Source organism: Streptomyces sp. NPDC039424, from assembly GCF_055639495.1.
The window spans coordinates 336,107-446,785 of sequence record NZ_JBVKAI010000005.1 but is presented as its reverse complement, the minus strand read 5'-3'; the positions used below and the strand labels follow the sequence as shown (position 1 = coordinate 446,785).

Here is a 110,679-nt window from a genome sequence, read left to right as displayed (position 1 = left end):
CGTGTGGATGCTCCTCCGCCCCGTGCCCGGCCATCGCCCATTCCACCCCCGGTTTGCTGCCACTTCCGCAGCGCAACTATGCGCGGCCCCGACGTGGTCCGCAACACGGCTCTCCGCGCCATGGCCGCCGCAAACCGCCGGTATGGCCCGCTATCGTCCGGCCTCCGCCCGTCGCACTGCAACAAGCTGACGGTGGTGGCCGGAACACCACGGGTGCATCGTTGTGCCCGGGCACCCGGTCCGGCCCCGGCCGGGCTCCCCCCGTTCGGCCGGGGCCGCCGCATCGCGCCACCCCCGTGGGCGCGATGCGGCGGCCCACCCTCGCGGATGAACGCCCGGCACCGCGCCGCCTTGACCGGGACCCACCCGGGGACGCCCCCTCAGGACTCCGGACGGAACACGAAGAAGCCGGACTCCGTGGCGAGGTAGCCGTATCCCGTCGCGGTGTCCACGAAGGGCAGAGCGCTCTCCGGGAGGTCCTTGGCGAGGACCTTGCGGGTACGTGACTGGACCGCGAGGCCGGCGTCGGAGCCGCCGTCGCCGTCCGTGTCGACCAGGCCGTACAGGACCGAGCCGTCGGCGGTGAAGCGGACCGGGTCCAGGGCGTTCTCGCCCTCCTTCTGGGACCACAGGCGCTTGCCGTCGGACGTCTGCCAGACCTCGGTGCCGTCGAAGCGCTCGAACTCCCCCGAGTCCTCGGCGGCCAGGTCGCCGGAAGGCGCGAAAACGACGTTCTCCGTGGCCCGGTAGGAGCCCGTCAGCGCGCCGCTCTTCAGGTCGTACCAGGCGTGGATCCAGGGGCTGGAGGAGCTGATGCCGAGGCCGGCCTTCCAGGCTACGAGAGCCTTGCCGTCGGCGATCCGCAGCACGCGCACCGCCTCGGACTTCGGCGCGCCCTCGTCGTCCTTCTCCACCCCGTCGGGCACCTGGGCGTCGGCGGTGCTCCACACCTGCTTGCCGGTGGCGAGGTCGCTGAGGGTGACCTGCTCGCGGTCGTTCTGGAGGTTGCTCGCGTTCTCGAAGCCCGCGTAGTAGCCGCCGCTGACCACCGGGGCGTGCGTGGCGAAGCCGGAGACCGTGCCGTCCTCCGCGGCGAACTTGCATTCAGCCTGGTTGCCGGTGCAGGTGACCGTGCGGGCGGTGCCCCCGTCGACGGGGGTGAGGCGCAGGGTGTTGCCGGCCTTCTCGACGCGGTAGCCGTCGACGACGCTGCCCGTCTCGTACGGCGAGGACTTGCCCAGCTCGGCGCCCTCGGCGTCGTACAGCGTGGCGGAGGTCGTCGTCTTCGCCTCCGTCAGGCCGTCGGACTCGCTGGTCGAGGAGGTGGCGACCGCGACCGCCGGGGCGCCGTCGTGCCAGGTCGCCGCCTCGACCGAGCCGGCCTTCACCTTCAGGCTCTTGCGCAGCGCACCGGTTTTGGCGTCCCGGAACTCCAGGGTCACCGTCTCGGGCTCCTCGCTCGCGGAGAACAGCACGGTGTTCTCCTCCCGGTCGCCCTCGCCGGAGACCTCGGCGTCGGCGACGTACCGGCCCTGCGCGTCCTTGGCGAACAGCAGGGTCGTACCGAGGTCGAGGACTCCGGGGGCGGAACCCCCGCCGGCGGACAGGCTCCACGCCGCCTTCCGGGCGAAGCCGGGCAGCGCGGGCCCTCGGTAGGCCGGCCCCTTCTCGGCCGCGCCCGCGGTCGACTCCGGGCCTCCCGCCTTCGCGGGCCCACCGGACCCGTCCTCGGAGTCCCCTCCGCCGCAACCGGTCAGCAGCGCCAGCGACAGAGTCAACCCGGTGACCGCGCCGCGCGTACGCAGCCGTATACCGCCGTTCAACGGACCACACCTTCCCCCGTGTTCATGACATGACGGGGAGTGATCCTAGGCCACCGGGCGATCATGGAGCGACCTGTGTCCGGCCCTCCACAGGTCCTCCACGCCGGGCGCCCGGGCGGGAGGCCGCCTACTTCAGGCCGATCGCCGCGCAGTCCGCCTTGTACTTGGCCGTGCAGATGTCGGACACGTCGTAGATGCCGTCCTCGATGACGGTGCTCTTGATGGTCTTCCTGGTCAGCGCGTTCACCGTGACCAGCTGGGACGGGATGTCCTTGTTGGTGGGGCTGTCGACCTTGTCGCGGGTGAGGGCGTCGAACTGGATGTCCCTGCCCTGGATCTTGGCGACGGCCATCTCGGCGGCGGCCTCGGCCTCGTCCGGGTAGGGCTTGTAGACGCTCATGTACTGCTCGCCGGAGACGACCCGCTGCACCGCCGCCAGCTCCGCGTCCTGACCGGTGATGGGCGGCAGATCGGTGATGCCCGCGGCGTTGAACGCCTTGACTATGCCCCCGGCCATGGCGTCGTTGGCGGAGTAGACGGCGGCGATGTTGTCCTTGCCGATCGAGTTGATCGCCTTGGCCATCTCGGACTGGGCGATCACGGGGTCCCACTTGTCGGTGTCGAAGGACTCGGCGACGGTCACCTTGCCGTTGAGCTCGGAGAGCGCGCCCTCCTTGAACTGCTTGGCGTTCGGGTCGGTGGGCGAGCCGTTCACCATGACGACCTTGTCGGAGGTGTCGACGTTCGAGCCCAGCGCCTCCAGCAGGGTGCGGGCCTGCACCTCGCCGACGAGCTCGTTGTCGAAGGAGACGTACGCGTCGATCGGGCCCTCGGCCAGCCGGTCGTAGGCGATGACCGGGATGCCCGCCTCCTTGGCCTTCTTCACGGTGGACGCGATGGCGTGCGCGTCGACGGCGTCGAGGATGATGACGTCGACCTTGTCGTCGATCATCTTCTCCATCTGGGAGACCTGCGTCGTCGACTTCGCGTTCGCGTTCGCGTACTCGGTCTTGCCCTGCTTCTTGGTGAGCTCGGAGATCCGCCGCTGGATGTTGGGGTAGTCGAAGTCCGCGTACCGCGTGTTCGTCTTCTCCGGCATCAGGACGCCCACCGTGATGTCGTTGCCCTTGGTCGGGCTTGCGTCACTCGAGTCCCCCGTCGCGTTCAGCACACCGCAGCCGGCGAGCGAGAGGGTCATCGTGGACGCGGCCACGGTCATGGCAATACGACGCATTCGGGGGCTCACTTCAGGTGCGTTCGGGACGGGGGGGCTCCAATGCCACCCAGATGACTGAAAAGCCAACGCGGCGGCCACCACCGGCGTCAAGACGAATCACTTAACGAGTGCGCAACACCACGCTCCGCTGCCCCTGTGAAGGCCCAGGGGAACCATCTCCAAACGCCCTTTACGGACCCTTCACCCAACAGCAGTTCACGCGCGGGTAAAGATCCGTACAACCAAGTCCTTTCCTCGCGAGTCGTGATCGCCGACGACGCGAACGCCCACCGAGTCGTCGGACCGACCCGAGCAGAGGAACGAATGAAGCCAGCCAGACGCACGACCGCCGCGACCGCGACCGCCGTCGTGCTAGCCACCGCCGGGGGTTTGCTCGCCGCCGTCGCCGCACCCGCCGCCGCCGCGAGCTGCGCGTCACCGGTCTACACCCGGAAGTTCTACGCGAACACCAGCTTTTCGGGCACTCCGAAGAAGACCGACTGCGACAGCGCGATCGACCAGGACTGGGGCACCGGCGCCCCCGCCTCCGGCCTGCCCAAGGACAACTTCGGCGTCCGCTGGAGCGTGACGCGGGACTTCGGCTCCGGCGGCCCCTTCACGCTCTCCGCCGCCGCCCAGGACGGCATCCGCGTCTATCTGGACGGCACCCGCAAGGTCGACCTCTGGAAGAACGTCTCGACGACCCAGAAGAAGACCGCCGACGTCACCGTCCCCTCCGGCAAGCACACCCTGCGCGTCGACTTCGTCAACTTCACGGGCCGGGCGGACGTCTCCTTCACCTACAAGCCGCGCACCTCGGCCGACGTGGACAAGGTCAAGCCGCTGGCCCCGGCGGGGACTTCCGCCTCGTACGACGCGGCGACCGGCAAGGCCAAGCTGACCTGGTCGAAGAACAAGGAGATGGACCTCGCGGGATACAAGGTCTACCGCCGCCCGAAGGGCACGTCCTTCGGCAGCAAGCCCCTCGCCACGACCACCTCGGCCTCGTACACCGACTCCACCGTCCCGGCGACCGGCGAGACCTACTACTACGAGGTCCGCGCCTACGACAAGGCCGGCAACACCTCGTCGGGCTCCGCCGACCAGCCCGTCACCACCGCCGACCGCACCGCTCCCGCACAGGTCACCGATGTGACCGCGGTGGGCACCACCGCGGGCGTCTCCGTCACCTGGCAGGCGTCCTCGTCGAAGGACGTCGACCACTACGAGCTGACGAGTTCGCGCAAGGGGGAGCCGGACCCGGACGGCCCCGAGTACCTGTCGGGCACGTCGTACACCGACCCCTACGCCGAGGTGGGGGCGCCGTACGCGTACACGGTGCACGCGGTCGACGCCGCCGGCAACAGCTCCCCGGTCTCCGCCCCGGCGCAGGCGACCCGCCCCGCCGCGTCCGCCGTGCCCGCCCCGACCGCCCTCCAGGGCACGCCCGCGGACGCCTCCACCACCCTGACGTGGACCGCCGCCGACAGCGCCGACGTCACCGGGTACCGCGTCTACCGCCGTACCCACGAGTTCGAGGCCTGGTCCCTCCTGGGCAGCACCTCGTCGGCCTCCTACGAGGACACCTCCGCCCCGAAGGGCAAGGCGTACTACTACGTCGCCGCCGTCGACGGCGCGGGCGCCGATTCCGTGCCCTCCAAGGAGGCGGTCGTCGACCGGCTCTCCCCGGCCACCGCCACCGGGCCCGCCGCGCCGAAGCTGACGCTGGAGTCCGCGGGCGGCACGCGGTTCCCCATCACGGTCACGGCCGAGCCCGGCGACGGTGACGAGGGACGGGCGCTCCAGGGCTACTCCTGGGAGATCGAGGGCGCCTGCGGCGACAGCGGCGTCCGGCTGTCCACGACGGGCTCCATCGCGTGGACCCCGCCCTACAACGGCCCGTGCGTCGCCACCGTGTACGCCGTGGACGCCTATGGGCGCACGAGTGCGCAGAGTTCCTCGGTGGAGTTCATGGTCGCCCGCTAGCGACCGCACGCGAAAGGGCCCGGAGTCTCCTCCGGGCCCTTTCCACGGCGGGTGCGCGTCAGTCCGCCGACTGCTGCCGCTTCGGCCGCCACACGACCAGCGCGCTGGTCTGCTGCACCTCCTGGTACGGGACCAGGTCCCGCCGGTAGGAGGCGTGCACGGCGGCCTCGCGCTGGCGCATCGCGGCCGCCGCGCCGTCCAGGGCCGCCTCCATCTCCGCGACGCGGGACTGAAGGGCGGCGACCTGGTTCTCCAGTTCGATGATGCGCTTGATGCCGGCCAGGTTGATGCCCTCGTCCTGCGACAACTGCTGCACCTGCCGGAGCAGTTCGATGTCGCGGGCCGAGTAGCGGCGGCCCCGGCCGGCGGTGCGGTCGGGGGAGACCAGGCCCAGGCGGTCGTACTGACGCAGCGTCTGCGGGTGCAGGCCGGAGAGCTGGGCCGCCACCGAGATGACGTAGACCGGAGTCTCCTCGGTCAGTTCGTACGGGTTACGCCGACGGCCGTCCATCACTCTCAAGCTCCCTTCGCAGCCTCGAACAGCACCGCCCGCGGGTCCTCGCCCGCGGTCGCCTCGCGATACGCCTCGAGCGCGTCACGAGCCTTCCCCGACAGGTCCTTCGGGACACTCACCTCGACGGTGACCAGCAGGTCGCCGCGGGTGCCGTCCTTGCGGACCGCGCCCTTGCCCCGCGCCCGCATGGTGCGGCCGTTGGGCGTGCCCGGCGGCAGCTTCAGCGTGACGGCGGGGCCGCCGAGGGTCGGGACCCGGACCTCGCCGCCGAGGGCCGCCTCGGCGAACGTCACCGGGACGGTCACCGTGAGGTTGTCGCCCCTGCGGCCGAACACCGGGTGCTCGCCGACGTGCACGACCACGTACAGGTCGCCCGCCGGGCCGCCCCGTTCGCCGGGCGCGCCCTTGCCGCGCAGCCGGATGCGCTGCCCGTCGGTGACGCCGGCGGGGATGCGGACCTGCATGGTCCTGGACGACTTGGCGCGGCCACTGCCCTTGCACTCCAGGCAGGGGTGCTCGGCGATCAGACCGCGGCCCTTGCAGTCGGGGCAGGGGTCGGTGAGGGAGAAGCCTCCCCCGGAACCCCTGGCCACCTGGCCGGTGCCGACGCAGGTCGGGCACACGCGCGGTGTGCCGTTCTTGTCGCCGGTGCCGGAGCAGGCCTTGCACGGCGACTGGGAGGACATCCTGAGGGGCACCGTGGCGCCCTCGATGGCCTCCGTGAAGCTCAGCGTGACCTCGGACTCGATGTCCTGGCCGCGCCGGGGCTGCGTCCGCGGGCCCGCGGTGCCGCCCCGGTTGAACAGGCCCCCCAGGACGTCACCGAAGCCGCCGCCGAAACCGCCGGCCTGGGCACCGCCGCCTCCGCCTCCGCCGCCGCCTCCGAAGAGGTCACCGAGGTCGAAGTTGAACGAGCCGCCGCCCGCGCCCGGCCCCGGGCGGAAGCCGCCGTTGCCGAAGAGGGTGCGCGCCTCGTCGTACTCCTTGCGCTTCTTGGGGTCTCCGAGGACGTCGTTCGCCTCGGAGATCTCCTTGAAGCGCTCCTCGGCCTTGGCGTTGCCCTTGTTGGCGTCCGGGTGGAACTCGCGGGCGAGCTTCCGGTACGCCTTCTTGATCTCTGCCTCGGTGGCGTCCTTGGGGACGCCGAGGACCTTGTAGTAGTCCTTCTCGATGAAGTCCTTGGTGCTCATCCTCGACGCCCCTCCTTCCCTGTCGGTTCAAGCTCAGCCCTCGTCCGGGCCACCGCTCTCCTTGTCGTCGGCCGGCTCGGCGGAATCGGACGAATCCGTCTTCACCGTCTGCGCGCCGGGCTGCGGTTCGGCCACGGCCACCCGCGCGGGGCGGATGGTGCGCTCGCCGATGCGATACCCGGGCTGGAGGATCGCCACGCACGTGGTCTCGGTGACGTCCGGCGCGTAGCTGTGCATCAGGGCCTCGTGGATCGTCGGGTCGAAGGGCTCGCCCTCCTTGCCGAACTGCTGCAGGCCCATCTTGGCCGCGACGGTCTCCAGCGACTCCGCGACGGACTTGAAGCCGCCGACGAGCTCGCCGTGTTCCCGGGCGCGGCCGATGTCGTCCAGCACGGGCAGGAGCTCGGTCAGGAGGTTCGCGATGGCGATCTCCTTGACCGTGATCCGGTCGCGCTCGACGCGTCGGCGGTAGTTCTGGTACTCGGCCTGGAGGCGCTGGAGGTCCGCGGTGCGCTCACCGAGCGCGGTGCGCACCTGGTCCAGCTGGGCCACCAGACCCGCTGTCTGGCTCGCGTCCCCGGCCGGGGCCGCCTGCTCCTCCGCGGAGGAGGAGGCGGCCTTCGGCTCGGCGTCGTCAGGGGTGGCGCCGGAGGGGACGTCGGGCTTCTCCTCGAAGCCCGGGGTCTCCTCCGTCACGCGGCACCGTCCTTGCGCTCGTCGTCGACGATCTCGGCGTCCACCACGTCGTCGTCGGCCTTGGCCTCACCGGCACCGGCGGACTCGCCGCCGGCGGCCTGGGCGCCCTGGGCGTCGGCGTACATGGCCTGGCCGAGCTTCTGCGAGACGGCCGCGACCTTCTCGGTGGCCGTGCGGATCTCGGCGGTGTCCTCGCCCTTGAGCGTTTCCTTCAGCTCGGCGATCGCGGCCTCGACCTCGGTCTTGATCTCGCCCGGGACCTTGTCCTCGTTGTCCTTGAGGAACTTCTCGGTCTGGTAGACGAGCTGCTCGCCCTGGTTGCGGGTCTCGGCGGCCTCGCGGCGGGCGTGGTCCTCCTCCGCGTACTTCTCGGCCTCCTGGCGCATCCGGTCGACCTCGTCCTTCGGGAGCGAGGAGCCGCCGGTGACGGTCATCTTCTGCTCCTTGCCGGTGCCGAGGTCCTTCGCCGTGACGTGCATGATGCCGTTGGCGTCGATGTCGAAGGAGACCTCGATCTGCGGGACGCCACGCGGCGCCGGCGGCAGACCGGTCAGCTCGAACATGCCGAGCTTCTTGTTGTAGGCCGCGATCTCGCGCTCGCCCTGGTAGACCTGGATCTGCACGGACGGCTGGTTGTCCTCGGCCGTGGTGAAGATCTCGGACCGCTTGGTCGGGATCGTGGTGTTGCGCTCGATGAGCTTGGTCATGATGCCGCCCTTGGTCTCGATACCGAGGGACAGCGGGGTCACGTCGAGGAGCAGGACGTCCTTGACCTCACCCTTGAGGACACCGGCCTGGAGCGAGGCGCCGATGGCGACGACCTCGTCCGGGTTCACACCCTTGTTGGCCTCCTTGCCGCCGGTCAGCTCCCTCACGAGCTCGGCGACGGCGGGCATACGGGTGGAGCCGCCGACCAGGACGACGTGGTCGATCTCGTTGATCGAGATGCCGGCGTCCTTGATGACGTTGTGGAACGGCGTCTTGCAGCGCTCCAGCAGGTCCGCGGTCAGCTGCTGGAACTGGGCCCGGGTGAGCTTCTCGTCCAGGTGCAGCGGGCCCTCGGCGGAGGCGGTGATGTAGGGCAGGTTGATCGAGGTCTCGGTGGACGAGGACAGCTCGATCTTCGCCTTCTCAGCGGCCTCGCGGAGGCGCTGGAGGGCCATCTTGTCCTTGCCGAGGTCCACGCCGTGGCCGCTGGCGAACTGCTTGACCAGGTAGTCGACGACGCGCTGGTCCCAGTCGTCACCACCGAGGTGGTTGTCACCGTTGGTGGCCTTCACCTCGACGACGCCGTCGCCGATCTCCAGCAGGGACACGTCGAAGGTGCCGCCACCGAGGTCGAAGACGAGGATCGTCTGGTCGTCCTTGTCCAGGCCGTACGCCAGGGCGGCCGCGGTGGGCTCGTTGACGATACGCAGGACGTTCAGACCGGCGATCTCGCCGGCCTCCTTCGTCGCCTGGCGCTCGGAGTCGTTGAAGTACGCCGGGACGGTGATGACCGCGTCGGTCACCTTCTCGCCCAGGTAGGACTCGGCGTCCCGCTTCAGCTTCTGCAGGATGAAGGCGGAGATCTGCTGCGGGTTGAAGGGCTTGCCGTCGAGCTCGATCTTCCAGTCGGTGCCCATGTGACGCTTCACCGAACGGATGGTCCGGTCCACGTTGGTGACCGCCTGGCGCTTGGCGACCTCGCCGACCAGCACCTCGCCGTTCTTGGCGAAGGCGACGACGGACGGCGTGGTCCTGGCACCCTCGGCGTTGGTGATGACGGTGGGCTCGCCGCCCTCCAGAACGCTGACGACGGAGTTAGTCGTGCCCAGGTCGATGCCGACCGCACGTGCCATGGTGAATTCCTCCAGCTGACTTGAGTGGAACAGGCTCAAGTGTGCATGAGGCGGCCCGCTGGGTCAACAGACATGAGTGAACCAGACTCAACTCTTATCCGTTCCTTACACGCAACTGCCCTGTGACCTGCGTGGATGTCCTGCGCCGCACCCCGTAGGCGGGCACCCGGAGCAGTCCCAGAACGACCGCGGAGGCCCCGCCGACCACCCCCAGCACGGCTCCTTCCCCCGCCCACCCGCTGTGCACGAGCACCCCGGCGAGCACCGCCGAGAAGGCCCCGGCACCCAGCAGCACGGTGGCCCCCTGCGGGGTGAGCCCGAGCCGCCGCAGCCGGTGGGCGAGGTGGTCCGGCCCGCCGCGCAGCAGCGACCGCCGGGCCGCCAGCCGTGAGACGACCACGAGGACCACGTCCGCGGTGGCGACGGCGGTGAGCGGGAACAGCACCCGCGCGCTGGATCCGAGCGGGTACCCCGCCCGGGTGAAAACAGCGGCGGAGGCGAGCAGGAATCCGGTGAACAGCGATCCGCAGGCGCCGAGCCCGATCCGCGCGGGATGCCAGTTGTGCATGAGGAAGCCCGTGAGGGCGGCGGCGAGCACGCTCAGCAGCACCGCCAGTCCGTCCATCACCTCGGCCGCCGCGCACACGCCCACCCCGAAGGCGGTGACCACCCCGACCGTCCCGGCGAGCCCGTCGGCGTGGTCGAGCGCACGGAAGGCGAGGGTGACGAAGGTGATCCAGACCACCGCGAGCATCCCGGCGAGCACCCCCGTCCCCTGGTACGGCACCACACAGGCCGCCGCCACCGCCGTACCGGCGACCAGGACCCGGGCCCGCAGCCGCCACAGGTCGGCGACCAGTCCGAGCGCGGCGACCCCGGCCCCGGCGACCAGCAGCTCCGCGACCCCGTCGCCCAGCCGCGCGACCCGCGTCCACTGCCCCGTCCCGGCGACGAGAGAGGTGACCAGCACGACGGCCAGCCCCCCGAACAGCGGTGTGGGCCGCTGCCGCCGCCGGTCGAGGATCCCGGCCCGCAGGACGGGGCCCCTGAGCAGCGCCGCGAGCACGGCGGTCAGGAGGAGGGCGGTGGTGGCGGCGAGGATCCCATAGAGCACGGCTATAAATTAGGCCTGAATGTAGCAATTCGGGATGAATAACACGATCGGGTTGCCCACGGGCCGAGCGAGCCGGGGATTCCGTCCCGCATCCGTCCCGCATCCGCCCCGCTCAGCCCCTTGGTCAGGCACGCCTCAGCGACCCATATCACCCCGCGCACGGCTGCATCCCGACGGAAGATGGGGGTAGTCTCAGACGGACTGCATAAGTTACCGCTTAGTAATTTCGAGGCCGCCTCAGGAGCCCCAATGCAACTCGCCGCGATCATCGTGTCGCTGGTCCTGATCGTGGTCGGCGTGGCACTGTTCGGCCGCGCCCTCCTGCAGATCTACAACTTCATGCGACTGGGCCAGCCGGTGCCGGCCGGGGTCCGTACCGACAACCCGTATCAGCGCACCCTGACCGTGGTGCGGGAGTTCCTGGGCCACACCCGAATGAACCGCTGGGGCGTCATCGGCGTGGCGCACTGGTTCGTGGCGATCGGCTTCTTCACCCTGCTGCTGACGATCGTCAACGCGTTCGGGCAGCTGTTCAAGGCCGACTGGCTCATCCCGGTCATCGGCGACTGGGCGCCCTACAACGTGTACGTCGAGTTCATCGGCACGATGACGGTGCTCGGCATCCTCGCCCTGATCGTCATCCGGCAGCTGAGCAAGCCGGGCAAGCCGGGCCGCAAGTCCCGCTTCGCCGGCTCCAACTTCGGCCAGGCGTACTTCGTCGAGACAGTCATCCTCATCGTCGGCGTCTGCATCTTCATGCTGCACGCCCTGGAGGGTGCCCAGCACCATGTGGACGGCTACGAGGCCTCGTTCTTCATCTCGTACCCGGTCGTCAAGTGGCTGGGCGGCATGGACGTCTCCACGCTCCAGAACCTCAGCTACTTCTTCGCCGGGCTGAAGATCGCGACCTCCTTCATCTGGATGATCGTGGTCTCGCTGCGGACCGACATGGGCATCGCCTGGCACCGCTTCCTGGCCTTCCCCAACATCTGGTTCAAGCGCAACGCCACCGGCGAGACCTCCCTGGGCGGCCTGCTGCCGATGACCTCGGGCGGCAAGCCGATCGACTTCACCGACCCCGGTGACGACGACGTCTTCGGCGTCTCCCAGGTCGAGCAGTTCTCCTGGAAGGGCCTGCTGGACTTCTCGACGTGCACGGAGTGCGGTCGCTGCCAGTCGCAGTGCCCCGCCTGGAACACGGGCAAGCCGCTGTCGCCCAAGCTGCTGATCATGTCGCTGCGGGACCACGCCCACGCCAAGGCGCCCTACCTGCTCGCCGGCGGCGGCAAGACCATGGAGGGCGAGGAGAAGGCGTCCGAGGAGCAGCTCGCCTCGGTGCCCGCGGCAGCGCTGGCCGAGGCCGAACGCCCGCTCATCGGCACCGCCGAGGAGAACGGCGTCATCGACCCGGACGTCCTGTGGTCCTGCACCACCTGCGGCGCCTGCGTCGAGCAGTGCCCGGTCGACATCGAGCACGTCGACCACATCGTCGACATGCGCCGCTACCAGGTCATGATCGAGAGTGCCTTCCCCTCCGAGGCCGGCACGATGCTCAAGAACCTGGAGAAGAAGGGCAACCCCTGGGGCCTGGCGAAGAAGCAGCGCCTGGAGTGGACCAAGGAGGTCGACTTCGAGGTCCCGGTCGTCGGCAAGGACATCGAGGACCTGTCCGAGGTCGAGTACCTGTACTGGGTCGGCTGCGCCGGCGCCCTGGAGGACCGCGCCAAGAAGACCACCAAGGCCTTCGCCGAGCTGCTGCACATCGCGGGCGTCAAGTTCGCGATCATGGGCGGCGACGAGAAGTGCACCGGTGACTCCGCCCGCCGCCTCGGCAACGAGCCCCTGTTCCAGGAGCTCGGCATGGAGAACGTGGCCGCGCTGAACATGGCGTTCGGCGAGTCCCTCAACGACGAGGGAGAGGTGGACGAGTCGACCAAGAAGCCGAAGTCGGCGAAGAAGATCGTCGCCACCTGCCCGCACTGCCTCAACACCCTCGGCAACGAGTACCCGCAGCTCGGCGGCGACTACGAGGTCATCCACCACACCCAGCTGCTCCAGCACCTCGTCGACGAGGGCAAGCTGATCCCGGTGACCCCGGTCGAGGGCATCATCACCTACCACGACCCGTGCTACCTGGGCCGCCACAACAAGATCTACACGCCCCCGCGCGAGATCATCGGCAAGGTCCCGGGCCTGCGCAACGAGGAGATGCACCGCCACAAGGAGCGCGGCTTCTGCTGCGGCGCCGGCGGCGCCCGGATGTGGATGGAGGAGCGGATCGGCAAGCGCATCAACAACGAGCGTGTCGACGAGGCCCTCGCCCTCAACCCGGACATCGTCTCCACCGCCTGCCCGTTCTGCCTCGTCATGCTGACCGACTCGGTCAACGGCAAGAAGAACGACGGCAAGGCCAAGGAGTCCATCCAGGTCGTGGACGTCGCCCAGCTGCTCCTCGACTCCGTCAGGACGCCGGTCGACCCGGCGGGCGAGCCGGAGACGGAGAGCGAGCCGGAGCCGGAGCCGGTGAAGTAACGGCCCGTATCGGTACGACGGCGCCCCCTGCCCCTCCCGGGCAGGGGGCGCCGTCGTACGGTCAGTCCGTGAAGGCGCCGATGGACGTGAACGCGTACACCAGCAGTACGAGGACGAAGCCGCCCAGGGCGAAGACCCCTTCCCACAGGGCCATCTCCTGCCCCACCAGCACCGGGCGCCAGCCCAGGAACACCGCCACCGTCAGGGCCGCCCGGATCGTCTGGGCCGCCGGCGACCAGGCCAGCCGCTGCAGCTCGCCCGCGCCGGTCGCCAGGCTGAAGACAGGAGCCATGACCAGACCGCCGACCACCCCGAGGATGACGAAGGCGATCAGCGCGGCCTGGCCCAGCTCATCGTCCGGGAAGGCCTTCCAGCGTCCGGCGGCCAGCGTGGGCAGGTCCTTGGTCTCGTTGACATAGCCGCCGAGCTCCGGCGCGGACCGGGCCCACATGACGTCGACCCGGGTCCCCGCGTGGGGTTTGTCGTAGGTGTACGCGCCTTTCACCGTGAGCCGTTCGGGGCCGTCGGCCACGGCGACCACGACTCTGGACGCGTACCCCTTCACCTCATCCTCGTCGTCCAGCTCCTCGCGCACCGCGAGCGGCCTGCCCACCACGGTCGCCGTGCCGACCTCGGCACCCGCGTCCCGCAGCGTCTCGACCCGCCCGCTCGTGGACAGCGTCAGCAGGCAGGCAAAGAACGCCCCCGAGGCGAAGGCGACCAGCAGCCACACGGCGGCCGTCCGGCCCTTGACCCACAGCGCGGAGTCGTCGAAGGAGAGTTCCGCCGGGACGTCGTCACGCAGGGACGCGCGCCCGCCGGAATCCGGCCGTCCGCCGCCCTTGGCCAGGGACACCCCGTCCCGCGGAGGGCGGCGCCGGGCCCTCGCCCACAGCACCCACAGCGCCACCACCCGCAGCCCGGCGCACCCCGCGGCCACCCCGCCCCACACCAGCGGCACGGTCCACGGGCGGGACACGGGTGCGGCCCCCAGCAGCCACGCACACGCGACCACGCCCGCGACCCACCCCACCAGCCCGGTCAACCGCACCAGCCACACCAGCACGGACCGCATCCGCGCCCCTCCCCCCGACGCCGGACGGCTTACGCGCCCTTCGGGCCCGCCTGCTGCACCACCTCGAAGGACCAGAGCGTGGAACCCGAAGCCGCGGGCTTCGGCCGCTCCCCGCCCTCTCCTCCGCCCTGGTGCGCCGACTTCATCGGCCCCTCCATCCAGGCCTGGAACGAGGCCTCGTCACGCCACCGGGTGTAGACGAGGTAGGTGTCGGTGCCCTCGACCGGACGCAGCAGTTCGAACCACTCGAATCCGTCGGAGCTCTCCACGGCGTGCGCCCGCGACGCGAACCGCTTCTCCAGGGTCTCCCGCTGCTCAGCGGGCACGGTCAGTACGTTGATTTTTACTACGCTAGGCACATGACACCTCTCGTCAAACGGGGCCCCGACTGGACCCCTGATCTGGACCATGTGCGCGCAGTGTCCTACATCCGACAGTCAAGGAAGCGTGAGGACGACTCCGCGTCGTCCCCCGAAGCACAGCGGACCAAGTGCGCCCGCGCGGCGCCTGCCCGCTCCTGGTTGGTTCCCGTCCGCAGATAGTCCAGCAGCGCAGAGCGGACGCGTCGGTATCCGAAGGCATTCAGAGCCGGCTCAACGAACTGGCGGTTGAAGCTCGGGTCCGGGTCATAGACCGCCGCCTTCATGAGGACGCCGAAGGACGCCTCGGACAGCACCAACTCCTGGCGGCATGCCTCGCGCAAGGCACCGCGCACTTGGTGTCGCCACTGCCGCTCATCACCAGCGTCTGACCCGGGGGCGACATCGAGCCTCAGAACCCGAACCATGTCCGCCAGGCACTTCAGGAACAGCTGCCTCCCATCCTCCGTGGCCCTGGCAGTGCCGTGAACCCTTGCGCGGCGCTCCCCGCGCCTCTCGCAGCCGTCTCGTCTCCGTCAACAGCCAACTGTCCCATCCTGCCCGTTCAGCCGTCCCCGTCGGGCCGCCGCACCGCATCGGTTCCCTCACCGCGCTCCCGGGCGCGCTCGTGCCGTCCGCCGCCTGGGGCACCGCGCCGGTGCCGCATCGCCGCGCGTGCGCGGTCGTCACCGTGGCCGGCGGCCGGTGCGCCGGGGCCGGGGCCGGGGAAGTCGAGCAGACGGCCCATGGCGGACAGCGGGTCCGGGTCGGCCGGATGCTCGGCCGGGACGGCGCTGCGGTCGGGCCCTGCGGCCAGATGGCCGGGTGGTGGCTCGGGCCCGTCGGACGGGCTGACCGCCCGCGCGTGCTCCTCCCAGCCCGTGCGGTACCACTGGAGGCTGGTGCGCTGCACCTCCTCGTCGGTGAGGATGCGGACGCCCTCCGGCCCCGCCTCCCTGACCTTCTCGCCCAGCTCGATCAGCAGGCCGCCCAGCAACCGGGTAACCCGCTCCGCCTCGGTGTGCGGCCCCTCGGTGCCGCTGTCCTCCCCGTCACCATCCCGGCGTCCCCCGTCACCCATGTGTGCACTCCTTGCACCGCCGCACTCCCCCGTCCCGCGTCTCTTTCCCTAAGGCCCCTCCGTCAGAAACTGCCGGGCGACCTTCACGAACAGGCCGCGCAGGTCCTCGGGTACGCCCATGCGCAGCGCCGCCTCGTCCGGGCTCAGCCGCCGGCGCGCTCCCGGGTCCGCGCCCGGGCCGGGTTCGAGCGGCAGGTCGTCCTCGGACAGGCGTCCGGAGCGGATGAGCATGTCCCGCAGCGGCACGCCGAGCACCACCGCCAGACGGCGCATGGTCTCGAGGTCCGGCATGCTCTGCCGCTGCAGCAACCGGGTCACCGCGGCCCGGTGGACACCGGCGTCGTCGGCCAGCCGTGACTTGCCGCCGCCCCTCGGGCCGTCGATCACATAGCCGCGGTCCCGCATCAGGTCCTCGACCCAGGCGGCGAACTCCTCCAGGGCGTCGGTGCGTTCCGTGCGTTCTGTTCGTTCCGTGCGTTCGGCGCGTGAACTGGGCCCCATGTTCCCGCTCTCCCCTCATGTCGGGAGCAGCGTACCGATCGCGCGCGCACCTGGAGTGCGCGCGCACGCGCGTAAGGGAACGCACTCTTCTCCACCTCACCTCGGACGGCTTCACGGCTTTCACACCGACTTACTACTCGAACTCATGTTCGCATGCCCGGGCGGCATGGCGCATAAGCATCACAAGTCGCTTGCGCTCGCGCTCGCACGATGCCACTCTGGCCGTCGCCCGCATGTGTCGAACAAATATTCCCATTCACTGGGGAGGCACTATCCGTGACCAGCGAACTCGACTGGCGCAGGGCCGCTGCCTGCGCAAACCTTCCGCAACGATACGTGTTCACCCGTAACCCCTCCGATGCCGAGCATACGTTGCGCGCGTGCAACCAATGCCCGATCCGGCGGCAGTGCGAGACCGTCGTCGACCCCGCGCACACCTGGTTCGACGGTGTCAGCGGCGGACGACTGTGGAGCAACGGCCGCGAGGTGGCCGTATGAACCCGGCCGTCTGGATCGCCTCCCTGCTGCGGCGGTTTCCCGAACTCGTCGCCGAGCTGACGCCCGCCGCCCACGGGGGGCCGCGGGAACGGCGCGGCGGCGGACCCGTCGGCGGCGCCACCGCCCCCGTTCGGCTGCATGTCTCCGACACACTGCGCGACATCACCGACGGGGTCGTCGAACTGGAGGAGGCCGTACGTGAACGGCTCGGCCTGCGCGCGGTACCCCCCGCCCCCGTGCCGGTGCGGCTGCGCCGGATCGCCGGGCTGCTGGAGCGGATCGCCGCCGACCCGGTACTGGCCGCGCACGTCGAGGACGAGGCCCGGCGTATGGCCGCGCGCTGCGCCCGCACGCTCGGCGACCCGGAGCAGATGGTCCGGCTGCCCGGCCGCTGTCCTGCCTGCGACTCGGTCTCGCTGCGGGCGTTCCCGGAGCGGGCCGAGGTGCGGTGCGTGAACCCGCCGTGCGGACATGCGACCCGCGCGGCGGGCGGGGAGGCCCCGTGAACTCCCCCATGGTCACCACCGAGTCGGCCGCCACCGAGGCGGGCGTCACCCCCGCCACCATCCGCAAGTGGGTGCAGCGCGGGCATCTGCGGCCCGCCGGCACCCAGGGCCGCCGGCAGCTGTACCGCCTGGAGGACGTGTTCGCCGCCGAGCGGACCACGTACCGCTCCCGCGGCAACCGCTGATCCACCCGCCTCACCGGAGGGGCCCCGTCGCTCACCGCGACCGGGGCCCCTCCGGCGCGTCCCGCCTCAACTCCCTTTGAAAAAAGGTGAGTTGCGGGATCCGACTGCTGCCGTCACACTCGAAGCAGCGGCAGAGCTGCGCCCGCGTCCCGGGCGACGGACCTGCCGCTTTCTGCTGCCCGGACACGAAGGGAGCGTCCATGTGGCGATCCTGAACTTCCCCGATGTGGAGCGGCTCGTCGTCGACTTCCTGAAGAACCGGACCGAGATGGCCGGGACCACGGTCGACAACAGGCCGCCCGCCGGCTTCGACGGCACCCAGAAGGCCGTCCTCGTCTCCCGCGCCGGCGGCGCCTGGATCGACGACCTCAATCTCGACCGGCCGCTGGTCGACCTCGAGGTGTACGGCCCGGACAAGACCACCGCGCTTGTCACCGCCAACACGGCCCGCGCCTGCCTGCTGGAACTCCAAGGCACCCGGTACGGCACCGCGCTGGTCACCGACGTCGACGAGGCGGACGGACCCCGCTGGCTGCCGGACTACAACCGCCCGGCCGGCAACCGCTACCTGGCCACGCTCCGGCTGTCGATCCGCCCGGCGTAGGCCACTTCACCCCTCTCGACCCTTCTCCACCCTCCCCTCTCACCGAGGAGCGCACATGGCAGGCTTCAAGAACACCGAGATCCGCATCGCCGGCGTCGGCAACGTCTGGTGGGCCCCGGCCGGCACCACCGCCAAGGACACCACCGCGCTGGCCGCCCCGTGGGTCAACCTGGGCTTCACCTCGTCCGACGGGGTCAAGTTCAACAAGAAGGACAAGAACGACCCGGTCGACACCTGGCAGTCGATGGCCCCGGCGCGCTTCATGCTCTCCGACCGGGACCTGACCCTGAAGTTCCAGCTGCTGCAGGTCAACAAGGACACCTTCCCGTTCTACCTGGGGCTCCCGTCGGCGTCGGTGGTCTCCGCCGGCTCCCAGACGGAGACCACCGCGCAGAAGATCGACATCACCGGCGCGCCGGGCGGCCAGGACCAGCGGGCCCTCGCCGTCGACTTCGCCGACAACAACGGCACCAAGGACCTGCGCTACCGCCTGGTCATCCCCTACGGCGCGGTCTCCGAGGTGGAGGAGCTGTCGCTGACCCGCACCGGCGCGGTCAAGCTCGGCGTCACCTTCACCGCCCTGTCGGGCGACGACCCGACCAAGCCGCTGGCCACCTGGCTGGTGAACGATCCGGCCGCGCTGGCCTGACGCACCTTCCCACCCCGGGCCCGGCGTGCGTGCGCGCACGCCGGGCCCGTCCGGCACACCCCGAACGGAGCCCGTGATGACCACCTTCGACGTGAACGCCGCCCGCGCCCAGCGCCTGGAGGCGCTCGGCCGCGACTGGACCTTCGCGCTGGACGGCGACACCTTCGCCCTGCCCACCGAACTCAGCCGCACCACCGCGCACAAGCTGCGCGACCTCGACGACAACGACGTGGACGGACTGCTCCGGCTCCTCCTCGGCGAGCGGCAGTTCACCCGCTTCGAGCAGCACGACGTCACCATGCAGGACATCGCCGCGATCCTGGAGGCCTACGGCAAGGAGACGGGGCTGGGCCTGGGGGAAGACTGAGCCTCGGCGAGCTCGTCGAAGAGCACGCCGAGGCCCTGGAGGCGGACCTGCTCCGCCACTACGGCGTCGACCTGCTGGACTGGCACCGCGGCAGGCTCACCGCGCGCAGGCTGTCGGTACTGGTCAGGCATCTGCCCCAGGACAGCGCACTGCTGCGGGAGCTGGAGGGCGAGGCCGCCCAGTGGACGACGACGGACCATCTGCTGGCCGCGGTCGTCGACCGACTCGCCGAGGCCAACTGGATGTTCGCCATGGTCAACCGGGACGAGGACACGGAACCCCCGGATCCGCCACAACCGTTGCCCCGCCCCGGCGTGACGCCCGGGGAGGGCGACCCGGCGGACACCGCCGGCGCCATGCCGAGCCCGGCGGACATGGCCCGGTTCCTCGCCTGACCCCCACGACGGACTACAGGAAACGGACTACAGGAAGGCGAACCCCAGAGCCGTCCCCACGCCGAGCCCGACGACGATGTGGCCGGCCATCAGCGCCGCGGCGGCCCGCTCGTCCCGTGTCCGCGGGTAGCGGTAGGTGTGGCGCTTTCCGACGTGCTCACTGCTCTGCAGCCAGAAGACACGGCGCACCACCTCCCCCACCCCGTTCTTCACCGTCTGGTGGCCGAACCATCCGAGGAGACCTGCCGCGAGCAGCGCGAGCAGGCCCGTCAGGGCCCGCCAGGACCAGGGGAAGTCCGGGGAGAAGGCCGGCCGGGCGAACACCACGACGGCGCCCGCCACCAGCGCGTAGAGGATGACCATGAAGGCCTGCGGCCCGATGTGACGATTGCGCGGCTGCCTCCATCCGGCGAGGAAGAGCGCGGCGACGACCCCCCACGGCCCCGTCGCATAGCGCCCGCGGCCCCCGCACCGGCCGTCCATCCCGCAGTGCCCGTGGAACAGCGCCACGAGGAGAGCGAGGGACACGACCACGCCCCAGGCGCCGAGCACCATCGCGGCCAGCACCGCCAGCCGCCGCCGCGCCGAGGCGGGCCGCTCGTCCTCCGGTTCGCCCGGCCGGGTCCTGCCTTTCGACCGGGACTGCTCGCTGCCCATCGATCCCCCCTGGCGGTCCCCACACCTCAGTCACCACGTTAGCGCCGCTCTACCTCACCAGGAGTGCCCATGGCTTCACCACGCGGTAATCCGGACGATGTCCGGGGGCAGTTGGCCATGGAATCCGCCAACCGCGTCATGGTGGATACCCTCATTCAGGCCCAGATCGACGCGCTCAAGGAGTCCAGCGCCGGGACGCGGACGTTCGACAACTTCGTGAAGGCCGTGGTCGACCCGGCTGTCGACGCCGCCCAGAAACAGCACTGGTCCCCCGACCTCAACCCGTTCAAGACCCCCGAGGGGGTCGGCCTGGCAGCCGCCGCCACGGTCCTGGCCTTCCAGCTGGGACTGGTGAAGATCGACATCGTGGCCTTCGACTTCACGGAGAAGGTCACCGCCAAGGTGCTGCAGCTCGTCAACAAGACCTTCGGGACGACCTTCAAGACCCAAGGCCAGCGCGCGGACGAACGCATCAAGCGCATGGACTCCCAGATCGAGCGCCTCAACACCCGCGTCAAGAGCCTGGAGAAGTCGAGGAACCGCACGCAGAACAACGTGCCGCGCGGCCGTGAGGCCAACTTCGCGAACCTCGGCAGCTTCTCCGAGGCGGCCCAGCACATCAACCGCCTGGAAAACCGCATCAATCGACTGGTCACCGCGCTCGGCTGATCGCTCCGCCGATCCGACCGGAGGAACCCATGTCACTGATTCCCTCACTCAATCGCGCCACGGGCGCCGTCAACCGCTTCCGCACCACGGCCGGTTCCGCCGGCAGCTCCGTCGCCACCCTCGGCAGCAGGGTCGGACAGGCCGACAACGCCGTAGGGAAGTTCCGCGGCGGGCTGCAGACCACCGACACCTCACTCGGCAGGTCCAAGGGCGCGACGGACAAGCTCAAGACCTCCCTCGGCAACCTCAAGACCTCCTCCTCAGGCGCCAAGAACGCCCTGCGCGACGTCAAGCGCCAGTCCGACGCCGTCGAGAAGTCCGTCGGCAACGCCGGCAAGAAGGCGACGACGAGCGGGACCTCCATGAAGGGGTTCGGTACGGGGCTGAAGGGGGCGACCCTCGCGCAGAAGGGCCTCAACACCGCCATGAAGGCCAACGCCTTCGGGCTGATCATGGCGCTGCTCGCCCCGCTCGTCTCCCAGTTCATCAACATGGACAAGGTCTCCGCCGCCCTCGCCAAGGGCGTGAAGTGGGCCTGGAACGCCATCTACGGCGCGATCAAGAACCACGCCGGGCCCATCAAGTCGGTGCTGAAGGGCATGATCAACGCCTTCACCGCCCTGCCCCGCGCCTACATCAGCGGCCTCAACGGCATGATCGGCGCCCTGAACCGCATCCACGTCAAGATCCCCGACTGGGTGCCCCACTTCGGCGGCCGCGAGTTCGGCATCCACCTGCCGATGCTCCCCAACATCCCCGCTCTCGCCGAGGGCGGTGTCGTACCCGCCCGCCGCGGCGGCACCCTGGCGCTGCTCGCCGAGGCCGGCGAGCCCGAGGCCGTCATCCCGCTGTCGAAGCTGGAGCGGGTGCTCGGCTCGGGCGGCGGGATGCACCGGCTCGCCACCGCCGTCGAGAAGCTCGCCGCGCGGCCCGTGCAGGTCGAGGTGGACTCGCAAGTCATCGCCCGCGCCGTCCTCGTCGGACAGCGCCAGCTCGCCCGGAGGTGAGGGAGAGACCATGGCCAGGAACCTGTGGATCGGACGGCCCGGATTCATGCGGGAGATCGCCCAGGCCGCGAAGAGCTGGGACCGCACCGCCGATCTGAACGTCACCGAGTTCAAGTCCCTCGAAGGGAGCGTCACCACCATCGCCACGGCGCGCACCGTGCGCCGTCTCAAACTCTCCTGGGACGCCCTGCCCCCGGGCGACGCCCAGCACCTCACCCGCCTGGCCCGCCGGGTCAACGAGCCCGGGTTCCAGGGCGGTCCGCAGCCTCCGTACGGACCGCTCGCCCTGCTCGACCCGGCGTCCGTGAACCTGCTCGACCCGTACCAGGCGACCGCCCAGAGCAGCCAGCCCAGCGGGACCGACCACTGGTTCACCGTGCAGGGCACGATCGTCATCAGCCCGTCCGTCGCGGACACCGTCGTCGCCGACTGCCAGGACGCGACGAGCCGCATCGGCTGGCGGCACGGTGTGTGGACCGGGTGGCCGGTGATGCCCGGCATGCAGGTCTCGTGGCTGCTGCCGCCCGACTGGAACCCGGCGACCGCCACCACCCAGCTGGACTGGAAGGCCGTGGACGGGTCGTACCTCGGTACGACGTCCACGAACGGCGCCGGCGTCACCGGGACCGCCCCGGCCGGCGCCGCCTTCGTCACCCCGGTCGGCGGACCGGGCGCCATCGGCCTGTTCGGGCTCGCCGGAGCGTGCCTCACCATCGGCGAGCCGACGATCGCGTTCTCGCTCGGCGACGGCTGCCCGGCCATGAGCGTCACCGCGTACAGCGACGTGCCCACCTCCCCGCTGCCGTACCGGAACGTCAGCCTCGACCTGGTGGAGGTGCGCGGTGCTCAGCTCTGACCCGGCGCTGGCCGACGCACTCGCCGCCCCCGACCGCACCCCGGCGCACGCCACCCGGTGCGGCGGCCGGGAGATCGGCGCCCAGGTGCAGTCCTGGAAGGTCGAACGCGCCTACAGCACCGACCTGCCCGAGGCGCTGCGCGCCTTCTCCGGCAGCGCCTCCGCCCAGCTGGAGGTGCAGCTCGGCGGCGCGAGCGGGATGCCCGCACCCCAGCTGTACTCGGCGTGGGCCGGTCGCGCCACGGGCGACGCCGTACGCCCCGGCCAGTCCGTCGTACACGAGACGGGCCTGCACGGCGCCACCCTGCCCGCCTTCCGCGGCACCGTCCGCTCCCGCACCGCGGCCTCCGGCACCGACACCGTGACCGTCCAGGCGCTGGACGGCGCCGAGCGGCTGCGCGGACCGGCCCTGCTGCCCCGGCCGTACCACGGCCTGATGTACGCCCGGCCGGTGGCGAGCGCCACCTGGTGCGTGGACGAACTGCTGCGCCAGGGCGGCATCCACACCTGCCCGCCGCCCCGCGCCCCTTCCGCCGCCTCGGACGTCACGGCGCCGTTCACCGCGCTGTACGCCTCGCTGCACGGCGGCTTCACCGCCACCCACGGCCAGCCGGAGACACTGCCCGACCCGGCGTCGTACTCCTGGATCCGGGACGGCGCCCCGTACGAGATGGCCCTGATGCCGGCCACCGCCGGGCTGTCGGTGTCCTGGATGCCCCGGTCCCGTTTCGTCGTCGCCGGCAAGGTGTTCCTGGCCGAGCTGCATGTGAACACGGCCCGTGCCGTGGGCGGCACCCTGGAACTGAAGCTGATCTTCGACCGCAGCGCGGGCGCCTACGGCGAGTACGCGCTGTACGTCGACTTCGCCGCCGGCACCGTGAAGGTCGGCTCCGGCACGGTCGACGGCCCCGGCCAGGTCTACACCTACACCCTGCCCAAGCTGGCGTCCCTGAAGGGCGCCTGGCACCTGGGCCTCATGGTGGACACCCGGGCGGGGACCACGTCCGCCGCCACCCCGGCGGCCGTGATCCCTCGGCTGACCGCTCCCGACGGGGAGTACATCGTGCCCACCGACGGGGTCATCACCTTCAGCGCCGCCTCCGCCCTCCAGCCGCCGTCGGAGCTGTTCCGGGTCGACCTGAAGACGGACGTGGCCGTGGAGTGCGTCCAGGTCACCGACCGGGTCTGGCCCGACCTCACCTCCTACACCGCCGACGAGTTCGAGCGGCGGGGCCGCTGGGCCAAGGGCGCCGAGCTGGACGACGTCACGGTCCCGCTGTTCGACGTGCCGAAGGTCTCGGGCTCCCAGTGGGAGGCGATCACCGAGATCTCGCGGGCCACGATGTCCACGGCCGAGTTCGACGAGCAGGGCGTCTTCCGCTGGCGCGGCCCGGGGCGGTTCCAGAAGGTGCCCGCGCAGCCGGACGTGACCGTCACGACACTGCGGGACATCGCCTCGCTCACCGTCTCCGAGGAGATCGACGCCTGCCGCAATTACTGCGAGCAGGTCTACCAGGACTACACCTCCGTCCGCGCCGCCAACGGCGGCACGACCACCGACACCGCCGTACGGGAGATCAGGCCGGGCACGGCGGTGGAGGTGGCGTACGCCATGGCCGACGACGAGCTCGACATCGGCCCGCTGCAGATCGAGGACGACGCGTCGACGACGACCGGGCACAAGGTCCGCTTCGGCAACGCGGCCACCGGCGGCACCTCGGTCAAGGGCAGCGTCACCGTCAGCTCCCGGCGCGACGGCCCGAACTACGTCGTCCGGTTCGTCAACCACGGCACGGCGAGCGTGTGGGCGGTCACCAAGGACGGCAAACCGTCGGTGCAGATCGTGCCGCAGAAGCGGACCGCGGACCCGGCGCAGCGCACCTACGCCTGGTACAACACCACCAGCCAGGCCTACTACGGCAGGCAGGTCTACCAGGCGCCCGCGACCGACTGGGTGCAGCAGCGCCAGGTGGCCTCCGACCTCTCCCACGCCATGCTCGACGCCGGCCGCTACCCGGTCCCCGTGCTCGGCGAGGTGGACGTCCTGCACGACCCGCGCATCCAACTCGGCGACATCGTACGAGTGGTGGACACCACCGGCGCCGCGCTGGACACCCTCGCCTGGGTCGTCGGCATCCGCACCACCTGCCAGGCGGGCTCGGTGCCCCAGCAGACGCTGACCCTGCGCGGCACCGCCTACAACGGCGTCCCCCTGGACTCCGGCCTCACGCCCGACCCGCCGGTGGACCCCCAGTACGGCACCCGGCGCAGCTACGCCCTGGTCGCCGCGCAGTTCCCGACCCTGGACGACCTCACACAGAGCAGGCTCAGCTACCGCGAGCTGCTCCAGCCACCGGGAGGTGCCGCATGAGCGACCTGCCCGCGCCGGGAACCGAGGACGACGCCACGGCCGTACCCCCGCCGGACGACTCCGCCCAGGACGGCGACACCGCCGCACCCGTACCGGTCGACAGCGCCACCGCCCGCGCGGGCGACGACGGCAGCCCCTTCGACACCCTCCCGCCGACACTCGGCACCTGACCCGACACCGGGCCGCGCGCGGACACGCCCCGCCGGGGGGCCGAGTGGTCACACACCCCGGCCCGGCGGGGCCCCCGCGTCACGGCGGCAGCCGCCCGTACAAGGCCCGCGGTGCTGGTCCGCGCCCGGCTCGCCTCGCCCCTGTGCCCGCGTCCGCCCGGCACCCACTTCCGCGCCCGGCCCGTTCCAAGGAGGAAGCATCATGGCCCTGCTCACCCCGCTTGGCAGTCTCCCCTACCCGCAGCCCGCGGACGCCGCGAACGTCCCCCAGCACATCCAGTCGCTCGCCGAGGCGGTCGACGGCCGCACGGTGCTGCGGTTCGCCGATGCCGCCACCCGTGACGCGAAGGTGTCGTCACCGGTGGCCGGCATGCTCGTCTGGCTCGCCACGCCCAAGCAGTTCTGGCACTACACCGGCAGCGCCTGGGCCCAGCTGGCCCCCGGCCCGGTCCACAAGGCGAACACCACGGTCGGGACGACCACGTCCGCCTCGTACGTGGAGACCCTCACCGGCTCCACCGGCGACCCGACCGCCGTCTCCTTCACCGCCCCGGCCTCCGGCTCCGTGCTGGTCACGGTGGGCGCCCGGATCAACAGCAGCGCGGCGACGGCCTGCTACGTCTCCGCCAACGTCCGCCTCGGCACGACCGTCGCACTCGCGGCCGCCGACGCCCGGGCGGCGATCTCCTACGGCACCAACCTGTGCTCGGCCACCACCCAGTTCCAGGTCACCGGCCTGACGGTGAACAGCTCCTACACCGCCACCCTCGCCTACAAGTCGGCCGCCACGACCAGCACCGCCACCTTCACCAACCGTTTCGTGACCGTCACCCCCGTCTGAGGACGCCATGGCCACTCCCCTGACCCCGGACGCCCTCGTGCGCGCGCTGCGCGCCGAGGGCGTCGCCGTCCGCGAGCACGGCGACTGGCGGACGCACAACCGCGACCACAAGGGCCCCTGGGGCCCCGTCCACGGCGTGATGCTGCACCACACCGCCGGCTCGGACAGCCTCCGCCTGTGCCTGGAGGGCACCGCGGCGCTGCCCGGCCCGCTGTGCATCGGCCTGATCACCAAGGACGGCACCGTGCACCTGGTGGGCTACGGCCGCACCAACCACGCCGGTGCCGGCTCGACCGCGGTCCTGGACGCCGTACGCGCCGAACGCACCTCGCTCCCCGCGCCGGGCCCGGACGCCGTCGACGGCAACGCCCGCTTCTACGGCTTCGAGATCGAGAACCTGGGCACCGGCCACGACCCCTACCCCGCGGCCCAACTCGCCGCCGTGGAACACCTGTCGGCGGCCATCTGCCGGGCACACGGCTGGTCGGCCGACAGCGTCATCGGCCACAAGGAGTGGACCCGCCGCAAGATCGACCCGTCGTTCTCCATGCCGGGCATGCGCGCCCGCGTGGCGGCCCGGCTGGGCGTGCGCCCGGGAACGTACGAACCCTTCCCCGGCGCCGCCTACTTCGTGCCCGGCCGCACCAGCCCGCTGATCACCGCGGTCGGGGAGCGCCTGGTGGCCGAGGGCTGCGGCCGTTACACCGTCGGCCCCGGCCCGGTCTGGGGAGCGGCCGACATCCTCTCGTACGCCACCTGGCAGCGCAGGCTCGGCTACACGGGCGGCGCCGCCGACGGCGTCCCCGGCCGGACGAGCTGGGACCGGCTGCGGGTGCCGCGTGCCCGATGACGACCCGCCCTGACCGATCGCACCCGAGGAGGCCCGCCATGAGCGATGCCACGCGCCGCACCCTGCGGACGGCCGTCCAGACCCTCGTCGCACTCGTCCCGCTGCTCGCCGGACAGCCCGCGGCCCGCAGCGCCCCGGCGGTCGCGGGCGTGGTGGCGGTCGCCGCCGCGCTCGCGCGCGTGATGGCCCTGCCGGAGGTGGAGCGCCTCCTTCCGTCCTGGCTCCGCAAGGAGGGGAGGCGATGACGACCCGAGAAGCGGAGGGAGTGGCCCTGGAACTGGAACGCCTGCGCCGCTCGGTCGACGTCGGGTTCGCCACCACCCGGGGCGACCTGGCCCTGCTCCTCCAGCGCGCCGACCAGACCGACAAGACCCTCGGCGACCACGAGGACCGCCTCGACGCCCTGGAACGCGGCCGCTGGCCCCTTCCGTCGCTGGCGGCGGTGACGTCCTGCACGGCCCTGGCGGTGACCCTGTGGGAGGCGACCCGCAGATAGCCGGGTCCGGTTGCCGTCGGGGCTGGGCACACGGCGGTACACCCGCGGTGCGCACCCCCACGGCAGCCTCAGAAATTTACCGAACTCACGTACAACCCTTACGTCCCACCGCAGGTCTCCTGATCGCCGACCGCCCCGGAACCGCGCATGTCCCCAGGGACAACGCGCGGCGAACACAGCGAAACCGGCAACACGGACGGTCCGCACCCCATCGACTGCGGATGCCCTCCAGGCATCCCCCGCATGCAGCAGGAGACCCCGCATGCACACCCACCTGCGACTCGCCCTCGCGACGGCCACCACGGTCGCGCTGACGGGCGGTCTGCTCACCTTCGCGGCCACGACCGCCTCGGCCGCGGACTCCACCACGGTCGCGAAGGCCGACTTCAACGGCGACGGCGTCGGCGACGTGGTCACCTCCGCCGCCACCGCCTACGTCAGCGGCCACAAGAACGCCGGCCAGGTCATCGCGCTGTACGGCAGCGCCACCGGTGTCACCTCCGCCAAGCGCACCACCCTCAGCCAGAACACCGCCGGCGTCCCGGGCACCGCCGAGGCCGGTGACGGGTTCGGCGCGGAGCTGGCGTACGCCGACTTCAACGGCGACGGCTACGACGACCTCGCCGTCGGCTCCCCGTACGAGAAGGTGGGCACCGACACCAACGGCGGCGCCCTCGCCATCCTCTGGGGCTCCGCGAGCGGCCTCACCGGCAAGGGCGTCGACGTCCCCGACCCGGCCGCCGGCTCCCACGACTACTGGGGCAAGGACCTCGCCGCCGGCGACTTCGACGGCGACGGCAAGGCCGACCTGGCCGTCGGCAACTCCTCCAGCACGCTCTACGTGTACAAGGGCGGCTTCAGCGCCTCCGGCACCCCGGGCGGGCGCACCAGCATCAAGCCGCCCATCGTGGCCGGCAGCAACGACTCCCCCTTCGGCCCGATGAGCCTGACGGCCGGTGACGTCAACGGCGACGGCCGTACCGACCTGATCGTCGACGGGTACGAGACGAGGACCAGCAGCCACTGGAACACCAACTACTGGCTGCCCGGCACCGCGAACGGCCTGAGCGTGTCCTCCGCCAAGGCCCTCAAGTCCGGCATCGTCACGGCCGTCGGTGACATCAACGGCGACGGCTTCGGCGACATCGTCAGCGGCGCCTCCTGGGACACCACGACCGAGAACGGCACATCCGTCCCCGACAGCGCCAAGGGCGGCCGGGTGGCCATCACCTACGGCTCCGCCTCCGGTCCCGGCACGACCAAGTCCGTCAACCAGAACACCGGCAACGTGCCCGGCACCTCGGAGACCGGCGACGGCTTCGGCTGGGACCTCGACCTCGGCGACATCAACGGCGACGGCTACCAGGACCTCGTCGCCAGCTCCCCTAACGAGGACATCGGCGGCGTCACCAACACCGGCCAGGTCACCGTCCTGTACGGCTCCGCCTCCGGCATCAACACCGCCTCCGGCGCCCAGTCGTTCGCCCAGAGCACCGCGGGTGTCCCCGGCAGCGACGAGAAGACCGACCTCTTCGGCGCCGACGTCAAGCTCGACGACATCACCGGCGACGGCAAGGCCGACCTGGTGGTGGGCTCGTACGAGAACGGCGGCGACGGCGCGCTGACCTACCTGCCCTCCAGCGGCACGAAGATCACCACGACCGGCTCCCGCGCCATCGCCGCGAGCGCCGTCGGCGTCTCGACGTCGGGCAGCCCGCAGTTCGGCGCCCTCTTCGCCGACTGAGCCGACCGAGCAGACCGAGCAGTCGTACTCCCGTAGTGACGGGCCCGCGGCCACCCGGCCGGGCCCGTCCCCCGCCCCCTCCCCCCGGAGCCCCCGCCTTGCGCAAGCGCACCCTCCTGCTGGCCGCCACCCTCACCACCGGCCTGCTCACCGCCCTCCCCACCACCACGGCCTCCGCCGCCCCCTCCGGTCTGTCCGGCGACTTCAACGGCGACGGCTACCGGGACGTCGCCATCGGCGCCGCCGGCACCCAGGTCGGCTCCGCGCAGCTGGCGGGGGCCGTCGTCGTGCTCTACGGCTCGTCCTCCGGGGTGTCGGCCGCCAAGCGGACCGTGATCACCCAGAACTCCGCCGGGGTGCCGGGCACGGCCGAGGAACTGGACAGCTTCGGCAGCAGCCTGGCCGCCGGCGACCTGGACGGCGACGGCTACTCCGACCTCGTCGTCGGCGCCCCCAGCGAGAGCATCGGCGACCGCGACGGCGTCGGCTCCGCCACCGTCCTGTGGGGCGGCAATTCCGGCCTGTCCGGCGGTGCGGTGCTGCCCCAGCCGTCCACCCTCTCCGAGGGGGGCGGCTTCGCCTCCGGCGTCGCGGTCGGCGACTTCGACGGCGACGGCAAGGCCGACGTCACCCTCACCGGGCAGTCCCGCACCCGCCTGTACAAGGGCCCCTTCACCCGCGCCGGAGCCCCGGTCAGCCACACCTCGATCGGCGAGGTCGGCTCCACCTACGAGGTCACCGCCGGCGACCTCAACGGCGACGGCGCCGCCGAGCGCGTGTACCCGTACACCCTGGACAGCGACGAGGGCGGGGTCATCGGCTACTTCACCTGGACCGGCATGAAGTACGCCCTGAAGGACCTGCCGAACGCCGACGGCTTCGCGGGCTCTGTCGGCGACATCAACGGCGACGGCTACGGCGACCTCGTCCTCGGCGACCACAACGACCCGTGGGAGCACAAGACCTCCGGTCACAAGGGCGGCCAGATCAGCGTCTGGTACGGCGGCCCGAACGGCCCCGACCCCGCGCAGCAGCCGACCGTCATCAACCAGGACACCGCGGGCGTGCCCGGCACCGGCGAGGCCGACGACCTGTTCGGCGCGGCGCTGAGCACCGGCGACGTCAACGGCGACGGCTACGCCGACGTCGCGGTCGGCGCCCTGGGCGAGGACGTCGGCTCCGCGGACAGCGCCGGCTCGGTGACGATCCTGTTCGGCTCCGCGTCCGGCCTGAAGACCTCCGGCTCCAAGTCCTACACGCAGAACTCCGAAGGCGTCCCCGGTACCGCCGAGTACGCGGACGACTTCGGCCAGTCCGTCCGCCTCGTCGACCTCGACAAGAACGGCAAGGCCGACCTCGTCGCGGGCGCGGGCGGTGAGAACGGCCACGGCGCCGTCACCGTCCTGCGCGGCTCCGCCTCCGGTCTGACCGGCACCGGCGCCAAGTCCATCACCGCCACCGATGTCGCCCTGAAGGGCAACGGGTACTTCGGCTGGGCCATCGCCCAGTGACGCACCGCCGACTCCGCTCTCGCCAAGGGAACCCCATGCGCATCCGTGCCACCGCCGTCGCCCTCGCCGCGGCCCTGGCCCCACTCGTGCTGACCGCCCCGGCCGCGCACGCCGCCGGGGCCGCCGCCCCGTACGACTTCAACGGCGACGGCCGGACCGACCTCGCCATCGGCGCACCCGGCGCCACCGTCGCGGGCCAGACGAAGGCGGGCGCCGTCTCGGTCGTCTACGGCGGCTCCACCGGCCTGCAGACCTCCACCCGCACGCTGCTCACCCAGAACACCTCCGGCGTCCCCGGCACCGCCGAGGCGGGCGACGCGTTCGGCGCCGCCGTGGCCTCCGCCGACCTCAACCAGGACGGCTACGCGGACCTCCTGGCCGGCGCCCCCGGCGAGGACGCCGACGGCGACACCAACGACGGCACGGTGGTCGTCGTCTGGGGCTCCAAGTCCGGCCTCTCCGGGGCCCGTACGCTCATCAACTACTGGAACGAGGACGTGGACCGCTACGGGCAGGCGCTGGCCGCGGGCGACCTCGACGACGACGGCGACCTGGACGTCGCGGTCGGCTCCACCGGCCCGACCAACCTGTCCTTCATCAACGGCCCGATCACCAAGTCCGGCTCCTTCAACGGCGGTTCCGGCGCCGGCTTCCCCAGCTCCTACTCGGACTCGTACGGCATCACGTCCCTGTCCGTAGGCTCCGTACCGGCCTCCTGGCACACCAGCCTGGTGGTGCACGGACGCCGGGCGGGCACCGACGACGCGATCACCAACCTGGTGCCCGACCCGTCCATCGGCAACTACACCGACTGGATGCAGACCCTCCCCGCGGGCTACGTCTCCTCGATCGGCGACATCGACCACGACGGGTACGCGGACATCGCGATCGGCAACGAGCGCGAGACCTCCGCCGACCCGGCGGGCGCCAAGGGCGGCGTCGTCACGATCGTCTACGGCGGCCCGGACGGCCGCGACACCTCCCGCAACCCGTTCGTCGTCACCCAGGACACCACCGGCGTGCCCGGCACGGCCGAGACCGGCGACGCCTTCGGCAGCAGCGTCTTCCTGGGCGACCTCAACGGCGACGGCTACGCGGACCTGGCCGTCGGCGCGTCCGGCGAGGACTCCGGCGCCGGCGCCGTCACCGTCCTGTACGGCTCGGCCTCCGGCCTGAGGACCACGGGCGGCAAGTCCTTCACCCAGAACACCGCGGGCGTCCCCGGCACCGGCGAGAAGGGCGACCGCTTCGGCGCCCGGGTCGTGCTCGCCGACCACTCCGGCGACCACCGCGCCGAGCTGACCGTCGGCGGCCCCGGGGAGAACTCCGGCGACGGCACGGTGTGGTCCCTGCGCGGCTCGGCCTCGGGCCCGACCACGACCGCCGCGCTGAGCTTCGGCCCCTCGGCCACCGGCGTCTCCACGGCGGGCGCCCCGGCCTACGGCTCGGTGCTGAACGGCTGACCAGCGCCCACTCCTCCCGAACGGCCCCCTGCGCCCTCGACGGACATCCACGCGCCCTGAACGGATCCCCATGCGCAAGCGCACCCTCCTGGTGGCGGCGACCCTGACCACCGGTCTGCTCACCGCCCTGCCCTTCGGCACGGCGACCGCCGCCCCCGCCGAGTACGCCGACGACTTCAACGGCGACGGCTACCGCGACCTCGTCACCGCCGCGCCCTCCGCCACCGTGGGCGGGGTGACGTACGCGGGCGCGGTGGTCGTGAACTACGGTTCGAAGTCCGGGATCACCGCCGCCCGCCGCACGGTGATCACACAGAACAGCGCCGGTGTCCCCGGCACCGCCGAGAAGAACGACGAGTTCGGCTCGGCGCTCGCCTCCGGCGACCTCAACGCCGACGGGTACGCCGACCTGGTGGTCGGCGCCGCCAAGGAGGACGCCGGCTCCGACACCGACGGCGGCACCGCGGTGATCGTCTGGGGCGGCGAGAACGGCCTCTCCGGCGGCCTGGCCGTCCCCGACCCCGCACCCTCCGCCCACGACCGGTACGGCATGTCCCTGACCGTCGGCGACTTCACCGGCGACCACCGGCCCGACCTGGCCGTCGGCAGCACGGACAGCGACGCCTGGATCTTCCGGGGCGGCTTCACCAAGACCTCCGGCGCTCAGTCCCGCTTCGCACTGCACACCGACCTGGAGACCGGCACCGGCTACGGCGCCCGGTCCCTCGCCGCCGGCGAGCTCAACGACGACGGCTCCGACGACCTGGTGATCAGCGGCACGTACCACTCCGACGGCTCGGCGTCCTACGACGGCACCCTGGTCTACGACGGCTCCGCCAACGCCTCCCCGCTCTCCCTCGAGACCGTCCTGCGCAACGACAGCCGGGACACGGCGGCCGTCGGCGACCTCAACGGCGACGGCTACGACGACGTGGTCACGGCCGCGGCCCCCGGCAAGGTCTCCGCGGGCGACGGCGGCTCGGTCAGCGCGTACTTCGGTGGCGTCAGGGGCCTGGAGGGCGCCCGGCAGACGATCACCCAGAACAGCCCCGGCGTCCCCGGCTCCGACGAGCCGGAGGACTGGTTCGGCCACTCGCTCTCCGTCGGCGACGTCGACGGCGACGGGTACGCGGACGTCGCGGTCGGCGCCCTCTACGAGGCCATCGGCTCCGCCTGGCAGACCGGCACCGTCACCGTGCTGCGCGGCTCCTCCGCCGGACTGACCGGCACCGGCTCCCAGGCCTTCTCGCAGGACACCGCCGGCGTCCCCGGCACCGCCGAGGACAACGACTGGTTCGGCTCGGCGGTCCGGCTGGCCGACCTCGACGGCGACGGCAAGGCCGACCTCTCCGTCGGCGCCTTCGGGGAGAACGGCTCGGACGGGGCGGTGTGGAGCCTGCGCGGCTCGGCCTCGGGCGTCAGAACGGCCGGCGCGGTGAGCTTCGGTCCGTCGGCGACCGGAGTGTCCGCCTCGGGCTATCCGCGCCTGGGCTTCCTGATGGGCCGGTGACCGCCCCCGACGCACCCCTGACGAAACTCTGACGACCCCTTAGGGGATGTCACAGCTCGGCAGCAAAGCCGGGCCCGGATCGCCGGGCCCGGCACGTCACTCCCCGGGACCAGGTACGTTCGACAACGTGGCTGGATTCAGGATCGGACGCGGCGGCCGGGACAACCGGACCCCGCAGGGACAGCAGGCGCCGCAGGGGCCGTCGTACGGGCAGCAGGGACCCCCGCGCGGACAGCAGGGGCCGTCGCGCGGACAGCAAGGTCCGTCGCGCGGACAGCAGGGGCCGTCGTACGGCTACCCGCCGGCGCCGCAGCCGTACCCGCAGCAGCAGCGCCCGCAGTACGGCGCCGGCCCGGGTGCGGGCGGCCAGTGGCCCCAGGCGAACGGCGGCTACCCGGGCGGCGGCCAGGGCGGCGACGGCCCGGAGTACTTCGGCGACGGCTACGACGACGGCGGCTACCCGGGCCAGGGCGGCACCCCCGACCCGTACGCGGCCAACAGCCCGGGCCACACCCAGGCCTTCTCCGTCGACGAGGCCGCCTCCTACTCCCAGGGCGAGACCTACCACGCGGGCGCGGCGGCCCCCTCCGGTCCGATCGGCCCGCCCCTGCACTGGAAGGAACTGCTGCGGGGAATCGTCCTCTCCCCCGACCAGACCTTCCTCCGGATGCGGGACTACACGATGTGGGTCCCCGCCGTCGTCGTGACCTTCCTCTACGGCCTCCTCGCCGTCTTCGGCTTCGACGGCGCCCGTGCGGACGCGATCAACGCCACGCTCTCCAACGCCGTCCCGATCGTCCTGACGACGGCCGTGGCGATGGTCCTGTCGGCCTTCATCCTGGGCGTGGTCACCCACACCCTGGCCCGCCAGCTCGGCGGCGACGGCGCCTGGCAGCCCACGGTCGGCCTCTCCATGCTGATCATGTCCCTCACGGACGCCCCCCGCCTGGTCTTCGCCATGTTCTTCGGCGGCGACACGGGCTTCGTACAGCTCCTCGGCTGGGCCACCTGGGTCGCCGCAGGCGCCCTGCTGACCCTGATGGTCAGCCGCTCCCACGACCTCCCCTGGCCGAAGGCCCTGGGCGCGTCGGCGATCCAGCTGATCGCGCTGCTGTCGATCGTGAAGCTGGGGACGTTCTAGCTTCTGGGCAGTTCACCGGCGTGAGAAGGGCCCCCGGCGTGTCAGCCGGGGGCCCTTTCCATCGGCCCGCGAGATATCTGTGTGACGCCTGTGGCATCCCGAACGCTGGAGGAAGTGCGACATGCGCTGACCCGCGGTGGAACCGCGTTCGACCGCTGACGGTCAGCCGCTCATGACCCGCCGCGCCGCGAATCCGGCGGGTGCGGTTTCCTAGCCTTGGGAGCTTTATGCGCAAGCGCGCAACCTTCGCCGTGCTCGCCGCCGCCACCGCGCTGGGCGGACTCGTCGGCCCCGCCGCGTACGCGGACGAGACCGTCGGCGACATCCAGGTCACCGGTGTCTCCGTCAACGGCGGCAAGAACGTCGTCGTCGGCGTCGCCGACAAGACCGTCACGGTCTCGGTGACCGCCACCGATCCTTCGGGCATCTGGGACGCCGACTTCCACCTGTGGCGCGGAACCGATCCCGACAACCCCGACGGCTACATCACGCCGAACGAGGACACCACCCCCGCGGACTGCGTGGCCGCCGACGCGACCACCTCCACCTGCTCGAAGACGTTCACCTTCGAACCGGACTGGTGGCTCACCAACGCCGACGCCGGGACCTGGAAGGTCTCGGTCGAGGCATCGGCCAACGACGGCAGCTGGACCCGGCGGGACACCTACACGACCGCCCGCCTGCAGCGGTCCTCCAAGCTGACCGTCAACGCGTCCCCGGAACCGATCGCCAAGGGCAAGACCCTCACGGTCATCGGAAAGCTCACCCGGGCGAACTGGGACACCGACACCTACACGGGCTACACCGCGCAGCCCGTCAAGCTCCAGTTCCGCAAGGCGGGCACCAGCACGTACACCACCCTCAAGACGGTGAACACGTCCAGCACGGGTGACCTGAAGACCACGACCACCGCATCGGTGGACGGCTACTGGCGCTGGAGCTTCGCCGGCACCACGACCACCCCGGCCGTCTCGGCGGCCGGTGACTACGTCGACGTGCAATAACGCCATGAAACGGGCCCCGGCGTGGAGCCGGGGCCCATCCCTGTCGAGCCGGTCGGTCAGAGTGCTTCCCTGTTCGGCTTCGGCGGCTCCCCGGACTTGGCTACCGGAGGCAACACACTCCACGGGAAGTTGATCCAGTCATCCGTCCGCCGCCACACGTAGTCGCACTTCACGAGGGACTGAGACTTCTCGTAGATCACCGCGGACCGCACCTCGGCGACGGCCTCGACACAGAAGTCGCGCACGAGCTTGAGCGTCTTCCCCGTGTCCGCCACGTCGTCGGTGATCAGGACCTTCTTGTCGGAGAAGTCGATGGCGTTCGGGACGGGAGCGAGCATGACGGGCATCGGAAGGGTGGTCCCCACGCCCGTATAGAACTCGACATTCACCAGGTGGATGTTCTTGCAGTCCAGGGCGTAGGCGAGCCCGCCCGCGACGAAGACTCCGCCGCGCGCGATGCTGAGGACGATGTCCGGCTCGTACCCGTCGTCGGCGATCGTCTGCGCGAGCTCGCGCACGGCGACCCCGAACCGCTCGTAGGTGAGGTTCTCCCGCACGTCGCCCACGTCACTCACACCTGCGTCCGGTGGAAGTTGAGGTAGGAACGGGAGGCGGTGGGCCCGCGCTGGCCCTGGTACCGGGACCCGTACCGCTCACTGCCGTAGGGGGCCTCGGCGGGCGAGCTCAGCCGGAACATGCACAGCTGGCCGATCTTCATGCCGGGCCAGAGCTTGATGGGCAGGGTGGCGAGATTGGACAGCTCAAGGGTCACATGCCCGGAGAACCCGGGGTCGATGAACCCGGCGGTGGAGTGCGTGACCAGCCCCAGCCGCCCGAGGGAACTCTTCCCTTCGAGCCGGGAGGCAAGATCGTCGGGCAGCGTGATCACCTCGTACGTGGAGGCGAGCACGAACTCCCCGGGATGCAGGATGAACGGCTCGTCGCCCTCCGGCTCCACCAGCCGCGTGAGGTCCGCCTGCTCGACGGAGGGGTCGATGTGCGGGTACCGGTGGTTCTCGAACACCCGGAAGTAGCGGTCCAGCCGCACGTCGATGCTCGACGGCTGCACCATGGATTCGTCGTAGGGATCGATCCGCACCCGCCCGGCGTCGATCTCGGCCCGGATGTCCTTGTCTGAGAGAAGCACGTCCCGAGGATACGCAAGGCGCGCGGAGCCGTAACAACCGTGACGACTCCACGCGCCGAGTTACTGCTGTTGCCGCTGTTACCGCGGCCGCTACTTTCCGCTACTTCCTCTACTCCCGCGACTGCCGCTACCGCCGCTATCGCTTCTGAAGAGCCACCGGCACGACACTGCGCAGCCGGGCACACCGTGGACACCGGACGAGCCGGCCGGGGCCGAGCCGCTCGGCCTGCTGCATCGGGAACGAAGCGGTACTGAACACGTGCCCATCGGCACAGCGGACGAGGGTGCGTTCCATCAAGTCCAAGAGTCCCTTCCCCAAGAGCCGCGTCTGGCTGACTACCCTGACGACAAAAGCCACATTACGGGATCAAGGAGACGACTCTCCAGGCGGCACTCCGACCCCGCCACCGTACGCCCCAACTCCGTTCCCCCACACCCCGATCCCATGCCTGAAACCCACTCAGCCCCCAGGGCTTCAGCACCGGGGGCCTACGATGAGGTACAGTGAGCGAGCATTCGGACACGGGCTCCAGCGGGGGCCCGGCCGTCTTACGCGGGTGTAGTTTAATGGTAGAACATCAGCTTCCCAAGCTGAGAGCGCGAGTTCGATTCTCGTCACCCGCTCCATGATGAAGGCCCAGGTCAGAGACCCGGGCCTTTTTGCTTGGCGGGGTCTTCCTGGTGGCCTTCTCCGAGGACTGCCCGGCGCGTCAGGGGGCGCCGGAGGGGTGGAGAGCGTGTGCCCGGTGTGGCGGAGATCGTAGAGGCGGGAGCCCTCCGGCATGCCGACAGTCTCCGGGTCGAGCGGGGTGCCTGGCTCGTCGTCCTGGCCTGCGTAGTTGCGCGATGCCCCGGGGTGCCCGGATCCCACCGGGGGCGGGGACGGCCGGGTCCCCGCCGTCGCCGGTCCTGCTGTCGGGCGGGCTGTGTGGTCTGTTGCTTCGTCAGTCGCCGGTCATGGGGACCCAGCCGCGGGGGTTGCGGTACCAGTAGTGCGGTAGCCCTTTGATGCTGGTGGTGCGGAACGGGCGGCCGTGGTCGTCGATGCGCATCGTGCCGGATCGGCCCTGTGAGGACCAGTCGAGGTCGAGGTACCAGTCGCAGGTGCAGGACTCGGTGCGCGCGGAGAGCAGCAGGACCTCCGGCTCTCGCAGGGACACCTGGTAGGGGAAGTCGATCGCGGGGGCCGGTCTGTCCGGGTCGTTGCCGGGCATCGAACGGGCCAGGGGTCGGTGTGCGTCGAGGTTCACGGAGAAGTAGCGGGGGACGAGGATGGCGCCGCAGCCTTCATACATGGAGTAGGCGATGCCCCGGCGGGCGTCGGGGGTGGTGCGGTTGACCACGCGCACATGCAGTGCCTCCAGGACGACGGCGGCGGAGCCGCGTCCCTGCACCGAGATCCGCAGATCGGTGGTGCGCCCGTGCACCGCCCCCTGGGACGTGGCCCACACCGCGGCGTCCGCCGGGGTCGGCGGCGGGGGGACCTGCTGCGGTGGCTTGGCGATGACATAGTCATGGTCGCATTCGAGTTGCCAGAGCTGGGAGTTGGCCGTCCAAGTGAGCGGGGCCGGCGGCGGGACCGTGCCGGCGCCCGCCCGGTTCTTCTGCGGGCCGGCGCCGCTGTGCGTGGCTGGTGCTGAGGGTTTCGGTGTGGTGCGGGCGGAGGTCGGCGACTCACCGCCACCGGAGAGGGGTCCGGCAGCGGGTTGCGGGCTGCCGCCGCTGTGCGTGGCTGGTGCTGAGGGTTTCGGTGTGGTGCGGGCGGAGGCCGACGACTCACCGCCACCGGAGAGGGGTCCGGCAGCGGATGTGGTGAGGCCGGCGAGCGCGACGGCCAGCGAGGCCGCCAGTGCTATCAATCGCCCGGGCCGTCTTCGGGGGCGCCCGGCAGGGGGCCGCCGGTCGGCCGGCGAGGTCGGCTCCGGGCGCGGGTCGGCCGGCGAGGTCGGCTCGGGGGCCTCGTCCGCCGGGGTGCCTTGGCTCGCGGATGTGGCCGATGCCGCGATGCTCGTGGTGTCGTGGGGCGTCGGTGCCCGCCGGGCATCGGATGGGCGTGATCGTCGCCGTGCCGCGACTGCCAGGATCCACCGGCGGTGCAACTCCACGCGTTCCTCGGGGGAGGCTCCGCAGAGTGCGGCGAACCGCTCGATCCCGGTGAAGTCCAGGGGAACCGCCTCTCCGGCGCAGTAGCGGTGCAGCGTGGAGGCATTCACGCCCAGGCGGCGGGCCAGCGCCGCGTAGCTGCGGTCTGTGCGCTCCTTCAGACGCGTCATCAGTAACGCGAACTCCGCTACGTCATCGTGGATTGCATCCATGTGGTCCGTACTCGCATCCATCCGTCGGCCTGTGCAGTCATGTCCCGATCCGGGACGGCATCCCGGACACTCACCAAACCTGCACGTCAGTACGGCTGGGATGGTTCCGGGGTTGCGCCAGCCCACGAGACCTCGATGTCCTGCCGGCTGCGGGAGTACCACTGGAGTACTAGAGGTGGCGCCCGAAGCAGCGCTCCGGCCTCGGGGGGTTCCATCCCGGACAGGCATCCCAGGCTTCCTTGTTTCTGCAGGTTGTCGGGGGTGGGATCGGCCCACCGTCGCAGGTTGGGTGGCGGCCGTTGTCCCAGGCCCACGAGGCATCCGATGCTGTGGCTGTCGCACCGGCTGAAGCGGCCGACCGCCTGGCAGCACCACGACATCCCGACCCACCCGTCCACGGGGACACCCATGTCTTCGGGCACCCGGGATGCATGCCCCTGAGTGCCAGGCCGCGGGCGCGTGCGACCTCGTACCGATCAGAAAAGGAACACGCATATGAACGTGAAGTCCCTCGCGGCCCGCCGTGTGGCCGTGGCCGCGGGTCTCGTCCTGGCTCTCGGGTGTGGTGTGTCGGCACAGGCCTCCGCCACCGGGCCGCAGACCGTCGCCGCCTGCTCCCAGGAGGTCCTCGGGGTGTCCGCCGTGAAGGAGCCCGCAGACAGCAAGGACGCCAGGCACCTCCTCCTCACCGTCCAGAACGCCGGCGACAAGAAGTGCAATCTCTACCGCTACCCTCTCGTGCGGCTCGGTGCCGGTCGGACCACGGCCCCCGTGATCAAGGAGAGCGACCCGAACCCGGGAGTGCCCGTCACCCTCGCTCCGGGTGAGGAGGCATACGCCGCTCTGCTCGTCAGCGGCGGCGCCAGGGATGAGTACGAGGCCAAGAACATCACCCTCGGCCTCCAAGGCCGGAAGCTCGGCAGCAGCGCGGGCAAGCCGATCGATGTGCCCATGCCCGTCGCCAAGTTGTACGCGGACGACGGTCAGCGTGTCACCTACTGGACGACTGCCTCCGGTTTCGCCCTGGATTTCATCATGTCGAAGTGATGGACCTCGGTCGGGACCGCTTCCCAGCGGCTGACCAGAACGCTCACATGGCCTACTGAACACCGGCTGAAGTCGTCCGATGGCCCGGCAGACCCCGGATTCGCCGGTAGTAATGACCGTGCCGCAGACCGAGTGGGTGAGACGGAAGTGTGAAGGCCCAGGTCAGCGACCTGGGCCTTTTTGTTGTGCCCGGTAGCAAGGCGACGCAGCCCTTGCCCCGGAGCCCCCACCAGTCCTCCGTTCCGTTCGGCATTCCAGGAAGAGCACGTTTCCCCAGGTCAGAGCCGGTTCGCGCATTCCAGCGTCCCGGAATTCCGGATGTGATGGCGGATGGGACGGCGCAGGGCACAGGCTTGGGCCGTCCAAGCACGGTGCCTCGCCGGACACGGTGATCGGCCCCGCTCAACTCCGCTTTCGTGGTCCGCGTTTCCGGCGTGCCCGCGCACCGGGACAAGAGCGACCGACCGGCACAGTTCACAACTGGAAGATCATCTTCCTGGTGTTCAGAGAAAGCAGTCCATTCATGCGTATCGCCACTCGTTTCACCGCCCGCACGGCCGCCTCCTCCATGGTTGTCGCCGCCCTCGCGCTCGTCGGATTCCAGGCCGCCGGGCAGACCGCCTCCGCCGCCACCACGAAGGCGTCCTCGATCGTCACCTGCACCGCGGCGAACACCGCGCTGACCGTGACCGAGGTGTCCCGCCCGATCAACCACCTGCTGCTCAAGGCCACCAACACCGGCACCAAGCCCTGCTACGCCTACAGCGCCCCCTTCCTGAGGGCCGGCGCCGACGCCCAGGCCCCGCTGCCGTGGGCCGAGGAGACCACGCCGCAGGCCGTGCTGATGCTCGAGCCCGGCCAGTCCGCGTACGCGGGCATCACGACGTACTCCCCCGAGGGCGAAAAGGGCAGCAACACGAAGACCCTGGGCGTGATCTTCGCTGACAAGAAGGGCAACGCGACCAGCACGGAGAAGACCCTGACGCTGCCGAACGGCGGTGCCTTCTTCAACAGCGCTGCGATCGTCACCTACTGGCAGGACAACGCGGCGGACGCCCTCACCTGGTAGCCGTCCTGGCGTCCCACGACACAGCCGCCGTCCGGCCGCACCGGGCGTCCCGCCTTCACCGGGGGCGCGGTGCCGTCGGCGGCGGCACTCGGCGTGTGCGGTGGCTGTCATCATCATCGGGTGGCGGTCAGACAGCTTCCGGCAGGGTGGACCCTGGAGAAGATCCGCGAGGTCTCCGGCGACCGGGAGGCCACACCTCTCGACACCGATCGCGTCGTGACGGGCTGGCCGATGCAGGGCGAGCGGCTCCACCCCGAGATCGTCTTGGGATTCCACGGACTGTGTCTGGTGAAAGCCGTCAACGACGACGACTGGTACATGGGGAGCCTGAACGACGACGGCAGCGTCACCTGCTGGAGCGCCTACGGCGACCTGTACGAGGCACTGCGCGGCCTGTAGCCCGTACTCCTGTGCGGTCGCCGGCGGGGCTCGAGCCGAACGGCGGCCATGGACAGCCGCCGCGAACGGATGCCCGCAGGGGCATACTGGCGTCAATGACAAAGCCAGCTGCACAGAAGCGCCATCTGCCTACCAGCCCCTTCAAGGCCCCGGTCCCGCCACCTCTCAAGCATTTCGCCGTGGGAGACCAGGTCACACATGACATGCACGGCCTCGGCCGGGTGATCGGCGTCGAGGACGGGATCGCCGTGCTTGTGGATTTCGGTTCGACGCAAGAGCGGATCTTGAGTCCGTACGCCAAGATGAGCAAGCTGTAGGACCGCTGTGCCCGGTCACGGCACGCCAGGTGCCTGGACGGCCCTGTACCGATAGGAGACCTCTCATCGACCTGACCTCGCTGTTCTCCGCTCCGCAAGGGGCGCCACACCGCACCACCGAAGCATCGCCGCCCCCGGCGACGAACCCCTTCCAGGCCCCGGACTTCGGGGAGAACGAGAACTTCCTGATCGAGGATGCGCAAGCGTCCGCGTCGGACATGGGTATGACTCGACCCTAGTTGGTTAGTTAGTTAGTTAGATAACTAGCTAGCTAGCGCGATCAATGCCTCAGCAGCCCGCGTTTGTGGTCGGACCGCCCGAACGGTGGCGCATGTGATGCGGCGGTGTCACGATTCGAACATCGTCCAAGTGCGCTTTGTGCCGGGGGTGGAGAGTGCAGGCGTTGGCCGACGACGATCCGCGGCAGGTGGGCGAGTACGAGCTGTTGTTCCGCCTGGGTGAGGGCGGCATGGGCCGTGTGTATCTCGGGCGGTCGCCGAGCGGTCGGCTGATCGCGCTCAAGATGGTGCAAGCGGAGAGGGCCGACGCTCCGGACTTCCGAGTACGGTTCGAGCGCGAGATCCGTGCGTCGCTGGAGGTCTCCGGGCCGGGCATGGTGCCGGTGGTGGACAACGACCCGCTCGCGCCCGTGCCCTGGCTGGCCTCGGACTACGTTCCGGCGCCCTCCCTCGACGAGGCTGTGCGCGTGCATGGTGCGCTGCCCGTGCACACGTTGTGGCGGCTGCTGTCGGGGCTCGCCGAGGCAGTGCGCAGGGTGCACGCGTGCGGGCTGGTGCACCGCGACCTCAAGCCTGCGAACGTGCTGCTGTCCTCCGACGGGCCGCTGCTGATCGACTTCGGGATCGCCCGCGCCGCCGCGGACACCGCCCTCACCAGAACAGGCATTGCGGTCGGTACGCCGGGCTATATGTCACCGGAGCAAGCCCAGACGCAGGAGGTGAGCGGCGCCAGCGACGTCTTCTCGCTCGGCGTGGTCCTGGCATTCGCAGCCACCGGGCGCCCTCCGTTCGGGTCGGCAGGGTTGGACTCGCTGTACCGGATCGTGTACGAGGAGCCGGACCTGCGCGATGCGCCGGATGATCTCATGACGGTGCTGCGCAAGTGCCTGGCCAAGGAGCCCGGTTGCCGTCCCTCCCCCGAGGAACTGTGCGCCTGGGCGGAGGAGCACGGCACCGACGCCGCACACTGGCTGCCCACCTCCATCGCGTCGGAACTGGTTCGAAGGCGCGAGCAACTCCGCGATCTGGGGTTCGATGATCGGGACGCGGGGCCGGGACACGACCGAGGTCAGGGAGACGACCGAGGCCGGGGACACGACCAAGGCCGGGTACCACCCCCCGCTGCGGCCCCTCCCCCCGTCGAGGCCCCTCCCCCAACGACCGCCGCCTCCCCGATCGCCGACCTGCCGACGGCCGCAGCGGTCCCACCGGCACCCCTGGTCCCACCGGCCCCGGTAGCCCCACCGCCACCCGCCCCCGTAGCCCCACCAGCCCACTTCCGCAGTCGGCCCGGCTCCACCGCCCCGGCGCGCTCAAGCCCGCCGCCGTCCTTGCGACCACCGTCCTTGCGTCCGGCGTCCGCCGAAGGCCCGCGGGAGCAGGTCCGGGTCGCGCGCTGGGTGCGCAGGTCGGCGCTGGGCCACCCGCTGCTGAGCCTGCTCGGCTTGTTACCGATGTTCGCCCTGTTGGTAGCGGGGCCCGATCTCAAGGCGCATGCCCGCGAGCACCCGGCGGCAGAACAGGACAGTGCCTGGTGGGAGGGGCTGACCCGCTGGGCGATGGTGGAGGACGGGTGGCGGGTGCCGCTGACGGTGCTCCTCATCGTCGGACTGGTAGGACTGCAGTACTTCCGTGCACGGCTGGAGCGCTATCCCGTGGCAGGCACCCGGACCTGGACCGCGGCCATCGGCGGTTTCTGGCTCTTGTGGTCGGCCATGGTGTCGCTGACCCTCTTCTGGGTCATGGGGGTGGGCGACGGCGCCGAGGAGGATCTGGTCGGCAAATGGTTCAGTAACACCGTGAATGTCACGTGGTCCGTTCTGCTGGCCAACATGCTGGCGGCGCCGTTCATCGCGGTGGCGGCTGTGGTCCGCCTGCTGCGCGGCCTCTTCGGTGACGTGGCGCGAACCACGTCACCTCGGTGAGTTCCGATGGAGATGGATACGTCAGTCGCCCTGTGACGGGGTCCGCTTCATGCCGTCGACGATGGCGCGGTTCGTGACGGCGCTGGTGAAGACGACCGTGCCGGGCTTGATCAGGCCGTTCTCTTCGCTGGTCCTGGCCACCTGAACCGTGCGTTCGCCCAGGTAGACGTGGGTCTTCTTGTCGAAGATCCATTCCTCGCGCTGACCGCTGGTCTTGTCCAGCCGGGCCACGGCCACACCGTGCCGGCCCGTCGCGTCCACCGCGTCGTCGACCACGACGACACCGGGGATCTTCGCGGCGGCCTTGAAGAGTGCCGAGTACAGCTCCGCCGGGGGGTAGCTCTCGACGAGCAGGTCGCCGATGGTGGTGAACGCCTCCTGGTCGGGGGAGTTCCCGTGCCCCGCGGTCTCCTTGTAGATCTTGGCCAGCAGGGCGTCGGGGTCGGTGGTCAGCTTGGCCAGGTAGTCGTACGACGGACTGTTCAGGTCCGCCTTCAGGGCGTTGCCCTGCTCGTCGGGGAGGCTCAGGGTCTCGCCCTCGGGGTCGTCGTTGACGGCCGGGTCGATCAGCCAGCCCTTGGTGCCGTCCGGGGACTTCCACACCTGGCGGGTGTGCAGCTCGTGGCTGGCCAGGGTGCTCTTGTCACCGTTGATCTTCACGAAGCTGTCGGCCGTCTCGGACTCGATGTAGATGTACTGGCCGGGCTTGACGGTCGACTGGTCCGCCTCGGACGCCGCCAGCGAGATCTGGTCGAGCAGCCGCGGTACGTCCTTGGTGGTCGCGGCGCCGACGGTCGTGGTCAGGGCCGGTCCGGTGGCGACGCCGCCGTCCTCGACCCCGCCGCCGTGACCGGAGTTGGCCACCCCGACGACGACCACCCCGGCGAGGGCGGCGGCCAGCGCGGGCAGGGCGATCGCGGGGCGCGGCAGCCGGAAGCGCCGGGTCTTCGCCGGGGCCGTCGGCTTCGCCGCCGTGCGCTCTTCCGCCTGGGTCTCGTGAATCTGGGCCATCATGCGCTCCTTGTGGAACTGGTGACGGCCCGGCGGCAGATCGCGCGTCGTCCGGTCGAAGAGCTGTGCGCCTTCTTCCCACTCGGCAGCGTTCTGCCGGGACGTGTTCGCGTTCATCGGTTTCCTTCCTGTGCGGGCCGGATCGCGTGTGCGTGATCGCCTCTTGTCTGTCGGCCGGGGCGGCCTACTTCCCGTTTCCCGAGACTTTTTTCGAGATTTCCGTCGAGGCTTCCGTCGAGGTATCCGTCGCTTCCTTCGAGGCTTCCTTCGGGATTTCTCTTGAGTGCTGCTGTCGCGGTCGGGTGTTTCAACCGCCGTGCGTGGTGTGGTGGTTGAGGTCTGGCCTGTTCGGCCTCGGCGAGCTTGCGGAGCTTCTTGCGGGCACGGGAGAGCCGGGAGGCGACCGTGCCGACCGGGATGCCGAGCGCCTCCGCCGCGGCCTCGTAGTCCAGGCCCTCCCCCAGGCAGAGCGCGATGACCTCGCGCTCCGGGCGGCGCAGTGCCGCGAGGGCGGTGAGTGCCGTCGCGAGGCGCTGTCGGCCGTCGAGCCGGTCCGCCACTTCCTCGGCGTGGTCGGGCACCGAGAGCTCGGCCGCCGCGGCGGCCTCCGCAGCCGCCCGGTACCGCCGGTTGCTGCGGTACTGGTTGCGTGCGGTGTTGGTGGCGATGCCCAGCAGCCAGGGCCGCAGGGAGCCGCCCTCCGGATCGACCTTGTCGCGAAGCCGCCACGCCTCCATGAAGGTCGCGGCCATCACGTCCTCGGCCGTGGACCAGTCGGCGGTCAGCCGGAAGGCGTGGTTGTAGACCGCGCGGGCGTGGCCGTCGAAGAGCTCGGCGAACGCGCTCGAATCCCCGGCCCGTACCCGGGTTCGCATATGAGTGCTCACCTCAATGAGCTGTCCGGCACCCCGCACCGACTTCCCGTGACCTGCGCCACACTCGGTCTCGGCCGCATGAGGTGCGGGTGGCGATGTAGCCGTCGGGGCGAAAGAGTACGGTGGCGCGGCGGCACGGCGCCCTACGATCACGGAATGTCTGAGCGAGAGCCCGAGGCCGTCTGGGTCCTGGAGGGGTACGGCAAGGTGGACGACACCTTGCGTACGGAGCATCCCATCAGCCGTGAGCAGCTGCTCCGGTTGCGGGAGGTGCTCACCCCGGATGCCGACGACCCCTGGATGCTCCACTGCTACCGCGTGCCCACCGAGCTGTGGCCCGCGGTGGACGCGATCCTCCGGTGCGGGCCGCCTCACCCGGAACTCGACTACCTGACGGGCGCCTACGCGGCCGGGTGAGCCCGCGTGTGACCGGCCGGCGTCAGGCGCCGAGCGCGGTGCGCAGGGTGGCGGACATCAGCTCGATGGCCTCCTTTCCGGCCGGTACGGGGCCGGTGTGGGTGAAGTAGTGGTCGACGCCCGTGAAGACGCGGTGGGTGACGGGGACGCCCGCGGCCTCCAGCGCCTTGGCGTAGGCGTCGCCCTCGTCGCGCAGGCGGTCGTGCTCCGCGGTGATGACGAGGGCGGGCGGCAGACCGGCGAGGTCCTCGGCCAGTCCGGGCGAGACGAGGGGGTGGGCCCGGTCGGCCGGATCCGGGACGTAGGCGGCGGTGAACACCCGTATGAGCTGGGGGTTGAGCAGGGGCTTGGCGATGGGGGAATGCTTGGTGGAGGGGTCGGCGAGTTGGTCGAGCGGTGCGGAGTCGATGATCTGGAGCCGGGGCGTGAAGGTGCCGCGGGCCCGGGCCGTGCGGCAGACCGCGGCGGTGAGGTTGGCCCCGGCACTGTGCCCGCCCACGGCGAGTCGCGAGCCGTCCCAGTCGTGGGCGGGGCCGTTCTCGGCGACCCATGCGGTGACGTCGTACGCCTGGGTGACGGGGGCGGGGAACGGCCGCTGCGGGGCGACGGCGTAGTCCACGTTGATCACGACACAGCCGGCCGTGGCGGCCAGGTAGCGGCAGATGTGGTCGTCCTGCTCGGGGCGCCGACGATGAAGCCGCCACCGTGGAAGTTGACGTACACGGGGGCGGGGTTGGCGGGGGTGACCGGCGGGCGGTAGACGGTGCAGGCCACCGGTCCGGCGCCGGTCTCCACCCGGAGGGCTTCGGTGCGCTTCGGGATGTCGGTGAAGCGCAGGTCCTTGTGTACGCGGGTCATCATGCCGCTGAACAGCAGCTGGATGCCTCTGGCCTGGATTCCGGGACTGAGGGGCATGGTCCGACCCGCCTATCGCTGCAGGTTTCAAGTATCAGGATTCCTGATAATGGACGCTGGGCCTGCGTCGCGCAACGGGGAGTGCGCACCTCGCCGGAAGGCGTGTGCACGCGCGAGGGTCCCCGACTACCGTGTGGAGTCGCGTTTCCGGGCCCGACCGGAACAAGGCGTGAATCGGGGGGATTCAGTGCCGTGAGGGACATACGCGAACTGCGCGGGGTCGTCCGGCCGGGGTGGGCGCGGGCCCGGGCGCTGGGAGCGGCCAATCCCCTCGTGGTCGACATCGGGATCGCCCTCCTGGTCCAGGCGGCGATGACGATGCCGTTCGTGGTGCCGCGGCCGGCCGATTTCCCGCCGGCCTCCTGGCCCGCGTACGGGCTGACCACGCTCACCGTGGTCCCGCTGGTCTGGCGTCGGCGTGCGCCGGTCGCCGTGCTGCTCGCGATCATGGCGACCAGTGCCCTGTACAAGCTCGCCGTGGAGGGGCCTGGGCAGCCACTGCCGTACACCGGGCTGGTCATCGTCTACACGATCGCCGTGCTCTCACCGCCGCCCAAGCGGCTGGCCACCGTGCTTCTGCTGCTGGTCGCCGTGCCCGTGTCGGTGTCGCTCAACACCCGGTCGGCGCGTGAACTGACCTTCTCCTTCTTCGTGTTCGCGGCCGCCTATGTCTTCGGGCGGCTGACCGACACCCGCCAGCGGGCGAACCGGATCGAGGCCGAGCAGGCCGCCGCACGCGAAAGGGCCCGGATCGCACGGGAGATGCACGACATCCTCTCCCACGCGGTGAGCCTGATGATCGTGCAGGCGGAGGCCGGACCGGTGGCGGTGCGCACGGCCCCGGAGCGGGCGGAGGCCGCCTTCGACGCGATCTCGGAGACCGGCCGGGACGCCATGGCCCAACTGCGCCGGATGCTGGGAGTGCTGCGCGAGGGCGACCAGCCGGGCGGCGCCCCGCGCGAGCCACAGCCGGACCTCGCGGAGCTGCCCGATCTCCTCGACCGGGTACGCGCCAGCGGTCTCGATGTCGTGTACGGGACGGCGGGGGACGTGCGACCGCTGCCGAACGCGACCGGGGCGACCGTCTTCCGGATCGTCCAGGAGGCGCTCACGAACACCGTCAAGCACGCGTCCGCCCGTACCGCGGCCGTACAACTCACCTATGCGGAAGACGACTTGCACATTCAGGTGACGGACGACGGACACGGTCCGCAGTCCGGTCCCGGCGGCCACGGACTGGCCGGGCTCCGCGAGCGGGCGGCGGCGCACGGCGGTACGGCGGTCACCGGGCAGGGCCCGGACGGCCGGGGCTTCGAGGTGCGGGTTCGTATCCCCGTACCGTCCGCGGCGGAGGTGGCGCGTTGACGATCCGTGTGGTGGTGGCCGACGACCAGGAGCTGGTGCGCAGCGGCTTCGCGATGATCCTGGACGCCCAGCCGGACATCGAGGTCGTCGCGGAGGCCAGTGACGGGGCCCAGGCGGTCGAGGCGGTGCGGCGGCACGCGCCCGATGTGGCGCTGCTCGACATCCGGATGCCCCGCCTGGACGGCATCGAGGCCTGCCGCGCGATCAGTGCGGAGAGTGCGGGCGGTGCGCGCGACGCCTGCCGGACGGTGATGCTGACGACCTTCGACTCCGACGAGTACGTGTACGAGGCGCTGCACGCGGGTGCGAGCGGGTTCCTGCTGAAGGACGTCCGCCGGGACGATCTGGTGCACGCGGTACGGGTGGTGACGCAGGGCGACTCGCTGCTCGCGCCGTCCGTGGCCCGGCGCCTGGTGGAGCAGTACACCCGGCCCGCCGCCCGGCCACGACGGCCCGACCCCCGCCTGGACGTGCTGACCGGGCGGGAGCGGGAGACCCTGCTGCTGCTCGCGCGCGGCCTGTCGAATGCCGAGATCGCCGCGGAACTCGTCGTCAGCGACCACACGGTCAAGACGCACGTCGGCAATGTGCTCGCCAAGCTGGGGCTGCGGGACCGGATCCAGGCCGTGATCTGCGCGTACGAGACCGGTCTGATCGCGGCCGGGGATCCCCCGCGCGGGGGACCGTCGGGAGCCGGTTCCTCCCCCGCGTCGGCGAGGAGCTGACCGGAACCGGCGCCCGGAGACCGCCTGCGCGGGGGATCCGTCGAAAGCCCCTGGTCAGAAGGATGGAGCCAGCGAGAACACGGGCTTTCATCCACGGAGTTGACCATGAAGAGCATGCACCGCACGCTGCTGGCCGCCGCGCTCGTCCTGGGCGTCGTGGCGGGGCCGGGGGTCCTTCCGGCCGCCGCGTCCGTCCCGGCCGCCCCCTCCCCGAGGGTCTCCGTCCAGTCCGCGGAGCCCGCCCTGGAGGCCGCCATCGCGGACCTGCCTACGGCGGACGCCACGGCCGCGCTGGTGCGGGTCGGGGGTACCGAGGGCGTCTGGCGGGGCAGCTCCGGCGTGCACGACCTGAAGACCGGCCGCCCGGCCGATCCGACCGCCCGCTTCCGCGCCGGTTCCGTGACCAAGGTCTTCACGGCGGCGGTCGCGCTGCAGCTGGCCGCCGAGGGCAGACTGGACCTGGACCGCACCGCCCGCTCGTACCTGCCGGACCTGATCCCGGCGGCGTACGAGGACGTCACCGTCCGGCAGCTGCTCGACCACACGCACGGCATCCCGGCTCCCGACTTCCCCGGGACCACGGTCGAGGAGTGGTACGCGAACCGCTTCCGGACCCATGACCCCGAGGACATGGTCCGCTCGGCGACGTCGAAGCCCCGCGAGTTCGCGCCGGGCGAGCGACAGCACTACCTCAACATCGGCTACACCATCGCCGGTCTGCTGATCGAGCGCGTCACAGGAGATTCGTACGAGCACCAGGTCACCCGCCGGATACTGAACCCGCTCGGCCTGTGCGACACCTACTTCCCGGAGACGAACCCGCGCATCACCGGTCCGCACAACCACGGCTACCAGACGATGCGGCTGGACGACGGGACGACCGGTCTGCGCGACGTGTCCGTGTGGGGGACGACGGACGGCTGGGCGGCCGGTGACATCATCTCGACCACGGCGGACCTGGAGCGGTTCACCAAGGCCCTGTTCCGGGGGCGGGTCGTGCGCGGCCCGCTGCTGGAGGAGATGTTCACGCTGCCGAAGGTGACGGACTTCAAGAGCGGCGACCCGGCCGCGTACTCCGTCGGCCTCTCGATGAAGAAGCTGGGCGGCCGCGAGGTGTGGGGCAAGACGGGCGGCCGCTGGGGCTACAACGCGGCCATCGCCTCCACCCGCGACGGCTCCCGCACGCTGGTCTACAGCGTCAACTCCACGGACGCCAAGGGCCAGGACATGAACAAGGTGGCACTGGACATCATGGTGGCGGCCTTCGGCAGGCCTTAGCCGGTGTACCGCCGGAACGCGGGTCGCCGTCAGGCTCCGGCCCGTCCTTCGTCCCGTGTCGCGGAGGCGATCACGGCGGAGACGGCGGCGGTCACCGCGAGGCTCCCCAGCATGACCATCCCCACGCCGATCACGAAGAGGCCGCTGGAGTCGTCCGACCAGTCGTAGTAGGCGGCGGCGGTCAGGCCGGCCGTGGTGCCGAGCACGGCGCCCGCGCTGTGGCGCCGGAACGCTGCCCAGCACACCGGTATCAGCAGGGTCAGCACCAGCCCGATCACCTGCCACGCCTCGTACGGGCCGGTCGTCGAACCATCGGGGTGCTCGTCACGATGCTGGTCCCAGCCCAGCCAGGCGGCCCACGCCCCTACCGTCACTCCGGCAAGCACGAGGATCGACAACAGAGAGAGACCTGGTTTCAGAAGTCCTTGGCGCATGACCCCAGCGTCTCGGCTCACCCCGTCACCGACCAGGGGGCAGGTACTCAGTTCCACCCGAGTACCTGCCCCCTGACCGCGCCGTTGCGCGTTCACCCGGGCCCAGGGGGGAAATCTGCGATGGCGAGAGCACATATCCGCGCTCCTCGGAGTTAAGGTTGTGGCACCAGGCAGTCGGTGCTGGAGCCTTCGGAGCACGGGTGCCGAGCGCGCCCGGGTCCTTCGCCGCCCCCCGAAACCAAGGTGTTATGCCCGCTGAGAACCTTCCGGCCGTCGGCAACCTCGACGACGACGACTACCCCGCCTACACCATGGGGCGAGCCGCCGACCTCCTCGGCACCACTCCCGCCTTCCTCCGGGCCGTCGGCGAGGCAGAACTGATCACTCCGGTGCGTTCGGAGGGCGGCCACCGCCGCTACACCCGCCGCCAGTTGCGCATCGCCGCCCGCGCCCGCGAACTGGTCGACCAGGGAACCCCGATCGAGGCCGCGTGCCGCATCATCTCCCTCGAGGGACAGCTCGACGACGCCCTCCGGCTCAACGAGGAAACACGCCGGAAGCTGGAGGACCGCGATACGGATATCTAGTGCCGCCGATGCAGAAATGCCCACTCCACAGGGACGAGAATTGCAAAAAACATGAGATTTGCGGTCGACCTGTGCTAGCGTGATAGCAGTTGCAGTTTTGGTTGCCAGAGAATTTTTTTCTTTGCGAAGCTTTCCGGGTCTTTCCGGAGGGGTGATCATCGCGGCGACTCGGGTCCGTAAAGTGCGGATTCCGGCACTGCCCCCAAGGGAGATTCAATATGGCATCTGGCACCGTGAAGTGGTTCAACGCGGAAAAGGGCTTCGGCTTCATCGAGCAGGACGGCGGCGGCGCTGACGTGTTCGCCCACTACTCGAACATCGCCACCTCCGGCTTCCGCGAGCTTCAGGAGGGCCAGAAGGTGACCTTCGACGTCACGCAGGGCCAGAAGGGCCCGCAGGCCGAGAACATCGTTCCCGCCTGACGCTGACGCGATCCATGTGGCTGGGGCCCGCACTCTAGGGGTGCGGGCCCCAGCGCATTGTCTTCCCGCAGTACCCTGACACACGCCCGGGCCCACCGCTGTGACGCGCCCGGCTCTTTCGCATTTTCTTCGGCTCCTTCTTGCGAATCCTCGTGCGGCTGTCCACGCGCCGGGAGGAATTCCTCGATACGTGGCCGCATCGAGGAAGGTTCCGATGAACCGCACGCGCCGCACCGGCAACAAATCCGGCCGCCCCCGCGCGGACAGCGCCTCCGCGGGCTCCGGCCGCGGCAGCCGCTTCCGTTCGCAGGAGACACGCCGCCAGGGCCCCGGCCCCCGCCCCTCCAACGGGAGGAAGAGCGGCCCCGGGGCGCGGCCCAGTGCCCGCCAGGGTGAGTTCGCCCTGCCGGTCACGCTCACCGAACCGCTGCCGGCGGTCGAGTCGTTCGCCGACCTCGACATGCCCGGACGCCTGCTGACCGCGCTCCGCTCCGAGGGCGTGACCGTGCCCTTCCCGATCCAGGCCGCGACGCTGCCGAACGCGCTGGCCGGCCGGGACGTCCTGGGCCGCGGGCGCACGGGTTCGGGCAAGACGCTCGCCTTCGGCCTGCCCCTGCTGGCCCGGCTGGACGGACAGCGGGCCGAACCCCGGCAGCCGCTCGCCCTCGTCCTCGTACCCACCCGGGAACTGGCCCAGCAGGTCACCGACGCCCTCACTCCGTACGCCCGGGCGCTGCGCCTGCGGCTCGCCACCGTGGTGGGCGGCACCTCGATCGGCCGGCAGGCCGCCGCCCTGCGCGGCGGCGCGGAGGTCGTCGTCGCGACGCCCGGCCGCCTCAAGGACCTCATCGAGCGGGGCGACTGCCGTCTGGACCGGGTCACGATCACCGTCCTGGACGAGGCCGACCAGATGGCCGACATGGGCTTCATGCCGCAGGTGACCGGCCTGCTCGACCAGGTGGATCCCGCGGGCCAGCGGTTGCTGTTCTCGGCCACGCTGGACCGCAACGTCGACCTCCTGGTCCGCCGCTACCTGCACGACCCCGTGGTGCACTCGGTCGACCCGTCCGCCGGCGCCGTCACCACCATGGAGCACCACCTGCTGCATGTGCGCGACGCCGACAAGCACACCACCGCCACCGAGATCGCCGCCCGCGACGGACGAGTGATCATGTTCCTGGACACCAAGCACGCGGTGGACCGGCTGGCCAAGCACCTGCTGTCGGTGGGCGTGCGCGCCTCGGCCCTGCACGGAGGCCGGTCCCAGCCGCAGCGCACCCGGACGCTCGCCCAGTTCAAGGAGGGGCACGTCACGGTGCTGGTGGCCACCAACGTCGCCGCCCGAGGGATCCACGTCGACAACCTGGACCTCGTCGTGAACGTCGACCCTCCCGGCGACCACAAGGACTACCTGCACCGCGGCGGCCGTACCGCCCGCGCCGGCGAGTCCGGCACCGTGGTCACCCTGGTCCTGCCGCACCAGCGGCGCGCGGTGGACCGCCTGATGGCGGACGCCGGCATCACCCCGCGCACCGCCCAGGTCCGCCCGGGCGAGGCGGAGCTGACCCGTATCACCGGCGCCCGGACCCCCTCCGGGGTGCCCGTCGCCCTCCCCGCCCCGGCCGTCGAACGCCCCAGGCCCGCCAAGTCCTCCGGGCGAGGCCGTGGCGGACAGGCCGGCCGCCCCCGCCGCTCCTCCTCGAACCACGGCCGGTAGCCCCGGCCCAGCGGCCCGGCCGAGCACGTTCGGACGCCGCCGCCCGTGACGCCTGCCCCCGACGAAGAGGAGAAGCCCTTGACGCTCCATCCGACCCGACCCCAGCGGGCGGCAGACGCCTACGGCACCGGGCTGACCGCCCGTGACGCCATGGGCGCGCCCGGGCTGCAGGTCGGCGACCACATGATGGTCGACGAGGCGCTGTCCGTGGTCATCGGCGCCCGCGTCGCGCATCTGCTCCTCCAGGACGAGGAGGGCCGGTGCTCCGGCCTGGTCACCCGTGCACAGCTCGCCGCCCACCGCGGTGGCTCGTGGTACACCGACCGGACGCGGCTGCGGGACATCCCGCTCGACCGCGGACCGTTCACCTCGTCCGCGGCGGTCCTCGGCGACGCGGAGTCCGCCATGCGGGTCCGGACGCTGGACGTGTCCCCCGTGGTCGACGAGCAGGGCTATGCCCTGGGTGTTCTCGCTCTCACCCCGTGACCGCCCTCGCGCGGTCGGCCCCTTCCGGCGTTCTCCCACCCCCTTGTGAGGCATCATGCGCTGTGTCATCGCACGTTTCCCCTTCGACCTCATCAAGAGCGAGGTCGAGCAGTCGATGGAGGGCATCACGCCCGAACCCGTCACCGGGGTGTCCGTGACCATCGGCCGTCGCACCTACCCCGTCAAGCAGGTCGGGGAAGTGATCACCAGGCAGGATCGCCGCGACTTCACCGCGGCCGAGGTGAGCCGGGCGCTGACCCGGCTCGGCTTCACCTGCCACGAGGCGCCCGCGGTCACCCCGCCGCAGGGGTTCTGACGGCTGGTCCGGCGCGCCCGCTCCGTCTTACGGAGTGGTGACGTGCCGGGCGGGTCACGGGGCACGGCGCGGCCCCGGACCTAGCGTGGCCGTATGCGAGTGCTGGTCACCGGCGGTGCCGGGTTCATCGGGTCCCATGTCGTCGACGCCCTGCGGGCGCACGGGCACGAGCCGCTCGTGTTCGACGTCCGCAAGGACCCGGCCGCCGATGTGCGCGACCCGGTGGCCGTCGCCCGGGCGCTGGCCGGTGTCGACGCCGTCTGCCACCAGGCGGCCATGGTGGGGCTCGGCGACGGGGTCGCCGACGCGGCGGAGTACGTCTCGCGCAACGACCTCGGCACCGCCGTCCTGCTCGCCGCGATGGCCGCGGCGGGTGTACGGCGTCTCGTGCTGGCCGGGTCGATGGTCGTGTACGGGGAGGGGCGGTACGAGTGCCGGCGGCACGGTGTCGTGCGGCCCGGGCCGCGGGCCGTCGGCGATCTGGACTCGGGCCGCTTCGAGCCGCTGTGCCCGGCGTGCGGGCAGGAGCTGTCCCCCGGGCTGGTCGGCGAGGACGCTCCGGCCGACCCGCGGAACGTGTACGCCACGACCAAGCTCACGCAGGAGCACCTGGCCGCCGCCTGGGCCCGCTCGACGGGAGGGTCGGCGCTCTCGCTGCGCTACCACAACGTGTACGGGCCCCGGATGCCCCGCGACACCCCGTACGCCGGTGTGGCCTCCTTCTTCCGCTCCGCGCTGGCCCGGGGCGAGGCGCCGCGGATCTTCGAGGACGGGCGGCAGCGGCGGGACTTCGTGCACGTCCGGGACGTGGCCGCCGCGAATCTGGCCGCGCTGGAGGCCGGTGCGTCGGGCGGAGTGCCGGGCGGTGCGCTGACGGCCTACAACACCGGCAGCGGTGAGCCGCGCACCGTCGGCGAGATGGCCCGGGCGCTGGCCGCCGCGTACGGCGGGCCGGAGCCGGTCGTCACCGGGGAGTACCGGCTGGGCGACGTGCGGCACATCACCGCGGACTCCTCGCGGCTGCGGGCCGAGCTGGGCTGGCAGGCGCGGGTGGGGTTCGCGGAGGGGATGCGGGAGTTCGCTCGCCCCCTGTCGGCCTGAACGGCCTCGTCCTCACACGCCGGACGGGCTGGAGGCGGCCGTGGGCAGTGTCACCTCGAAGCGGCAGCCGCCGGGGATGTTGCGTACGGTGGCCCGGCCCCGGTGGGCCTCCACGATCCCGCGGACGATGGCGAGGCCCAGGCCCGCGCCGGCCGGGGGTGTACGGGCGTGGGTGCCGCGCCAGCCGGTGTCGAAGACGCGGGGCAGGTCCTCCTCCGGGATGCCTCCGCAGCCGTCCGTCACCGAGACCACCACGCCCTCCGGGGAGCGCTCGGCGGCGACCGCCACCGTGCCGTCGGCGGGGGTCCGGCGGATCGCGTTGACCAGGAGGTTTCCGAGGACTCTGCTCATCTCCTTGCCGTCGACCTCCACCGGGATCGCCGCCACGCTCTCGCCGACCAGGCGTACCCCGTGCTCGCGGGCGAGCGGGTCCGCGCCCGCGAGGGCGTCGCCGATCAGGTCGTAGAGGGAGATGCGGGAGGGGGTGAGGGGCAGGGTGCCGGCGTGGATGCGGGAGAGTTCGAAGAGGTCGCCGACCATGTCGTTCAGGCGTTCCACCTCGGTGCGGATCTGCCGGAGGTAGCGGTCGGGGTCGGTGGCCACCCCGTCCTCCAGCGCCTCCGACATGGCGCGCAGACCGGCCAGCGGGGTGCGCAGGTCGTGCGAGATCCAGGCGACCAGCTCGCGCCGGGAGGTCTCCAGCGCGCGTTCGCGGTCCCGGGATTCGGCCAGCCTGGCACTGGTGGCCGCCAACTCACGGCTGAGCGCGTCGAGTTCGGCGGTCGCCGGGCGGCCGGGGGCGGTGAAGTCGCCGCCGTCGCCGAACGAGCGTGCCGCGTCGGCGAGTTCACGGCTGCCGGCGACTACCCGGCGGCCCAGCAGCAGCGCGGTGGCCAGGGAGACGACCGCCGCCATCGCCACGACCGTCGTCACCACGGTCAGGTCGTGCGGCGACAGGAACATCGCCCACGCGACCGCGAGCGTGCCCGCGAGCATGGCCACCACCCCGACGGCGGAGACCACGGCGAGCGACGCGGTGAGCGAGCGGCGCCGCAGGAGGCGCAGCGCACCCGCTCCGGCCAGGCCGGTGGCGGCGGCGCCGGTGAAGGCGTACAGGGCGATGAGAAGGGTGTCGCGCACGGTCAGTCCACCTCCCCGCCGTCGGGCTCGAAGCGGTAGCCGACGCCCCACACGGTCTGGATCAGGCGGGGCCGGGCCGGGTCGTCCTCGACCTTGCCGCGCAGCCGGCGGACGTGGACGGTGACGGTGGACAGGTCGCCGAAGTCCCAGCCCCACACCTCGCGCATCAGGTCCTCGCGGCCGAACGCCCGTCCCGGGTGCCGGAAGAAGAAGGCGAGGAGGTCGAACTCGCGGAGGGTGAGGGCGAGTTCGGTGCCGTTCCGGGTGGCGCGGCGGGCGGCGGGGTCGATGGTCAGGCCGGCGGCGCTCAAGCAGCGGGCGCCGGTGGCGGGCCGGGTGCGGCGCAGGACCGACTCCACCCGCAGCACGAGTTCGCGGGGGCTGAAGGGTTTGGTGACGTAGTCGTCGGCGCCGACCTCCAGGCCGAGGACGCGGTCGTCCTCGTCGCCGCGCGCGGTGAGCATGATGACCGGTACGGGCCCCTGGCCGCGCATCCGGCGGCACACCTCCAGGCCGTCCATGCCGGGCAGCATCAGGTCCAGCACCACCAGGTCGGGCCAGTGCGCGGCGGCCCGGTCCAGGGCCGTCGGGCCGTCGTCGGCCCGGTCGACGGTGAAGCCCGCCCGGTCCAGGTATCCGGCGACGACCTCCGCGACCGTGGGGTCGTCGTCGACGACCAGGACCCGGGCGGATTCCGGCCGCGGGGGCCGGGACTCGTACGACTGCTGCTGCATGCCTCCAGCCTGGCACCGGGGCCGCGCCCGTGCGGCTCCCCGAGGGCTCCCGGCGCCCCGACGTCCGCGTTTCGTAAGGAGCCGAAGCCCGGTATGCCCTATTCGCGTTCGTAGGGTGAAGCCCGTGACCATCGACATGGACGTAGATGTCGTCCTCCCCTGTCTGAACGAGGCGGAGGCCCTGCCCTGGGTGCTGGCCCGGATCCCGTCCGGCTGGCGGGCCCTCGTCGTCGACAACGGCTCCACCGACGGCTCGGCGGAGATCGCTCGCGCACTCGGCGCGACCGTCGTCCACGAGCCGCGCCGGGGTTTCGGCGCGGCCTGCCACGCCGGACTGACCGCGGCCACCGCCGAGGTCGTGTGCTTCTGCGACTGCGACGCCTCCCTCGACCCGTCCCTGCTCGTCCCCTTCGTCTGCGAACTCCGCACCGGCGGGGCCGACCTGGTGCTCGGCCGCAGGCGCCCGCGTCGCCGGGGCGCGTGGCCCGCGCACGCCCGGGCCGGCAACCTCGCCCTCGCCCGGCTGCTGCGCCGCCGCACCGGCCTGCGGCTGCACGACCTCGGCCCGCTGCGCGCCGCCCGCCGTGAGCCGCTGCTCGCCCTCGGGCTCACCGACCGGCGCAGCGGCTACCCCCTGCAGATGGTGGTGCGCGCCGCCGACGCGGGCTGGCGGATCACCGAGCACGACGTCCCCTACCTGCCCCGGGCCGGCGCCTCGAAGGTGACGGGCACCTGGCGCGGCACCTGGCAGGCGGTACGGGACATGAGCCGCGTGCTGAAGGAGACCCCCGTCGGCGAGGGGACGGCTCGGTGACCACGCTCCTCGTCATCGCCAAGGAACCGCTGCCGGGCCGGGTCAAGACCCGGCTCAGCCCGCCGTTCACCCCCTGGGAGGCGGCGGCGCTCGCCGAGGCGGCGCTGACCGACACCCTTCAGGCGGTGGCGGCCACCCCCGCCGCCCGCCGGGTGCTCGTCCTGGAAGGCGCCCCCGGCCCGTGGCTCCCGCCCGGCTTCGACGTCGTACGGCAGTGTGCGGGCGGTCTCGACGAACGGCTCGCGGACGCCTTCGCCGGCTGTGACGGACCGGCCCTGCTGATCGGGATGGACACCCCGCAGGTGACCCCGGAGCTGCTCGGCGTGGACTTCGACGGCTGCGACGCGTACTTCGGTGCCGCCGAGGACGGCGGCTTCTGGGCCCTCGGACTGGCCGAGCCCGATCCCGCGCTGCTGCGGGGCGTGCCCATGTCGACGCCGGTCACCGGGGCCGTGCAGCGGGAGCGGCTCGTCGGCGCGGGGCTGCGGGTGCGGGACCTGCCCCGGCTGCGGGACGTGGACACCGCCGCCGACGCCCGCGCCGTCGCCGCGCTGGCCCCGCACGGCCGCTTCGCCGCACGGCTGGCCCGGTTCACGACGGCGGCGAGCCGATGAGCACCGTCGTCTCACCGCCCTGGGCCGCCTCCGACCCCTACGCGGCCGCCCTGCGCGCCGGCCGCGGCCCGCTGTTCCTGCGTCGCGCCGACGGCTGGCTGCTGCCGCTGGAGGTGGAGCGCTGGTGCGCGCGAGCCGACCCGGTCGACCTGGACGTGCTGGACCGGTGCGAGGGCCCCGTGCTGGACATCGGCTGCGGGCCGGGGCGGCTGGTCGCGGAACTCGCCGCGCGGGGCCGGACCGTCCTCGGCATCGACGTCAGCGAGACCGCCGTCGACCACACCGTGCGGCTCGGGGGTCCGGCGCTGCGCCGCTCGGTCTTCGAGCCGCTGCCCGGCGCGGGCCGCTGGGGCACCGTGCTGCTCATGGACGGCAACGTCGGCATAGGCGGCGACCCGCGCGCCCTGCTGGACCGGGTGGACGCGCTGCTCGCCCCCGGTGGCCTGCTGATCGCCGAGACCGCGCCGGTCGACGTCGACGAACGCGCCCAGGTGCAGGTCGTCGACGTCATCGGCGCCGGCGGGTCCGGCGGCACGTTCCCCTGGGCGCGGCTCGGCACCGCGGCCCTGCTGCGGTACGCGGGCCCGGCGAGGTGGAGTGCCGTCGGTCAGTGGACGGCCGGTGAGCGCCGCTTCCTCGCCCTGCGCAGCCGCAGCGCCAGCAGCAGCGCCGAGCCGCCGAAGAGCACGGCGGTGACCAGCAGCCAGCGGGCGAGGAAGCCGTCGGCCGGCAGTCCGGTGGCGGACGGATAACGCCGCTCCACCATCCCGCTGATCAGCGGGAACCACACGAGCAGCAGCAGGCCGGAGAGGGCGGCCGGTACGCGCACGTACCCCACCCACTCCCGGTGACCGGCCGCGCCGAGACCTCCCGTGACCGCCCGGTCCGCCGCCGCGTACAGGGGCAGCAGGACGAGGTCGTGCAGCAGCGCAGCCCCCACGAACCACAGCGCCACGCCGAACCGGTCGTCGGCCAGGAGGCGGACGCCCGCGTAGGCGGCGAGCGCGAACGAGCAGCCCAGCAGCAGGATCTGCAGGGGACTGCCGAGGACGGGCCGTCGTCGCATCACAGGTCTCCGAACGTCATCCGGGCCACCCACTTGGTGTTCAGCACGCCGGGCGCGGCCGGAACGATGACGCGCGCCGGGTAACCGTGATCCGGCGACAGGTCCTCGCCGTTGACGTACAGGGCGAGCAGGGAGCGCGGATCGGCGACCTGGTTGGCGCGCAGGGCGGCGCGGCGGAAGGCGCCGTGCCGCTGGAGGGACTCGACGAACACGTCCGGCGGATCGCCGTCGTGGCCGACGAGCGCGGCGAGGTCCCGCAGCCGCACCCCGCGCCACCACTGGTCCGACGTCGACCAGCCCTCGACGCAGGCGATGGGCAGCGCCGAGCTGTGCAGGGGGAGCCGGGCCAGCTGGGCGCGGCTGAGGCGGACCGTGCCCGTCCGCCCGGTCACGACGAGGCGCCAGGCGTCCTCGCCGGTCTCCGCCGCGCGGATCCCGGCGTACCCGGCCGTCTTGTTGATCTGGAAGCCGTTCGGGCCGCTGCCGGGGCCGGCTCCGCCGTGCGGTGCGAGCAGGGCCGTACGCCGCAGCGGGCCGTCGAAGCCCTGGCCGGCCGTCGTGGCGAACAGCAGCAGCGAGCCGCCGCCGACGAACCACAGGGCGCCGCGCCGGGACACGGTCGGGGGACCGGGACGCGGGGAGACCAGGTCCCCCGCCTCCCCCGCCTTCCCCGTCTCCCTTTCCTCCCGCAGGCGGCGCAGGTTCCGTACGGCCGCCGGGGTCTTCAGGGCGGCATGGGCGACGAAGGCGGCGAAGAACACCCACGCGCCGTAGAAGTGCAGGGTGTAGAAGGAGCCGGGGAAGACGTAGTCGAGCTGGATGTTGAGGACACCGGTCACGAACTCGAACAGCGCGCCCCCGACCAGCAGCAGCAGTGAGATCCGCTCCAGCGCGTGGGCGAGCGAGCGGGCGGGCGGCAGTGTGAACAGCCTGGGCACCACCGACCACAGCTTGGCCAGCAGGACGGGGATCAGGGTGACGCCCAGGGTGACGTGGACGCCCTGGGTGAGCCGGTAAAGCCAGGGCGGGTCCGTCGGCCAGGCGAAGAGGTAGAAGCCGAGGATCCCCTTGTCCGGGGTCTTGTCGTTCACCGGCGACAGGTCCGGGTTGTAGGCGGCGTACGAGACCAGGCCCGTCAGGAACAGCACCGTGATGCCGACGAGCAGGACGAGGCCGAGCACCGACGTGAACCAGGGGCCACGCAGCGGGCTGCGCCAGAAGCCGGGCGATGAGGGAAGCCGTGGGTCGTCTCGCATGAGCCGACCGTAGGCCGGGACACCCCCGGGAAAGGCCGCTCGACCCATGACGAAACGCTGACGTCCGGCCCGGACGGCGGCCCGCTTCCCGCCGCCCGGCCTAGCGTGCCGGTGTGACCCGCGCCCTCCTCCGCGATCTGTACGCCGTCCTGGCCGCCGCCCTGCTCGTCACGGTGGCCGTGCTGGTCGGCCGCCACATCCAGGACACCCGCCACACCCTGATCGTCCACTGGCCCCCGCTCCTGGGCACCTGGGGTCCGCACGTCGGCCCCGGCACCCCGGCCGCCCTGGTGGTGGCGGCGGCCGTGGTGACGTACGGGCCCGTCCTCGCCACCCGCCTGCCGTGGCGGGCCCTGCTCGCGGCGACCTGGGGGACGGCCACGGCCTGGATCCTCTCCCTGGCCCTGGTCGACGGCTGGCAGCGGGGCGTCGCCGGCCGGCTCACCACGCGCTACGAGTACCTCCGGGGCATCGACCGCTTCCACGACATCCCGGCCACCCTGCGCGACTTCACCCACCACATCGTTCTCGGCCCCGCCGACCACTGGCCCGCCCACATCGCCGGCCATCCCCCGGCGGCCACGCTGACCTTCGTCCTGCTCGACCGGATCGGGCTGCGGGGCGGCGGCTGGGCCGGAATCTGGTGCGTCGTCGTCGGCGCGACGGCGTGTGCGGCCGTGCTCGTCGCGGTACGGGCACTGGCCGGGGATGGCCTGGCGCGGCGGGCGGCGCCCTTCCTGGTGCTGGCCCCGGCGGCGGTGTGGATGGGCACCTCGGCCGACGCCTACTTCGCGGCGGTCGCCGCGTGGGCCGTGGCGCTGCTGGCGCTCGCGGTCACCGGACGGTCGGTGTACTGGGCGGCGGCGTCCGGACTCCTGTTCGGGCTCACCTGCTACCTCTCGTACGGGCTGACGCTCTTCGCGCTCATCGGCGCGGCGGTGCTGGTGCTCGGCCGACGGCGGGTCCGGGAACGGCCCCTGCTGCTCGCGCTCCTGCTCGCCGGGCTGACCGTCGTGCCGACGGCGTTCACGCTCGCCGGGTTCGACTGGTGGGAAGCGTACCGGCTGCTGGTCACGCGCTACCGCCAGGGTGCGGGCGGCGTCCGCCCGTACGGCTACTGGGTGTGGGCCAACCTCGCCTGCACCGTGCTCATCACGGGCCTGGCCACGGCGGCGGGACTGCGGCGGACGGGTGCCGTGCTGCTGCGGCGCCCCGCCGATCCGCCCGGCGGTCTCCGCCTCGCCCTCCTCGTGGCCGCCTCCCTCCTCGCCCTCCTGACCGCCGACCTGTCCGGCATGAGCAAGGCCGAGACCGAACGCATCTGGCTCCCCTTCGCGATGTGGCTCCTCCCGGCCTGCGCGTATCTCCCCCGTCCCCGCGCCTGGCTCACCGCCCAGGCGGTGCTCGCGCTGCTCCTCAACCATCTGCTGCGCACCGGGTGGTGACGGTGGGTCAGCATCGACCGTCCCGTGTGACGCAGCACACACTCGCCTGCCGATGACTTCGTTCGCCCTCCTCGGTCATCAAAGGCGACCGCACCGGAACCGACGGGAGACCACCGACATGACCGCCGCCGTGAAAGGCCCTGCCAGTTACTTCCCCTCCATCGAGAAGAAGTATGGCCGCCCGATAGCGGAATGGAAGGAACTCATCCGCTCCTCGCCCCTGACCAAGCACATGGAGCTCGTGAACTGGCTGAAGGCCGAGCACGGTATGGGCCACGGCCACGCCAACGCCCTCGTCGCCCACACCATCGCGGAGGCCGCAGGCGCCTGAGCCGGGGAGGCGCGGGTCACATCCGCCGATGTCACAGGGGGCCGGGCCACCTCGTCTCAGGGGTGTAGCCAGTGACGACAACGGAGGAGCGGACCATGGACGCGCGACTGAACCTCTTCGCCAGCCAGACCGCCGGCAAGGCGCTCAAGCACATCATCTCGGCGGGAAAGACGCTCCAGGACTCGCCGCTGCCGTCCGCGACGCAGGAGCTGGTGGCGCTGCGCGTGAGCCAGATCAACGGCTGCGCGGTCTGCATCGACATGCACACCAAGGAGGCCGCCGCAGCCGGGGAGACCTCGGTGCGGCTGCACCTGGTGGCGGCGTGGCGGGAGGCCACGGTCTTCACCGAGGCCGAGCGGGCCGCGCTGGAGCTGGCGGAGCAGGGGACCCGGGTCGCGGACGGGGCCGGCGGGGTCACCGACGAGGTGTGGGCGCAAGCCGCCAAGCACTACGACGAGGAGCAGCTCACCGCCCTGGTGCTCCTGGTCTCCTTCCTGAACATGGCGAACCGGCTGAACGTCATCAGCCGGCAGCCGGCCGGCGACTACGAGGCCGGGCAGTTCCACTGACACCACCGGTCCCGGGGGCGTTACCGTGGCCTGTCGATCAAGGGGAGGGGAGCCGGCGTGAGCAAGGTCGAGGATTTCGAGGAGCTGCGGCCGCTGCTGTTCTCGATCGCCTACCGGATTCTGGGCAGCGTGAGCGAGGCCGAGGACGCGGTGCAGGAGACCTGGCTGCGCTTCGACGGCTCGGCGACCCGGCCCACGTCGACCAAGGCCTTTCTGTCGGCCACGGTGACCCGGATCTCCATCGATGTGCTGCGTTCCGCGCGGGTGCGGCGGGAGGCGTACGTCGGGCCGTGGTTTCCCGAGCCGCTGCTGAGCGATCCGTACCAGGATCCGGCGCGGTCGGTGGAACTGGCCGACTCGGTGTCGATGGCGGCGCTGCTGCTGCTGGAGCGGCTCAGCCCGCTGGAGCGGGCGGTCTTCCTGCTGCGGGAGGTGTTCGGCTTCGGGTTCGACGAGGTCGCCGCGGCGGTGGGGCGTTCGGAGGCGGCATGCCGGCAGCTGCTGGTGCGGGCGCGGCGGCACATGGAGGCCGGGCGCCCGCGCTTCGAGGCGGACCGTCAGGAGCGGCAGGAGCTCGCGACACGGTTCTTCGACGCGCTGAAGGACGGCGATGTGGGCGGGCTGCAGAACCTGCTGGCCGCCGACGCGCAGCTGGTCGGGGACGGCGGCGGCAAGGCCCCGCAGCTGGCCAGGACCATCATGGGCGCGGAGAAGGTGGCCCGGCTGCTGGGCACGGTCTTCCCCTGGCTGGTCCGGATCGACGTGACGCTGGAGCCGCGGGAGGTCAACGGCCAGCCCGGCGCGATCTTCCGCGACCGGGACGGCGGGATCCTGCAGATCCTGGTCCTCGAGATGCTCGACGGGCGGATTCAGACCGTGCGCGGGGTGAGCAATCCCGACAAGCTCGGCCACCTCGGGCCGGTCGCCGACGCCTGGGCCGTCGACCGCGAGGTGAAGCTGGCCCGCCGGCGGCCGGACTGACCGCGACCGCGGTGCGGGCGGGGAATGCGGGATGCGTTCATTCGTACCGCGCTGGTTAGATCGAGCCCGTCGACGACCGAGCCGGTCGACGCCGACGGGGACCGCGAGGGCGGCCCCGCCCGACGGATGGAGGCACGATGAGCACGGCCCCGAGGACCAAGGCCCAGGCGCCCGCGCCGCACGTTGCCGACAGCCATGACCTGATCCGCGTGCACGGCGCGCGTGAGAACAACCTCAAGGACGTCAGCGTCGAGATCCCGAAGCGCCGGCTGACGGTGTTCACCGGCGTCTCCGGCTCGGGCAAGAGCTCGCTGGTGTTCGACACGATCGCCGCGGAGTCGCAGCGGCTGATCAACGAGACCTACAGCGCCTTCGTGCAGGGCTTCATGCCGACGCTGGCGCGGCCCGAGGTCGACGTACTCGACGGGCTGACGACCGCGATCATCGTCGACCAGCAGCGGATGGGTGCCGACCCCCGCTCCACGGTCGGCACCGCCACCGACGCCAACGCGATGCTGCGCATCCTCTTCAGCCGGCTCGGGCAGCCGCACATCGGCTCGCCCAAGGCGTTCTCCTTCAACGTCCCCTCGATCAGCGGGGCGGGCGCGGTCACCGTCGAGCGCGGCGGGAAGACCGTGAAGGAGCGGCGCAGCTTCAGCATCACCGGCGGCATGTGTCCGCGCTGCGAGGGCCGCGGCACGGTCTCCGACATCGACCTCACCCAGCTCTACGACGACTCCAAGTCGCTCTCCGAGGGCGCGCTCACCATCCCCGGCTACAAGGCGGGCGGCTGGAACTACCGGCTCTACAGCGAGTCGGGGTTCTTCGACCCGGACAAGCCGATCAGCACGTACACCAAGCAGGAGCTGGAGGACTTCCTGCACCGCGAGCCGACCAGGATGAAGATCGCGGGCATCAACATGACCTACGAGGGGCTGATCCCCCGGGTCCAGAAGTCACTCCTCGCCAAGGACCCGGAGGCGATGCAGCCGCACATCCGGGAGTTCGTGGACCGGGCGGTCACCTTCACCGCCTGTCCCGAGTGCGGCGGCACCCGGCTCAGCGAGGCGGCCCGCTCGTCCCGGATCGGCGGGGTCGGCATCGCCGACGCCTGCGCGATGCAGATCAGCGACCTCGCCGAATGGGTCCGCGGCCTCGACGAGCCCTCGGTGGCGCCGCTGCTCGCCACGCTGCGCCACACCCTGGACTCGTTCACGGAGATCGGGCTGGGGTACCTCTCGCTCGACCGGCCGGCGGGCACGCTGTCGGGCGGTGAGGCGCAGCGCGTCAAGATGATCCGCCACCTCGGCTCCTCGCTCACCGACGTCACCTACGTCTTCGACGAGCCCACCACGGGCCTGCACCCGCATGACATCCAGCGGATGAACGACCTGCTGCTGCGGCTGCGGGACAAGGGCAACACGGTGCTCGTCGTGGAGCACAAGCCGCAGACGATCGCCATCGCCGACCACGTGGTCGACCTGGGCCCCGGCGCCGGTACGGCGGGCGGCACGGTCTGCTTCGAGGGCACCGTCGAGGGGCTGCGGGCCGGGGGCACCGTGACCGGCCGCCATCTCGACGACCGGGCCGCACTCAAGGAGACGGTGCGGGAGCCCGCCGGCCGGCTCGAGGTCCGCGGCGCGACGGCGCACAACCTGCGCGGTGTCGACGTCGACTTCCCGCTCGGGGTGCTGGTCGTGGTCACCGGCGTCGCGGGTTCCGGCAAGAGCTCGCTCGTACACGGGTCGCTGTGTCAACAGCCGGGGGCGGCCGGCGCGGGTGTGGTGTCGGTCGACCAGAGCGGGATCCGCGGCTCGCGCCGGAGCAACCCGGCGACGTACACCGGGCTGCTGGAGCCGATCCGCAAGGCCTTCGCGAAGGCCAACGGCGTCAAGCCGGCGCTGTTCAGCTCCAACTCCGAGGGCGCCTGCCCCAACTGCAACGGCGCCGGCGTAGTCTTCACCGACCTGGCGATGATGGCCGGTGTCGCCACCACCTGCGAGGAGTGCGAGGGAAAGCGGTTCGAGGCGTCGGTGCTGGAGTACCGGCTCGGGGGCCGCGACATCAGCGAGGTGCTCGCGATGTCGGTGACCGAGGCCGAGGAGTTCTTCGGCTCCGGCGAGGCGCGCACACCGGCCGCGCACACCGTCCTCGGCCGGCTCGCCGACGTCGGGCTCGGCTACCTGAGCCTCGGTCAGCCGCTCACCACGCTGTCCGGCGGTGAGCGGCAGCGGCTCAAGCTGGCGACCCACATGGCCGAGAAGGGCGGTGTCTACGTCCTGGACGAGCCGACCGCCGGTCTGCATCTCGCCGACGTCGAGCAACTGCTCGGCCTGCTCGACCGGCTCGTCGACTCCGGCAAGTCGGTCATCGTCGTGGAGCACCACCCGGCGGTCATGGCGCACGCCGACTGGATCATCGACCTCGGTCCCGGCGCCGGTCACGACGGTGGCCGGATCGTCTTCGAGGGCACACCCGCCGATCTCGTGGCCGCCCGCTCCACCCTCACCGGCGAGCATCTGGCGGACTACGTCGGCGCCTGATCGGGGCTCAGTGGCGGACCATGGCGCAGGTGAGCGTCATCATCCCCTTGTTCGTCTTGACGACGTATCTGCTCCCGCTGAGACCGCCGATGTCGAACCGGCCCGAGTTGTCCGTCGTGACGGTGCCCGAGCTTGATCCCGAGTAGGTCACCTTCGTGCCGTGGCCGAATCCCACGCCCCACAGGTGGTATTTGCCGTTCGACTCTTTCTCGACATGGCATGCCGCGCGGGGGGCGGCGCCGTGTGCGGCGGTGGTCGAGGCGTGTGCGGCGACCGCCGGGCTCAGCGCGAGCGCGGGGGCCACCAGGAACGTGAGTGCTGCGAGACGTGTTCGGTCCATCGTTCGTTCTCCCTCGGGTCTGCCGGTGCGGCCGATGGGACGTGACGGCTCCGTCACCCGCGGCAGCGGTCGCACAGGACACCGAGGGGAAGCCTCGCTCCGTCACGCCGGGCACCTCGGAGCGTGTTTCACGAGGTGCGCTGCTGTTTTTCATCGTATCGTCCGATTTGCCGCACGGCATCTCGCGCACTACCGGGCCAGGCGGTGTCCGGTCCGCGCGACACCGGAAGCACAGTCAACTCCCGTTTTAGTGACGCGAGTTGCTACGGGGTGAGGACGACCTTTCCGGCGACCGTGCCGGATTCGGCCAGCCGCAGAGCGTCGGCGGCGCGGGTGAGCGGCAGTTGGGCGGCGACCTGGGCGGTGACCTCGCCGCGCTGGAGGGCCTCGAAGACCTGGGTGAGGTCGGCGCTGAGGCGGGCCCGGAACCGGTTCCTGGACAGGGCTCGGCCGGCCCAGACGTTGAAGAAGCCGGCGCGGCGGCGGTTGGGCAGGGCGTTCCACAGCCACACCCGGCCGAGGAGTTTGAGCACGGGCCACTGCTTGGATCCTTCGGCGTCGCGGGTGGAGGCGGTGCCGTAGGAGACGAGGGTGCCGCCGGGGGCGAGCAGGCGCCAGGAGTCGACGATGCCGCGGCCTCCGACGTGGTCGAAGACGGCGTCCACCCCGTCGGGGGCCAGCTCGCGGATGCGCGCGGCGATGTCGCCGGTGCGGTAGTCGACGGGGGTGACGCCCTGTTTCCGCAGCGCGTCGTGGTGGCGTGGGGAGGCCGTGCCGATCACCTTCGCGCCCGCGGCGTGGGCGAGTTGGACCAGGACCGAGCCGACGCCGCCGTTGGCGCCGTGCACCACGACGGTCTGGCCGGCGCGCACCCGTGCCTTGCGGTGCAGCATCTGCCAGGCGGTGATGCCGTTGAGCACCAGGGTCTCCGCCTCCGCCGCGCCGATGCCGTCGGGCACCGGCACCAGGTCCGCCGCGTCCACGAGGACGTGGCTCGCCCAGCCGCCGACCTTGACCAGCGCGGCGACCCGGGTGCCGGCGAGGCCCGGTGCCACGCCCTCGCCGGTCGCCAGCACCGTGCCGACCAGGTCGTAGCCGGGCACGAAGGGGAACGGCGGCTGGTCGTAGTACCGGCCGCGGCGCATCTGCTGCTCCGCGAAGGAGACGCCCGTCGCCTCCATCCGGATCACTGCCTGTCCCGGGCCCGGGGCGGGGACGGCCCCGTGCCGGATCTGCAGGCCCTCGGGCTCGACCTTGCCCGGCAGGACGACCTCGACGAGTCCTTCGGCGTTCATGACGACCTCCATCACGGCTTTGCGTTACTCGGCTTCGCGTTCGTTAGAAGTTGTAACGCGATGCTGCGGGAAGTGTCAATAGCTTTCGTGATAGGGTCTAACTAGACCGTGAAGGTGTAAGGGCGGAAGGTGGCAGGCCATGACGGACACGGGGGGCGCGAAAACCCCGCGCGAGCGCTACCGCATCCAGGTGCGCGAGGAGATCAAGCAACGCGCGTGGGAGCAGATCGCCACGGCGGGGGCCTCCGCGCTCTCCCTCAACGCGATCGCCAAGCAGATGGGAATGAGCGGGCCCGCTCTCTACCGGTACTTCGCCGGACGCGACGAGCTGATCACCGAGCTGATCAGAGACGCGTACCGAAGCCTCGCCGACACCTTCCGCGCGGCCTCCGCCTCCGGTGCCGACGTCGCGGCGCTGGCGCACGCCCTGCGCGGCTGGGCACTGGACGACCCCCAGCGGTACTTCCTCGTCTACGGCACACCGGTCCCCGGCTACCACGCACCCGAGGACATCACCGCGATCGCGTCCGAGATCATGGCGATCCTGCTCGACGCCTGCGCCGCGCCGCCCGCGGACAGCCCCGCGACGGCGTTCGACACCCACCTCGAAGCCCACCGGCAATGGGCGGACGGCCACCCCGCCCCACCAGCGGCCCTGCACCGCGCCCTGGCCTTCTGGACCCGCCTGCACGGCATCCTGTCCCTGGAACTCGCGGGCCACTTCACCGGGATGGGGTTCGACCCCGGGCTGCTCTTCGCCGCCGAAGTGGACGACATCTAAGCGGGGGCGGGACGACAGGACGTAGCGCTCGCGGGACCGGGCCGCGGGCATGGTCCGGGCCAACTCGTGCCCAGCCAACAGTAAAGAACCTTGACAATTAATTGGTCTAGTCCAACGATGGTCGGCGCCCCCCACTCCGCCCTTCCGCCCTTCCTGTGGGAGCGTCCATGAGACGACCTGGTTCTCTTCGCACGTTGCTGTCCTGTATGACCGTCACCGCCCTGTCGGTGGGGCTGGCCGCCCTCCAGGGAGGGAGCGCGCTCGCCGCGGGGCAGGGGTCCTCGCACCCCGCGAAGCCCCTGCCCTCGCATGTCGCGGCGCCGTACTTCGAGACATGGACCGGTGAGAGCCCGGCCGCGCTCGCCGCCGAGTCGGGCAACAAGTACCTCACGATGGCCTTCCTCCAGACGGACACGGCCGGCTCGTGCACCGCGTACTGGAACGGCGCAACCGACCAGCCCGTCTCCAAGGCGTCCTTCGGCGACGACATTGCCGCGATCCAGGCACGCGGCGGCAACGTGATCCCCTCCTTCGGCGGCTACAGCGCCGACACCACCGGCACCGAACTGGCCGACAGCTGCACCAGCGTCGACTCCATCGCCAAGGTGTACGAGAGTCTCGTCACGACGTACGGCGTCACCCGGATCGACCTCGACGTCGAGGCCGACTCCATCAACAACACCGCCGGGATCGACCGCCGCAACAAGGCCATCGCGAAGGTCCAGCACTGGGCCGAACGCACCGGCCGGCACGTGCAGTTCTCGTACACCCTGCCGACGACCGACACCGGCCTCGCGCCCAGCGGTGCGACGCTGCTGCGGAACGCCGTCGACAACGGCGCGCGCGTGGACGTCGTCAACATCATGACGTTCGACTACTGGGACGGCGCCACGCACGACATGGCGGCCGACACCGAGACGGCCGCGACCGGGCTGCACGCCCAACTGGCGGCCCTCTATCCGAAGAAGAGCCCGGCGAACCTGTGGCACATGATCGGCGTCACCGAGATGCCCGGCATCGACGACTACGGCCCCGAGGAGACCTTCACCCCGCAGGACGCCGTCACGGTGGAGCACTGGGCCGCCGCCAAGGGCATCAACACCCTCTCCTTCTGGGCCCTCCAGCGCGACAACGGCACGTGCGTGGGCACGGCCGGCGCCAACTCCTGCTCCGGCATCGCGCAGGACACCTGGTACTTCAGCCATGTCTTCGAGCCGTTCACACGCGGCACCTTCTGACGGGATCCGCGCAGGAGCATCACACAGGCTGCACACAGTCTTTCGAAACAGTCGTTAGCGTTGCTGGCCATTCGATCCCCCGTACGAAAGCCCACGTACGAACGTGACCAGGTCGCGGCCCGGCAGGGCGACGGCACGGCAACTCAGGAAGACCGCAGATGGACTACTGCTCCTCGTGTCGTCGACATCTCAACGGCGCCCTGGTGTGTCCCGGGTGCGGTGCCTACGCCCCCGACATCGCCCCGGCCACGGCCGACGGCCGGATCGTCCCGGCCCGGCCCGCGGGCGCGACGCCGGACCCGGCGGTGTGGGCGGTCACGGCTTCGGAGCCGTGGCCGGACGAGGCCCCGCACACCGAGCCCTCCGGTGACCCCGAGGCCGTGCCGTCCGCGCCGCAAGGGCGGGCGGCACGGCGCCGTCAGCTGGCCCGCTGGAAGAAGAACCAGCGCCGGGCCGTGGTCGCCACCGCCGTCGCGCTCGTCGGCGGCGGCCTGACCGTGGCCGCGATGGACCGGCAGCCCGGCGACCGCGCACAGGCGGCCACCGCGCCGGAGGACCCGGGCACACGCGCCGCGGAGGAACCGACCTCGCGGCACACCCGCCCGGACGCGCCCCGCACCGACACGCACCGGTCCACGCCCACTCCCCCCGCACAGTCCCCCGCGACCGGCCTCCCGCACCAGCGGTCCGCCCCCGCCCCGCTCCACACCACGGCACCGAGCACTCAGCCGGCCGCCCCCGCCGCCGCTCCGCAGTCGGCGCACACGGCTCACACGGCTCACACGACCGCCCCGCGGCAGCAGACCGGCTCCTCGTCCTCCTCCGGCGAGTCGGCCGCCGACCAGACCGGTACGGCGGCACAGCAGCCCTCCACGCCCGCCGCCGAAGGCAACGACCCGGGAACGCCTCAGGCGAGCCCCTCCCCGGCTTCGACGTCGCCGTCGCAGCTGTGCCTGCTCGTGGTCTGCCTCGGCTGATCCCGCCGGGCCGTACGGGCAGAACGTTCCTCAGACGGTCGTGCTCACGGGGCCTCGGCGTCCGCGGGGGCCCTCGCGGGGCGCAGTTCGCGCAGGATCCGCGTGAGGTCGCCGGGGGCGGCGGCGAGGCGGACCGGGGTACCGGCGTCGTCGAGTTCGGCTATGTGCCAGCTTCTGGGGACGGTGTCCCCGTCGCTGCCGCGGGCGCGGCGCACGTTGCCGACGGTGAGCCGCTCCACCGGGATCCGCTTCGCCGCGAACCGGCCGGGACCGGGGGTCACGGCGGGCGGGCCGTCCCCGAGGGCGATGTGGGTGCCGAAGCCGTGCGGGTTGTAGTCGGTGTGCTCCAGGAAGCGGGCGGCCAGGAACACCTCCTCGTCCGGGTCGGCGGCCTCTTCGGTGACCCTGGCCGCCAGGGGTGTACGGACGCGGGTGGCGCGCCACGCCCCGACGAAGAGGGCCAGGGTGGCCGAGGAGCCCACGGCGGCCCAGGTGATGGCCGCGGAGGAGGTGAGCAGGGTCGTGGGGTGGAGGTAGCACAGCGGCAGCAGCCACAGGGCCGTACCGACGAGCGCGCCCGCGAACGGAAGCGCCGACGGGAGCACCTCGTCGTCGGGCAGCCGGCGCCCGCGCAGACGCAGCAGCACCTGCGCACCGGGCCAGCCGGCGGCGAGGGCGAACCCGGCCGCCACCACGGCCAGTTCCCCGGCGGCGGGCATGTGCTCGCGCCACACCTCGCGCTCGCCGACGATCTCTCTCACCCGGCCGCGCCAGACGGTCAGTTCGACGCTGTCACCGGGCCGGAACCCCAGGGCCGCCTCGCGCGTGACCCCGACCCGCTCCAGCGGCCGGCCGTCGGCGAAGTACAGCCAGCTGCTCACCTTCGGCCTGTTGGCCTCGGTCCGCGTGATCACGGCCCGCAGGGTGGTCAGGCAGTCGGCACGCCCGGCGGCGGGCGTCCCGGCGGCGCACGGGGTGGCCGACTGCCACGCCCGCTGGTCCGCGGCGGCGTCCGGCACGAACCACGTGGCCACGCCCGCACACCCCAGCAGCAGCGCGCACAGCGCCACGGACCCGGCCCAGCCCCGCCCGGCGGTGCGGTGCGAGACGACGGGGACGTGACTCGACCGCGGGACCCCGTGACGGCGGTGCAGCGTGCGCAGCGCGGCCAGCCGCGCGTCGAACTCGGGGTCGTCGGACGACCAGCTCCGCGGCAGGGGCAGCAGACGCTTACGGCCGTCGCGCAGCACCAGGCCGATACGACGGGCGTCCTGGACACGGGAGTTGTTCGTGTACGTCAGGTGTACGCGCAGGTCGGTGACGTCCTGCCAGGGCACGCTCCGGTGGCGCAGCAGCGTACGGAAACGGATGCCGCGGGCATCGGCGGTCATCCGGGCCCTGACCGCGCGCAATGACATGACACCCACCAGCGCCGGCAGCAGGCCCCCGGCCAGCCAGACGGCGGGCGGCCCTCCCCCGTACGCCGCGCGCAGCACGGCCAGGCCCGCCCCGACGGCCCCGAGCAGCACGAAGAACCACAAGGTGCGCCGGTACGGGGGAAGGCACCTCACTTCACCGACATCGGTCATGCGCGGCATCCTGGCATCGCCCGACATGCGCTTACTTGTGCCGGGTCCGGCAGTTTCCCGGCCCCCGACGTTGCCGACTCGGTGGAGTAGTCTCCTCATCCATGTCGCACCCTGATGACCTGCTCGTCGGCCTCGCCGCGCTGGTGGAGTCGGAGCAACACAGTCGGATGTCCCTCACCGTGGTGGTTCCCGGAGCCGTCATCACCGGACGGCTGGCCCCCGAGGCCATGTGGAAGGAGCGGGTGGCGGAGGTCCTGCACGGGTCCCCGCAACTGGGCGCCTTCGCCGCCGCGTTCGCCTCCTCCGACGCCGGTGAGCCGACGCGGGACGAGGCCCGGCCGACTCACCTTCACTTCCATCTCGCGCGGATCCTCCAGGGCAGCTTCGGCATCCCCGACACGGGCGGCATGTACCGCGTCGCCCTGGCGGACGTCAGCGCCTGGACCGTCGGGGACATCGGCTACTCGGACCAGTGAGCGCGGGCCGGGTCAGCCGTCCGCCTTGCCGGGCTTCGCGCCCCGGTGGTCGACGACCCCGCGTTCCATGATCGCGTTGCTGCCGAACAGCGTGGTGGGCCTGGGGTTCTTCGTCCTGTCCTTGGTGATGTAGGAGCGCGAGCCGAGGTAGGCGAGGCTGTGCTTGTCGAAGATCCACTCGCTGCGGGTCGCGGAGGTGGAGTCCTCGTGTGTGATGGCGATGCCGTGCCGGCCGGCGGCGTCGACGGCGTCGGGGATCTCGGTCACGCCGGGGATCCCCGACGCCGCCTTGTAGAGCGCGGCGGCGTTCGCGGGCGGCATGACCGTCTCGTTCAGCAGGTCGCCGATCGTGCCGAAGACGGCCTGGTCCTTCGACATGTCCTCGTCCACCCGCGTCTTGGCGTAGAGCAAGTCGAGCAGGGCGTCGGGGTCGGTGGGCAGCGAGGCCAGCCACGTGTAGGTGGGGCGGTGGATGCCCGCCGGGGCGGGGGAGCCCTCCTCGACGGGGATCGTCTCGCCGGACATCGGGACGCCCTTGCCGGTCTCCAGGATCCACCCGGCGGTGGTGACGGGGGCGGGGTCCTGCACCATCCAGACCTTCCGCTCGTGCACGGGTCCGAGCTTCACCGGGCCTTCGAAGGTGCCCTCGTTGGAGCGGACCAGGCTCCTGACGTAGACCAGTTGGCCGTCCTTCACCGGGCTCGCGTCGGTCTTCATGGCCGCGGCGGCGATCCGGTCGAGGGTGACGGACGCGCTGTCGGTCCCGGCGGTGCCCGCGGTGGCGTGCCCGCCCCGCGCGGCGGAGCCGTCGCCGCCGGAGAGGGTGACGACCAGCGCTCCGGCCAGTGCCATCGACGCGGCGGGCAGCAGCACGGCGGCCCGCAGGAGCCGGTGGCGGCGCGGCGCCGGGGACTCCTGCGCCGAGGGGGTGAGGTCTTGGTCGATGCGCTGCATCAGTACGTCCTTGTAGTGGAGGTGCCGGCTCCGCGGGAGGTCCCATTCGGCCGGGGCCGACAGCAGCTCCTCGGCCTCGCTCCGGGCGGAGCCGCCGGGGGGAAGGTCGTCAGCGTTCACGGGGTTTCCTCCTGCAGGAACAGGGCCGCGAAAGCGGCCTCACTCTCCATCTCTCCGCGAGGGCGCGGCGGTTCCGGTTCTTCCCGGTCGGGTAGGCCGCTGCTGAGCCGGGCGAGTCGCGTGCGGGCTCGGGACAGCCGCGAGCGCACGGTGCCGACCGGGATGCCGAGGGCCTCGGCCGTCTGCCGGTAGTCCAGTCCGGACGCCACGCACAGGGTGAGCACCTCCCGGTCCTGGCGGCGCAGCCGGCGCAGCGCGTGGTGGACCAGCGCGAGTCGCCGGGCGTCGTCGATCCGGCCCGCCGTCTCGTCGGCGAAGTCCTCGACGGGGCGTGGTTCGGGGCTGCGGGCCAGGAAGGCGAGCCGGCGGCGGACGCCGCGGTTGGCGTTGCGCGCCTTGTGCGTGGCGATGCCCAGCAGCCAGGGCTTCAGTGATCCGCCCTCCGGCTCCACCGTCTCCCGGGCGCGCCAGGCGGCGAGGAAGGTCTCGGACATCGCCTCCTCGGCCTCCGACCAGTCGCCGGTCAGCCGCAGGGCATGGTTGTAGACCGCCCGCGCGTACTCCTCGTAGAGCTCGGCGAAGGCTTCGCGGTCCCCCGCACGGATGCGCGCACGCACTGACTCTCCTCGTTCCGTCTGCCGCCTCACACCTGTTACTCCCTGCGGAACGAGCGGAGTTCCTGTGCCCTGCGTCACACCCTCACTCGATCAGCTCCGCCGCCCACCGGGCCCACTCCTTGCGCATCTCGTTGAACCGCAGGCCGTACTCCAGGACGATCCGGCCGTAGACCGAGAGGTTGTCGTCGTCCCAGTCGATGGACTCCATCAGCCCGCGCAGATCCTCGTGCACCTGGCCGGACAGTTCGGCCAGTCCGGTCAGGTGGGCCCGGGCCTGCTCGGGGGGCAGGACCCCGAGGAAGAAGACGCGGAGCAGGATGTCGCTGCGGACGGTGCGCTGGGGGCGGGTCTCGGTCAGCCAGTGCCGCAGTTCGGCGAGCCCCTCGTCGGCCAGGGCGTACTCCTTGCGGCCCCTCGGGCCCTCGGAGGCGACCGTGATCAGTCCGGCGTCCGCCAGCTTGGTCAGCTCCGTGTAGATCTGGCTCTGGGTGGCGGGCCAGACGTTGGCCAGCGACGTCTCGAACAGTTTCAGCAGGTCGTAGCCGCTGGCGGGGCGCTCCGCTAGGAGGCCCAGCAGTGCGTGTCGAAGACTCATACCCCCAGCTTACCTTCCAACCTTGACATGTCATTTATGGACCTTCTACTTTTGACATGTCAGAAGAGAAAGCAGCAAGCACGCAAGGCCAGTCCGGAGAGAACCGCCGAAACGGAGAGACCCATGTCCTACCTGCGCACCTTCCTCCCGTGGATCGTCTTCGCGGTGCTGCCCTCCGGCAGCTGGCAGTGGGGAGCCCTTACCGCCCTGGTGGTCGCGGTGGCGGTGATCGGCCGGCAGGTACGGGCGGGCACCGGCTTCGACGCGCTGATCATCGAGCTGGGCTCGGCGGTCTTCTTCGCCGTCCTGACCGTGGTCGCCTTCGCCGATCCGCACTCGGGCGTGCACGGCTACTCCGCCGCCCTCTCCTCCGGCACGCTGGCGGTCATCGCCGGGGTCTCGCTCGCCATCGGCAAGCCGTTCACGCTGGGCATCGCCAAGCGCACCACGCCGCGCGAGGTCTGGGGACTCAGGCCGTTCATCCGGACCAACGTGGTCATCACCGCCGTATGGACCGCGGCCTTCGCCCTGACCGCCGTCGCGCTCGCGGTCATGTCGCACGCGGGGAACGCCCACTCGACCGCCGCCACGCTGGTCCAGATCGCCGGCTTCGCGGTCCCGATGGTGTTCACCGTCCGCTACGTCGCCCACGTCCAGGCCAAGGCCGGGCAGGCCGTCCGATAGCCGCGCGGACGGGTCCCGATTTAACTTGCGTAAGTCAAGCAAGCTGCATATGTTTGAGTAAGTCAAGCAATGCACCTTGATGGAGGCCCGCCATGTCCGACGCCCCTGCCGGACCCGCCGCCACGGGGTCATCCGCCCCGCCGCGGCCGAACGCCGTCGTGGCGGTCCTCGCCCTGGCCGGCATCGTCGTGTCCCTGATGCAGACCCTGGTCATACCGATCGTCCCGGAGCTGCCGAAGCTACTGGACGCCCCGGCGTCCGACACCGCCTGGGCGGTCACCGCCACCCTGCTCGCCGCCGCCGTCGCCACCCCGGTCGTCGGCCGGCTCGGCGACATGGTCGGCAAGCGGCGGATGCTGCTGGCCAGCATCGTGCTGCTGGTGTCCGGCTCGGTGGTGTGCGCGCTGGCCGACTCACTGGTCCCGATGATCGTCGGCCGCGCGCTGCAGGGCCTGGCCGCCGCCGTGGTCCCGCTCGGCATCAGCATCATGCGCGACGTACTGCCCGCCGAGCGGCTGGCCGGCTCCACCGCCCTGATGAGCGCCTCCCTCGGCGTCGGCGGCGCCCTCGGACTGCCCTCCGCCGCCTTCATCGCCGACAACTGGGACTGGCACATCCTGTTCTGGACCTCGGCCACCCTGGGTGCCCTCGCCCTGCTGCTGGTCCTGCTGGTCGTGCCCGAGTCCGCCGTGCGCACCGGCGGCCGCTTCGACCTGACCGGCTCCCTCGGCCTGTCGGCCGGGCTGGTGTCCCTGCTGCTGGCCGTCTCCAAGGGCGCCGACTGGGGCTGGACCAGCGGCACCACCCTGGGCCTCGGCGCCGCCGCGGTCGCGATCCTGGCGGCCTGGAGCTGGTGGGAGCTGCGCAGCCCGCAGCCGCTGGTCGACCTGCGCACCACCGCCAGGCCCCAGGTGCTCCTCACCAACCTGGCCTCGGTCGCGCTCGGCTTCTCGATGTTCGCGATGCCCCTGGTCCTGCCGCAGCTGCTCCAGCTGCCCACCCAGACCGGCTACGGCCTCGGCAAGTCCATGCTCACCGTCGGCCTGGTCCTCGCCCCGCAGGGCCTGGTGATGATGGCCATGGCCCCGGTCTCCGCCGCCATCATCAAGGCCAAGGGCCCGAAGGTCACGCTGATGATCGGCGCGGCGATCGTGGCCACCGGGTACGGGCTGAACATCGTCCTGATGAACGAGGTCTGGCACCTCATCCTGGTGTCCTGCATCATCGGCGGCGGCATCGGCTTCACCTACGGCGCGCTGCCCGCGCTCATCATGAGCGCCGTGGACCCCTCCCAGACGGGTGCCGCCAACAGCCTCAACACCCTCATGCGGTCCCTGGGCACCTCCTTCGCCAGCGCCATCGCCGGCGTCATCCTCGCCCAGATGACCACCGACTTCCACGGCTACGCCCTGCCGTCCGAGAACGGCTTCAAGGTCGTCATGGCCATAGGTGCCGGAGCCGCCCTGCTCGCCCTCACGGTCGCCTCCTTCATCCCGAGCCGCCGCCCGGCCGTCGAGGCGGCGCCCCGGGCGGAGGGGGACGACGAGACGGCGGGGGTCTCCGGGGCCCGGGCGTAAGGCCTGGCGGTCCCCGGCGGTACGGGCCCGGAACCCACGTTCCGAGCCCGTCAGTCCGCGAGCGCGCGCAGCCCCGCCACGACCTCCGCGCCCGACGGGGCGTGCTCGGGATCCACCAGCCACTGGAGCATCAGGCCGCCGAGCACGGCGAGTGGCACCGAGCCGCCGAGGCCCTCCCGGCCCATGCCCAGCCCTTCGGCGAGGTGCTCGCGCACCGCGGGGGACCGTTCGGCCTGGACGGCGGCCTCCAGCTGGGCCACCCACAGGGACCGATGGGTGGTGAAGCTGTCGATGTACGCCTGCCAGCGCTCCTCGGGGTTCTCCTGCGAGCCGTGCCGGGCGAGTTCGTCGCCGAGCTCGTCCACCGCCTCCACCAGCGCCTGCGTGAGCAGTGCCTCCCGGGAGCCGAAGTGATAGCCGATGGCGGCATGACTGACCCCGGCGGCCGCGGCGATGTCCCGCACCGTGGTGCGGGCCCAGCCGCGCTCGACCAGGCACTGCTTGGCTCCGGCGAGCAGGTCTTCGCGGTTTCCCATGCGCGCAGCATAGCGAGGGTTGCCCAGACGGTTTATACACGCGTCTTGTCCATTTGGATTGACCATTTGGACAAGGCCCCGCTACGGTCGCCCCATGACCGACACCAGGGTTCTGATCTCGGGTGCGAGCGTGGCCGGACCGGCCCTCGCCCATTTACTGCGCCGCGACGGGTACGACGTGACCGTGGTCGAGCGCGCCCCGTCCCTCCGGGACAGCGGCTACGCGGTGGACTTCCGCGGCGCCGCGTTCGACGTGCTCGAGGAGCTGGGCATCCTCGACGAGGTGCGCGGACACGACACGCAGATGCGCGGCACCGCCCTCCTGGACGAGACGGGAGCTGAGGCCGGACAGCTGCCGGCCGAGACGTTCGCCGGTGAACTGGAGGTGCCCAAGCGGGAGTTGACCCAGATCCTGCACCGCCTCACCGCGGCCGACGTGGAGTACGTGTTCGACGACTCGATCAGCGCGCTCACCCAGCACGAGTCCGGCGTCACGGTCGAGTTCGAGCGCGGCGAGACCCGCGAGTTCGGCCTCGTCATCGGCGCGGACGGGCTGTTCTCGAAGGTGCGGCAGCTCACCTTCGGGCCCCATGCCGACGCCCTGCGCCACCTGGGGCTGTCCGGCACCGGGTTCACCACGGCCAACTTCCTCGGCCTGGAGCGCAGCGGGGTGCTGCAGCAGGGCGAGGGCACGGCCATCTACATGTTCAGCGGACGTGACGCGGACCGGCTGGCGGTGAGCCTGTCCTTCCGGACCGACTCGCCCGCGCTGGACCGGCTCGGCCGCGGCGCGCAGGAGGAGGCGGTGCGGGCCGCGTTCGCCGGGCACGGCTGGGAGGCGCCCCGGCTGCTGGAGGCGATGGCGGCGGCGGACGACTTCTACTTCTCCTCGTCCTGCCAGGTCCACCTGGACCGCTGGTCGGACGGCCGGGTCGTGCTGGTCGGCGACGCCGGGTACTGTGCCGCGCCGACCAGCGGCATGGGCACCTCCCAGGCCCTGATCGGCGCCCGCGCACTGACCCGGCACCTGGCCGGCGCCGACGGCGACCACACGGCCGCGTTCGCCGCCTACGAGGCCGAACTGCGCCCGTACGTCACCGAGAACCAGGCCACGGGACGACAGGGCGCGGTCGCCTTCGGCGGGCGCGTGGAGTAGCGGACCCGCGTCAGGGGGTGTCCTAGCCCTCGTCCGTGCCCTTCGTGGGCCGTGTGCGGCCGGGCTCCGGCAGTTCGTCCATCTGGGCGCGGATGTGCAGGACGTCGCCGATGAACAGGTCGTACACCAGGACCCCGATGACCCCGCCGACCAGCGGTCCGACGATCGGGATCCAGAAGTAGTTGCTGAACCAGGCTCCGTCCCCCGGCAACGCGAAGTCCTTCCACCCCGCCAACCAGGTGAACAGCCGCGGGCCGAAGTCGCGGGCCGGGTTGATGGCGTATCCGGCGTTCGCGCCGAAGGACATGCCGATGGCCGCCACCGCGAAGCCGACCAGCAGGGGGCCGAGGTTCGCCTGCACGGCCGTGTTCCGCAGGTCGATGAGGGCGACGACCAGCATCACCAGGAAGGCGGTGCCGACGATCTGGTCGATCAGCGGGCCCCAGACGCCACCGTTGAAGTAGGGCGCCGGGAAGGTGGCGAAGATGGAGAAGGTGGCGAGCGTGTGCCCGCCCTCCTTCGGTACCCCCTTCGAGGCGTTGTCGAAGGCGTTGATCGCGTCGTGGTAGACGGCGAAGACCAGCGCCGCCCCGGCGAAGGCGCCGAGCAGCTGGGACACCCAGTACGGCAGCACCTTGGGCCAGGGGAACTTGCGGCGCACCGCGAAGGCCAGCGTCACCGCCGGGTTGATGTGGGCGCCGCTGACGCCGCCGGCCACGTACACGCCGAACACGACCGCCAGTGCCCAGCCCCAGGTGATCAGCAGCCAGTCACCGGCGGCCAGGAAGATCGTGGTGGGCGATTCGGTACGGCCCGAGCCGGGCAGCGCGCCGACGGCCGTCGCGACCACGCCGCATCCGAAGGAGATCAGGACGAACGTCCCCAGGAACTCCGCCAGGCATTCGCCCAGCAGTCCTCCGCGGCTTCTCAGCGTGGAGGGTTTGACCAGGGGAGGGATTTCGACAGCCATATCGGCCCCCTCAGTGAGAGCATCCGGCCATACGACCGATCACGAAACCGGCCATAACCCCATCGTTGCGCATGAATGGGATGACGGACACCGGAGGCTCTCACAGGGGCGCCGACGTGGGCTCACGGCTGGTGGGCGGGCACTCCCCGGGCCGGGACACCGGCCGCGATCCGCCGGTCCTGGGCCGCCGTGATGGCGCGTACGACGAAGACCCCGGCGACCGCCGCGCCCACGATCACCGCATCGGAGGCCAGCAGGGGCCACACCTCGGTGTAGGCGCGCTCGATGACCTCGTCCGTGGAGTCGGTGTACAGCAGGCCGACCCCGCTCACCATCCCGACCAGCCACAGGCCCCACCACACGTTCAGCGAGCGCGGCAGGGGCTGTCCGGGGACGCTCTTGTGGTGGACGTCCGCGAGGATGCCGCGCGGCACCCACAGGTTCGCGACGGGCACGATCCACCCCACGTAGATCCAGATCCCGGAATAGCGCGGCGGCTCCCCCGAGAGGGCGCGCGCGTTGTCCCGGACGTGCCCCAGCCAGGACAGGAACACCAGCGCGCAGAGCAGCGAGGCACCGCCCCCCACCGTGCTGACCAGGTGGTACGAGTCCTCCAGCCCGGTCAGTGGCCGGTGCACGCCCTCGCCCTGGTCCGGCGGCCCGGACGCCGGCTCCCCGGCCAGCGACAGCCGCGCCTGCCACACCCCCCGCACCACCCAGGCGGCCCCGGCGAGCAACAGCGCGCCCTCGGCACACCTGGCCACCACCCGGCCCGGCCGCAGACCGGCGGGCTGCTGCTCGTAGTCGTCGTTCACCTGGGCATCCTGTCCTAGGTCCGATTGTTTCCGCCATGTCAGACGAGAAAAGCGGCGCCCCGGTCACGTCACCCGTGGTACGCCGTGCGGATGACCCGGCATGCGGTGCCGTGGCCGTGGTCCTTGACTGGAGGGGAGAACCACGGGGGACGGGACAGGGACGGAGTCGGAATGACGGGTCTGACGGGTCTGGCGGGTCCACGGACGGGCGCGGTGCTGACGCTCGTCGCATGCCTGGGCGCGGGACTGGGCGGCTGCTCGGACGGCAACAACCCCTCGGACGCGGTCAGCAAAGCCACGTCCTACGCCTCTCAGGCCGCGTCGGCGGTGGCCTCGGCGACCGCGGAGGCCGGGCACAAACTGGACGAGGTGAAGGGCGGCGTCAACGCCAAGGACGCGGTCAAGCTGGGCTCCGTGGCCACCGGCTCGGACGGTCGCACGACGGTCGAGGTCACCGCCGGCAACAAGACGGACTCCACCAAGTCCTTCGCCGTCCAGGTCAATTTCACGGACGGGAGCGGGAACCTCCTGGACGCGGCCGTGGTCACCTTGCCGGACGTCCGGGCCGGTGCGTCGGCCAAGGCGACGGCCCGGAGCAACCGCAAGCTGTCGGGAGCGGTGAAGGCGGAGCTGGCGAGGGCGCTGCGGTACTGAGCCGGCCGCTCGGGTCCGGGCCCGGGTGCCCGGCTCAGGCCATCCAGAAGAAGACCGCCGTCATCCGCTTCTCCTCCAGCGTCCGGCCGAAGTAACCGGTCGCGCTGTGCACGAGGTTGGCGTTGTAGAGGAGCAGGCGGTTGTACCTGTGCGGCACGCGGACGTCCTCCTCGAAGGCGTCCGGCGCCACGAAGCGGGTGCCGAGGGCCTCGACGAGGTTGTTGTGCGGGGCCTGGACGACGTTCCCGCCGAGGCGTCCGCCGGGCAGGGACTGCCGGTAGAAGCTGGTCCCGCGGTCCCCCGGCACGCCCGGGTTGAGGTACAGCACGGCCGCGTACCGGCACAGCGCCCGCGAGTCGGTGTGCGGCCGGGGTTCGCTCTCCCCCTCGCCCACCACCTGTACGCAGTTGTGGTTGAGGGTGCCCCCGCCGGGCGCCCGCTGCACCCACAGCTCCCCGGCCCCCGTGGCCTTCTTCACCAGCCGCTCGATCCGGCCCAGTTCCCCCGGCTCCAGCCCCGGCATGGCCCGCAGCCCCGGCCAGGTCTCCTGCGTGTACGGATACCCCTGGACCCAGTCGTCCTTGGCCACGCACCGCTGCCGTACGGCGTCCACATCGGGCAGGACGTCGTCCAGGACCCAGTAGTCGCGGCCCTTGGTGGGCTTGCGGTACGGGAGCACGGGCAGGGCGGCGGCAGCCCTCGTGGGCTGCGGAAACCGCGGTGACATGGACATGCGGCGAACGTACAGCGGGGGCCCCTCTGGACTCTCCCCACGACTGGTCAACGTTCGGTCAACGACCGGGGGCTCAAAAGTTTTTGCCCGAACCATAGAGTCATACGGCTTCCCCATCCGTACTCCTGTGCGTCCGAACCGTTCACCCAGTGGGCGGGATCCACTACCGGGCAGGAGGCACGGTGCGCTTTTCGCGGAACGCGACGGGAACTCTCTTCGTGGGCGGGGCGATGGCGGTGACGCTCGCCGCACTCGCGTACCCGAGCATGCTCGGGGTGTCCACCGTCTCCACCGACCAGTCCCGCATCATCGCGAACACCCAGTGGGGGCCCCTGACAGAGGGCGACCGGGACTTCGTGGTGAAGGTGCGTGCGGCGGGCCTGTGGGAGTACCCGGTCGGGCAGATCGGCCTGCAGAAGGGCCAGTCGCAGGCGGTCAAGACGGCGAGCCAGCACCTGGTCGACGGGCACGCCGCGCTGGACACCACCTGCCGCAAGATCGCGCCCATGCTGAACATCACGCTGCCCAACATCGCGAGCCCGCAGCAGGAGGGCTTCGTCACGCAGCTGAAGGGTGACACCGGCAAGCAGTTCGACACCGACTTCGCCAACATCCTGCGCATGACCCACGGCTCGATCTTCAACACGGTCGCGAAGGTCCGGTCGACCACGAAGAACACCCTGGTGCGAGCCTTGGCCGACCAGGCCAACGACACCGTGCTCGATCACATCACCGTGATGGAGAAGACGGGCATGGTCGACTTCGACACGACCCTCAACACGCAGACCAACCCGCCGAAACTGCCAGGCTCCGACGTGACCCCGCCGCCCCCGCCCGCCGGGCAGCCGGAGGTGGTGCTCACCCCGCCGCCGAACGCCACGTCCACCCCGGTCGACATCGACGGCATCGCCGGCGGCGCCGCAGCCGCCAACCCCAGTCCGTCATCGGCGGGCTAGGCCAGCCACACCGTTGTGTCCGGCGGCAGGACTCCCGCCTCCGGTAGCGGCGTACTGCTCACCAGCACCTCTCCGGGCGGCAGCGAAATCGCGCCGTCCGAGAGGTTGGTGACGCACCGCCAGCCATCCGAGCGGGTGAAGTGCAGGACGCCGGCCGGGGTGTCCGGCGCCCAGGTCAGCGACTCGCCCTCCAGGAGTTTGCGGCGCAGGCGCAGGGCCCTGCGGTAGAGCTCCAGGGTGGAGTCCTCGACTCCGTCCTGGGCCTGAACCGCGTACGCCGCGAAGCCAGAGGGCTGGGGGAGCCACGCGCCCCCGGCCCCGAAGCCGTACGAGGGGCCGCCGGTCGTCCACGGCAGCGGCACCCGGCAGCCGTCGCGGCCCTTGCGGACGTGGCCGGTCTGTTCCCAGATCGGGTCCTGGAGGACCTCGGTGGGCAGGTCGGCCACCTCCGGCAGACCGAGTTCCTCGCCCTGGTAGACGTAGGCGGATCCGGGCAGCGCCAGCATGAGCAGGGTCGCCGCCCTGGCCCGGCGCAGGCCCGCCGCCTCGTCGACGCTCGGCGCGTTGCCGCCGGACAGCAGCCAGGCGTTGTCGTCGGTGCCGGGCGGGAGCACCAGGCGGGAGGCGTGGCGTACGACATCGTGGTTGGAGAGCACCCAGGTGGCCGACGCTCCCACCGTGCGGGCGGTGCGCAAGGAGTCCGTGATGACCCGGCGCAGTTCGTCCGCGTCCCAGCCCGCTTGCAGGTACTCGAAGTTGAACGCCTGGCCCAGTTCGTCCGGGCGGGCGTACAGCGCGCGGCGGGCATCCGGGACCCAGGCCTCGGCGACCGCCGTGCGGGGCGGGGCGTAGGCGTCGAAGACCTTGCGCCAGTCGCGGTAGACCTCGTGGACCTCGTCGCGGTCCCAGTAGGGGTGGCTGCCGGGCGACACGCGCAGCAGGGCCTCCTCGCCGGTCGGGCTCAGATCGCCGAGGTCGCGGAGCGGTTCGGTGAGGTCCTTGGCCAGGCCGTGGGCCACGTCGACGCGGAAGCCGTCCACACCCCGGTCGGACCAGAAGCGCAGGGTGGTGCGGAAGTCGGCGCGGACCTCCTCGTTGTCCCAGTTGAGGTCGGGCTGCTCGGGGGCGAACAGATGCAGGTACCACTGGCCGTCGGGGACCCGTTGCCAGGCGCTGCCGCCGAAGACCGACTGCCAGTCGGTGGGCGGGAGTTCGCCGTGCTCGCCCCGGCCGTCCCGGAAGACGTAGCGGTCGCGGGCCGGGGAGCCGGGTCCGGCGCGCAGGGCCTCCTGGAACCAGGGGTGCCGGCGCGAGGTGTGGTTGGGGACGATGTCGACGACGACCTTCAGGCCGAGGCGGTGGGCCTCGGCGACCATGGCGTCGAAGTCGTCCAGCGTGCCGAGGCGGGGGTCGACGTCCCGGTGGTCGGCGACGTCGTAGCCGCCGTCGGCGAGTTCGGAGGGGTAGAAGGGGCTCAGCCACAGGGCGTCGACGCCCAGCGCGGCGACGTGGTTCAGGCGTTCGGCGATGCCCCGGATGTCGCCGAGCCCGTCGCCGTCGGCGTCGGCGAAGCTGCGGGGGTAGACCTGGTAGATGACGGCCTGGCGCCACCAGTCGGGGTTCCTGGACGAAAGGTCGGTCACGTGGGCTCCCTTGGGGAAGGACGACAAGGGCATCCCTGTCCACATTGCCGGGAAAGCGAAACTTCACACCCTGCGGAGTAGATCATTCCCAGTGTGTCGAAGTTGTGATGAGGCATGAACTCCCCTTGCATCAGCGCAGGTTGACAGGGTTCAGCCGGTCGACCCACCATGTGCACACGCTGTGGCGCATCTGACCAATGGGCCCGGTGTTTCCTCTGCCTTCTCCTGCCTTCCCCCCTGCCTTCTCCGCATGGGAAGGTCTCAGATCCTGATGGGATACACATGTCCATAGCGAGACGTGTCACCACCCGCCGCCTGCTGGGGACGGGCGCCGCGACGCTCGCCCTCTGCGCGGCCTCCGTCGCCGCCGCCTCCGGCGCCTGGGCCCACGACGGCGGTGACGGCTGGAAGTCCGGCGGCACCTACAAGCCGGGCACCGGCGCGGGCACGGAGACCGGGACCGACCGCTGCCAGTTCTCGCTCGACGGCACCGGCTTCTACGACTCGGTCAAGGTCGACGACCAGAACCTCAAGCCCACCGAGGACGGCAAGGTCCACATCAAGGTCCGCACCGCCGGTGACGCCTCCACCTGCACCGCCTCGCTGGCCTCCTACCTCGCCCACGGTTCCTCCTTCGGCACCTCCGGCGAGCAGATCTTCGTGGACTTCGACTCCGTGACGGTGAAGCCGGGCCAGACCGAGTCCCTCGACATCGCGGTACCGGACGCGGGCTGCTTCGCGCAGATCGACCTCTATCGGGGCGCGGTCAAGTTCGACGGCGAGCTCGACGCCAAGGACGGGTTCGAGCACGGCGACCTGCCCAAGGGCCCGGACCACCCCGTCATCAAGGACAAGCTGATCGCGGCCTGGAACGGCGGTTCGAAGGACTGCACGTCCACCGAGACCGCCACGCCGACCCCGTCCGCCCCCGAGTCCGTCCCGGCCCAGCCCTCGACCCCGGCCGCGGAGACCGCCACCCCGACCCCGAGCGCCTCCGAGTCCACGCCCACCGAGTCGGCCACCCCGACCCCGTCCGCCTCGGAGTCCACCCCGGCCGCGGCCCCGACGCCCGACGGGGGCGGCGGCGACCTGGCCGAGACCGGTGGCGGCAGCGGCTCCGCCGTCATCGCCGCAGGCGCCGCCGTGCTCCTCGCGGGCGGCGCGGTGATCGTGGTCGCCACCAGGCGCAGGCGCACCGCCCGGGGCTGATGCCGTAAGCGGGTGTCAGCCGCCGTCCGCGGTGCAGTGCTTCAGCAGTCCTCGCACCTCGGTGTCCACCACCCGGTACCTGACCACCCGCCCCTCCTTCTCCCCCTCCACGACCCCCGCCGCCCGCAGCAGCCGCAAGGCCTGCGAGACGGCGGGGTCGTTCATTCCGGTCGCGATCGCCAGATCGGACACGGCCAGCGGGCCGGTGCGGTGCAGGGCCAGCAGCAGCGCGAGGCGCTTGGGGTCGGCGAGCAGGGCGAAACGGTCGGCCCACGTGCGCACATGGCCGGGCTCGCCGATCGCGGCGATGGCGTCGCAGACCCGGTGGCCGTCGATGGTGCGACGGTCCGCGCGGTCGGCAGGGACGAGATGCATGCCCTCATCCTCGCAGGCGCCGTTTTGTGATCTTCGATACCTGCGCAGGTACGCAGCTATGCAGGAAACCGCTCGCACCCCTACGGTGATCAGGCCGTGGTGCTCGGGAAGTCGATGCGATGTCGACGCGGCCCTCGCCACTGTGATCGGGGAGTTCCCGTCCCGTCCGGCACCCGCCGGGCCACTGGTCGTACGACCGGGAAGGCAGGGACGGCGGACGTACGACCCGTAAGCCAGGAGACCGGCCACGGCAGCTCACGAAGTGATCCACGAGGTGCTGGAGCGTGAACCGGATGGCCCTGCCCGAATCCACGTCGGCTTTCCGCTGGCGGCGCGAGGACACCCTCAAAACGGCAGGGCTGATGGCGGTGATCGTCGCCCTGCACGTCGTCGCGTTCGGGATCCTCTTCCTGCTCGTCGTCCCCGAGCACTACAAGGTCGGCACCAAGGCCTTCGGCATCGGCCTGGGCGTCACCGCCTACACCCTCGGCATGCGGCACGCCTTCGACGCCGACCACATCGCCGCGATCGACAACACCACCCGCAAGCTGATGGCGGACGGCAAGCGGCCGGTGTCGGTGGGCTTCTGGTTCGCGCTGGGGCACTCCAGCGTGGTCGTGCTGCTGGCCGCGCTGATCGCGGGCGGCACCCAGCTCGCCGGCAAGGTGATGAACGAGGGCTCTCGCACCCACCAGGTCCTCGGCTTCCTGGGTACGACGATCTCCGGCACCTTCCTCTACCTCATCGCCGCCCTCAACCTGGTCGCCCTGCTGGGCATCCTGCGCGTGTTCCGGGCGATGCGGGCGGGGACGTACGACGAGCGGGAGCTCGAACAGCACCTGGACTCCCGGGGGTTCATGAACCGGATCCTCGGCCGCCTCACCAAGTCCATCAGCCGGCCCGGGCAGATGTTCCCGCTCGGGTTCCTCTTCGGGCTCGGCTTCGACACCGCCACCGAGGTCACGCTGATGGTGATGGCCGGCTCGGGTGCGGCGGCCGGGCTGCCCTGGTACGCGATCCTGTGCCTGCCGCTCCTGTTCGCCGCCGGTATGAGCCTGTTCGACACGCTCGACGGCACCTTCATGAACTTCGCCTACCAGTGGGCGTTCTCCAACCCCGTACGCAAGGTGTTCTACAACCTCACCATCACCGGCCTGTCCATCGCCGTCGCCTTCTTCATCGGCACGATCGAACTGGTCGGCGTCCTGCACGAGAAGCTCGACCTGCGCGACGGCCTCACCGGCTGGATCGCCGGCCTGAACCTGGACAGCGTCGGCTATGTCATCGTCGGCCTGTTCGTCGTCGTGTGGGCGGCGGCGCTGGCGTACTGGCGGCTCGCGAAGGTGGAGGAGCGGTGGGCGGTACCGGCCCCCGCCTCCTCGGAGTGAGCCGCGTCTAGCGTTCGACCGTCTCCAGGTACAGCTTGACGAACCGGTCCACGTCCACGTCCAACGCCACGTCCACCAGGGGCTGTTCGCGGTGGCCCTCATGGATCTCGGACTCGCCGGGACGCGGGCGGCGGTCGACGATGGTCTGACCCCGGGTCGGGCCGGGGGCGAGGGAGACCTCGACGGGCAGCAGGCTGGTGGTGATGCCGGCCGGGTCGGCGACCGCGCAGACCGCGCCCGCGTCGCCCAGGCCGCCGGCTGCCTCCGCCTCGGTGGGGCCGCCCTGGGTGGTGGGCCGGTGCGCGAGCAGCTCGCCGGCCAGCCGGGTGCCGGGCTCTTCGCTCGCCCGCAGTCGCCGTACGTCGGTGCCGGGGACCACGACCCGCTGGAAGACGTCGAGGCCGTACATGGTGATCGGCACCCCGGCGGTCAGCAGGATCGCCGCCGCCTCCGGGTCGTGCCAGACGTTGAACTCGGCGACCGGCGTGGCGTTCCCGGTGGCCACGGCGCCGCCCATGAACACGATCCGCCCGATGTTGCGCGTCACCTCCGGGTGGGTGCGCAGCAGCAGGGCGATATTGGTGAGCGGGGCCGTCGGGATCAGGGTGACCGGACGCGGGGAGGCGAGGATCTCGCGCCGCAGCAGCGACACCGCGTCCAGGTCGACCGGCCTGCGGTTCGGGGCGGGCAGGCCGATGTCACCCATGCCGTCCCGGCCGTGCACATGCTCAGCCGGGCGAATGGCCTCGATCAACGGCCGCTCGGCCCCCCGGGCCACAGGGAGGTCCGGCGCACCGGCCCGCTCCAGCACGGTCAGCGTGTTCCGCACCACCTGGTCCACGCCCGTGTTCCCGGCGACACAGGTGACGGCCCGCAGGTCCAGCGCCGGATGCCGGACGGCGAACAGCAGGGCCAGCGCGTCATCGACGCCGGTGTCACAGTCGATGATCACGGGAATGGCGGCAGCGTTCTGCTCGGTCACGACAAGTCTCCCTCCTGCGTCCCACGTCCCGACCCTATGCGCCCCTCACCCCGAGAGCACGACCCCACAGCGAGCAGATCGACGGGACACCGCGCCCGCCCCGGACCCGGGGGCGCCCTTCCGGCAGGCCTACCGCCACCAGACCACCAGACCAGCGACCAGCCGGGCCCCACCCCGTGCGCCCCTCACTCCCAGAGCGCGGTGCCGCGGGCAGCCACCCGGCCCGCGATGCGGTCGAGGAGGTCGTCGACGGGGACGGGGCCCGGGCGGTGTCCGTTGCGGAGGCGTACGGCTGCCTGGGAGGTGTCGGCCTCGCGTTGGCCGATGACCGCCTGGTACGGGACCAGGCGTGCGGCGCGGATGCGGGCGCCCAGGGTGCCCTGGTCCGGGGTGGCGAGTTCCGCGCGCAGGCCTCGGGCGAGCGCATCCCGCACCACGGCCTCCGCCTGGGCGTACTGCGCTTCAGCGACCGGCAGCACGACCAGTTGCACCGGGGCCAGCCAGGCCGGGAAGGCGCCGCCGTGCTCCTCGATCAGATGCGCGACGGCGCGCTCCATGCTGCCGATGACGCTGCGGTGCACCATGACCGGGCGGTGCTTGGCGCCGTCGGCGCCGATGTAGTGCAGGTCGAAGCGTTCGGGCTGGTGGAAGTCGATCTGGACGGTGGAAAAGGTGGACTCGCGGCCGGCCGGGTCGGCGATCTGCACGTCGATCTTGGGGCCGTAGAAGGCCGCCTCGCCTTCGGCCTCCTCGTAGTCCAGGCCCGACTCGTCGAGGACCTCCCGCAGCATTGCGGTCGCCCGCCGCCACAGGGCCGGATCGGCGACGTACTTGCCGCCGTCGCCGGGCAGGGAGAGGCGGTGGCGGGCGGCGCGGATGCCGAGGTCCGCGTAGGCGCGGGCGATCAGGCCGAGGGCCGCGCGGGCCTCGTTCACGGCCTGGTCCAGGGTGCAGAAGATATGGGCGTCGTTGAGCTGGATGGAGCGCACCCGGGTCAGCCCGCCGAGCACACCCGACGGCTCGGAACGGTACATGGGCCCCAACTCGGCGAGACGCAGCGGCAGTTCACGGTAGCTGTGGGAGCGGGAACGGTAGATCAGCGCGTGGTGGGGACAGAGGCTTGGGCGCAGGACGACCTCCTCCGCACCGAGCCGCATGGGCGGGAACATGTCGTCGCTGTAGTGGTCCCAGTGGCCGGACAGCTCGTACAGCTCGCGTTTGCCGAGGACGGGCGAGTACACGTGCCGGTAGCCGGCGGCTCGCTCGGCCTCCCGTACGTACTCCTCCAGGGCGTGCCGTACGACGGCCCCGTCCGGGAGCCAGTACGGCAGCCCCGCGCCCATCAGGGGGTCGGTGTCGAACAGGTCCAGTTCACGGCCGAGCCGGCGGTGGTCGTGCATGGCGGTCTCCTCGCGATGGGACGGGCACGGGGGCGGGGCGAGGAACCGGGACGCACACACGCCGAAGCCCCGGGGCACTCGCCCCGGGGCTTCGGACTCAAGGTCACGTGTCAGCGCGCCGGGACGTTCTCCGGCGTCGTCGTGCTGTGGGGGAACGACTGGGCGCGCTGCATGGGAGGACGGTAACAGGGGGCGGTGGACGAGGACGACGGGTTTTCCGGCCCGCCGGCACCGGCATCGGCCCACCCTTCACCCGGACGGACCGGACCGCTGGTGAACCCCCGGAGGCAGTGGTGCCGTGAGTACATGTCCCGCCACTCCGCCGCCACCGCGCTCACCGCGGCCACGCTGCTCAGCGCCTCCGCCTGTCTGGCGAGCACACCGGACCAGGCCCGGGACCCGCTGGCCGCCACCTCCGCCGGGACCGAGGAGCAGGCGCCGGCCGCCCTCACCGACGCCCAGGCGCAGGCCGCCCTGATCAACGAGGCCGATCTCGGGGCGCCCTGGATGCAGTCCGAGGGCGCGGCGAGCTGGCGGGACGCGCTGCTGAAGGCGACGGCGAACGCCGCGCCCGACTGCCAGCGGCTGCTGGAGGCCCTGTACACCGAGGAACCGCTCGGTCCGCCGTCGGGCAGCCGGGCGGTGGCCCTCCTGGACGACGGCGACGACCAGTCCCAGCTGCGCTACCAGGTCGCCGGCCACCGTCCGGCGGACGTGGACCGCGCGCTGGCCTGGCTGCGGACGCTGCCGGGCACCTGCGGACAGTTCACGGCCGCGACCACCCGACTCGGCGTCGAGGCCGTCCAGGTCGAGGAGCTGCCGCTGCCCGCGGTCGGGGACGCCCGCCAGGGCCTGCGGGTCACGCTGGTCACCGAGGGCGCGCAGGCCGGCGAGGACCCCGTGCTCACCCTGGACATGGCCGCCGTACGCGCCGGAGAGGACGCGATCGTCGTGACCGCCGGCACGCTCGGCACCGTTCCGCCGGACGAGGCCGTCCAGCGGGCCCTCGACCTCGGCACCCAGCGCCTGCTCCAGATCCGCGAGCAGGGCCGCGTACAGGCCTGACCCGGGCACCTCCGCTCAGGGCCGGTCGCCCTCCAGCCGGGTGCGGTGGCCGACCACGTCGTGCGCCACCTCCAGGGCCGTACGTCCGCACGCGAACGCGTACCCGCGCAGGCGGGCCAGCGCGTCGTCCGCGGTGATGCGCAACTGGGCCATGATCATGCCGATGGCCTGGTTGATCTCGTCGTGCTCGGTGGTCAGGCCGCCCAGCCAGAAACCGCCCGATCGGCCGGTGGGGTCCTCCTCGCCCCGGGGCAGCGACATCAGCGCCGCGGTCAGCGTGCGGGCCAGCAGCCGCGCGGTGTGCAGCTCGGGGCCGGTCAGCTCGCCCGGCCCGGTGCGGTACAGGTCGAGCGTGCCGACGCAGACCGTGGTGTCGCCGAGCGGCACCGAGTACACGGCCTGCACCCCGGCGCCCGTCGCCTGCTGCGCGTACACCGGCCAGCGCGCCATGTCCGGCCCGGCCGTGAGGTCCCCGGCGAGCACGGGCGCGGTGCTCTCGGCGGCGCACACGCACGGCCCGTCGCCCAGCGTGGCCTGCATCTCCGCCATGCCGGCCGCCGTCTCGTCGCTGGCCCCGACCAGGACGGGCAGCCCGTCACTGCGCAGGGACACACTCGCCCCGGCCACCGGCAGCAGCTCCACCGCGACCGCGCACAGCCGCCCGGGCACCTCCTCGGGCGCCGCGCCGCGCAGCGCCTCGGCGAGGGTCTCCGCCGTGACAGCCGGGTGCGGTGCCGCACTGCCGGCGGCACCCCTGTGGCGCCGGCTCTCCGGCGGACCACCGAAGCCGCCCACCGGAGCGCCGTCGTCGTCCCTGGGCCGCACGTCCACCGCCTCCTCAGAATCGGCCCAGCCGTGGTCGAGTGCTCCGGGGCAGGTACCCCACGTAATCCCTGCCCCCGAGAGGCCTCTCGACTACCCCTGGTGAAGGGGGCGAAACGGCTGCCTCCAGGCCCTCAGAGCGCCGTGTCGCGCGGGTGCAGCGGCCGGGTCTCCGGCGGGCTTCCGCTGACCTGACCGACGATGTCGGAGGCCACTTGGCGCAGCTTGACGTTGCGCTGCTGCGAGAGGCGGGTGAGCATCTCGAAGGCCTTCTCGGCGGTGCAGCGGCGCTGCGACATGATGATGCCGAGGGCCTGGTCGATCACCGTGCGTGAGGCCATCGCCCGCTGCAGATCCAGGCTGAACTGGAACTGACCGGCGATCTTCAGCGCGACGCCCAGCGCTCCGGAGGCGTACCCGGCGAAGACGGCGGCCTGTTCCCGCACCGGCTCGGTGAAGGCGTCCCGCTCACTGGAGTAGAGGTTCATGACACCGGAGATCCGCTGGCGCGGCGGGGTCAGGGGCAGCGCGAGCATGCTGCACATGCCGTACTCGCTGCAGAGGTCGGGGAACGGGCCGAAGCGGTCCTCCGCCGCCAGGTCCGGGATGTCGTGCGGCGTCCCGGTGCGCAGGGTCGACAGGCAGGGCCCGTCGTCGATCTCGTACTGCCGCTGGTCGAACAGCTCGACCTGGGGGTCGCTGGCCGCCGCGGTGGTGGGACGGTCGCCGCCCTCCGGACTGAGGGTGACCGAGCAGTGGGCGGGCACGGGCAGCGCCTGCGCGGTGAGGGTGACGAGTTCCTCCAGGAAGTCCTCCAACCGGTCGGACTCGACCAGCAGCCCCTGCAGCCTGGCCAGCATCTGCTCCGCGTGCACGGCTCCGTCGTCATGTGCGTCGGTGAGCGCGTCGGTGGGCGCGCCCGTGTGGGCATCCATGTGTGGATCCGCGTGTGCATCCGTCACGACGAGCCTCCTGGGGATGCGAACGGTCGTACAACCTTTCGAGTACCCAGTCGGGTGCGGCTCAGGCAGCCGGGCGGGTCCTAGAGGGGCGGCTGCGCGGGTGCGGGTCCGAGGGTGGTGGTGCCGGGGGCCGTACGGTGCCCCAGTCCCGTCCGGTACGCGTCCAGCGCGGCCTCCACCCGGCCGGTACGGCGCAGCAGGTCGCCGAGCATCCGGCACAGGTCGGCGAGGTCCCCGGCGGCGCCCGCCCGCTCCAGCAGGCTCAGGGCGCGTACGTAGTGCTCCTCGGCCGCCTCCGTGTCCCGGGCGTCCTCGGCGATGATGCCGAGCAGGCGGTGCGCGGCGGCGGAGTGCACGGCGCCCCGCTCCGACGACAGGTCCCCGAGCACCCCGTGCAGCAGCCCGGCGGCCTCCTCCGACTTGCCGCGCCGGTGCAGGACGTCGGCGAGCTCGACGGCGACCTGGCTGCTGTAGAGGGCGGCGCGGGTGGCGGAGAGCATGGTGAGCGCCTGGCGCAACTCGTCCTCCGCGCGCTCCAGTTCGCCGTCCTGGGCGTACACGTACCCGCGCATCCAGTGGCAGTTGGCGAGTTCGGTACGGAGCTGAAGCTGGCGGTAGAGCTCGGCCGCCTTGGCCAGCGAGGCGTCGGCCTCGGCGATCCGGCCCTCGGCGAGCAGGGTGCGGGCGACGGAGCGGTGCATCCGGGCGAGCAGCGCGGGGTCCTCGACCTGCGGGGCGAGGGCGAGGGCGAACTCGGCGGCCTGGGCGGCGCGGGCATGGGCGCCCATGTCCATGTACGGCCCGATGACGCTGGCGTAGAGCAGCAGCAGGGCGTCCGGGTCGTGCAGCCCACCACGGTTGAGCTCGTCGAGCGCGGACTCCAACAGGTAGACGGCGTAACGGAGTTCACCGGCGAGGAAGTGGGCGACGGCGCGTCCGCGCAGCGCGGGCACCCGCACCGGCAGCGGCTCGCCGGCCATCACCTCCTCGGCCCGCTCGAAGAACTGTCTGGCGTCGACGAGCTGACCGGTTTCGAGGGCGCACTCGCCGAGCCCCAGCAGCGCCGTGGTCTGCTCACAGGCGAGCCCGTGCGCCTCCGCCTCCGTCAGCAGGGCGGCGTACTGGGCGGCCGCGTCCTCGACCTCCCCCGTGGCCAGGGTGCGCTGCGCCTCGGTGAGCCGCAGCCGCAGATCGGTGGCGAGGTGGGTGGGGCGCCCGACCGCCAACTCCTCGAAGGCCACCCCGAGTCGGCCCGCGATGTGCCGCAGCGCATCGTCGGAGGCGCGCACCCGGCCCGCCTCCAGCGTCGAGATGTACGCGGGCGTGTACGCGGGCTCGGCCAACTGGCGCTGTGTCAGCCCGCGTTGGGCCCGAAGCTGCTGCACCCGCCGTCCGACGATCTCCGGATCATCGCGCTCGCGCATCGCCAACTCCCCCACCACCCCTTGCCGTTCGGCTCGGCCAGCCCCTAGGTTAAGCGTCGCATTAAACATGCTTAACACGCCGCTGTTGTTGCGAGGTTGCCGTGCTCGGACGCTCATCCGCACGCTACGGACGCCCCACCGCACGGTACGCCAGAAGCCTGGCCGCCGCCGTGCTGGCCGTCGCCGCCCTGATCACCGCCGCGAACGCGGGGCCCGCCCGGGCCACACCCGCTCCACCGGCCGCACACCAGCCCGGCCACTGACCGCTCAGACGGTGAACGGCAGGTCTCTGCGGAAGACGGCCATGGGCCGGCCGGGGCCGTTGTAGTCGCCGACGATCTCCGCGTCGAAGCCGAGTCCGCGGTGGAAGGCGATCGAGCCGGTGTTCTCGATCGACGTGATCGCCTTCAGCCGCCGCGCACCATGACGTTCCGCCGCTGCGGCGAACGCCGCGTACAGGCGACGCCCGAGACCGGTACCGCGGGCGTCGTCCCGGGTGGCGATCAGATGCACGTACCCCGTGCCCTCCGGGGTGACGAACCCGAAGACGTACCCACGGATTCCGTCCCCGGCTCGGGCGACCAGACAGGTCGGACCGAACTCCTGCACCAAGGCCTGAAGGTGCAGAGGCCGAAGGTCGCGCTCGCCCCAGTAACGGGGGTGATCGGTCAGGACCTGGTGGAAGTCGGCCACCCCGGCCGGGCCGATCTGTATGTCCACGGTCACTTCACGGCATGCGTGAGGAAGTCGGCCCAGACGGTGGGTGAGACGGTGATGGCACCGAGGCCGGGGTCCTTGGAGTCGCGGACCGCTATGAGGGTGGGCAGGTCGGCGATCTCGACGCATTCACCGCCGGTGTTGCCGCTGTAGCTGGACTTACGCCACCGCGCGTTCGTCAGGTTCGTGCTGCTCCCCATAGCGCTCCTCCATCACGCGGGTGATCAGTGCCGACGAATCCTCCACCGAGAGGGCGGCGGCCTGCAAGGAAGCGTAACGGAATGCCGCCTCCTTGACGGTGTCCGGATTGGCGGTCATGTGGCCCGAGATGAGGTCTTCCGTGTAGACGATGTCCGGGTCGTCATCGAAGCGCAGGCCGGTGAACGATCCGATCAGGCTGGCGTGTTGACCGGCCGCGAACGGCAGCACCTGGATGCGCACCCACCGGCGCCCGGCGAAGGTCAGCAGGTGCGCGAGTTGATCGCGCATGACATCCCGTCCACCGACCGGCCGGTGCAGCGCCGCCTCGTCCAGGATCACCCAGGCCAGCGGCGGACGCTCACGTGCCAGGATGCGCTGGCGCTCCATCCGTGCCGCGGCCAGCTCGTCGAGCCTGTCCGGCATCCCCGTCGCCAGCACGGCGCGGGCGTACTGCTCCGTCTGGAGAAGCCCGTAGATCATCTGCGCCTGGTACGTGGAGATGTAACTGGCCTTCGCCTCCATTTCGGCGAACGCCTGGAACCAGTGCGGCAGTTGACTCCGCAGCACCAGGCCGACCAACCGCGAGAAGAACCCGTCCGTCCCCATCGCCGCGTCCACCCGCTCCGCGAAATCCCTGGTGGGAACCTTCCTCGCGGTCTCGATCTGTCCGATCAGTGACCCGGTGCAGAAGATGGCCGAACCCAGCTCGGTCTGCTTCAGCCCCGCCGCCTCTCTCTTGCGGCGCAACTCCGCGCCGAAGTAGTCCAACGGAGAAGCACTCGGGTCGAGTTCGCGGATGTGGGACATGGCGGTGCACCCCCAAGCTGACGCCGCGCGTCTTTGCGTACGGTCTGTAGCCGAGAGTAATCGGACGACTCCGCTCCGGGGGCCCGATGGCATAATTTCACCCGTGCCCTCTCCCGCCGCCCGTATCGCGCTGGACCTCACCGCCGACCTCGCGGTCCCGGAGCTGGAGGACCTCTACCGGGACCTGCACCGCCACCCGGAGCTGTCCCTGCGTGAGCACCGCACCGCCGGGAAGCTCGCGGGGCGGTTGCGGGTGGACGGGTTCGAGACGGTCGAGGGGATCGGCGGGACCGGGGTCGCCGGGGTGCTGCGGAACGGGGACGGGCCGGTCGTGCTGTTGCGGGCGGACATGGACGCGTTGCCGGTGCGGGAGGAGAGCGGGCTGCCGTACGCCTCGGAGGCGGACGGCGTGATGCACGCCTGTGGCCACGACCTGCACGTGACCTGGCTCGCGGGGGCGGCGCGGGCGCTGGCGGCCGGGCGGGAGACCTGGGCGGGGACGTTGCTGGTGGTGGGGCAGCCCGCGGAGGAGACGGGGCAGGGCGCGGCCCGGATGGTCGCGGACGGACTGTACGAGCGGTTCGGGCGCCCCGATGTCCTGCTGGGGCAGCACGCGGTCCCCGGGCCGGCCGGGCTGTACCCGCACGCGCCGGGGCTGATCATGTCGGCCTCGACGGATGTGGACATCGTCGTGCACGGGCGGGGCGGGCACGGGTCGCGGCCCGAGGCGACCGTGGATCCGGTGGTGACCGCCGCCCACCTGGTCGTACGGCTGCAGAGCGTGGTCTCCCGGGAGATCGCCGCCCGGGAGTCCGCCGTACTGACCGTCGGCCGGATCGAGGCGGGCACCCGGCACAACATCATTCCGTCCGAGGCGCGCATCGCCCTGAATCTGCGGACGCAGTCGGAGGCGGTGCGGCAGCGGATGCTGGCCGCGATCCGGCGGATCGCGCTGGGGGAGTGCCTGGCGGCCGGGTGCCCGCGCGAGCCGGAGGTGACGGTCGGCGCGACCTTCCCGGTGACGGTGAACGACGCCGAGACCGACCGCCGGGTCGCCGCCGTGCACGGCGAGGTGTTCGGCGCGGGGACGGTCTTCGACCCGGGGCCGGCGATGGGCAGCGAGGACTTCCCGGAGCTGGCGGCCGGCTCGATCCCGTACTCGTACTGGTTCGTGACCACCACCCCGCACGCGGTGTGGGAGGCGGCGGAGGGCGCGGGGATCCCGGAGAAGCTGCAGGCCGTGCCGAGCAACCACAGCCCGCACTTCGCGCCCGATCTGTCCACGGTTGCCCCGGGAGTGCGCACGCTCGTCGCGGGGGCCCTCTCCCAGTTGTCAGTGGCATGACCTAGTGTTCGGCGCCTAGGCTTCACACACCCGCCACACCCGGCTCACAGGGGACACAACACAGCAGCAGCCGTGGTCCGTGGCGCCTCTCACTTCCATTCGTTCCGGGGGGTTCGAATCAGCGTGCGTAAGCGCACTCTCACGGCTGCCACCACCCTGGCGGTCCTCATCAGCTCGGCGGCGCTCGCCGCCACTCCGGCGTTCGCCGACACCACCAAGTCCCTGCCGGTCAAGACGACCCGGGACATCGTCGTCGACGGCGCCCACCAGCGGGTCTTCATCAGCGACCCGCTCAACGGCAAGATCGTCGTCACCGACTACGCCGGCAACGTCGTCAAGCAGCTCACCACCAACCTGGCCGGCGTCTCCGGCCTGGAACTGTCCGCCGACTCCGGCACGCTCTACGCGGCCGTGCAGGACCTGGACGCCATCGCCGTCATCGACACCGCGACGAACACCGAGACCACCCGCTACACCGTCGGCGACAAGCCGCTGAGCGTCGCGCTCGCGGGCGACAGGCTGTGGTTCGGCTACGGCGGCGCCGCCGAGGGCAACATCGGCTCCGTCGACCTGACGAGCGAGCAGCACGAGGTCACCCTGGGCCAGGACAACGGCTGGTACGCGGCGCCGATCCTGGACGCGGCGCCCGGCTCCGGCATCCTGGTCGCGGGCGCGATCGGCCAGAGCCCGGTGGAACTCGCCTCCTACGACGTCTCGTCGGGCACGGCCACCCGCCTGGCCAGCACCCGGGAGGCCGGCAGCAACCTCGGCGACCTCCAGGTCACCCCCGACGGCAAGGACGTCGTGGTGGCCAGCGGCGCGCCGTACTACCACCAGGTGTTCAAGACCTCCGACCTCAACGAGGACGGCAAGTACGTCACCGACGCCTACCCGAACTCGGTGGCCATCGCGCCCGACGGCGCGGTGGCGGGCGGCATCGACGGCTCGTACGACCCGGACGTCTACGTCTTCCGGCCGGGAAGCAGCGAGGCGGTCCGCACCTACGACTTCCCCAACACCGGTCACACCAGCGGCTCCGACCTGCTGGCCCCCTCCGGTCTGGCCTGGGCGCCCGACGGCAGCCGCCTGTTCGCGGTGACCTCCAACAGTGAGGGCCTGTACTCGCTGCGCGAGTTCGACGCCCCCACCAAGGCGGCCACCACCCTCACCGTGGACGCCCCGGAGACGGCCACCCGCGCCAAGAAGCTCACCGTCAAGGGCAAGGTCACCTCCAAGGTGGCCCTCCCGGCCGGCGCCAAGCTGACGGTCACCCGTACCGACCTGGACTCCCCGAACGGCAAGACCCTCGCCCCGGCGACGGTCAAGGCCGACGGCACCTACTCCTTCACCGACACCCCGCCGGCCGGCGGCAAGGTGAAGTACACGGTGGCGTACGCGGGCGACGCCGACCACGCGGCGGGCTCCGCCACCGACACCGTGGACGTCTCCCGCGCCAAGCCGACGCTGACGCTGAACAACAACGGCAAGGTGTACTCGTACGGCAAGGACGTCACGTTCACGGCGCACCTCGGGTCCACGTACAAGAACCGCACGGTGGAGATCTGGGCCGACCCGTTCGGCTCGGACAAGCCCAACAAGCTGGTGAAGACCGGCAAGGTCAACTCCAGCGGCAACCTGTCGGTCGTCCTGGACCTGAAGCGGGACACCAAGGTCACGGCGAAGTTCGCGGGCGACGCCCGCTACCAGCCGCGGTCGGCGACCAGCACGGTCGGCGCCAAGGTGAGCGTGTCCACCTCGGTCGGCGGCCACTACAAGACGAAGAGCACGTGGGGCCACACGTACTACTTCTTCCACAAGTCCAAGGACCCGCTGTTCACCACGAAGATGTCGTACTTCCCGGGCCGCCAGCAGAAGCTGGAGTTCCAGGTGTACTACCAGGGCACCTGGTACGACGGCGGCTCCGAGTACTTCGCGCTGGGCTCCAACGGCGTCTCCAAGGTGCAGCTGACCGGCGACCACGGCGGTGACGTCGGCTGGCGGCTGCGGGTCCGCTCCTCCTACATCAACAGCACCTCCGGTGACACCGTGAACTCCACCACGCACGGCGCCTGGAAGTACTTCACCTTCACCAGCTGAGCTCTCACTGGGTCTGGAGCTGCCGCAGGTGCTGCTGGACATGGTCCAGCGCGCCCTGCCGGCGGCCCGGCACCCTGAGTCTCAACTCCGCGAGCGCGGGCCCGAGTTCACGGGCCCGCGCTCTGTCGTCGATGCGCCCCCACTGGTGGTGGGCGCGGTCCACGGCCGCCTCCACGGCGGGCGCGTCCGGAGCCTGCCCGGCGGCCAGCCGGGTCGAGGCGACGGTCAGCCAGGTACGGCAGCTGCGCACCGGGTCGCCCGCGAACATCGCGAGGTCCGCCCGCACTTCGGCCCAGTGCAGCGCGTCCTGGGAGGCGGCCCCGTGCGCGCGCACGGCGGCCTGCTCGTAGCGGGCGGCGAGGGCGTCGGCGTCGGCGTGCCGCCCGGCCTGGACGGCGGCGCTGATCTCGGCGTGCGGGTCGGCGACGCCGAAGGTCCCGGGGAAGGCCAGCACCAGGTCCCGGTGCGCGCCCTCGTCGGCGAGTCGCGCCAGCGCCTGCTCGTGCAGCTGCTCCACCGGCGGGCGGCGGCCACTGCGCAGGATCGTCGCGACCGCCTTCATGTACGACGGTGCGGCGAGCCCGCGCCGGGGCGGGGGCGGCGCGATGCGACCGTAAACGGCGTTGTTCCGGCCGGAGTCCAGGGGCGTGCCGTGCAGGTGTTCCCAGGTCTCGGCGTCCGCGTGCAGGTCGACGACGAGGGTGGTCGCGCCGGTCGGGCGCAGCCGCAGTTCCTCGCGGATCCAGTGCCAGGGCAGGGCCGTGTAGCGGACGGTGGCCGGGGTGGTGCGGGCCAGCGCCAGGTGCGGCAGGTGCTGGCGGCGGTCGAGCTGGAGCTGGCCGGTGACGAAGACGGTCAGCGGGCCGGGGGCCGCCGCCGCGGCGCGCAGCCGGGTGAGGACGGCCTGCGGGTCCAGCGGGTCGGCGAGCTCGACCACGTTGGCGGTGTCGGTGCCGGAGAGCACGGCGGGGGCGACGGCCGCCAGGACCGGGAGCACGCCGGCCGCGTCCACCAGGCGCCCCTTGCCCATCGGTGAGGCCGCGAGCAGCAGCACGGTTCCGGGCATCGTCCCCCCTTCGATCGGTCAGAGCAGCACCGTAACCGCTGCGGCTGCAAAGGTGGGTGTCAGGCCCGGAAACGTCCTCCCATCACGGTGCCTTCCATCCGCCGGAACGCGAAGATCGTGGTGTCGTCCACCAGATGGCCGTCGCTGTGCCGCAGGACGCCGTCGCGGACCAGACGGACCAGGCGGCGGGGCCGGACGATGCGCGGGTCGGCGGCGGTGGCGCGGACGACGTGGTCGGTGAGGGCGTAGAAGACGCCGTGGCCGTCCCGGGCCTCGGTCACGCCGTCCGTGGTGAGCAGCAGGGTCTCGCCAAGGGCGAGGGGCACGCGGGTGGGGTGCGGGGGGCTGTGGACGGGGGCGAGTTCGCCGAGGCCCAGGGGGAGGCGGTCGCCGGGCGGCAGGGAGCGCACGCCGTCGGGGCCGACCACGAGCGGGGGTTCGTGGCCGAAGTTGACGACCTCGACGGTGCCGTCGTCCACCACGGGGAAGCCGATCAGGACGGCGGTGGCGAAGCGGTCGCCGTCGTCGCGGCCCAGGACGGTGCTGTGGTAGCGGTGGCGGCCCATGCGCACCTCCAGGCGGGCGGCGACGGTCCTGAGGTCCGGCTCGTGATAGCCGGCCTCCCGGAAGGTCCCGAGCAGCGCTGCCGCCGCCTCCACCGCGCCCAGGCCCTTGCCCTGCACGTCGCCGAGGAGGACGCGGGTGCCGTTCGGGCCGGGCTGGATGTCGTAGAAGTCGCCGCCGACGCGGGCGTCGGTGTCGGCGGCCAAGTAGACGGCGGCGTGCTCCAGGCCGGCCCAGCCGGGCGGCAGCGGGCGCAGCACGGTGCGGCGGGTGGTCTCGGCGATGTCCCGCATGTGCAGCATGCGCCGCTCGCCGCGCAGCCGCACCGCGCAGGCCAGCGTGGCCAGGGCGCCGCCGAGGGCGACCAGGACGAAGTCGGGCCAGCCCACCCGGTACTCGTTGAACCAGACACTGTCCACGAGCACGTAGGTGAGGATCGCGAGCACGGAGAAGGCGGCCGTGGTCCACAGCCCGCAGAGGGCTGCGGAGATGCCGGGGACCAGGACGATCCAGGAGATGATCCGGAAGCTCGCGGTGTTGATGTCGACCACCGAGATCCCGATGAGCAGCACCAGCGGCACCGCCCACGCGACGCTCCGCCCGCGGATCCGCAACATCTGCCGCCGTCGCAGGGCCTCCTCGTCGGTCACGGCGAGCAGCCCCTTCATGTCCCCCAGCGAATCACGGGAGTGCTCGGCCCGCATCCGGGCACCCGGCATCGTCGTGACCGACTTGCCAGGCCGTGCCTTCCGGGTGTGCCCTGGAAGGCGGGGCGAGGAGCGAGAGGAGTGCTCTCATGGCTCAAGCGGCACCCGCGTCCGGTGGCGTCGCCCGGACCCGGCGGACGCCCGACGTGTTCGACGAGCGGACCCACGCGGTCGCCCGGCTGGTCTGGCCCATCGTGCTCGGACTGGTGTACGGGTACTGGGCGGCGGCCAACACCCGCTACGGCGGTCCCATCACCGGCCGGAACCTGCTGTTCGGCTTTGTGACGGCGATCGCGTTCATCGTGGTCTACATGGGAGTGCGGGCCCTCGCCGAACGTCAGAAGCGGGAGGTGCACGCGGCCCTGTGGACGGCCTTCACGGGCATCGCGGTCGGCTTCCTGTACAGCCTGAGCGGCCGTGGCCACACCGTGCTGGAGTCCACGGGCCTGGCCCTGGCGGTGGCGGTGCCGGTGGGCGCCGCGTTGTTCTACCTGTACTACACCCACGAGGACGCCGCCGGGCACCGGATCAGGTGACCCGCCCCCGGCCACGCGTGTGCCCCGGTCCGACGGCCGGGGCACACGCGTTCCCCTGTGTTTCCCTCCTCCACCAGCCGCCGGTCCGGCTCCACACGGCACCGGCGGCGCCCTGAGCGTCCCTCTCCCCAGATCCAGGAAACACCCGTTCGGGCCAACCCTCCACCGGAGAGCGGAATGTGCAGTACCGCGAGGTGGGTGGCGAGGTGACGCCCGTTCGGCCTGACACATCCCCTCGAATGCAGTCGCCCCGCTCGCGCGTCCGGGCCCGCGGCCGTGTCCTGAAAACGTGCCCCCACGCCTCAGGAGTCCCCTGTCGGCCGTACTGATCGCCCTGTCCTGCCTCCTCGTGCCGTTCGGCGCGCTGGCGGCCTGGGCGTCGTACGGGCTCGCCGACACGGGCCGGTACGTCACCACCATGGCGCCGCTCGCCACCGACCCGGACGTGCGCGACGCCGTCGCGGACACGGTCGGGGACGGCATCCTGCGCGAAGTGGACGTCGGGCAGCCCCTGCGCGGCACCGTCCGCCCCTTCGTGCACGACGCGGTGCGCTCCTTCACCCAGACCCGCGCCTTCCGCCTGGCCTGGGAGGCGGCCAACCGGGCCACCCACGACGCCGTGCTCCAGGCGCTGCGCGACGAACGCGAGGCCCTCGACCGGCCGGTCACCGTGGACCTGGCCCCCGTCACCGCCCAGGTCAAACGCCAACTCACCCACGACCACGTGCCGATGGCCGACCGCATCCCGGTCGAGCACACCGCGGTCGCCGTCCTCCCGGCCCGGGAACTGGCCCAGCTCCGGAAGGGGTTCCACGTGCTCGAAGTCGCCGGCTTCTGGCTCCCCGTCGCGGCCGTCGCCTTCGCCGCCACCGGGATCGCCCTCGCCGTACACCGCCGCCGCGCGGTCACCGCCACCGCCCTCGGCGCCGCCCTGGGCGGCGCCCTGCTCGGCCTCGCCCTGGCCGTCGGCCGCCGCCTCACCCTCGCCGACCTGCCCGACGACGTCTCCCGCCCCGCCGCCGGCGCCATCTACGACGCCCTCACCGACACCCTGCACACCGCTGCCTGGCTACTGCTCGCCTGCGGCCTGACGGTAGCCCTGGCCGCCCAGCTCACCCACTACCTGCACACCCTCCACCGCACACGCCGCCGCCACGCCTCCGCAGCGCCCACGCCGTCTCCTACACCGAGCCGCGCCCGAGCCTGACGGGCGCGGGGTGCGACCGGGGTCCACACGGAGGCCGTACCCGCCATCTGCGGCCCGGCAGCGACTCCGACCGCCCGGCCCACCCGGTACCTGCGCGTCCTGACGGCGACCGGGTTTGCACGGAAGCCCATATCCCGGCGCCTGCGGCCCGGCGGTGCCCCCTGGCCGCCTGCTCACCCGCCATCCTCGCCCCGCACCTCACGCGACACCGGCGAGCGTTCGCAGCGCCCGCGGCTACTCCGTCCCCGACACCGACCCGAGCCCGACGCTCCGCCCAGCTCACCCCCTACCCACGCGCCCCGCGCCCCGCGCGACACCGGCGAGCGTCCGCAGCGCGCGGGTCAGTTCCGGTTCCGGGGCCGAGGCGAGGCCGAGCCGGACGGCGTTCGGGGTGCGGCTGGGGTCCACGCTGAAGGCCGTGCCAGGGGTGACGGCGATGCCGTGGGCCGCGGCGGCGGCCGTGAAGGTGTCCGCGCGCCAGGGTGCGGGCAGCTCCCACCAGGCGAAACAGGCCCGCGGGTCGGACCGTACGGCGAACCCGGCGAGCTCCTCGCCGAGCAGCCGCTGCCGCCGCGCCGCATCCGCCCGCTTGGCCGCAACCAGCCGCGCCACGGTCCCGTCCCCGAGCCAGCGCACCGCCGCCTCCAGCGCGAAGGCGCCCGCGCTCCAGCCGCCGGACCGGATCGCCGCGGCCACCGCCCGGGCCCGGTCCGGCGGTACGACCGCGAAACCGACGGTGAGACCCGGGGCGACCCGCTTGGAGAGGCTGTCGACGAGGTGGGTGAGGGTGGGGGCGAGGGAGATGAGGGGTTGCTCGGTGCCCTCGCCCAGGAACGCCCAGATGCGGTCCTCGACGGCGGGTATGAGCAACTCCCGCATGAGCGCGGCCAATTGGACGCGCCGTTCGGCGCTCATCGTCGCCGACGTCGGGTTGTGCAGGGTCGGCTGGAGGTAGAGGGCGGACAAGGGAGCGCTGCGATGCGCGGCGGCCACGGACGCCGGGCACAGACCCTCCTCGTCCGCCGCGAGCGGGACCAGTGTGATGCCCAGCCGGGCCGCGATCTCCTTGACCAGCGGATATGTCAGCGGCTCGACGCCGAGGCGACCGCCCGGCCGGACCAGCGAGGCGAGGGTGGCGGCGATGGCCTGCCGGGCGTTGCCGGTGAAGAGGATCCCGGCGGGGTCCGGGCGCCAGGCCGGGGTGGCGAGCAGGGCGGCCACCGCGTAACGGGCGTCGGCGGTACCGGACGCGGCGGCCGGGCGCAGCGCCTCGGTGAGCGCGTCCGGGCGGAGCAGGGCGGCCAGGGCGGGGGCGAGCAGCTCCGACTGGCCGGGCGCGACCGGGTAGTTGAGCTCCAGATCGACCGAACGGACGGGCGCGGACGACTCCGTGAGTGCCCGCCCGGCTCCGTCCGGCCGGGTGGCGGCCCGCACGAAGGTCCCGCGCCCCACCTCGCCCACCACCAGTCCGCGCCGCACCAGTTCGGCGTAGACCCGCCCCGCCGTCGAGGGGGCGACCCCGCGCCGCCGGGCGAACGTCCGCTGGGGGAGCAGCCGTTGTCCCGGCCGGAGCCGGCCGGCCGCGATCTCGTCCGCGATCCGGTCGGCCAGTGCCCGGAAGTCGTCCACAACTCTCCTTTTTCCGCAGGTCAGTTGGATTGCACCGAGGGCAATGATCTTATTGCGCCGAGGAGCCGATCACCCTAGGGTCACTCACATGACCCCCTTCCTCGCATTCGAGGACAAAGGGCCCGGAGTACCGCACGGGTACCCCCTCGTCCTCGTCCACGGCCACCCCTTCGACCGCACGATGTGGACCCCGCAGCTGGAGGCCTTCTCCGCCACCCGCCGGGTGATCGCCCCCGACCTGCGCGGCTACGGCGCCTCCCCCGTAGTCCCCGGCATCACCCCGCTGGCGCGCTTCGCCCGGGACATCGCCGAGTTGCTGGACGAGCTGGAGGTGGACTCCTTCGTGCTCGCCGGGCTGTCGATGGGCGGGCAGATCGCCATGGACTGCTACCGGCAGTTCCCCGAGCGGATACGGGGCCTGGTCCTCGCCGACACCTTCCCGGCCGCCGAGACCCCCGAGGGGAAGAAAAGCCGGGGCGCCATGGCCGACCGCCTGCTGCGGGAGGGCATGCGCGGGTACGCCGACGAGGTGCTGGAGCGGATGGTCGCCCCGTACGCGGCGCCCGACGTCAAGTCGCACGTCCACCGCATGATGACGGCCACCCCGCCCGAGGGCGCCGCGGCGGCCCTGCGCGGCCGGGCCGAACGCCCCGACTACCGCGACCTGCTGACCCGGGTCACCGTGCCCGCCCTGGTGGTGGTCGGCGCCGACGACACCTTCACCCCGGTCTCCGACGCCGAGGCCATGCACGCCGCACTCCCCGACTCCACGCTGCGGGTGATCGAGGGGGCGGCGCACCTGCCCAACCTGGAGCGGCCGGAGAGGTTCGATCGGGCGCTGGAGGAGTTCCTGGCGCGGGTGGACCGGGGGCTCGTACCCTCGGGTCCGTGACCAACCAGCGCGGACGCGGGCTCGGCGCCTGGTGTGCCGGACTGCTGTGCGCCGGGGTGAGCGCCGTCGTCGGCTGCCGGGTGGCCGACACCGACGGCATCACTCCCGTGACCCAACTGCTCGCCTTCCTCCCCTGGCTGCTGCTGCCCACCGGCGTCGCCCTGCTCTTCGCGCTCCTCGCCCGCTGGTGGCCCGGCCTGGTGTGGGGCGTGGCGCTCCTCGGGCTGCTGGCCTGGTTCATCGATCCGTACGGCAGGACCAGCGAACCCGAGGGGCAGCCACTGGCCTCCTTCCGGGTGCTGACCTCGAACGTCGAGTTCGGGCGGGCGACCGGCGCCCTCGTCCCCGAGATCCGCCGCTACAAGCCCGCCGTGGTGTTCGTGGAGGAGTGCGAGTACTCCTGCCAGGCCACCCTGCGGCGCGAGCTCGACGACGCCTACCCCCACCGCCGTGCGGTCGCCGCGGGCGGTTCCAAGGGCTCCCTCATCCTCAGCCGCTACCCGCTGCGCGGCACCGACGGCGTCCCCGGCACCATGGGCATGCCCGGCGCCGTCGCCGACGTCCGCGGACACCCCGTACGGCTCCAGCTCGCCCACCCCATGCCCCCGCTCCCCGGGCAGCTCGGCGCCTGGCGCCGGGAGTTGGGCAGGCTGCGCGCCTACGCCGCCGCCGGCCGCGACACCCCCACGATCCTGGCCGGCGACTTCAACGCCTCCCAGGACCACGCCGCGTTCCGCCACATCCTCGACACCGGCCTGTACGACGCCGCCCGCCTCGCCGGAGACGACCGCACACCCAGCTGGCCCGCCCGCACCGCCCGGGTCATCGGCGCCCAGATCGACCACGTCCTGCTTTCCCCGGACTTCTCCGCCACCGGCGCCCGCTTCCTCCGGCTGACCGGCACCGATCACCGCGCGCTCCTCACCGACATCACCCTCCACCAGCGGGAATGACCCGGAGATACCCCGCAGCGGGCCCAGGGGCGGCAATTCCCCGGTGGTCATAATGGGCGCATGTCCCGCGAGTTCCCCATCGGCCTCACCCCTCCCGACTGGCTGGTCCGGAACCTCCAACCCCAGCAGGCCCCCGTCAACCGGCCCGCCGCCGCCCGCGCCGCCGTCGCCATGGCCGCCCCCCTGGCCGTGGGGCTGGCGACCGGACACGTCGAGTACGGCGCCATCGCCTCCATGGGCGCCCTCTCCGGTGTCATCGGCGACACCGCCGACGCCTACCGCATGCGGATCCTCAACATCGCGGTCCCCCAGTTCTTCGGCGCCGTCGGCGTCACCCTCGGCTCCCTCGTCTTCGGCCACGGCTGGCTCGCGGTCGCCGTCGTCACCGGCGTCGCACTCGTCTCCGGGATGATCTCGACGATCGGCGCGGTGGCCTCGGTCTCCGGCCTGCTGCTGCTCCTGAACTCCGTCATCGGCGCGGGCCTCCCCCTCCCCGGCCCCTGGTGGCTGGCGCCCGCCCTGATGACCGGCGGCGGCCTGCTCGTCCTCCTGCTCGCCCTGCTGGCCTGGCCCCTGCGGTCCGGGGTGCCGGAGCGGACGGCGGTGGCGGGCACCTACCGGATGGTGGCCGCCCTGCTCACGGTGAGCGGCACCGACCGGACCGACGCCTACGAAGACGCCCGCCGCGCCGTCACCCAGTCCCTGAACCAGTCCTACGACCTGGTCCTCGCCCGCCGCGCCCGCCACCACGGCCGCAGCCGCGAACTCACCCGCCTGCTGGCGCAGTTGAACGCGATCACCCCGGTCGTGGAAGCCGCCCCCGCCGCCCATCTCACGGGCAGGCCCCTCCCGCCCGAGATCCCGAAGGCCGTCCACCACCTGGCCCAGGCGGTGGAAACCGGCTACGCGGGCCCGATGGGCCTGCGTCTGCCCACCCCCACCACGGAGACCGCCCGGGCCGTCGACCACGCCCTGCGCCACGCCGCCGAGGTCGTCTCCTCCCCCGACGTGGACCCGCGCGGCATCGACGACCGCCTCGGCCGCCCGTCCGCCCTGGGCATCCGCACCGCCCGGGCCGCCCGCAACGTCGTCCTCTCCGCGGGCTCCTGGCGCTACGGCCTGCGGCTCGCCCTGTGCATCGGCATCGCGCAGTCCCTGGTCTCCCTCATCCCGGTCCCCCGCTCCTACTGGGTCGCCCTCACCATCACCTTCGTCCTCAAGCCCGACTTCGGCTCGGTCTTCTCCCGCGCCCTGCTGCGCGCGCTCGGCACGGTGGCGGGCCTGCTGGTCGCGGCGGCGGTACTGGCGGAGGTGCCCCGCGGCTGGTGGGACGTCCTGGTGATGCTGGTCCTGGCCCCCCTGATCCCGGCCCTCACCCCCCGGGGCTACGGCTACCAGACGGCGGCGATCACCCCCGTGATCCTCCTCCTCTCCGACGTCCTGAACCACCAGGGCACGGCCCTGCTCCTGCCCCGCCTGGTGGACTCCCTCCTCGGCTGCGCGGTCGCCCTGACCGTCGGCTACCTCCTCTGGCCGGAGAGCTGGCACACCCGCGTGGGCGACCGCCTCGCGGACGCGGTCGCGGACACGGCCCGCTATGTCGAGACGGCGTTCGGGCCGACCGACGAGGAGCCGGCCGACCCGGCGGCCCGCGCCCGTATGCGCCGCCGCCTCTACCGCGACCTCTCCGTCATCCGTACGGAGTTCCAGCGCGCCCTGACCGAACCCCCGCCCACCGGCCGCCGTGCCGCCGCCTGGTGGCCGCTGGTCGTCGCCGTCGAACGAATCGTCGACGCGACGACCGCGGCCCGCGTCCGAGTCCGCCACGGCGCGGCCCCGCCGTCCTCGGCCGAGGTCGCCCAAGTCACCCTGCAACTCAAGGAACTTTCCGACGGCGTACGCCACGCCGAATCCCTGATCGCCGTCCGCACCGACCTCACGGGCCCCTCCGGAAGCGTCCTCGAACCCCTCCGCCAGGAGGTGGCCGCCGCCCGGGCCATCGCCTCCCCGCACTGACCCTGCCCAAGATCGCCAACCGGGGCCGCTAACCTTACGTGTCCGTCCTGGCCAGGGATTGACGGGCATCAACTCAGCGAAGGGTTGCGCACATGGGCATTCTCACTCTCCTGCGGAACGCGTTCGGCCGGTCACGCAAGGGACGTACCGCCGAAGCAGAGGGTGCGGACAGCACGCTTACGCCCGAACCGACCCTCCCGTCCCCCTCCCCGGACCCGGAGCCCACCGCCCAGGTCCCGGAACCCCGGCCCTCCGCCCAGGAGGACCAGGACGACGAGCACGAACTCGTCTCCGCCGCCTTCGACAAGGTGACGGTCCCCCGCCCGTCCCAGCCTGGGGACGCGGTGAGCGGGGGCCCGACGGAGGCACAGGGGGAGCCGGCGGCTGAGGCTGAGGCTGAGCCGGTGGCCGAGGCTGAGCCCGTGCCCGCGGTCGAGGCTGAGCCGCAGCCCGTGGCCAAGGCTGAGGCTGAGTCGGTGGCCGAGATCGAGGCTGAACCCGAGCCGGTGGCCGAGATCGAGGCTGAGACCGAGCCGGAGCCTGCAGCCAAGGCCGAGCCGGAGCCGGTGGCCGAGATCGAGGCTGAC

At 71.8% G+C, this 110,679-nt stretch carries 112 protein-coding genes, 1 tRNA gene, 2 pseudogenes and 1 riboswitch (1 of these 116 running past the window's edge); of the genes and pseudogenes, 69 read left to right on the top strand and 46 right to left on the bottom strand.

Annotated features, from left to right (window positions below; genetic code table 11):
• The 3 genes from ACZ7L0_RS16420 to ACZ7L0_RS16410 all read right to left on the bottom strand — a co-directional run.
• On the bottom strand, positions 1-34 hold the start of the coding sequence (locus tag ACZ7L0_RS16420) for a helix-turn-helix transcriptional regulator (protein WP_471243131.1). 1,025 nt of this gene lie to the left of the window's left edge; the window shows 34 of its 1,059 coding nt (coding positions 1-34); its start codon is at positions 32-34; its stop codon lies beyond the left edge, outside the window.
• A gap of 346 nt (positions 35-380) precedes the next feature.
• On the bottom strand, positions 381-1,823 hold the full coding sequence (locus ACZ7L0_RS16415; RefSeq protein ID WP_471243130.1) for a hypothetical protein: 1,443 nt from the start codon (positions 1,821-1,823) through the stop codon (positions 381-383).
• Positions 1,824-1,950: 127 nt separating this feature from the next.
• The gene (locus ACZ7L0_RS16410) at positions 1,951-3,057 is read right to left on the bottom strand and encodes a sugar ABC transporter substrate-binding protein (protein WP_471243129.1); all 1,107 of its coding nucleotides are present in this window, start codon (positions 3,055-3,057) and stop codon (positions 1,951-1,953) included.
• A 306-nt stretch (positions 3,058-3,363) separates the two neighbouring features.
• Here ACZ7L0_RS16410 and ACZ7L0_RS16405 point away from each other — a divergent pair, with 306 nt between their 5' ends.
• Complete coding sequence (locus ACZ7L0_RS16405) at positions 3,364-5,025, top strand: fibronectin type III domain-containing protein (protein ID WP_471243128.1); 1,662 nt, start codon at positions 3,364-3,366, stop codon at positions 5,023-5,025.
• Between the two features lie 58 nt (positions 5,026-5,083).
• On the opposite strand, the gene ACZ7L0_RS16400 is transcribed toward ACZ7L0_RS16405, so the two are convergent.
• From ACZ7L0_RS16400 to ACZ7L0_RS16380, 5 genes are all read right to left on the bottom strand, one after another.
• Positions 5,084-5,536 (bottom strand): heat shock protein transcriptional repressor HspR, encoded by a 453-nt coding sequence (locus tag ACZ7L0_RS16400; protein WP_471243127.1) that lies wholly within the window; start codon positions 5,534-5,536, stop codon positions 5,084-5,086.
• 5 nt (positions 5,537-5,541) lie between these two features.
• Positions 5,542-6,729, bottom strand: a complete 1,188-nt coding sequence (dnaJ, locus tag ACZ7L0_RS16395; RefSeq protein WP_471243126.1) for a molecular chaperone DnaJ — start codon at positions 6,727-6,729, stop codon at positions 5,542-5,544.
• 33 nt (positions 6,730-6,762) lie between these two features.
• Positions 6,763-7,425: a nucleotide exchange factor GrpE gene (grpE, locus tag ACZ7L0_RS16390; protein WP_471243125.1), complete on the bottom strand. Its 663-nt coding sequence runs from the start codon at positions 7,423-7,425 to the stop codon at positions 6,763-6,765.
• Entirely contained in the window at positions 7,422-9,266 is a 1,845-nt protein-coding gene (dnaK, locus tag ACZ7L0_RS16385; RefSeq protein ID WP_471243124.1) for a molecular chaperone DnaK, read from the bottom strand. Before dnaK ends, grpE begins: the two co-directional genes overlap by 4 nt.
• Positions 9,267-9,360: 94 nt before the next feature.
• The gene (locus ACZ7L0_RS16380) at positions 9,361-10,380 is read right to left on the bottom strand and encodes an MraY family glycosyltransferase (RefSeq protein WP_471243123.1); all 1,020 of its coding nucleotides are present in this window, start codon (positions 10,378-10,380) and stop codon (positions 9,361-9,363) included.
• A gap of 249 nt (positions 10,381-10,629) precedes the next feature.
• On the opposite strand from ACZ7L0_RS16380, the gene ACZ7L0_RS16375 reads away from it, so the two are divergent.
• Positions 10,630-12,912 (top strand): (Fe-S)-binding protein, encoded by a 2,283-nt coding sequence (locus tag ACZ7L0_RS16375; protein WP_471243122.1) that lies wholly within the window; start codon positions 10,630-10,632, stop codon positions 12,910-12,912.
• Positions 12,913-12,973: 61 nt separating this feature from the next.
• Here the strand turns inward: ACZ7L0_RS16375 and ACZ7L0_RS16370 are convergent, their stop codons facing one another.
• The 4 genes from ACZ7L0_RS16370 to ACZ7L0_RS16355 all read right to left on the bottom strand — a co-directional run bounded on the left by ACZ7L0_RS16370 (position 12,974) and on the right by ACZ7L0_RS16355 (position 15,832).
• Entirely contained in the window at positions 12,974-13,987 is a 1,014-nt protein-coding gene (locus tag ACZ7L0_RS16370; protein WP_471243121.1) for a hypothetical protein, read from the bottom strand.
• 29 nt (positions 13,988-14,016) lie between these two features.
• The gene (locus ACZ7L0_RS16365) at positions 14,017-14,397 is read right to left on the bottom strand and encodes an antibiotic biosynthesis monooxygenase family protein (RefSeq protein WP_471243120.1); all 381 of its coding nucleotides are present in this window, start codon (positions 14,395-14,397) and stop codon (positions 14,017-14,019) included.
• A 514-nt stretch (positions 14,398-14,911) separates the two neighbouring features.
• Complete coding sequence (locus ACZ7L0_RS16360) at positions 14,912-15,427, bottom strand: hypothetical protein (RefSeq protein WP_471243119.1); 516 nt, start codon at positions 15,425-15,427, stop codon at positions 14,912-14,914.
• Positions 15,428-15,475: 48 nt separating this feature from the next.
• A complete protein-coding gene (locus tag ACZ7L0_RS16355; protein WP_471243229.1) occupies positions 15,476-15,832 on the bottom strand; it encodes a helix-turn-helix domain-containing protein in 357 nt (118 codons plus the stop codon).
• A gap of 372 nt (positions 15,833-16,204) precedes the next feature.
• Between ACZ7L0_RS16355 and ACZ7L0_RS16350 the strand changes: the two genes are divergently transcribed.
• From ACZ7L0_RS16350 to ACZ7L0_RS16320, 7 genes are all read left to right on the top strand, one after another.
• On the top strand, positions 16,205-16,426 hold the full coding sequence (locus ACZ7L0_RS16350) for a WhiB family transcriptional regulator (RefSeq protein WP_471243118.1): 222 nt from the start codon (positions 16,205-16,207) through the stop codon (positions 16,424-16,426).
• The gene (locus tag ACZ7L0_RS16345; RefSeq protein WP_471243117.1) at positions 16,423-16,932 is read left to right on the top strand and encodes a hypothetical protein; all 510 of its coding nucleotides are present in this window, start codon (positions 16,423-16,425) and stop codon (positions 16,930-16,932) included. The genes ACZ7L0_RS16350 and ACZ7L0_RS16345 overlap by 4 nt, the downstream gene beginning before the upstream one ends.
• A gap of 8 nt (positions 16,933-16,940) precedes the next feature.
• On the top strand, positions 16,941-17,117 hold the full coding sequence (locus ACZ7L0_RS16340; protein ID WP_471243228.1) for a helix-turn-helix domain-containing protein: 177 nt from the start codon (positions 16,941-16,943) through the stop codon (positions 17,115-17,117).
• A 268-nt stretch (positions 17,118-17,385) separates the two neighbouring features.
• On the top strand, positions 17,386-17,721 hold the full coding sequence (locus tag ACZ7L0_RS16335) for a hypothetical protein (protein ID WP_471243227.1): 336 nt from the start codon (positions 17,386-17,388) through the stop codon (positions 17,719-17,721).
• A gap of 55 nt (positions 17,722-17,776) precedes the next feature.
• Positions 17,777-18,370 (top strand): phage tail tube protein, encoded by a 594-nt coding sequence (locus tag ACZ7L0_RS16330; protein WP_471243116.1) that lies wholly within the window; start codon positions 17,777-17,779, stop codon positions 18,368-18,370.
• Between the two features lie 76 nt (positions 18,371-18,446).
• Positions 18,447-18,737 carry a hypothetical protein gene (locus ACZ7L0_RS16325; protein WP_471243115.1) on the top strand — a complete coding sequence of 97 codons (291 nt, stop codon included), beginning with the start codon at positions 18,447-18,449 and terminating at the stop codon, positions 18,735-18,737.
• Positions 18,738-18,784: 47 nt separating this feature from the next.
• Positions 18,785-19,132: a hypothetical protein gene (locus ACZ7L0_RS16320; protein ID WP_471243226.1), complete on the top strand. Its 348-nt coding sequence runs from the start codon at positions 18,785-18,787 to the stop codon at positions 19,130-19,132.
• Between the two features lie 27 nt (positions 19,133-19,159).
• Here ACZ7L0_RS16320 and ACZ7L0_RS16315 read toward each other — a convergent pair whose 3' ends face one another.
• Positions 19,160-19,789, bottom strand: coding sequence for a hypothetical protein (locus ACZ7L0_RS16315; protein ID WP_471243114.1), 630 nt, complete (start codon positions 19,787-19,789; stop codon positions 19,160-19,162).
• 69 nt (positions 19,790-19,858) lie between these two features.
• Here ACZ7L0_RS16315 and ACZ7L0_RS16310 point away from each other — a divergent pair, with 69 nt between their 5' ends.
• The 15 genes from ACZ7L0_RS16310 to ACZ7L0_RS16240 all read left to right on the top strand — a co-directional run bounded on the left by ACZ7L0_RS16310 (position 19,859) and on the right by ACZ7L0_RS16240 (position 35,422).
• Positions 19,859-20,458 (top strand): hypothetical protein, encoded by a 600-nt coding sequence (locus ACZ7L0_RS16310; protein WP_471243113.1) that lies wholly within the window; start codon positions 19,859-19,861, stop codon positions 20,456-20,458.
• A 29-nt stretch (positions 20,459-20,487) separates the two neighbouring features.
• The gene (locus tag ACZ7L0_RS16305) at positions 20,488-21,465 is read left to right on the top strand and encodes a hypothetical protein (protein WP_471243112.1); all 978 of its coding nucleotides are present in this window, start codon (positions 20,488-20,490) and stop codon (positions 21,463-21,465) included.
• A 10-nt stretch (positions 21,466-21,475) separates the two neighbouring features.
• On the top strand, positions 21,476-22,321 hold the full coding sequence (locus ACZ7L0_RS16300; protein ID WP_471243111.1) for a hypothetical protein: 846 nt from the start codon (positions 21,476-21,478) through the stop codon (positions 22,319-22,321).
• Positions 22,308-24,692, top strand: a complete 2,385-nt coding sequence (locus ACZ7L0_RS16295) for a hypothetical protein (protein WP_471243110.1) — start codon at positions 22,308-22,310, stop codon at positions 24,690-24,692. The genes ACZ7L0_RS16300 and ACZ7L0_RS16295 overlap by 14 nt, the downstream gene beginning before the upstream one ends.
• Complete coding sequence (locus tag ACZ7L0_RS16290) at positions 24,689-24,862, top strand: hypothetical protein (RefSeq protein WP_471243109.1); 174 nt, start codon at positions 24,689-24,691, stop codon at positions 24,860-24,862. Before ACZ7L0_RS16295 ends, ACZ7L0_RS16290 begins: the two co-directional genes overlap by 4 nt.
• A 202-nt stretch (positions 24,863-25,064) precedes the next feature.
• Entirely contained in the window at positions 25,065-25,703 is a 639-nt protein-coding gene (locus ACZ7L0_RS16285) for a hypothetical protein (protein WP_471243108.1), read from the top strand.
• Between the two features lie 7 nt (positions 25,704-25,710).
• Positions 25,711-26,553, top strand: a complete 843-nt coding sequence (locus ACZ7L0_RS16280; protein ID WP_471243107.1) for a peptidoglycan-binding protein — start codon at positions 25,711-25,713, stop codon at positions 26,551-26,553.
• A gap of 38 nt (positions 26,554-26,591) precedes the next feature.
• On the top strand, positions 26,592-26,798 hold the full coding sequence (locus tag ACZ7L0_RS16275) for a hypothetical protein (RefSeq protein WP_471243106.1): 207 nt from the start codon (positions 26,592-26,594) through the stop codon (positions 26,796-26,798).
• Positions 26,795-27,049: a hypothetical protein gene (locus ACZ7L0_RS16270; RefSeq protein WP_471243105.1), complete on the top strand. Its 255-nt coding sequence runs from the start codon at positions 26,795-26,797 to the stop codon at positions 27,047-27,049. The genes ACZ7L0_RS16275 and ACZ7L0_RS16270 overlap by 4 nt, the downstream gene beginning before the upstream one ends.
• A gap of 262 nt (positions 27,050-27,311) precedes the next feature.
• The gene (locus ACZ7L0_RS16265) at positions 27,312-28,793 is read left to right on the top strand and encodes an FG-GAP-like repeat-containing protein (RefSeq protein WP_471243104.1); all 1,482 of its coding nucleotides are present in this window, start codon (positions 27,312-27,314) and stop codon (positions 28,791-28,793) included.
• Between the two features lie 98 nt (positions 28,794-28,891).
• On the top strand, positions 28,892-30,304 hold the full coding sequence (locus ACZ7L0_RS16260) for an FG-GAP-like repeat-containing protein (RefSeq protein ID WP_471243103.1): 1,413 nt from the start codon (positions 28,892-28,894) through the stop codon (positions 30,302-30,304).
• A 35-nt stretch (positions 30,305-30,339) separates the two neighbouring features.
• On the top strand, positions 30,340-31,767 hold the full coding sequence (locus ACZ7L0_RS16255; RefSeq protein ID WP_471243102.1) for a hypothetical protein: 1,428 nt from the start codon (positions 30,340-30,342) through the stop codon (positions 31,765-31,767).
• Between the two features lie 70 nt (positions 31,768-31,837).
• Positions 31,838-33,277 carry an FG-GAP-like repeat-containing protein gene (locus tag ACZ7L0_RS16250; RefSeq protein WP_471243101.1) on the top strand — a complete coding sequence of 480 codons (1,440 nt, stop codon included), beginning with the start codon at positions 31,838-31,840 and terminating at the stop codon, positions 33,275-33,277.
• Between the two features lie 46 nt (positions 33,278-33,323).
• On the top strand, positions 33,324-34,418 hold the full coding sequence (locus ACZ7L0_RS16245; RefSeq protein ID WP_471243100.1) for a Yip1 family protein: 1,095 nt from the start codon (positions 33,324-33,326) through the stop codon (positions 34,416-34,418).
• 227 nt (positions 34,419-34,645) lie between these two features.
• Positions 34,646-35,422: a calcium-binding protein gene (locus ACZ7L0_RS16240; RefSeq protein WP_471243099.1), complete on the top strand. Its 777-nt coding sequence runs from the start codon at positions 34,646-34,648 to the stop codon at positions 35,420-35,422.
• A 56-nt stretch (positions 35,423-35,478) separates the two neighbouring features.
• On the opposite strand, the gene ACZ7L0_RS16235 is transcribed toward ACZ7L0_RS16240, so the two are convergent.
• Positions 35,479-35,988, bottom strand: coding sequence for a phosphoribosyltransferase (locus ACZ7L0_RS16235; protein WP_471243098.1), 510 nt, complete (start codon positions 35,986-35,988; stop codon positions 35,479-35,481).
• Between the two features lie 5 nt (positions 35,989-35,993).
• Positions 35,994-36,569 carry a dCTP deaminase gene (gene dcd, locus ACZ7L0_RS16230; protein WP_471243097.1) on the bottom strand — a complete coding sequence of 192 codons (576 nt, stop codon included), beginning with the start codon at positions 36,567-36,569 and terminating at the stop codon, positions 35,994-35,996.
• Between the two features lie 553 nt (positions 36,570-37,122).
• On the opposite strand from dcd, the gene ACZ7L0_RS16225 reads away from it, so the two are divergent.
• Positions 37,123-37,196: transfer RNA gene (locus ACZ7L0_RS16225), tRNA-Gly, on the top strand.
• A gap of 317 nt (positions 37,197-37,513) precedes the next feature.
• On the opposite strand, the gene ACZ7L0_RS16220 is transcribed toward ACZ7L0_RS16225, so the two are convergent.
• The gene (locus ACZ7L0_RS16220) at positions 37,514-38,842 is read right to left on the bottom strand and encodes a helix-turn-helix domain-containing protein (RefSeq protein ID WP_471243096.1); all 1,329 of its coding nucleotides are present in this window, start codon (positions 38,840-38,842) and stop codon (positions 37,514-37,516) included.
• 537 nt (positions 38,843-39,379) lie between these two features.
• On the opposite strand from ACZ7L0_RS16220, the gene ACZ7L0_RS16215 reads away from it, so the two are divergent.
• From ACZ7L0_RS16215 to ACZ7L0_RS16195, 5 genes are all read left to right on the top strand, one after another.
• Positions 39,380-39,931 carry a DUF4232 domain-containing protein gene (locus tag ACZ7L0_RS16215; protein ID WP_471243095.1) on the top strand — a complete coding sequence of 184 codons (552 nt, stop codon included), beginning with the start codon at positions 39,380-39,382 and terminating at the stop codon, positions 39,929-39,931.
• Positions 39,932-40,454: 523 nt separating this feature from the next.
• Positions 40,455-41,000: a DUF4232 domain-containing protein gene (locus ACZ7L0_RS16210; RefSeq protein WP_471243094.1), complete on the top strand. Its 546-nt coding sequence runs from the start codon at positions 40,455-40,457 to the stop codon at positions 40,998-41,000.
• Between the two features lie 120 nt (positions 41,001-41,120).
• The gene (locus tag ACZ7L0_RS16205) at positions 41,121-41,399 is read left to right on the top strand and encodes a hypothetical protein (protein WP_471243093.1); all 279 of its coding nucleotides are present in this window, start codon (positions 41,121-41,123) and stop codon (positions 41,397-41,399) included.
• 95 nt (positions 41,400-41,494) lie between these two features.
• Positions 41,495-41,716 carry a hypothetical protein gene (locus ACZ7L0_RS16200; RefSeq protein ID WP_471243092.1) on the top strand — a complete coding sequence of 74 codons (222 nt, stop codon included), beginning with the start codon at positions 41,495-41,497 and terminating at the stop codon, positions 41,714-41,716.
• Between the two features lie 403 nt (positions 41,717-42,119).
• Positions 42,120-43,880 (top strand): serine/threonine-protein kinase, encoded by a 1,761-nt coding sequence (locus ACZ7L0_RS16195; protein WP_471243091.1) that lies wholly within the window; start codon positions 42,120-42,122, stop codon positions 43,878-43,880.
• A 21-nt stretch (positions 43,881-43,901) separates the two neighbouring features.
• On the opposite strand, the gene ACZ7L0_RS16190 is transcribed toward ACZ7L0_RS16195, so the two are convergent.
• Positions 43,902-45,008 carry a CU044_5270 family protein gene (locus ACZ7L0_RS16190; protein WP_471243090.1) on the bottom strand — a complete coding sequence of 369 codons (1,107 nt, stop codon included), beginning with the start codon at positions 45,006-45,008 and terminating at the stop codon, positions 43,902-43,904.
• Positions 45,005-45,766, bottom strand: coding sequence for an RNA polymerase sigma factor (locus ACZ7L0_RS16185; RefSeq protein WP_471243089.1), 762 nt, complete (start codon positions 45,764-45,766; stop codon positions 45,005-45,007). Before ACZ7L0_RS16185 ends, ACZ7L0_RS16190 begins: the two co-directional genes overlap by 4 nt.
• Positions 45,767-45,922: 156 nt before the next feature.
• Here ACZ7L0_RS16185 and ACZ7L0_RS16180 point away from each other — a divergent pair, with 156 nt between their 5' ends.
• The gene (locus ACZ7L0_RS16180) at positions 45,923-46,183 is read left to right on the top strand and encodes a DUF7683 domain-containing protein (protein ID WP_471243088.1); all 261 of its coding nucleotides are present in this window, start codon (positions 45,923-45,925) and stop codon (positions 46,181-46,183) included.
• 22 nt (positions 46,184-46,205) lie between these two features.
• Here ACZ7L0_RS16180 and ACZ7L0_RS16175 read toward each other — a convergent pair.
• Positions 46,206-47,098, bottom strand: a pseudogene (locus tag ACZ7L0_RS16175) (alpha/beta hydrolase).
• 201 nt (positions 47,099-47,299) lie between these two features.
• Here ACZ7L0_RS16175 and ACZ7L0_RS16170 point away from each other — a divergent pair.
• The 3 genes from ACZ7L0_RS16170 to ACZ7L0_RS16160 all read left to right on the top strand — a co-directional run bounded on the left by ACZ7L0_RS16170 (position 47,300) and on the right by ACZ7L0_RS16160 (position 50,466).
• On the top strand, positions 47,300-48,463 hold the full coding sequence (locus ACZ7L0_RS16170; protein WP_471243225.1) for a sensor histidine kinase: 1,164 nt from the start codon (positions 47,300-47,302) through the stop codon (positions 48,461-48,463).
• On the top strand, positions 48,460-49,188 hold the full coding sequence (locus tag ACZ7L0_RS16165; protein ID WP_471243087.1) for a response regulator: 729 nt from the start codon (positions 48,460-48,462) through the stop codon (positions 49,186-49,188). Before ACZ7L0_RS16170 ends, ACZ7L0_RS16165 begins: the two co-directional genes overlap by 4 nt.
• A 105-nt stretch (positions 49,189-49,293) precedes the next feature.
• Positions 49,294-50,466, top strand: a complete 1,173-nt coding sequence (locus ACZ7L0_RS16160) for a serine hydrolase domain-containing protein (protein WP_471243086.1) — start codon at positions 49,294-49,296, stop codon at positions 50,464-50,466.
• Positions 50,467-50,495: 29 nt separating this feature from the next.
• Here the strand turns inward: ACZ7L0_RS16160 and ACZ7L0_RS16155 are convergent, their stop codons facing one another.
• Positions 50,496-50,840, bottom strand: coding sequence for a hypothetical protein (locus ACZ7L0_RS16155; RefSeq protein WP_471243085.1), 345 nt, complete (start codon positions 50,838-50,840; stop codon positions 50,496-50,498).
• Positions 50,841-51,148: 308 nt separating this feature from the next.
• On the opposite strand from ACZ7L0_RS16155, the gene ACZ7L0_RS16150 reads away from it, so the two are divergent.
• The 6 genes from ACZ7L0_RS16150 to ACZ7L0_RS16125 all read left to right on the top strand — a co-directional run bounded on the left by ACZ7L0_RS16150 (position 51,149) and on the right by ACZ7L0_RS16125 (position 55,529).
• Positions 51,149-51,487, top strand: a complete 339-nt coding sequence (locus ACZ7L0_RS16150) for a helix-turn-helix domain-containing protein (protein WP_471243084.1) — start codon at positions 51,149-51,151, stop codon at positions 51,485-51,487.
• 218 nt (positions 51,488-51,705) lie between these two features.
• A complete protein-coding gene (locus ACZ7L0_RS16145) occupies positions 51,706-51,909 on the top strand; it encodes a cold-shock protein (RefSeq protein ID WP_007383480.1) in 204 nt (67 codons plus the stop codon).
• 214 nt (positions 51,910-52,123) lie between these two features.
• Entirely contained in the window at positions 52,124-53,626 is a 1,503-nt protein-coding gene (locus ACZ7L0_RS16140; protein ID WP_471243083.1) for a DEAD/DEAH box helicase, read from the top strand.
• Positions 53,627-53,704: 78 nt separating this feature from the next.
• Positions 53,705-54,112: a CBS domain-containing protein gene (locus ACZ7L0_RS16135; protein ID WP_471243082.1), complete on the top strand. Its 408-nt coding sequence runs from the start codon at positions 53,705-53,707 to the stop codon at positions 54,110-54,112.
• 55 nt (positions 54,113-54,167) lie between these two features.
• Positions 54,168-54,428 (top strand): SCO5918 family protein, encoded by a 261-nt coding sequence (locus ACZ7L0_RS16130; RefSeq protein ID WP_471243081.1) that lies wholly within the window; start codon positions 54,168-54,170, stop codon positions 54,426-54,428.
• 93 nt (positions 54,429-54,521) lie between these two features.
• Positions 54,522-55,529, top strand: a complete 1,008-nt coding sequence (locus ACZ7L0_RS16125; protein WP_471243080.1) for an NAD-dependent epimerase/dehydratase family protein — start codon at positions 54,522-54,524, stop codon at positions 55,527-55,529.
• Between the two features lie 12 nt (positions 55,530-55,541).
• On the opposite strand, the gene ACZ7L0_RS16120 is transcribed toward ACZ7L0_RS16125, so the two are convergent.
• Together ACZ7L0_RS16120 and ACZ7L0_RS16115 are read right to left on the bottom strand one after the other, a co-directional pair.
• Positions 55,542-56,669 carry a sensor histidine kinase gene (locus ACZ7L0_RS16120; RefSeq protein ID WP_471243079.1) on the bottom strand — a complete coding sequence of 376 codons (1,128 nt, stop codon included), beginning with the start codon at positions 56,667-56,669 and terminating at the stop codon, positions 55,542-55,544.
• A gap of 2 nt (positions 56,670-56,671) precedes the next feature.
• Positions 56,672-57,403 carry a response regulator transcription factor gene (locus ACZ7L0_RS16115; protein WP_471243078.1) on the bottom strand — a complete coding sequence of 244 codons (732 nt, stop codon included), beginning with the start codon at positions 57,401-57,403 and terminating at the stop codon, positions 56,672-56,674.
• 136 nt (positions 57,404-57,539) lie between these two features.
• Between ACZ7L0_RS16115 and ACZ7L0_RS16110 the strand changes: the two genes are divergently transcribed.
• The 3 genes from ACZ7L0_RS16110 to ACZ7L0_RS16100 are packed head-to-tail and all read left to right on the top strand — an operon-like array spanning position 57,540 to position 59,583.
• Complete coding sequence (locus ACZ7L0_RS16110) at positions 57,540-58,217, top strand: glycosyltransferase family 2 protein (RefSeq protein ID WP_471243224.1); 678 nt, start codon at positions 57,540-57,542, stop codon at positions 58,215-58,217.
• Entirely contained in the window at positions 58,214-58,831 is a 618-nt protein-coding gene (locus ACZ7L0_RS16105; protein ID WP_471243077.1) for a TIGR04282 family arsenosugar biosynthesis glycosyltransferase, read from the top strand. The genes ACZ7L0_RS16110 and ACZ7L0_RS16105 overlap by 4 nt, the downstream gene beginning before the upstream one ends.
• A complete protein-coding gene (locus ACZ7L0_RS16100; RefSeq protein ID WP_471243076.1) occupies positions 58,828-59,583 on the top strand; it encodes a class I SAM-dependent methyltransferase in 756 nt (251 codons plus the stop codon). Before ACZ7L0_RS16105 ends, ACZ7L0_RS16100 begins: the two co-directional genes overlap by 4 nt.
• Positions 59,584-59,896: 313 nt before the next feature.
• On the opposite strand, the gene ACZ7L0_RS16095 is transcribed toward ACZ7L0_RS16100, so the two are convergent.
• Complete coding sequence (locus ACZ7L0_RS16095) at positions 59,897-61,153, bottom strand: molybdopterin-dependent oxidoreductase (protein ID WP_471243075.1); 1,257 nt, start codon at positions 61,151-61,153, stop codon at positions 59,897-59,899.
• A gap of 113 nt (positions 61,154-61,266) precedes the next feature.
• On the opposite strand from ACZ7L0_RS16095, the gene ACZ7L0_RS16090 reads away from it, so the two are divergent.
• The 5 genes from ACZ7L0_RS16090 to ACZ7L0_RS16070 all read left to right on the top strand — a co-directional run bounded on the left by ACZ7L0_RS16090 (position 61,267) and on the right by ACZ7L0_RS16070 (position 67,022).
• Entirely contained in the window at positions 61,267-62,598 is a 1,332-nt protein-coding gene (locus ACZ7L0_RS16090) for a hypothetical protein (RefSeq protein WP_471243074.1), read from the top strand.
• Positions 62,599-62,716: 118 nt separating this feature from the next.
• Entirely contained in the window at positions 62,717-62,929 is a 213-nt protein-coding gene (locus ACZ7L0_RS16085; RefSeq protein ID WP_471243073.1) for a DUF4287 domain-containing protein, read from the top strand.
• A 95-nt stretch (positions 62,930-63,024) separates the two neighbouring features.
• Positions 63,025-63,498, top strand: coding sequence for a carboxymuconolactone decarboxylase family protein (locus tag ACZ7L0_RS16080; RefSeq protein WP_471243072.1), 474 nt, complete (start codon positions 63,025-63,027; stop codon positions 63,496-63,498).
• A gap of 57 nt (positions 63,499-63,555) precedes the next feature.
• Positions 63,556-64,479 (top strand): RNA polymerase sigma-70 factor, encoded by a 924-nt coding sequence (locus ACZ7L0_RS16075; protein ID WP_471243071.1) that lies wholly within the window; start codon positions 63,556-63,558, stop codon positions 64,477-64,479.
• Positions 64,480-64,616: 137 nt separating this feature from the next.
• Positions 64,617-67,022 (top strand): ATP-binding cassette domain-containing protein, encoded by a 2,406-nt coding sequence (locus tag ACZ7L0_RS16070; protein WP_471243070.1) that lies wholly within the window; start codon positions 64,617-64,619, stop codon positions 67,020-67,022.
• 7 nt (positions 67,023-67,029) lie between these two features.
• Here ACZ7L0_RS16070 and ACZ7L0_RS16065 read toward each other — a convergent pair whose 3' ends face one another.
• Together ACZ7L0_RS16065 and ACZ7L0_RS16060 are read right to left on the bottom strand one after the other, a co-directional pair.
• Positions 67,030-67,362, bottom strand: coding sequence for a hypothetical protein (locus ACZ7L0_RS16065; RefSeq protein WP_471243069.1), 333 nt, complete (start codon positions 67,360-67,362; stop codon positions 67,030-67,032).
• Between the two features lie 263 nt (positions 67,363-67,625).
• Positions 67,626-68,657 (bottom strand): medium chain dehydrogenase/reductase family protein, encoded by a 1,032-nt coding sequence (locus ACZ7L0_RS16060; RefSeq protein WP_471243068.1) that lies wholly within the window; start codon positions 68,655-68,657, stop codon positions 67,626-67,628.
• Positions 68,658-68,796: 139 nt separating this feature from the next.
• Between ACZ7L0_RS16060 and ACZ7L0_RS16055 the strand changes: the two genes are divergently transcribed.
• The 3 genes from ACZ7L0_RS16055 to ACZ7L0_RS16045 all read left to right on the top strand — a co-directional run bounded on the left by ACZ7L0_RS16055 (position 68,797) and on the right by ACZ7L0_RS16045 (position 71,653).
• Positions 68,797-69,438, top strand: a complete 642-nt coding sequence (locus ACZ7L0_RS16055) for a TetR/AcrR family transcriptional regulator (RefSeq protein WP_471243067.1) — start codon at positions 68,797-68,799, stop codon at positions 69,436-69,438.
• 206 nt (positions 69,439-69,644) lie between these two features.
• A complete protein-coding gene (locus tag ACZ7L0_RS16050) occupies positions 69,645-70,676 on the top strand; it encodes a chitinase (RefSeq protein ID WP_471243066.1) in 1,032 nt (343 codons plus the stop codon).
• 158 nt (positions 70,677-70,834) lie between these two features.
• Positions 70,835-71,653, top strand: coding sequence for an SCO2400 family protein (locus ACZ7L0_RS16045; RefSeq protein WP_471243065.1), 819 nt, complete (start codon positions 70,835-70,837; stop codon positions 71,651-71,653).
• A 44-nt stretch (positions 71,654-71,697) separates the two neighbouring features.
• On the opposite strand, the gene ACZ7L0_RS16040 is transcribed toward ACZ7L0_RS16045, so the two are convergent.
• Entirely contained in the window at positions 71,698-73,242 is a 1,545-nt protein-coding gene (locus ACZ7L0_RS16040; protein WP_471243064.1) for a PH domain-containing protein, read from the bottom strand.
• Positions 73,243-73,343: 101 nt separating this feature from the next.
• On the opposite strand from ACZ7L0_RS16040, the gene ACZ7L0_RS16035 reads away from it, so the two are divergent.
• Positions 73,344-73,718, top strand: coding sequence for a hypothetical protein (locus ACZ7L0_RS16035; RefSeq protein WP_471243063.1), 375 nt, complete (start codon positions 73,344-73,346; stop codon positions 73,716-73,718).
• Positions 73,719-73,730: 12 nt separating this feature from the next.
• Here the strand turns inward: ACZ7L0_RS16035 and ACZ7L0_RS16030 are convergent, their stop codons facing one another.
• The 3 genes from ACZ7L0_RS16030 to ACZ7L0_RS16020 form a co-directional block, all read right to left on the bottom strand.
• Positions 73,731-74,792, bottom strand: a complete 1,062-nt coding sequence (locus tag ACZ7L0_RS16030; RefSeq protein WP_471243062.1) for a CU044_5270 family protein — start codon at positions 74,790-74,792, stop codon at positions 73,731-73,733.
• Complete coding sequence (locus ACZ7L0_RS16025) at positions 74,789-75,409, bottom strand: RNA polymerase sigma factor (RefSeq protein ID WP_471243061.1); 621 nt, start codon at positions 75,407-75,409, stop codon at positions 74,789-74,791. Before ACZ7L0_RS16025 ends, ACZ7L0_RS16030 begins: the two co-directional genes overlap by 4 nt.
• Positions 75,410-75,491: 82 nt before the next feature.
• On the bottom strand, positions 75,492-76,004 hold the full coding sequence (locus ACZ7L0_RS16020; protein WP_471243060.1) for a PadR family transcriptional regulator: 513 nt from the start codon (positions 76,002-76,004) through the stop codon (positions 75,492-75,494).
• A gap of 123 nt (positions 76,005-76,127) precedes the next feature.
• Between ACZ7L0_RS16020 and ACZ7L0_RS16015 the strand changes: the two genes are divergently transcribed.
• Both ACZ7L0_RS16015 and ACZ7L0_RS16010 read left to right on the top strand, forming a co-directional pair.
• Positions 76,128-76,688: a hypothetical protein gene (locus tag ACZ7L0_RS16015; RefSeq protein ID WP_471243059.1), complete on the top strand. Its 561-nt coding sequence runs from the start codon at positions 76,128-76,130 to the stop codon at positions 76,686-76,688.
• A 92-nt stretch (positions 76,689-76,780) separates the two neighbouring features.
• Positions 76,781-78,265, top strand: coding sequence for an MFS transporter (locus tag ACZ7L0_RS16010; protein WP_471243058.1), 1,485 nt, complete (start codon positions 76,781-76,783; stop codon positions 78,263-78,265).
• Positions 78,266-78,315: 50 nt separating this feature from the next.
• Here ACZ7L0_RS16010 and ACZ7L0_RS16005 read toward each other — a convergent pair whose 3' ends face one another.
• A complete protein-coding gene (locus ACZ7L0_RS16005; protein ID WP_471243057.1) occupies positions 78,316-78,801 on the bottom strand; it encodes a TetR family transcriptional regulator in 486 nt (161 codons plus the stop codon).
• Positions 78,802-78,895: 94 nt separating this feature from the next.
• Here ACZ7L0_RS16005 and ACZ7L0_RS16000 point away from each other — a divergent pair, with 94 nt between their 5' ends.
• On the top strand, positions 78,896-79,957 hold the full coding sequence (locus ACZ7L0_RS16000) for an FAD-dependent monooxygenase (RefSeq protein ID WP_471243056.1): 1,062 nt from the start codon (positions 78,896-78,898) through the stop codon (positions 79,955-79,957).
• Between the two features lie 22 nt (positions 79,958-79,979).
• Here ACZ7L0_RS16000 and ACZ7L0_RS15995 read toward each other — a convergent pair whose 3' ends face one another.
• Together ACZ7L0_RS15995 and ACZ7L0_RS15990 are read right to left on the bottom strand one after the other, a co-directional pair.
• Positions 79,980-80,927, bottom strand: coding sequence for an MIP/aquaporin family protein (locus ACZ7L0_RS15995; RefSeq protein WP_471243055.1), 948 nt, complete (start codon positions 80,925-80,927; stop codon positions 79,980-79,982).
• 122 nt (positions 80,928-81,049) lie between these two features.
• Positions 81,050-81,742 (bottom strand): DUF4328 domain-containing protein, encoded by a 693-nt coding sequence (locus tag ACZ7L0_RS15990; protein WP_471243054.1) that lies wholly within the window; start codon positions 81,740-81,742, stop codon positions 81,050-81,052.
• Between the two features lie 171 nt (positions 81,743-81,913).
• On the opposite strand from ACZ7L0_RS15990, the gene ACZ7L0_RS15985 reads away from it, so the two are divergent.
• Positions 81,914-82,396: an FxLYD domain-containing protein gene (locus ACZ7L0_RS15985; RefSeq protein ID WP_471243053.1), complete on the top strand. Its 483-nt coding sequence runs from the start codon at positions 81,914-81,916 to the stop codon at positions 82,394-82,396.
• A gap of 34 nt (positions 82,397-82,430) precedes the next feature.
• Here ACZ7L0_RS15985 and ACZ7L0_RS15980 read toward each other — a convergent pair whose 3' ends face one another.
• Entirely contained in the window at positions 82,431-83,129 is a 699-nt protein-coding gene (locus tag ACZ7L0_RS15980; RefSeq protein ID WP_471243052.1) for a DUF6445 family protein, read from the bottom strand.
• A 230-nt stretch (positions 83,130-83,359) separates the two neighbouring features.
• On the opposite strand from ACZ7L0_RS15980, the gene ACZ7L0_RS15975 reads away from it, so the two are divergent.
• Positions 83,360-84,085: a DUF4142 domain-containing protein gene (locus ACZ7L0_RS15975; RefSeq protein ID WP_471243223.1), complete on the top strand. Its 726-nt coding sequence runs from the start codon at positions 83,360-83,362 to the stop codon at positions 84,083-84,085.
• On the opposite strand, the gene ACZ7L0_RS15970 is transcribed toward ACZ7L0_RS15975, so the two are convergent.
• Positions 84,082-85,761 carry a glycoside hydrolase family 13 protein gene (locus ACZ7L0_RS15970; RefSeq protein WP_471243051.1) on the bottom strand — a complete coding sequence of 560 codons (1,680 nt, stop codon included), beginning with the start codon at positions 85,759-85,761 and terminating at the stop codon, positions 84,082-84,084. The two genes, ACZ7L0_RS15975 and ACZ7L0_RS15970, sit on opposite strands and share 4 nt — an antisense overlap.
• A 249-nt stretch (positions 85,762-86,010) precedes the next feature.
• Between ACZ7L0_RS15970 and ACZ7L0_RS15965 the strand changes: the two genes are divergently transcribed.
• The gene (locus tag ACZ7L0_RS15965; RefSeq protein ID WP_471243050.1) at positions 86,011-86,937 is read left to right on the top strand and encodes an LAETG motif-containing sortase-dependent surface protein; all 927 of its coding nucleotides are present in this window, start codon (positions 86,011-86,013) and stop codon (positions 86,935-86,937) included.
• A gap of 15 nt (positions 86,938-86,952) precedes the next feature.
• Here ACZ7L0_RS15965 and ACZ7L0_RS15960 read toward each other — a convergent pair whose 3' ends face one another.
• The gene (locus ACZ7L0_RS15960) at positions 86,953-87,312 is read right to left on the bottom strand and encodes an ArsR/SmtB family transcription factor (protein WP_471243049.1); all 360 of its coding nucleotides are present in this window, start codon (positions 87,310-87,312) and stop codon (positions 86,953-86,955) included.
• 80 nt (positions 87,313-87,392) lie between these two features.
• Positions 87,393-87,576: riboswitch (cobalamin riboswitch) on the top strand.
• A gap of 29 nt (positions 87,577-87,605) precedes the next feature.
• Here ACZ7L0_RS15960 and nicT point away from each other — a divergent pair.
• Complete coding sequence (gene nicT, locus ACZ7L0_RS15955; protein ID WP_471243222.1) at positions 87,606-88,700, top strand: Nickel transporter NicT; 1,095 nt, start codon at positions 87,606-87,608, stop codon at positions 88,698-88,700.
• A 7-nt stretch (positions 88,701-88,707) separates the two neighbouring features.
• On the opposite strand, the gene ACZ7L0_RS15950 is transcribed toward nicT, so the two are convergent.
• Together ACZ7L0_RS15950 and thrS are read right to left on the bottom strand one after the other, a co-directional pair.
• Positions 88,708-89,682 carry a nucleoside hydrolase gene (locus tag ACZ7L0_RS15950; RefSeq protein WP_471243048.1) on the bottom strand — a complete coding sequence of 325 codons (975 nt, stop codon included), beginning with the start codon at positions 89,680-89,682 and terminating at the stop codon, positions 88,708-88,710.
• 185 nt (positions 89,683-89,867) lie between these two features.
• A complete protein-coding gene (gene thrS, locus ACZ7L0_RS15945) occupies positions 89,868-91,142 on the bottom strand; it encodes a threonine--tRNA ligase (protein WP_471243047.1) in 1,275 nt (424 codons plus the stop codon).
• A gap of 246 nt (positions 91,143-91,388) precedes the next feature.
• Between thrS and ACZ7L0_RS15940 the strand changes: the two genes are divergently transcribed.
• Positions 91,389-92,147, top strand: a complete 759-nt coding sequence (locus ACZ7L0_RS15940; protein ID WP_471243046.1) for a hypothetical protein — start codon at positions 91,389-91,391, stop codon at positions 92,145-92,147.
• A gap of 15 nt (positions 92,148-92,162) precedes the next feature.
• On the opposite strand, the gene ACZ7L0_RS15935 is transcribed toward ACZ7L0_RS15940, so the two are convergent.
• From ACZ7L0_RS15935 to ACZ7L0_RS15925, 3 genes are all read right to left on the bottom strand, one after another.
• Positions 92,163-92,972 carry a GAF and ANTAR domain-containing protein gene (locus tag ACZ7L0_RS15935; RefSeq protein ID WP_471243045.1) on the bottom strand — a complete coding sequence of 270 codons (810 nt, stop codon included), beginning with the start codon at positions 92,970-92,972 and terminating at the stop codon, positions 92,163-92,165.
• A 131-nt stretch (positions 92,973-93,103) separates the two neighbouring features.
• Positions 93,104-93,904, bottom strand: a complete 801-nt coding sequence (locus ACZ7L0_RS15930) for a GAF and ANTAR domain-containing protein (RefSeq protein WP_471243044.1) — start codon at positions 93,902-93,904, stop codon at positions 93,104-93,106.
• Positions 93,905-94,011: 107 nt separating this feature from the next.
• Entirely contained in the window at positions 94,012-95,355 is a 1,344-nt protein-coding gene (locus tag ACZ7L0_RS15925) for a helix-turn-helix domain-containing protein (protein ID WP_471243043.1), read from the bottom strand.
• Positions 95,356-95,456: 101 nt separating this feature from the next.
• Between ACZ7L0_RS15925 and ACZ7L0_RS15920 the strand changes: the two genes are divergently transcribed.
• A complete protein-coding gene (locus ACZ7L0_RS15920) occupies positions 95,457-95,618 on the top strand; it encodes a hypothetical protein (protein ID WP_471243042.1) in 162 nt (53 codons plus the stop codon).
• Between the two features lie 4 nt (positions 95,619-95,622).
• On the opposite strand, the gene ACZ7L0_RS15915 is transcribed toward ACZ7L0_RS15920, so the two are convergent.
• The 3 genes from ACZ7L0_RS15915 to ACZ7L0_RS15905 are packed head-to-tail and all read right to left on the bottom strand — an operon-like array spanning position 95,623 to position 97,080.
• Positions 95,623-96,081: a GNAT family N-acetyltransferase gene (locus ACZ7L0_RS15915; RefSeq protein ID WP_471243041.1), complete on the bottom strand. Its 459-nt coding sequence runs from the start codon at positions 96,079-96,081 to the stop codon at positions 95,623-95,625.
• On the bottom strand, positions 96,078-96,272 hold the full coding sequence (locus ACZ7L0_RS15910) for a DUF397 domain-containing protein (protein ID WP_471243040.1): 195 nt from the start codon (positions 96,270-96,272) through the stop codon (positions 96,078-96,080). The genes ACZ7L0_RS15915 and ACZ7L0_RS15910 overlap by 4 nt, the downstream gene beginning before the upstream one ends.
• Positions 96,232-97,080 carry a helix-turn-helix domain-containing protein gene (locus ACZ7L0_RS15905; RefSeq protein ID WP_471243039.1) on the bottom strand — a complete coding sequence of 283 codons (849 nt, stop codon included), beginning with the start codon at positions 97,078-97,080 and terminating at the stop codon, positions 96,232-96,234. Before ACZ7L0_RS15905 ends, ACZ7L0_RS15910 begins: the two co-directional genes overlap by 41 nt.
• 103 nt (positions 97,081-97,183) lie before the next feature.
• Here ACZ7L0_RS15905 and ACZ7L0_RS15900 point away from each other — a divergent pair, with 103 nt between their 5' ends.
• On the top strand, positions 97,184-98,425 hold the full coding sequence (locus tag ACZ7L0_RS15900; RefSeq protein WP_471243038.1) for an amidohydrolase: 1,242 nt from the start codon (positions 97,184-97,186) through the stop codon (positions 98,423-98,425).
• Positions 98,426-98,548: 123 nt separating this feature from the next.
• On the top strand, positions 98,549-100,522 hold the full coding sequence (locus ACZ7L0_RS15895) for an Ig-like domain repeat protein (protein WP_471243037.1): 1,974 nt from the start codon (positions 98,549-98,551) through the stop codon (positions 100,520-100,522).
• 4 nt (positions 100,523-100,526) lie between these two features.
• Here ACZ7L0_RS15895 and ACZ7L0_RS15890 read toward each other — a convergent pair whose 3' ends face one another.
• Positions 100,527-101,588 (bottom strand): hypothetical protein, encoded by a 1,062-nt coding sequence (locus ACZ7L0_RS15890; protein WP_471243036.1) that lies wholly within the window; start codon positions 101,586-101,588, stop codon positions 100,527-100,529.
• 59 nt (positions 101,589-101,647) lie between these two features.
• Positions 101,648-102,820 (bottom strand): PP2C family protein-serine/threonine phosphatase, encoded by a 1,173-nt coding sequence (locus tag ACZ7L0_RS15885; RefSeq protein ID WP_471243035.1) that lies wholly within the window; start codon positions 102,818-102,820, stop codon positions 101,648-101,650.
• A 128-nt stretch (positions 102,821-102,948) separates the two neighbouring features.
• Between ACZ7L0_RS15885 and ACZ7L0_RS15880 the strand changes: the two genes are divergently transcribed.
• Together ACZ7L0_RS15880 and ACZ7L0_RS15875 are read left to right on the top strand one after the other, a co-directional pair.
• Positions 102,949-103,395 carry a hypothetical protein gene (locus tag ACZ7L0_RS15880; protein WP_471243034.1) on the top strand — a complete coding sequence of 149 codons (447 nt, stop codon included), beginning with the start codon at positions 102,949-102,951 and terminating at the stop codon, positions 103,393-103,395.
• A gap of 289 nt (positions 103,396-103,684) precedes the next feature.
• Complete coding sequence (locus tag ACZ7L0_RS15875; RefSeq protein ID WP_471243033.1) at positions 103,685-104,602, top strand: hypothetical protein; 918 nt, start codon at positions 103,685-103,687, stop codon at positions 104,600-104,602.
• A 279-nt stretch (positions 104,603-104,881) separates the two neighbouring features.
• On the opposite strand, the gene ACZ7L0_RS15870 is transcribed toward ACZ7L0_RS15875, so the two are convergent.
• Positions 104,882-106,231: an aminotransferase-like domain-containing protein gene (locus tag ACZ7L0_RS15870; RefSeq protein ID WP_471243032.1), complete on the bottom strand. Its 1,350-nt coding sequence runs from the start codon at positions 106,229-106,231 to the stop codon at positions 104,882-104,884.
• Between the two features lie 88 nt (positions 106,232-106,319).
• Between ACZ7L0_RS15870 and ACZ7L0_RS15865 the strand changes: the two genes are divergently transcribed.
• The 4 genes and pseudogenes from ACZ7L0_RS15865 to ACZ7L0_RS15850 all read left to right on the top strand — a co-directional run.
• Positions 106,320-107,123 (top strand): alpha/beta fold hydrolase, encoded by an 804-nt coding sequence (locus tag ACZ7L0_RS15865; RefSeq protein WP_471243031.1) that lies wholly within the window; start codon positions 106,320-106,322, stop codon positions 107,121-107,123.
• Positions 107,120-108,076, top strand: coding sequence for an endonuclease/exonuclease/phosphatase family protein (locus tag ACZ7L0_RS15860; RefSeq protein ID WP_471243030.1), 957 nt, complete (start codon positions 107,120-107,122; stop codon positions 108,074-108,076). The genes ACZ7L0_RS15865 and ACZ7L0_RS15860 overlap by 4 nt, the downstream gene beginning before the upstream one ends.
• Positions 108,077-108,136: 60 nt before the next feature.
• Positions 108,137-110,092, top strand: coding sequence for an FUSC family protein (locus tag ACZ7L0_RS15855; protein ID WP_471243029.1), 1,956 nt, complete (start codon positions 108,137-108,139; stop codon positions 110,090-110,092).
• A gap of 92 nt (positions 110,093-110,184) precedes the next feature.
• Positions 110,185-110,679 (top strand): annotated as a pseudogene (locus ACZ7L0_RS15850) (VWA domain-containing protein); the annotation flags it as partial.

Coding starts and splice junctions, on each gene's coding strand:
- ACZ7L0_RS15855 (WP_471243029.1), top strand. CDS start 108,137: ATGTCCCGCGAGTTCCCCATCGGCCTCACCCCTCCCGACTGGCTGGTC.
- ACZ7L0_RS16180 (WP_471243088.1), top strand. CDS start 45,923: ATGTCTGAGCGAGAGCCCGAGGCCGTCTGGGTCCTGGAGGGGTACGGC.
- ACZ7L0_RS16370 (WP_471243121.1), bottom strand. CDS start 13,987: ATGCGGTCCGTGCTGGTGTGGCTGGTGCGGTTGACCGGGCTGGTGGGG.
- ACZ7L0_RS16305 (WP_471243112.1), top strand. CDS start 20,488: ATGTCACTGATTCCCTCACTCAATCGCGCCACGGGCGCCGTCAACCGC.
- ACZ7L0_RS16005 (WP_471243057.1), bottom strand. CDS start 78,801: ATGGGAAACCGCGAAGACCTGCTCGCCGGAGCCAAGCAGTGCCTGGTC.
- ACZ7L0_RS15985 (WP_471243053.1), top strand. CDS start 81,914: ATGACGGGTCTGACGGGTCTGGCGGGTCCACGGACGGGCGCGGTGCTG.
- ACZ7L0_RS16185 (WP_471243089.1), bottom strand. CDS start 45,766: ATGCGAACCCGGGTACGGGCCGGGGATTCGAGCGCGTTCGCCGAGCTC.
- ACZ7L0_RS16080 (WP_471243072.1), top strand. CDS start 63,025: ATGGACGCGCGACTGAACCTCTTCGCCAGCCAGACCGCCGGCAAGGCG.
- ACZ7L0_RS16125 (WP_471243080.1), top strand. CDS start 54,522: ATGCGAGTGCTGGTCACCGGCGGTGCCGGGTTCATCGGGTCCCATGTC.
- ACZ7L0_RS15970 (WP_471243051.1), bottom strand. CDS start 85,761: ATGCCCTTGTCGTCCTTCCCCAAGGGAGCCCACGTGACCGACCTTTCG.
- ACZ7L0_RS16250 (WP_471243101.1), top strand. CDS start 31,838: ATGCGCAAGCGCACCCTCCTGGTGGCGGCGACCCTGACCACCGGTCTG.
- ACZ7L0_RS16020 (WP_471243060.1), bottom strand. CDS start 76,004: ATGAGTCTTCGACACGCACTGCTGGGCCTCCTAGCGGAGCGCCCCGCC.
- ACZ7L0_RS15880 (WP_471243034.1), top strand. CDS start 102,949: ATGGCTCAAGCGGCACCCGCGTCCGGTGGCGTCGCCCGGACCCGGCGG.
- nicT (WP_471243222.1), top strand. CDS start 87,606: ATGGCCCTGCCCGAATCCACGTCGGCTTTCCGCTGGCGGCGCGAGGAC.
- ACZ7L0_RS16365 (WP_471243120.1), bottom strand. CDS start 14,397: ATGGTCCAGATCAGGGGTCCAGTCGGGGCCCCGTTTGACGAGAGGTGT.
- ACZ7L0_RS16145 (WP_007383480.1), top strand. CDS start 51,706: ATGGCATCTGGCACCGTGAAGTGGTTCAACGCGGAAAAGGGCTTCGGC.
- ACZ7L0_RS16245 (WP_471243100.1), top strand. CDS start 33,324: ATGTCACAGCTCGGCAGCAAAGCCGGGCCCGGATCGCCGGGCCCGGCA.
- dnaJ (WP_471243126.1), bottom strand. CDS start 6,729: ATGAGCACCAAGGACTTCATCGAGAAGGACTACTACAAGGTCCTCGGC.
- ACZ7L0_RS16200 (WP_471243092.1), top strand. CDS start 41,495: ATGACAAAGCCAGCTGCACAGAAGCGCCATCTGCCTACCAGCCCCTTC.
- ACZ7L0_RS15960 (WP_471243049.1), bottom strand. CDS start 87,312: ATGCATCTCGTCCCTGCCGACCGCGCGGACCGTCGCACCATCGACGGC.
- ACZ7L0_RS15925 (WP_471243043.1), bottom strand. CDS start 95,355: ATGCGCGAGCGCGATGATCCGGAGATCGTCGGACGGCGGGTGCAGCAG.
- ACZ7L0_RS16045 (WP_471243065.1), top strand. CDS start 70,835: ATGGACTACTGCTCCTCGTGTCGTCGACATCTCAACGGCGCCCTGGTG.
- ACZ7L0_RS16160 (WP_471243086.1), top strand. CDS start 49,294: ATGAAGAGCATGCACCGCACGCTGCTGGCCGCCGCGCTCGTCCTGGGC.
- dnaK (WP_471243124.1), bottom strand. CDS start 9,266: ATGGCACGTGCGGTCGGCATCGACCTGGGCACGACTAACTCCGTCGTC.
- ACZ7L0_RS16290 (WP_471243109.1), top strand. CDS start 24,689: ATGAGCGACCTGCCCGCGCCGGGAACCGAGGACGACGCCACGGCCGTA.
- ACZ7L0_RS16015 (WP_471243059.1), top strand. CDS start 76,128: ATGTCCTACCTGCGCACCTTCCTCCCGTGGATCGTCTTCGCGGTGCTG.
- ACZ7L0_RS16035 (WP_471243063.1), top strand. CDS start 73,344: ATGTCGCACCCTGATGACCTGCTCGTCGGCCTCGCCGCGCTGGTGGAG.
- ACZ7L0_RS16060 (WP_471243068.1), bottom strand. CDS start 68,657: ATGAACGCCGAAGGACTCGTCGAGGTCGTCCTGCCGGGCAAGGTCGAG.
- ACZ7L0_RS15965 (WP_471243050.1), top strand. CDS start 86,011: ATGTCCATAGCGAGACGTGTCACCACCCGCCGCCTGCTGGGGACGGGC.
- ACZ7L0_RS15905 (WP_471243039.1), bottom strand. CDS start 97,080: ATGTCCCACATCCGCGAACTCGACCCGAGTGCTTCTCCGTTGGACTAC.
- ACZ7L0_RS16335 (WP_471243227.1), top strand. CDS start 17,386: ATGGCCGGGACCACGGTCGACAACAGGCCGCCCGCCGGCTTCGACGGC.
- ACZ7L0_RS15890 (WP_471243036.1), bottom strand. CDS start 101,588: ATGCCCGGAACCGTGCTGCTGCTCGCGGCCTCACCGATGGGCAAGGGG.
- ACZ7L0_RS16210 (WP_471243094.1), top strand. CDS start 40,455: ATGCGTATCGCCACTCGTTTCACCGCCCGCACGGCCGCCTCCTCCATG.
- ACZ7L0_RS16340 (WP_471243228.1), top strand. CDS start 16,941: ATGGTCACCACCGAGTCGGCCGCCACCGAGGCGGGCGTCACCCCCGCC.
- ACZ7L0_RS16300 (WP_471243111.1), top strand. CDS start 21,476: ATGGCCAGGAACCTGTGGATCGGACGGCCCGGATTCATGCGGGAGATC.
- ACZ7L0_RS15980 (WP_471243052.1), bottom strand. CDS start 83,129: ATGTCCATGTCACCGCGGTTTCCGCAGCCCACGAGGGCTGCCGCCGCC.
- ACZ7L0_RS15885 (WP_471243035.1), bottom strand. CDS start 102,820: ATGAAGGGGCTGCTCGCCGTGACCGACGAGGAGGCCCTGCGACGGCGG.
- ACZ7L0_RS16375 (WP_471243122.1), top strand. CDS start 10,630: ATGCAACTCGCCGCGATCATCGTGTCGCTGGTCCTGATCGTGGTCGGC.
- ACZ7L0_RS16220 (WP_471243096.1), bottom strand. CDS start 38,842: ATGACGCGTCTGAAGGAGCGCACAGACCGCAGCTACGCGGCGCTGGCC.
- ACZ7L0_RS16215 (WP_471243095.1), top strand. CDS start 39,380: ATGAACGTGAAGTCCCTCGCGGCCCGCCGTGTGGCCGTGGCCGCGGGT.
- ACZ7L0_RS16240 (WP_471243099.1), top strand. CDS start 34,646: ATGCGCAAGCGCGCAACCTTCGCCGTGCTCGCCGCCGCCACCGCGCTG.
- ACZ7L0_RS16130 (WP_471243081.1), top strand. CDS start 54,168: ATGCGCTGTGTCATCGCACGTTTCCCCTTCGACCTCATCAAGAGCGAG.
- ACZ7L0_RS16310 (WP_471243113.1), top strand. CDS start 19,859: ATGGCTTCACCACGCGGTAATCCGGACGATGTCCGGGGGCAGTTGGCC.
- ACZ7L0_RS15865 (WP_471243031.1), top strand. CDS start 106,320: ATGACCCCCTTCCTCGCATTCGAGGACAAAGGGCCCGGAGTACCGCAC.
- ACZ7L0_RS16070 (WP_471243070.1), top strand. CDS start 64,617: ATGAGCACGGCCCCGAGGACCAAGGCCCAGGCGCCCGCGCCGCACGTT.
- ACZ7L0_RS16270 (WP_471243105.1), top strand. CDS start 26,795: ATGACGACCCGAGAAGCGGAGGGAGTGGCCCTGGAACTGGAACGCCTG.
- ACZ7L0_RS16110 (WP_471243224.1), top strand. CDS start 57,540: ATGGACGTAGATGTCGTCCTCCCCTGTCTGAACGAGGCGGAGGCCCTG.
- ACZ7L0_RS16360 (WP_471243119.1), bottom strand. CDS start 15,427: ATGGGTGACGGGGGACGCCGGGATGGTGACGGGGAGGACAGCGGCACC.
- ACZ7L0_RS16115 (WP_471243078.1), bottom strand. CDS start 57,403: ATGCAGCAGCAGTCGTACGAGTCCCGGCCCCCGCGGCCGGAATCCGCC.
- ACZ7L0_RS16055 (WP_471243067.1), top strand. CDS start 68,797: ATGACGGACACGGGGGGCGCGAAAACCCCGCGCGAGCGCTACCGCATC.
- ACZ7L0_RS16345 (WP_471243117.1), top strand. CDS start 16,423: ATGAACCCGGCCGTCTGGATCGCCTCCCTGCTGCGGCGGTTTCCCGAA.
- ACZ7L0_RS16150 (WP_471243084.1), top strand. CDS start 51,149: ATGCCCGCTGAGAACCTTCCGGCCGTCGGCAACCTCGACGACGACGAC.
- ACZ7L0_RS16095 (WP_471243075.1), bottom strand. CDS start 61,153: ATGCGAGACGACCCACGGCTTCCCTCATCGCCCGGCTTCTGGCGCAGC.
- ACZ7L0_RS16355 (WP_471243229.1), bottom strand. CDS start 15,832: ATGCGGGACCGCGGCTATGTGATCGACGGCCCGAGGGGCGGCGGCAAG.
- ACZ7L0_RS16410 (WP_471243129.1), bottom strand. CDS start 3,057: ATGCGTCGTATTGCCATGACCGTGGCCGCGTCCACGATGACCCTCTCG.
- ACZ7L0_RS16100 (WP_471243076.1), top strand. CDS start 58,828: ATGAGCACCGTCGTCTCACCGCCCTGGGCCGCCTCCGACCCCTACGCG.
- ACZ7L0_RS16000 (WP_471243056.1), top strand. CDS start 78,896: ATGACCGACACCAGGGTTCTGATCTCGGGTGCGAGCGTGGCCGGACCG.
- ACZ7L0_RS15930 (WP_471243044.1), bottom strand. CDS start 93,904: ATGGATGCCCACACGGGCGCGCCCACCGACGCGCTCACCGACGCACAT.
- ACZ7L0_RS16050 (WP_471243066.1), top strand. CDS start 69,645: ATGACCGTCACCGCCCTGTCGGTGGGGCTGGCCGCCCTCCAGGGAGGG.
- ACZ7L0_RS16275 (WP_471243106.1), top strand. CDS start 26,592: ATGAGCGATGCCACGCGCCGCACCCTGCGGACGGCCGTCCAGACCCTC.
- ACZ7L0_RS16255 (WP_471243102.1), top strand. CDS start 30,340: ATGCGCATCCGTGCCACCGCCGTCGCCCTCGCCGCGGCCCTGGCCCCA.
- ACZ7L0_RS15995 (WP_471243055.1), bottom strand. CDS start 80,927: ATGGCTGTCGAAATCCCTCCCCTGGTCAAACCCTCCACGCTGAGAAGC.
- ACZ7L0_RS15975 (WP_471243223.1), top strand. CDS start 83,360: ATGGCGGTGACGCTCGCCGCACTCGCGTACCCGAGCATGCTCGGGGTG.
- ACZ7L0_RS16040 (WP_471243064.1), bottom strand. CDS start 73,242: ATGACCGATGTCGGTGAAGTGAGGTGCCTTCCCCCGTACCGGCGCACC.
- ACZ7L0_RS16010 (WP_471243058.1), top strand. CDS start 76,781: ATGTCCGACGCCCCTGCCGGACCCGCCGCCACGGGGTCATCCGCCCCG.
- ACZ7L0_RS16065 (WP_471243069.1), bottom strand. CDS start 67,362: ATGGACCGAACACGTCTCGCAGCACTCACGTTCCTGGTGGCCCCCGCG.
- ACZ7L0_RS16280 (WP_471243107.1), top strand. CDS start 25,711: ATGGCCACTCCCCTGACCCCGGACGCCCTCGTGCGCGCGCTGCGCGCC.
- ACZ7L0_RS16330 (WP_471243116.1), top strand. CDS start 17,777: ATGGCAGGCTTCAAGAACACCGAGATCCGCATCGCCGGCGTCGGCAAC.
- ACZ7L0_RS16400 (WP_471243127.1), bottom strand. CDS start 5,536: ATGGACGGCCGTCGGCGTAACCCGTACGAACTGACCGAGGAGACTCCG.
- ACZ7L0_RS16315 (WP_471243114.1), bottom strand. CDS start 19,789: ATGGGCAGCGAGCAGTCCCGGTCGAAAGGCAGGACCCGGCCGGGCGAA.
- ACZ7L0_RS16405 (WP_471243128.1), top strand. CDS start 3,364: ATGAAGCCAGCCAGACGCACGACCGCCGCGACCGCGACCGCCGTCGTG.
- ACZ7L0_RS16325 (WP_471243115.1), top strand. CDS start 18,447: ATGACCACCTTCGACGTGAACGCCGCCCGCGCCCAGCGCCTGGAGGCG.
- ACZ7L0_RS15910 (WP_471243040.1), bottom strand. CDS start 96,272: ATGGGGAGCAGCACGAACCTGACGAACGCGCGGTGGCGTAAGTCCAGC.
- ACZ7L0_RS16265 (WP_471243104.1), top strand. CDS start 27,312: ATGCACACCCACCTGCGACTCGCCCTCGCGACGGCCACCACGGTCGCG.
- ACZ7L0_RS15940 (WP_471243046.1), top strand. CDS start 91,389: ATGTCCCGCCACTCCGCCGCCACCGCGCTCACCGCGGCCACGCTGCTC.
- ACZ7L0_RS16140 (WP_471243083.1), top strand. CDS start 52,124: ATGAACCGCACGCGCCGCACCGGCAACAAATCCGGCCGCCCCCGCGCG.
- ACZ7L0_RS16285 (WP_471243108.1), top strand. CDS start 25,065: ATGGCCCTGCTCACCCCGCTTGGCAGTCTCCCCTACCCGCAGCCCGCG.
- ACZ7L0_RS16085 (WP_471243073.1), top strand. CDS start 62,717: ATGACCGCCGCCGTGAAAGGCCCTGCCAGTTACTTCCCCTCCATCGAG.
- ACZ7L0_RS16190 (WP_471243090.1), bottom strand. CDS start 45,008: ATGAACGCGAACACGTCCCGGCAGAACGCTGCCGAGTGGGAAGAAGGC.